The sequence below is a fragment of the Pseudomonas marginalis genome, assembly GCF_024169655.1.
GTDB classification, from domain to species: Bacteria; Pseudomonadota; Gammaproteobacteria; order Pseudomonadales; family Pseudomonadaceae; genus Aquipseudomonas; species Aquipseudomonas paraveronii.
On the sequence record NZ_JALJWV010000001.1, the window covers coordinates 3185896 to 3301238 of the forward strand.

The 115343-nt window shown below is 60.2% G+C and carries 90 protein-coding genes, 1 tRNA gene and 10 pseudogenes (2 of these 101 only partly in view); 70 read left to right on the forward strand and 31 right to left on the reverse strand.

Annotated elements, in window-relative coordinates:
• Positions 1-53, reverse strand: the 5' end (the start) of a protein-coding gene (locus J2Y83_RS14435; RefSeq protein WP_253396180.1) for a hypothetical protein. It extends 178 nt beyond the left edge of the window; 53 of the gene's 231 nt are visible here — the first part of the coding sequence; the start codon lies at positions 51-53; its stop codon lies beyond the left edge, outside the window.
• Between the two features lie 138 nt (positions 54-191).
• Between J2Y83_RS14435 and yejK the strand changes: the two genes are divergently transcribed.
• Positions 192-1199 (forward strand): nucleoid-associated protein YejK, encoded by a 1008-nt coding sequence (gene yejK / locus J2Y83_RS14440; RefSeq protein WP_253396181.1) that lies wholly within the window; start codon positions 192-194, stop codon positions 1197-1199.
• Positions 1200-1274: 75 nt separating this feature from the next.
• Here the strand turns inward: yejK and J2Y83_RS14445 are convergent, their stop codons facing one another.
• Entirely contained in the window at positions 1275-1781 is a 507-nt protein-coding gene (locus J2Y83_RS14445; protein ID WP_253396182.1) for a hypothetical protein, read from the reverse strand.
• A 108-nt stretch (positions 1782-1889) separates the two neighbouring features.
• Positions 1890-2414, reverse strand: a complete 525-nt coding sequence (locus J2Y83_RS14450; protein ID WP_253396183.1) for a hypothetical protein — start codon at positions 2412-2414, stop codon at positions 1890-1892.
• Between the two features lie 47 nt (positions 2415-2461).
• On the opposite strand from J2Y83_RS14450, the gene J2Y83_RS14455 reads away from it, so the two are divergent.
• Entirely contained in the window at positions 2462-4546 is a 2085-nt protein-coding gene (locus J2Y83_RS14455) for a DNA cytosine methyltransferase (protein WP_253396185.1), read from the forward strand.
• Here J2Y83_RS14455 and J2Y83_RS14460 read toward each other — a convergent pair.
• The gene (locus J2Y83_RS14460) at positions 4543-4773 is read right to left on the reverse strand and encodes a hypothetical protein (RefSeq protein ID WP_253396186.1); all 231 of its coding nucleotides are present in this window, start codon (positions 4771-4773) and stop codon (positions 4543-4545) included. The two genes, J2Y83_RS14455 and J2Y83_RS14460, sit on opposite strands and share 4 nt — an antisense overlap.
• Before the next feature lie 248 nt (positions 4774-5021).
• Here J2Y83_RS14460 and J2Y83_RS14465 point away from each other — a divergent pair, with 248 nt between their 5' ends.
• Positions 5022-5666 (forward strand): hypothetical protein, encoded by a 645-nt coding sequence (locus J2Y83_RS14465; RefSeq protein ID WP_253396187.1) that lies wholly within the window; start codon positions 5022-5024, stop codon positions 5664-5666.
• 27 nt (positions 5667-5693) lie between these two features.
• On the opposite strand, the gene J2Y83_RS14470 is transcribed toward J2Y83_RS14465, so the two are convergent.
• The gene (locus J2Y83_RS14470; protein WP_253396188.1) at positions 5694-6305 is read right to left on the reverse strand and encodes a hypothetical protein; all 612 of its coding nucleotides are present in this window, start codon (positions 6303-6305) and stop codon (positions 5694-5696) included.
• A 468-nt stretch (positions 6306-6773) separates the two neighbouring features.
• Between J2Y83_RS14470 and J2Y83_RS14475 the strand changes: the two genes are divergently transcribed.
• Genes J2Y83_RS14475 through J2Y83_RS14490 form a run of 4 tightly spaced genes read left to right on the forward strand, consistent with a single transcriptional unit; the run spans position 6774 to position 8557 of the window.
• Positions 6774-7043 (forward strand): hypothetical protein, encoded by a 270-nt coding sequence (locus tag J2Y83_RS14475; protein WP_253400394.1) that lies wholly within the window; start codon positions 6774-6776, stop codon positions 7041-7043.
• On the forward strand, positions 7040-7261 hold the full coding sequence (locus tag J2Y83_RS14480; RefSeq protein ID WP_253396189.1) for a hypothetical protein: 222 nt from the start codon (positions 7040-7042) through the stop codon (positions 7259-7261). Before J2Y83_RS14475 ends, J2Y83_RS14480 begins: the two co-directional genes overlap by 4 nt.
• Positions 7262-7263: 2 nt before the next feature.
• A complete protein-coding gene (locus J2Y83_RS14485; RefSeq protein ID WP_253396190.1) occupies positions 7264-7506 on the forward strand; it encodes a DUF4224 domain-containing protein in 243 nt (80 codons plus the stop codon).
• Between the two features lies 1 nt (position 7507).
• A complete protein-coding gene (locus tag J2Y83_RS14490; protein WP_253396192.1) occupies positions 7508-8557 on the forward strand; it encodes a tyrosine-type recombinase/integrase in 1050 nt (349 codons plus the stop codon).
• 100 nt (positions 8558-8657) lie between these two features.
• Here J2Y83_RS14490 and J2Y83_RS14495 read toward each other — a convergent pair.
• Positions 8658-8731: transfer RNA gene (locus J2Y83_RS14495), tRNA-Cys, on the reverse strand.
• Positions 8732-8945: 214 nt separating this feature from the next.
• Positions 8946-9108, reverse strand: a pseudogene (locus J2Y83_RS29685) (penicillin acylase family protein); the annotation flags it as partial.
• A gap of 172 nt (positions 9109-9280) precedes the next feature.
• Here J2Y83_RS29685 and J2Y83_RS14500 point away from each other — a divergent pair.
• Positions 9281-12871, forward strand: coding sequence for a membrane-targeted effector domain-containing toxin (locus J2Y83_RS14500; RefSeq protein ID WP_253396195.1), 3591 nt, complete (start codon positions 9281-9283; stop codon positions 12869-12871).
• Between the two features lie 166 nt (positions 12872-13037).
• A complete protein-coding gene (locus J2Y83_RS14505; RefSeq protein ID WP_253396197.1) occupies positions 13038-13418 on the forward strand; it encodes a fe2+ zn2+ uptake regulation protein in 381 nt (126 codons plus the stop codon).
• 14 nt (positions 13419-13432) lie between these two features.
• Here J2Y83_RS14505 and J2Y83_RS14510 read toward each other — a convergent pair whose 3' ends face one another.
• Entirely contained in the window at positions 13433-13627 is a 195-nt protein-coding gene (locus J2Y83_RS14510) for a hypothetical protein (protein WP_017846379.1), read from the reverse strand.
• Between the two features lie 172 nt (positions 13628-13799).
• On the opposite strand from J2Y83_RS14510, the gene J2Y83_RS29590 reads away from it, so the two are divergent.
• The 26 genes and pseudogenes from J2Y83_RS29590 (at position 13800) to J2Y83_RS14635 (ending at position 45297) form a co-directional block, all read left to right on the forward strand.
• Positions 13800-13934, forward strand: a complete 135-nt coding sequence (locus tag J2Y83_RS29590) for a hypothetical protein (RefSeq protein ID WP_017846380.1) — start codon at positions 13800-13802, stop codon at positions 13932-13934.
• A gap of 6 nt (positions 13935-13940) precedes the next feature.
• Positions 13941-15701, forward strand: a complete 1761-nt coding sequence (locus J2Y83_RS14515; RefSeq protein WP_253396199.1) for a M91 family zinc metallopeptidase — start codon at positions 13941-13943, stop codon at positions 15699-15701.
• A 29-nt stretch (positions 15702-15730) separates the two neighbouring features.
• Positions 15731-15925 (forward strand): annotated as a pseudogene (locus J2Y83_RS14520) (hypothetical protein); the annotation flags it as partial.
• Between the two features lie 90 nt (positions 15926-16015).
• On the forward strand, positions 16016-16477 hold the full coding sequence (locus tag J2Y83_RS14525; protein WP_253396201.1) for an SRPBCC family protein: 462 nt from the start codon (positions 16016-16018) through the stop codon (positions 16475-16477).
• A gap of 152 nt (positions 16478-16629) precedes the next feature.
• A complete protein-coding gene (locus tag J2Y83_RS14530; protein ID WP_253396203.1) occupies positions 16630-17340 on the forward strand; it encodes a FadR/GntR family transcriptional regulator in 711 nt (236 codons plus the stop codon).
• Positions 17341-17452: 112 nt separating this feature from the next.
• The gene (gene lhgO / locus J2Y83_RS14535) at positions 17453-18646 is read left to right on the forward strand and encodes an L-2-hydroxyglutarate oxidase (protein ID WP_253396204.1); all 1194 of its coding nucleotides are present in this window, start codon (positions 17453-17455) and stop codon (positions 18644-18646) included.
• 82 nt (positions 18647-18728) lie between these two features.
• Positions 18729-20054: an MFS transporter gene (locus tag J2Y83_RS14540; RefSeq protein ID WP_253396205.1), complete on the forward strand. Its 1326-nt coding sequence runs from the start codon at positions 18729-18731 to the stop codon at positions 20052-20054.
• A gap of 136 nt (positions 20055-20190) precedes the next feature.
• Complete coding sequence (locus J2Y83_RS14545) at positions 20191-21444, forward strand: ferredoxin reductase family protein (RefSeq protein WP_253396206.1); 1254 nt, start codon at positions 20191-20193, stop codon at positions 21442-21444.
• A 107-nt stretch (positions 21445-21551) separates the two neighbouring features.
• Positions 21552-21998: a DUF411 domain-containing protein gene (locus J2Y83_RS14550; protein ID WP_253396207.1), complete on the forward strand. Its 447-nt coding sequence runs from the start codon at positions 21552-21554 to the stop codon at positions 21996-21998.
• A gap of 3 nt (positions 21999-22001) precedes the next feature.
• A complete protein-coding gene (locus J2Y83_RS14555) occupies positions 22002-22457 on the forward strand; it encodes a YqaA family protein (RefSeq protein WP_253396208.1) in 456 nt (151 codons plus the stop codon).
• 49 nt (positions 22458-22506) lie between these two features.
• Entirely contained in the window at positions 22507-23460 is a 954-nt protein-coding gene (locus J2Y83_RS14560; protein WP_253396209.1) for a D-2-hydroxyacid dehydrogenase family protein, read from the forward strand.
• A 493-nt stretch (positions 23461-23953) separates the two neighbouring features.
• Positions 23954-25510 (forward strand): glycogen synthase GlgA, encoded by a 1557-nt coding sequence (gene glgA / locus J2Y83_RS14565; RefSeq protein WP_253396211.1) that lies wholly within the window; start codon positions 23954-23956, stop codon positions 25508-25510.
• Between the two features lie 19 nt (positions 25511-25529).
• Complete coding sequence (treZ, locus tag J2Y83_RS14570) at positions 25530-27275, forward strand: malto-oligosyltrehalose trehalohydrolase (RefSeq protein ID WP_253396213.1); 1746 nt, start codon at positions 25530-25532, stop codon at positions 27273-27275.
• Entirely contained in the window at positions 27272-29356 is a 2085-nt protein-coding gene (gene malQ / locus J2Y83_RS14575) for a 4-alpha-glucanotransferase (protein ID WP_253396215.1), read from the forward strand. Before treZ ends, malQ begins: the two co-directional genes overlap by 4 nt.
• Positions 29353-32115, forward strand: a complete 2763-nt coding sequence (locus J2Y83_RS14580) for a malto-oligosyltrehalose synthase (protein WP_253396217.1) — start codon at positions 29353-29355, stop codon at positions 32113-32115. The genes malQ and J2Y83_RS14580 overlap by 4 nt, the downstream gene beginning before the upstream one ends.
• A 29-nt stretch (positions 32116-32144) precedes the next feature.
• Entirely contained in the window at positions 32145-32414 is a 270-nt protein-coding gene (locus J2Y83_RS14585; RefSeq protein ID WP_253396219.1) for a DUF2934 domain-containing protein, read from the forward strand.
• Between the two features lie 129 nt (positions 32415-32543).
• Complete coding sequence (gene glgX, locus J2Y83_RS14590; RefSeq protein ID WP_253396220.1) at positions 32544-34703, forward strand: glycogen debranching protein GlgX; 2160 nt, start codon at positions 32544-32546, stop codon at positions 34701-34703.
• Between the two features lies 1 nt (position 34704).
• Complete coding sequence (locus J2Y83_RS14595) at positions 34705-35703, forward strand: acyl-CoA dehydrogenase (RefSeq protein WP_253396221.1); 999 nt, start codon at positions 34705-34707, stop codon at positions 35701-35703.
• Positions 35700-35819, forward strand: a pseudogene (locus J2Y83_RS14600) (PIG-L family deacetylase); the annotation flags it as partial. The gene J2Y83_RS14595 and the pseudogene J2Y83_RS14600, both read left to right, overlap by 4 nt.
• A pseudogene (locus J2Y83_RS14605) lies at positions 35810-35920 on the forward strand (SAM-dependent methyltransferase); the annotation flags it as partial. The pseudogenes J2Y83_RS14600 and J2Y83_RS14605, both read left to right, overlap by 10 nt.
• A 219-nt stretch (positions 35921-36139) precedes the next feature.
• Positions 36140-36901 carry a PIG-L deacetylase family protein gene (locus J2Y83_RS14610; RefSeq protein WP_253396222.1) on the forward strand — a complete coding sequence of 254 codons (762 nt, stop codon included), beginning with the start codon at positions 36140-36142 and terminating at the stop codon, positions 36899-36901.
• Positions 36902-37122: 221 nt separating this feature from the next.
• Positions 37123-39681 (forward strand): autotransporter family protein, encoded by a 2559-nt coding sequence (locus tag J2Y83_RS14615; protein WP_253396223.1) that lies wholly within the window; start codon positions 37123-37125, stop codon positions 39679-39681.
• 262 nt (positions 39682-39943) lie between these two features.
• The gene (locus J2Y83_RS14620) at positions 39944-42103 is read left to right on the forward strand and encodes a TonB-dependent siderophore receptor (protein WP_253396224.1); all 2160 of its coding nucleotides are present in this window, start codon (positions 39944-39946) and stop codon (positions 42101-42103) included.
• A gap of 243 nt (positions 42104-42346) precedes the next feature.
• Positions 42347-42781 (forward strand): hypothetical protein, encoded by a 435-nt coding sequence (locus J2Y83_RS14625; RefSeq protein ID WP_253396226.1) that lies wholly within the window; start codon positions 42347-42349, stop codon positions 42779-42781.
• Positions 42778-44253, forward strand: coding sequence for an ATPase domain-containing protein (locus J2Y83_RS14630; protein WP_253396229.1), 1476 nt, complete (start codon positions 42778-42780; stop codon positions 44251-44253). The genes J2Y83_RS14625 and J2Y83_RS14630 overlap by 4 nt, the downstream gene beginning before the upstream one ends.
• 9 nt (positions 44254-44262) lie before the next feature.
• Positions 44263-45297: a sensor histidine kinase gene (locus J2Y83_RS14635; protein ID WP_253396231.1), complete on the forward strand. Its 1035-nt coding sequence runs from the start codon at positions 44263-44265 to the stop codon at positions 45295-45297.
• 116 nt (positions 45298-45413) lie between these two features.
• On the opposite strand, the gene J2Y83_RS14640 is transcribed toward J2Y83_RS14635, so the two are convergent.
• Positions 45414-45989 carry a TetR/AcrR family transcriptional regulator gene (locus J2Y83_RS14640; RefSeq protein ID WP_253400395.1) on the reverse strand — a complete coding sequence of 192 codons (576 nt, stop codon included), beginning with the start codon at positions 45987-45989 and terminating at the stop codon, positions 45414-45416.
• Between the two features lie 147 nt (positions 45990-46136).
• Here J2Y83_RS14640 and J2Y83_RS14645 point away from each other — a divergent pair, with 147 nt between their 5' ends.
• From J2Y83_RS14645 to J2Y83_RS14665, 5 genes and pseudogenes are all read left to right on the forward strand, one after another.
• A complete protein-coding gene (locus tag J2Y83_RS14645) occupies positions 46137-47237 on the forward strand; it encodes an alkene reductase (protein WP_253396233.1) in 1101 nt (366 codons plus the stop codon).
• A 66-nt stretch (positions 47238-47303) separates the two neighbouring features.
• A complete protein-coding gene (locus J2Y83_RS14650; RefSeq protein ID WP_253396235.1) occupies positions 47304-48092 on the forward strand; it encodes an SDR family NAD(P)-dependent oxidoreductase in 789 nt (262 codons plus the stop codon).
• 47 nt (positions 48093-48139) lie between these two features.
• A pseudogene (locus tag J2Y83_RS14655) lies at positions 48140-48421 on the forward strand (alpha/beta fold hydrolase); the annotation flags it as partial.
• 53 nt (positions 48422-48474) lie between these two features.
• Complete coding sequence (locus J2Y83_RS14660; protein WP_253396237.1) at positions 48475-49482, forward strand: NADP-dependent oxidoreductase; 1008 nt, start codon at positions 48475-48477, stop codon at positions 49480-49482.
• A gap of 50 nt (positions 49483-49532) precedes the next feature.
• Positions 49533-49901 (forward strand): annotated as a pseudogene (locus J2Y83_RS14665) (LysE family translocator); the annotation flags it as partial.
• Positions 49902-50338: 437 nt separating this feature from the next.
• On the opposite strand, the gene J2Y83_RS14670 reads toward J2Y83_RS14665, so the two are convergent.
• Entirely contained in the window at positions 50339-51199 is an 861-nt protein-coding gene (locus tag J2Y83_RS14670) for a hypothetical protein (protein ID WP_253396239.1), read from the reverse strand.
• 779 nt (positions 51200-51978) lie between these two features.
• Here J2Y83_RS14670 and J2Y83_RS14675 point away from each other — a divergent pair.
• Both J2Y83_RS14675 and J2Y83_RS14680 read left to right on the forward strand, forming a co-directional pair.
• Positions 51979-53682 (forward strand): AAA family ATPase, encoded by a 1704-nt coding sequence (locus J2Y83_RS14675; RefSeq protein ID WP_253396241.1) that lies wholly within the window; start codon positions 51979-51981, stop codon positions 53680-53682.
• A gap of 404 nt (positions 53683-54086) precedes the next feature.
• Positions 54087-54353: pseudogene (locus tag J2Y83_RS14680) on the forward strand (LysE family translocator); the annotation flags it as partial.
• Positions 54354-54585: 232 nt separating this feature from the next.
• Here J2Y83_RS14680 and J2Y83_RS14685 read toward each other — a convergent pair.
• The gene (locus J2Y83_RS14685) at positions 54586-54948 is read right to left on the reverse strand and encodes a DUF167 domain-containing protein (RefSeq protein ID WP_247404021.1); all 363 of its coding nucleotides are present in this window, start codon (positions 54946-54948) and stop codon (positions 54586-54588) included.
• 464 nt (positions 54949-55412) lie between these two features.
• On the opposite strand from J2Y83_RS14685, the gene J2Y83_RS14690 reads away from it, so the two are divergent.
• Together J2Y83_RS14690 and J2Y83_RS14695 are read left to right on the forward strand one after the other, a co-directional pair.
• Positions 55413-55931, forward strand: a complete 519-nt coding sequence (locus J2Y83_RS14690) for a hypothetical protein (RefSeq protein ID WP_253396243.1) — start codon at positions 55413-55415, stop codon at positions 55929-55931.
• 320 nt (positions 55932-56251) lie between these two features.
• Positions 56252-57496 (forward strand): M20/M25/M40 family metallo-hydrolase, encoded by a 1245-nt coding sequence (locus J2Y83_RS14695; RefSeq protein ID WP_253396244.1) that lies wholly within the window; start codon positions 56252-56254, stop codon positions 57494-57496.
• Positions 57497-57812: 316 nt separating this feature from the next.
• Here the strand turns inward: J2Y83_RS14695 and J2Y83_RS14700 are convergent, their stop codons facing one another.
• The 3 genes and pseudogenes from J2Y83_RS14700 to J2Y83_RS14710 all read right to left on the reverse strand — a co-directional run.
• The gene (locus J2Y83_RS14700; RefSeq protein WP_253396245.1) at positions 57813-58589 is read right to left on the reverse strand and encodes an SDR family oxidoreductase; all 777 of its coding nucleotides are present in this window, start codon (positions 58587-58589) and stop codon (positions 57813-57815) included.
• The gene (locus J2Y83_RS14705) at positions 58583-59065 is read right to left on the reverse strand and encodes a nuclear transport factor 2 family protein (protein WP_253396246.1); all 483 of its coding nucleotides are present in this window, start codon (positions 59063-59065) and stop codon (positions 58583-58585) included. Before J2Y83_RS14705 ends, J2Y83_RS14700 begins: the two co-directional genes overlap by 7 nt.
• A pseudogene (locus tag J2Y83_RS14710) lies at positions 59008-59268 on the reverse strand (response regulator transcription factor); the annotation flags it as partial. The pseudogene J2Y83_RS14710 and the gene J2Y83_RS14705, both read right to left, overlap by 58 nt.
• Positions 59269-59461: 193 nt before the next feature.
• Here J2Y83_RS14710 and J2Y83_RS14715 point away from each other — a divergent pair.
• Positions 59462-60379, forward strand: a complete 918-nt coding sequence (locus J2Y83_RS14715; protein ID WP_253396247.1) for a LysR family transcriptional regulator — start codon at positions 59462-59464, stop codon at positions 60377-60379.
• A 23-nt stretch (positions 60380-60402) separates the two neighbouring features.
• Here J2Y83_RS14715 and J2Y83_RS14720 read toward each other — a convergent pair whose 3' ends face one another.
• Complete coding sequence (locus J2Y83_RS14720; RefSeq protein WP_253396248.1) at positions 60403-61842, reverse strand: HD domain-containing phosphohydrolase; 1440 nt, start codon at positions 61840-61842, stop codon at positions 60403-60405.
• 88 nt (positions 61843-61930) lie between these two features.
• On the opposite strand from J2Y83_RS14720, the gene J2Y83_RS14725 reads away from it, so the two are divergent.
• Positions 61931-62704 carry an alpha/beta hydrolase gene (locus J2Y83_RS14725; RefSeq protein ID WP_253396249.1) on the forward strand — a complete coding sequence of 258 codons (774 nt, stop codon included), beginning with the start codon at positions 61931-61933 and terminating at the stop codon, positions 62702-62704.
• Positions 62705-62768: 64 nt separating this feature from the next.
• Positions 62769-64346, forward strand: a complete 1578-nt coding sequence (locus tag J2Y83_RS14730) for a GMC family oxidoreductase (RefSeq protein ID WP_253396250.1) — start codon at positions 62769-62771, stop codon at positions 64344-64346.
• Positions 64347-64526: 180 nt separating this feature from the next.
• Here the strand turns inward: J2Y83_RS14730 and J2Y83_RS14735 are convergent, their stop codons facing one another.
• From J2Y83_RS14735 to J2Y83_RS14745, 3 genes are all read right to left on the reverse strand, one after another.
• Positions 64527-64934 (reverse strand): hypothetical protein, encoded by a 408-nt coding sequence (locus J2Y83_RS14735; RefSeq protein ID WP_253396252.1) that lies wholly within the window; start codon positions 64932-64934, stop codon positions 64527-64529.
• Between the two features lie 506 nt (positions 64935-65440).
• Positions 65441-66814: a transposase gene (locus tag J2Y83_RS14740; RefSeq protein WP_253396254.1), complete on the reverse strand. Its 1374-nt coding sequence runs from the start codon at positions 66812-66814 to the stop codon at positions 65441-65443.
• Between the two features lie 421 nt (positions 66815-67235).
• On the reverse strand, positions 67236-67640 hold the full coding sequence (locus J2Y83_RS14745; RefSeq protein WP_253396256.1) for a RidA family protein: 405 nt from the start codon (positions 67638-67640) through the stop codon (positions 67236-67238).
• 142 nt (positions 67641-67782) lie between these two features.
• On the opposite strand from J2Y83_RS14745, the gene J2Y83_RS14750 reads away from it, so the two are divergent.
• The 3 genes from J2Y83_RS14750 to dapA all read left to right on the forward strand — a co-directional run bounded on the left by J2Y83_RS14750 (position 67783) and on the right by dapA (position 70545).
• Positions 67783-68709, forward strand: coding sequence for a LysR family transcriptional regulator (locus J2Y83_RS14750; RefSeq protein WP_253396258.1), 927 nt, complete (start codon positions 67783-67785; stop codon positions 68707-68709).
• Positions 68710-68847: 138 nt separating this feature from the next.
• The gene (locus J2Y83_RS14755) at positions 68848-69330 is read left to right on the forward strand and encodes a VOC family protein (RefSeq protein ID WP_017846413.1); all 483 of its coding nucleotides are present in this window, start codon (positions 68848-68850) and stop codon (positions 69328-69330) included.
• A 363-nt stretch (positions 69331-69693) separates the two neighbouring features.
• Entirely contained in the window at positions 69694-70545 is an 852-nt protein-coding gene (gene dapA, locus J2Y83_RS14760; RefSeq protein WP_253396260.1) for a 4-hydroxy-tetrahydrodipicolinate synthase, read from the forward strand.
• On the opposite strand, the gene J2Y83_RS14765 is transcribed toward dapA, so the two are convergent.
• Together J2Y83_RS14765 and atzF are read right to left on the reverse strand one after the other, a co-directional pair.
• Complete coding sequence (locus J2Y83_RS14765; protein WP_253396262.1) at positions 70520-71254, reverse strand: GntR family transcriptional regulator; 735 nt, start codon at positions 71252-71254, stop codon at positions 70520-70522. The genes dapA and J2Y83_RS14765 overlap by 26 nt on opposite strands.
• Before the next feature lie 2 nt (positions 71255-71256).
• The gene (gene atzF, locus J2Y83_RS14770) at positions 71257-73053 is read right to left on the reverse strand and encodes an allophanate hydrolase (RefSeq protein ID WP_253396264.1); all 1797 of its coding nucleotides are present in this window, start codon (positions 73051-73053) and stop codon (positions 71257-71259) included.
• A gap of 258 nt (positions 73054-73311) precedes the next feature.
• Here atzF and J2Y83_RS14775 point away from each other — a divergent pair, with 258 nt between their 5' ends.
• Both J2Y83_RS14775 and J2Y83_RS14780 read left to right on the forward strand, forming a co-directional pair.
• On the forward strand, positions 73312-74688 hold the full coding sequence (locus J2Y83_RS14775) for a pyridoxal-phosphate dependent enzyme (protein WP_253396266.1): 1377 nt from the start codon (positions 73312-73314) through the stop codon (positions 74686-74688).
• A complete protein-coding gene (locus J2Y83_RS14780; protein WP_253396268.1) occupies positions 74685-75851 on the forward strand; it encodes a cystathionine gamma-synthase in 1167 nt (388 codons plus the stop codon). Before J2Y83_RS14775 ends, J2Y83_RS14780 begins: the two co-directional genes overlap by 4 nt.
• 304 nt (positions 75852-76155) lie before the next feature.
• On the opposite strand, the gene J2Y83_RS14785 is transcribed toward J2Y83_RS14780, so the two are convergent.
• Complete coding sequence (locus tag J2Y83_RS14785; RefSeq protein WP_253396270.1) at positions 76156-78354, reverse strand: OsmC domain/YcaO domain-containing protein; 2199 nt, start codon at positions 78352-78354, stop codon at positions 76156-76158.
• A gap of 213 nt (positions 78355-78567) precedes the next feature.
• On the opposite strand from J2Y83_RS14785, the pseudogene J2Y83_RS29890 reads away from it, so the two are divergent.
• A pseudogene (locus J2Y83_RS29890) lies at positions 78568-78840 on the forward strand (PAS domain-containing protein); the annotation flags it as partial.
• Positions 78841-79092: 252 nt separating this feature from the next.
• A complete protein-coding gene (locus J2Y83_RS14790) occupies positions 79093-80133 on the forward strand; it encodes a methyl-accepting chemotaxis protein (protein WP_425262848.1) in 1041 nt (346 codons plus the stop codon).
• Between the two features lie 72 nt (positions 80134-80205).
• Here the strand turns inward: J2Y83_RS14790 and nirD are convergent, their stop codons facing one another.
• Complete coding sequence (gene nirD, locus J2Y83_RS14795) at positions 80206-80568, reverse strand: nitrite reductase small subunit NirD (protein WP_253396272.1); 363 nt, start codon at positions 80566-80568, stop codon at positions 80206-80208.
• Positions 80568-83120: a nitrite reductase large subunit NirB gene (nirB, locus tag J2Y83_RS14800; protein WP_253396273.1), complete on the reverse strand. Its 2553-nt coding sequence runs from the start codon at positions 83118-83120 to the stop codon at positions 80568-80570. The genes nirD and nirB overlap by 1 nt, the downstream gene beginning before the upstream one ends.
• 522 nt (positions 83121-83642) lie before the next feature.
• On the opposite strand from nirB, the gene J2Y83_RS14805 reads away from it, so the two are divergent.
• Positions 83643-87698, forward strand: coding sequence for a bifunctional nitrate reductase/sulfite reductase flavoprotein subunit alpha (locus J2Y83_RS14805; RefSeq protein ID WP_253396274.1), 4056 nt, complete (start codon positions 83643-83645; stop codon positions 87696-87698).
• A 246-nt stretch (positions 87699-87944) separates the two neighbouring features.
• The gene (locus J2Y83_RS14810) at positions 87945-88865 is read left to right on the forward strand and encodes a bifunctional helix-turn-helix transcriptional regulator/GNAT family N-acetyltransferase (protein ID WP_253396275.1); all 921 of its coding nucleotides are present in this window, start codon (positions 87945-87947) and stop codon (positions 88863-88865) included.
• A 33-nt stretch (positions 88866-88898) separates the two neighbouring features.
• On the opposite strand, the gene J2Y83_RS14815 is transcribed toward J2Y83_RS14810, so the two are convergent.
• Both J2Y83_RS14815 and J2Y83_RS14820 read right to left on the reverse strand, forming a co-directional pair.
• Complete coding sequence (locus tag J2Y83_RS14815; protein WP_253396276.1) at positions 88899-90302, reverse strand: MFS transporter; 1404 nt, start codon at positions 90300-90302, stop codon at positions 88899-88901.
• A gap of 153 nt (positions 90303-90455) precedes the next feature.
• Entirely contained in the window at positions 90456-90977 is a 522-nt protein-coding gene (locus tag J2Y83_RS14820) for a GNAT family N-acetyltransferase (protein ID WP_253396277.1), read from the reverse strand.
• A gap of 153 nt (positions 90978-91130) precedes the next feature.
• On the opposite strand from J2Y83_RS14820, the gene proP reads away from it, so the two are divergent.
• The 6 genes from proP to J2Y83_RS14850 all read left to right on the forward strand — a co-directional run bounded on the left by proP (position 91131) and on the right by J2Y83_RS14850 (position 102811).
• Positions 91131-92633 carry a glycine betaine/L-proline transporter ProP gene (gene proP, locus J2Y83_RS14825; RefSeq protein ID WP_253396278.1) on the forward strand — a complete coding sequence of 501 codons (1503 nt, stop codon included), beginning with the start codon at positions 91131-91133 and terminating at the stop codon, positions 92631-92633.
• Between the two features lie 390 nt (positions 92634-93023).
• Entirely contained in the window at positions 93024-95732 is a 2709-nt protein-coding gene (locus tag J2Y83_RS14830; protein WP_253396279.1) for a type VI secretion system Vgr family protein, read from the forward strand.
• Positions 95729-97636, forward strand: a complete 1908-nt coding sequence (locus tag J2Y83_RS14835; protein WP_253396281.1) for a phospholipase D-like domain-containing protein — start codon at positions 95729-95731, stop codon at positions 97634-97636. The genes J2Y83_RS14830 and J2Y83_RS14835 overlap by 4 nt, the downstream gene beginning before the upstream one ends.
• On the forward strand, positions 97636-98919 hold the full coding sequence (locus J2Y83_RS14840) for an SEL1-like repeat protein (protein ID WP_253396283.1): 1284 nt from the start codon (positions 97636-97638) through the stop codon (positions 98917-98919). Before J2Y83_RS14835 ends, J2Y83_RS14840 begins: the two co-directional genes overlap by 1 nt.
• Positions 98920-99018: 99 nt before the next feature.
• The gene (locus J2Y83_RS14845) at positions 99019-100125 is read left to right on the forward strand and encodes an SEL1-like repeat protein (RefSeq protein WP_253396285.1); all 1107 of its coding nucleotides are present in this window, start codon (positions 99019-99021) and stop codon (positions 100123-100125) included.
• A gap of 109 nt (positions 100126-100234) precedes the next feature.
• Complete coding sequence (locus J2Y83_RS14850; protein WP_253396287.1) at positions 100235-102811, forward strand: bifunctional diguanylate cyclase/phosphodiesterase; 2577 nt, start codon at positions 100235-100237, stop codon at positions 102809-102811.
• An 18-nt stretch (positions 102812-102829) separates the two neighbouring features.
• On the opposite strand, the gene J2Y83_RS14855 is transcribed toward J2Y83_RS14850, so the two are convergent.
• The gene (locus tag J2Y83_RS14855) at positions 102830-103651 is read right to left on the reverse strand and encodes an AraC family transcriptional regulator (protein ID WP_253396289.1); all 822 of its coding nucleotides are present in this window, start codon (positions 103649-103651) and stop codon (positions 102830-102832) included.
• 103 nt (positions 103652-103754) lie between these two features.
• Between J2Y83_RS14855 and J2Y83_RS14860 the strand changes: the two genes are divergently transcribed.
• The gene (locus J2Y83_RS14860) at positions 103755-104966 is read left to right on the forward strand and encodes an MFS transporter (RefSeq protein ID WP_253396292.1); all 1212 of its coding nucleotides are present in this window, start codon (positions 103755-103757) and stop codon (positions 104964-104966) included.
• Between the two features lie 165 nt (positions 104967-105131).
• Here J2Y83_RS14860 and J2Y83_RS14865 read toward each other — a convergent pair whose 3' ends face one another.
• A complete protein-coding gene (locus tag J2Y83_RS14865) occupies positions 105132-105437 on the reverse strand; it encodes a DUF2834 domain-containing protein (protein WP_253396294.1) in 306 nt (101 codons plus the stop codon).
• An 82-nt stretch (positions 105438-105519) separates the two neighbouring features.
• On the opposite strand from J2Y83_RS14865, the gene J2Y83_RS14870 reads away from it, so the two are divergent.
• Both J2Y83_RS14870 and J2Y83_RS14875 read left to right on the forward strand, forming a co-directional pair.
• Positions 105520-106308 carry a helix-turn-helix domain-containing protein gene (locus J2Y83_RS14870; RefSeq protein WP_253396296.1) on the forward strand — a complete coding sequence of 263 codons (789 nt, stop codon included), beginning with the start codon at positions 105520-105522 and terminating at the stop codon, positions 106306-106308.
• 54 nt (positions 106309-106362) lie between these two features.
• A complete protein-coding gene (locus tag J2Y83_RS14875; RefSeq protein ID WP_253396298.1) occupies positions 106363-108072 on the forward strand; it encodes an amidase in 1710 nt (569 codons plus the stop codon).
• A 51-nt stretch (positions 108073-108123) separates the two neighbouring features.
• On the opposite strand, the gene J2Y83_RS14880 is transcribed toward J2Y83_RS14875, so the two are convergent.
• From J2Y83_RS14880 to J2Y83_RS14890, 3 genes are all read right to left on the reverse strand, one after another.
• Positions 108124-108861 (reverse strand): CPBP family intramembrane glutamic endopeptidase, encoded by a 738-nt coding sequence (locus tag J2Y83_RS14880; RefSeq protein ID WP_253396300.1) that lies wholly within the window; start codon positions 108859-108861, stop codon positions 108124-108126.
• Positions 108858-109070, reverse strand: coding sequence for a DUF6434 domain-containing protein (locus J2Y83_RS14885; protein WP_253396302.1), 213 nt, complete (start codon positions 109068-109070; stop codon positions 108858-108860). The genes J2Y83_RS14880 and J2Y83_RS14885 overlap by 4 nt, the downstream gene beginning before the upstream one ends.
• A 76-nt stretch (positions 109071-109146) precedes the next feature.
• The gene (locus tag J2Y83_RS14890; RefSeq protein ID WP_253396304.1) at positions 109147-110472 is read right to left on the reverse strand and encodes a PLP-dependent aminotransferase family protein; all 1326 of its coding nucleotides are present in this window, start codon (positions 110470-110472) and stop codon (positions 109147-109149) included.
• Positions 110473-110563: 91 nt separating this feature from the next.
• On the opposite strand from J2Y83_RS14890, the gene J2Y83_RS14895 reads away from it, so the two are divergent.
• The 3 genes from J2Y83_RS14895 (at position 110564) to yghX (ending at position 112962) form a co-directional block, all read left to right on the forward strand.
• Positions 110564-111454: a DMT family transporter gene (locus J2Y83_RS14895; protein ID WP_253396306.1), complete on the forward strand. Its 891-nt coding sequence runs from the start codon at positions 110564-110566 to the stop codon at positions 111452-111454.
• An 81-nt stretch (positions 111455-111535) separates the two neighbouring features.
• On the forward strand, positions 111536-112030 hold the full coding sequence (locus J2Y83_RS14900; protein WP_253396308.1) for a PaaI family thioesterase: 495 nt from the start codon (positions 111536-111538) through the stop codon (positions 112028-112030).
• Positions 112031-112074: 44 nt separating this feature from the next.
• Positions 112075-112962, forward strand: coding sequence for a YghX family hydrolase (gene yghX, locus J2Y83_RS14905; RefSeq protein WP_253396310.1), 888 nt, complete (start codon positions 112075-112077; stop codon positions 112960-112962).
• Between the two features lie 64 nt (positions 112963-113026).
• Here the strand turns inward: yghX and J2Y83_RS14910 are convergent, their stop codons facing one another.
• Positions 113027-113905 (reverse strand): LysR family transcriptional regulator, encoded by an 879-nt coding sequence (locus J2Y83_RS14910; protein ID WP_253396312.1) that lies wholly within the window; start codon positions 113903-113905, stop codon positions 113027-113029.
• Positions 113906-114033: 128 nt separating this feature from the next.
• Between J2Y83_RS14910 and ampC the strand changes: the two genes are divergently transcribed.
• Both ampC and J2Y83_RS14920 read left to right on the forward strand, forming a co-directional pair.
• Positions 114034-115185 (forward strand): class C beta-lactamase, encoded by a 1152-nt coding sequence (gene ampC, locus J2Y83_RS14915; RefSeq protein WP_253396314.1) that lies wholly within the window; start codon positions 114034-114036, stop codon positions 115183-115185.
• A gap of 100 nt (positions 115186-115285) precedes the next feature.
• Positions 115286-115343 (forward strand): annotated as a pseudogene (locus J2Y83_RS14920) (LysR family transcriptional regulator); its annotated part runs 47 nt beyond the window's last position; the annotation flags it as partial.

Sequence of the window (115343 nt, forward strand, 5' to 3'; positions counted from 1 at the left end):
AACGTCACTAGGCTCGATGCAATAAACAAATAGCTTAAGAGTTTTTCTTTCACGCGAGCTGTTAGCCCGTGCTCAAGAGAAATCGCCGCTAAGCGATCACTGTAGTGGTCGCGATCTTACACCCAGACACCATCGTTATCAAATTGCCACCACCGGTCACCGGAGGGCGGCGCCTGACTGAGGTAAACGAAATGCCTGTACGCCATAGCGCAATCCACAAGATCGACAAGAAGCCAGACGGCAGCCCAGCAGTTCTGCACCTGGCGTCCGCTGAGCAGGTTGAAAGCCAGACTCGCGACGATCTGATGCAGCAGTTCAACGAAAACTACAACGCTACCCCTGGCAAGGGATGGGGTTTCTTTCACCATGAGTCGGGCGCCCACCCGTTCAGCGGCTGGCTCGCCAAGTACCTGGCCGGCGGATTCGACTTCTTCAACTTCAGCGTCACCGCCGCCGATCACCTGACCAAACTTGTGGAAGAGTCGAACCTCACCACCGGCGGGCACGCCCTCTTCTGCCACTACCAGCAAGGCCTGACCGAGTATCTGGTGATCGCCCTGGTGCAGGAAACCCAAGCGGTGACCATGACCGAAGAGCTGCACCTGATGACTGTGAAGCGGCTGGACCTCGACCACATCCGCCTGGCCGCGCGCATCAACATCAGCGAGTGGCAGAACAACCCGCAGTCGAAGCAGTACATCTCGTACCTCAAGGGCAAGCAGGGTCGGAGGATCAACGAGTACTTCCGCGACTTCATCGGCTGCCAGGAAGGAATCGACGGCCCGGGCGAAACACGCACACTGCTGAAGGCGTTCAGCGACTTTGTTGAAAGCGAGGATCTTCCAGAAGAGTCGGCACGCGAGAAGACCCAGGCTCTGGTCAGCTACTCCATGGCTCAGGCCAAGCTGGGCAAGCCGATCACCCTTGGCGAGCTGTCGGAGTTGATTGACGAAGATCAACCGAAGAACTTCTACGACTTCATCAAGGCGAAGGACTATGGGCTTTCTGAGACCCTGCCGCCTGACAAGAAGACCCTCAACAAATTCAGGCGTTTCACCGGCCGCGCCGAGGGTATGTCGATCAGCTTCGAAGCGCACCTGCTGGGCGACAAAATCAAGTTTGACGAGGAAGGCGGCACGCTGACGCTGCGAAACCTGCCGACGCAGCTCAGCGATCAGCTCAAGCGGGCAATTGTCTAACGGCTAACGGGAAAGCAGTCGCGACAGCTTGAGCGGTTCGCTAAGACAGGTGTAGAGGCCTGACCGGTACGCAGACTACCGATCTTTCGGGTAATTTCTTACAACCGCCTCAAGCGCTGCCAGTAGATGACGACGCAGGTAGACCCGTTTTTCTCCGTAGTAGACAGCGATATCGTCCGCGAAGTCGGATCCGAGTTTCACCCCATTAAGATCAAAAGCTGAAGGCATGAGGCCTGAGATGACGTTGAAGGTGAACTTTCCAAGCCCTTCATACAGATGCTCACCGCTTCCGATATGACACGCCGCATTCCGGCACTCTCTAACCAGGTCGCTGACATCTTTAATTTTTTCAGTAATCTGCACGTGATCGGTAAACGTGATCGGCATTCCATCCTTTCTAGATTTGCCCAGCAGGTCGTTCAGGTTGATGAGCAGGGTAACAACAGCGGGCTCGAATAATGGGCTTTGAGTTCCGTCATAAGAAAATATCCCTGAATTGAAGAGCTTCTCGCACTTTTGAATCGATGTACGAATGTCACTGTTTCGAAGCCATGCAGAAAAATTCTGATCCTCACCAGCCATTACCAGCTCCTTGATCCGGCTCCATGCCGGTCACCCGTAATACCCCATATCAACGAAATCTGCCACCTCAGCTGCTCGGAAGCAGGATCGTGCCAACCACTACCGATACTAATGCTTCGATTCAAGGAGAGCCTTGCAGGACTCTACTAGGTCTGGCGCAAGCTCACGCAATTTAACAATTTCGGAAATACGCTCATAGGGATCTATATGACGCCCATTTTCTAGAATAAATATTATTGATGTTAGGGACGTTCTCAATATGTGAATTTGGACATTGCGCGCCGGATTTAGGTCGTCATCAAAATTAGCATTTAACCGATTGATAATTCGGCTGAATGCAACAGACACGATTTGGTCGGCCAATCCTGAATTATCTTCTTGTGCAGGTTCAACGACATTTAAAAGCGTGTCGCAATATTCCTTGGCGATCAGATACAACCTTCCTGCTTGTGCCAACGACCTCTGGGAAGCGTCCTCCTTCTCCCTTTTAATTTGGTTTCTGGCTTGGCTGCTGGCAATCAACATCGCCACGAGAATCGCTGCAATAGCCCCAAATGCCTGCACCCAAGACGCCAACCCTGGGTGAAGCTCGACCCAGCACAAGAAATCTTCCCAAATCGCAAAAAAATCCATAACCCACTCCCCTGTAGATCCCGGAACTATACCGGCGAGGATCACCTATGTCCGCACAACAGAAGAAACACCCCTTCGATTTCAAAACCCAATACGGACTCGGCTTCAACCCTCAGGACGATGAGATCGTTGTCGACTTCTTCTGCGGTGGTGGCGGTGCCGGTACCGGCCTGGAGATTGGCCTGGGCCGCGCGGTGAATGTGGCGAAGAACCACAGCCCTCAGGCGATCAGCATGCACACCGTGAATCACCCTGGCGCCCAACACTTCACCACCGACGTGTTCGAGGGTGATCCGGACACCGAATGCGGCGGCAAGGCCGTGGGCTGGTTCCACATGTCCCCGGACTGCACGCACCACAGCCAGGCGGCCGGCGGCCAACCGCGCAAGCGCGAGATCCGCAACCTGTCGTGGATCGGCTTGAAGTGGGGAGGCAAGAAGCGGCCACGGGTGATCAGTCTGGAGAACGTGAAGCAGATCCTGCAGTGGGGCCGGCTGATCGCCAAGCGCGACAAGGCCACCGGCCGCGTTGTTACCCTTGACCAGATTCCGCACCCAACCAAGAAGGGAGCGACCACCAACCGAGTGGCGTCGCCAGGCGAGCAGGTGCCGGTTTCCAACCAGTTCTTGGTGCCTGACCCGAAGCAGCGCGGCCGCACTTGGCGCCGTTTCGTAGCCCTGCTGGAAGGCATGGGCTATGTCGCTGAATGGAAGGTGATCAGGGCCTGCGACTTCGGCGCGCCAACCAGCCGGGAACGCCTGTTCATGATCGCCCGGTGCGATGGGCAGCCGATCGTGTGGCCGGAGCCTACCCACGCGAAAAACCCGGTCAAGGGCCAGCAGAAGTGGAAAACAGCCGCTGACTGCATCGACTTCACCGACCTGGGCAAAAGCATCTTCGGCCGCAAGAAAGACCTGGCCCCGGCTACCCTGCGCCGCGTCGCCAAGGGTATGAAGAAGTTCGTCATCGACAGCGCGACGCCGTTCATTGTGCCGATCGCCAATTGGTCGGGGGAGGCTGTGCAGTCTGCCGCCGAGCCATTGCGCACCATCACCTCCTACCCGAAGGGTGGTGCCTTCTCGGTGGTCAGCCCGGTTATCGCACCGGCAACTCACCAGGGCAGCGACAGGATCAACGACCCGCTCGAGCCGCTGCCGACGGTGACCTGCGCGAATCGCGGCGAGCTGACGCTAATCAGTCCAGTGATGGTTGGGGCCGGTGGGCCGGTGTACGCCGGGCACCCGGTATCAGCAGACCAGCCGATCGGCACACTCATGACTCGCAGTCACCGTGCGGTTGCATCGGCCTGCATCGTCCAGGCCGGGCACGGCGAAGGTTCTGGCGCAAACAAACGCCGCTCCCATGGGGTGAACGATATATGCGGGCCGATCGGCACCGTTACAGCCAGCGGCGGCGGCCAGTCCATCAGCACCGCGGTGATGATTCAGGCCAACGGCGGATTCAACACCACGCACGCCAAGGACATGCGCGAGCCGATGACCACGGTGACCAACACCGGCAGTCAGCAGCAGTTGGCAGTGGCGAACCTGGTCCACTTGCGCGGCAACTGTGATGCGCGCGACTTGAAAGACCCGCTGCACACCGTCAGCGCCGGCGGCCAGCACCACGGGTTGGTCAGCGCATTCATGGAGCGGGCATTCGGCGGAAGTGTTGGCCAGGGCCTGGACGATCCGGCGCCGACCATTACCGCCGGTGGCGGCGGCAAGAGTTCACTGGTGTCGCTCACCCTCTCGCCAGAGCATGAAGCGGGCGCCCTTCGCGTCGCCGCCTTCCTGATCAGCTACTACGGCACCGAGAACATCAGCGCTTGCGATGCGCCCGCGCCTACCATCACCACCAAGGACCGCCTGGCCATGGTCACCGTAATGGTCCAGGGCACGCCCTACGTGATCGTCGACATCTGCTTGCGGATGCTGAAACCCACGGAGCTGTACAAGGCTCAGGGCTTCCCGGCCGACTACATCATCAGCCACGGGGCCGACGGCAAGCCGTTCACCAAGACTCAACAGGTGCATATGTGCGGCAACAGCGTCAGCCCGCCGCCGATGGCCGCGCTGGCACGGGCCAATGACCCGTGGCGAGCGTATGAGCGTCAGACAGTTGCGGCTTAAACGCGCTCAGCAATCAGCCTGGTCCCCACCTCACGCCCAGCCAACTGCGCCAGGCCACGGTCTACATAGGTTCGGTCACCCGCAACAACCGGCACTACCACTTCACCACCACGCTTTATCTCGACGTTGATGCGCCAGGTCTCCCGGCCTTCCTCGTCCTTGTCGCATTCCATGTAGTTCCAAACCTGAAAGCCTTCGATCTCATCGTAAATATCGTGCTTGGTCATGGTCCAGCCCATTTATAGGAAGGGGCCATCGTAGCTCAAAGCCAGCCCATACGGCTGAGCATGTCGATCACGCGAAGGATAGCCATGGCTAAGCCAGCCAGCGCCGCAGTTAATTGAATTCCAAGAATGTAGCCTTTCATTGAGACAAGTCTCCACAAAATGAGAGAAGCGTTGGCTCTCTACCATTATATGCGGCTTCAAAACTCCTACCCCTCCACCGCCCGGGCATGGCCCGGCAAGGACTCCCCATGCCTACAAAAAACAAAATCGCATTGCCACTGCAGGTAGAGCGCTCGACAGTCATAAAGCTGGTCATCACCGGCGCGCCGCGGCTGGATCCGATCACCGTCTTCCTCGAGGACTTCGGCCGGCGCGACTGCCCGACCGAATCCGATCCGAACTACCAGACCGCCCAGGGCAAGATCACCATCAACTGCTGGGACAACAGTTGGAATGCGTACTGGGGTGGTATGGGCCCGCGGACCGTCGCCGAGTTCGTCACGAACTGCGGTTGGGACTATGTGCTGAATTGCCTGGATCGCGGGATCAGCCCAACAGTGTTCAGCGGAGACGCGCTGCACGCACTGGCCAAGAAGTGCATCGTGCAGCGCCGCCGGCAACAGACCGGGCGCCACGAATGGGAGCTGGGCGAGCTGAGCAAGAGCGAGGCCCGCGAGCTTTGGCACGACATCGACTCATTGCGCAGTATCGAGAACCCGAACGAATGCTGGCACCAGAGCAGATTGTTGACCGAGCTATTCGGTGAGGAATGGCACTACCCGCTCGACGGCAAGGCTGTCGAAGAAAACCACAAGTTCACGTACCTGCGCCGGATTGTAGAGGCAGTGCAACAGGCGCTGCGCCAGGAGCAACAGGACGGCATGACGGCATGACGGTTGTGAGTCCTCATAATCGGGTAACTAAATGCTGTCCCCACAGCCCTTCAAATTAGTAATCTGAATCTGAATTTGCTTTAAATAACCTTCTAAAGGGCTATATTCTGGAAGCTTAATAGCTGGCGCTGGATCCCAGCCTTTCAAAGCCTCATCCCGACAGCATTGAACAATTGCCCTGGCAGCAATAACGCAATCGATAACAGCTGTAGTTGGCATGGACATAAGATCAATAGCACTCAAATCACGCAAAGCGCCTTCGACCCTTCTGAGTGCCTTTTTTATCTCTGTTGGGGACTTCAGCGTTACAGGGCGGTAATAGTTTCTTAGCTCGTGGTTAAGAGATCTGATAGTGCCAGCTGCTTCAAGGCAGCGCTCCTCCACAGCGCGAATCACAACCTTTTCTCTTGCGCGAATATTATTTTTGGTAAAGCGGCGATCTGCCGAAGCAATGTAAGTCGCTCCGAATATTGCAGCCACCGAGCCGACTACCTGGGCCCAACCTGCTGCCTCGTTTGGAAGCCATCCCGTTTTACTGAAGTAACCGATTGATCCAACGACTACCCATAGAGCCGATCCTCCCACAACCAGCAGCCACACTGCCCATAAAGTTCGCTCAACAATCCCGTTCAATTGCATATCAAGACTCCAATTCCATGTCGGCACTTTGCCTGATCGCGTAGCCTGAATTCAATCAAGGCACGGCAAATCGACGCAACACCAACTAACCCCTCCCCCTTCAAAGTCAGCCGCTATAGCGGCAAGGACGAAGTCATGCCTGAAGAAACTACAATCAGCCTCAATCGCTCGGCGCGGGATGTCGTCGCCGAACGCCAACGCCAGGTTTCAGCCGAGGGTTATTCGCTGCTCCGCGATGACCTTTACGTGAAAGGCGAGCTCGCCGAAGCCGGCGCGACCTACGCAAGTCTTGCGGGAAAGCCGACCACGCGCAGTACGGCATGGCCCTGGAAGCAGGAGACGTGCAAGCCAAGCGCTGATCGGCGTCGCGACATGGTCAAGGCAGCAGCCCTGCTCCTGGCAGAGATTGAGCGCTTGGATCGAATCGGCCTGATAAATCACCGACTGGTGCGGCGGGACGAAAACGGAATGTTCCAACACCCCGACATGCCTGACTTCGAAGAGGGTGACGACGACAAGTGCAAAGCCTGGATCGCCGAGCAAGGCCTGGCCGTGGCAATGGTGAGCCTCGAGTACGCCGACGAGGCGGTTGCTGATCGCTATTTCAAGTCAGGCGACCCGGACTGCAGCTACTGGGAGCCTGAGCGCCCTGATGGTGAAGGCTGGTTCTGCTTGGCCATCCATGACACCGACGACGGCCCGGTCTGCTGGTGGGCGCGCCGCGAGGTGACGCCATGATCGCAACGAAACTCACCCTGATCTTGCTGGCCGCACTGCTGTACCTGGTCGGCACCGGTTACTGGTTCGCCTGGCTCGGGCCTGACCTGCTCAGCACCGGCACCACCGAGGCATTGCTCGGCGCATTCGCCGGCACCTGTGCCTGGATGCTGATCACCTTCGGCCTAGTCATCCACATCATCAAGACAGCGCGGCCCACAGCGGGCGGCGGGAGGTAATTATGCAGGCAGAAATCCTGTCGGACGATGAGCTCGCCGACCTAACAGGCTACAAACACCGCGCCCACCAGCGGAAGTGGCTCAAAGACCGCAACTGGGTCTACATCGAAAGCCGTGGTGGTCGCCCCCTGGTGGGTCGGATGTTTGCCCGCATGAAACTGGGCATGGTCAGCCCCACCCTCGTCGACAACAATCCGCCGCCGGCACGACCGGCTTGGACGCCAGACTTTTCCAGAGTGAACTGATATGCGCCCCCGCAAGACAGAAAACAGGGACTTACCGCCAGGAATGGTGCGGCGCAAGCGCCCGCGCAAGAACGGTACGGTGTGGGTGGGTTATTACTACAGGGACGCGAACGGCAAAGAGCTTTCGCTGGGAGGCGATCTCGATAAAGCCAGACTCAAATGGGCAGAACTTGAGTCCATGGCAAAGCCGGCAGACCTGAAGATCATGAAGGGGATTTTTGACAGGTACGAGCGGGACATCATCCCGAAGAAAGCGCCGCGGACGCAGAAAGACAACAAGGCAGAGCTCAAGCACCTGCGCAAAGGGTTCGAGGCAGCGCCCATCGATGCAATCACCCCCTCCATGGTTGCACAGTACCGGGACGCCAGGACGGCGAAGACCAGAGCAAACAGAGAGATCGCCCTGCTCTCCCACGTCTACAACATGGCGCGAGAATGGGGCTTTACGGATCGGGAAAATCCTTGCGCCGGTGTCAGAAAGAATAAAGAGAAGGTCCGCGACTACTACGCCAATGAAATGGTTTGGAGCGCCGTCTATGGAAAAGCCCCACAAGAACTTAGGGACGCGATGGACTTGGCGTATCTGACAGGCCAGCGCCCGGCAGACGTGATCGCAATGAGGCGGGGGGATATCGAAGGGGATTACTTAACCGTGCAGCAGGGAAAAACAGGCAAGCGCCTAAGGATTCAAATGCAGGCAGGCGGCGTGAAGAACACCCTCGGCCTGCTCATTGAGGACATCATGGCCAGAAACAGTCAGCACAACTCGCAGCACTTCATCCTCAGCAGGACGGGGATGCGCGTGTCTCAACAAATGCTGCGTAACCGGTGGGATGACGCCCGAGAAGCTGCTCGCTCCTTGGCCGCCAGTGAGGGACGAGTTGATGACGCGGAGAAGATCCAACAGTTTCAGTTCAAGGATATCCGACCGAAGGCGGCATCCGAAATTACAGATATCGCAGACGCCAGCCTCCTCCTCGGGCACTCGGAACAGGAGATCACCAAGCGCGTGTACCGTCGCATCGGTGCGGTCGCGCAACCTTCAAAATGAGCTAGTTTCGGAACTCCACCCCCTAAAGTTTCGGAACTCCAGCACTTTCCCACAGACAATAAAAAACCCCATAGACGCTAATCTACGGGGTTTCTAAGAGTGGAGGCCGAGGTCGGAATCGAACCGGCGTAGGCGGATTTGCAATCCGCTGCATAACCATTTTGCTACTCGGCCTCAAACGATCAATGCCCTGGTTGCTGGCACTCACCGCATACAAACTTGAGTGGGCTATGTGAAGCGCGCCTCTACTCTAACTCATTGAATACATTGAAGTTTTTATTGCTTCATTGCGTTCGATGGGCGCCATTATGTACTCATTTGCTTTTGCCTGCAACCCCTTGATTTCAAAAAATATTCTGCCTTGGCATCAAGGGCTTGCGTGTTTGCCCTATGCCTTGATGACCTGCGATTGGTACTGCGGATCGGCCTTGATCTGCGCTTCGGTGATGGGCAGCGGGCGGAGGTTTTTCTCGGAGAATGCGCGTGTTTGGTCCTTTGCATATTTCGATGCGGGGTTGCTGGACAAGGGAGAATGTCAGCACGCTTTGGGCCTGCCTCACACCAGGACGCTCCCAGCGCTGATCGCCACCGTTACACATTCTGACAACCTGTAGAGCCCGCAAGCGGAACACAAACACCTGCTTTCAACACCCAAACGAGCGCCTTCAGACAAAGGCGTTTGTCGGCAAGGACTGCCTCTCCGTGTGAAAGAAGGTGCTCATCATGACGTCCGTTACCCTATCTTCCGGCTCACCCCTACAGCCGGTTTACCGCCTGTTGCCCACGGCTTTACCTACCGACAGCATTGCCCAGGTCGAAGACGCGCCCGCGCAGCACGAAGTCGACAGCAATGACAACCGCCAGGCGCTCAAAACCGCACTGGCGCATAGGCGCAACCTGCAAACGCTTGCCCGACAACTCAACCAGGCGGCCCGCTCACTGGCACCGGATGCAACGGGCGAGGCGGTGCTGCGCGCGCTGCAAGAAACCCTGATGGACGTTGATCCCGACTCGGCGCTTCATCGTCAAACCGCGCTGGCGCACGAGCAAAAAATCAGCCTTGAGACCTTCATCAGCAGCCACGGCACCTATATGCCGGCCACGCGTGAAGACCTTTTCGACATGGCCGACGCGCTGATCAATCATTCGTTGTCACACCCTTTGGGCAACTTGGGCGGAGGCCTCAGTTGGGCATTGCCGCTCAGCGAGGAAAACCAGCGCGTGGTGCACGACGTGGTGGCCAACAACACTGAGAAACTGCCAGGGCTGCCTCTTTTCGATAGCCGGCGTGGCGCATTGGGGTATCTGCTGGAAGGCAACCCGCTATCCAGCGCCGAGTTACAGGACCCTGCCAAAGCGCTGGAAAAACTCCTCGATTCCCCCAAGGCGCAGGCGCTGGGCCTGGCGATACAAGCCAAAGTCGGCGGCATAGCGACCGACACCAGCGCAAACGACTATGTGCTGACAGCCATCCACTTGGGGCTGGACCCCGAGTCCATCGAACAACCTGGCAGAAATACCGTAGCGGGCTTCAACCTCGCGGCCGACAGCCTTTGGGGTATGTCGCCGGCAAGTGTGATTAGCGCGCTGGCCAAACACCTGAGCGACAGCGGCAAAACCTCCGCCGCTACCGCTGATCTCGGGGCGCGGTTGCTGCTAGCCCGGGTGGCGCCGCAATACCTGGTCAAGGATATTCCCGCCACGGTGGTGTACGGCAGCCAGGCGTGGGCCAACTTGTGCATCGCGGTGGCCGCGATTGAAGAGCAGGCACCCGGCAAGACAATGCACATGGATTTTACCGAGGTCATGCGTAACGCCGACTCAATCGCACCCGCAGGTGAATCGGCGCAGAAGGCCGCCTTGATCGACTGGGGCGTAGTGAACGGTTTTCTCTACGCCAAAAACGATGCGGAATACGACAACGCCGAAATCGAGTACACCCGTGAAGCCTTCAATGCCCAACAAAACGAATTGAGCGAGGCGTCCAAAGGCGTCGACTCGACACTGCCCAGCCGCAAACAGATGGCGCTGGATCTGCTGAAAGCCACCTTCGGTGACCGCGATGACTTCGAGGACCGAGTGTTGCGCATCAATTATAAATCCAACGACCCCAAAGCCCCGCGGTTCGGCCAAGCCTATTCGATGCTCGACATCACCCAGCAGGGGCTCAAAATCAACGTGCAGGATTGGCAAGTCTTCGGGGCGCGCGCAACCATCAATCTTGAGGCTTTTGCGCAATTCACCCGAAGCCCATCGTTCAATATTCCGCAGGCGTTCGACACGGCGTTTACCCGCGCACTGGACACTCTCAAACAGGTCAAAAAATACTCGATCATCAGCGCGATTGACCGCTTGCCACTGGCAGACCGAACACGCCTAAATTACGGAAAGATCACTTTTTTCAAGGAAAACGATTACCGAACCAGCTTGATCCCTTTTACCCAGGACAAGCTCTTCCACACCAGCCCAAAGGTCCTCGTACACACCGAATATCAAAACAGCCAACAGACATACGAGTTCGATACCACGACCGGCATCATCTCCAAGGTTGATCAGAGCAGGACCCGCCGCCCCCACCAATACGTGTCGAATGAAGTCAACAAAATCGAAGCGTTTCACCCCCATCGCTCCCTCCATAACTACGACGCCGAAGAAAAGGAAGCCCGGTACGCCACTTTCAACACCTTCCAAAGTCAGCGAACCCACTATATCGCCGACGCGTTGATCAAGGCGCAGGGGTTTGATGACCCCGCCGTCAAGCAATACGCGGCAGGCGAAACGCCGGCCGAGGCGCGACGCGAATGGGTCAGTTCAGCGACAAACGCACTATTGAACGTGATCCCTCTCAGATCGGCCATCACGAACTTGCGCAACGGCAACTATAAGGACGGCGCCATTGACCTGGCGATTGATATATTTGGCTTTGTGACGGCCGGGCTGGGCAATGCGACAAGACTCGGCAAGGCAGTGGCGGGCGCAGGCTCAACCCTGGGTAAATTGGCGCAGAGCGGCAAAATCCTCGGTGTCACGGCACTCAATGCCTTCAACCCGTTGAGCGGCACCGGTGACCTGGCGGTGGGTGCCGGCAGACTCGTCACCAGTGGCGTCAGTGCCGGCGCGCAAGGCATCCGCAAACTGCGTGGCGCGGCAAACAGCCAGGCCCTGCTCAGCGCCAGCCAACAGTACGAAGCGGCTGCAACAGGTCTCTTCAAGGTCGGCACACAATCAGTGGAAGGCGCTGCCGTGCGCCAACATGGCAAATGGCATGCCTTCGATGCAGCTACGATGCAGCCTTATGGTCCCGCCCTCGACTCGTTTACCCCTACCCATACGCTGATGCCGCCCACGCCCACCGCCCAACAACCGGGGCGATCGGCTCGCGATCATCGCTTCAACCCGCTGAGCCGACCGTCCCGCCCGCCACTCAGTCAACCGCCGGCCGGGCAGCCGGTCGAACAGGTGCGCAAAACCGACCATCTACCCGACACCGAGTACGTGAGCAGTATTCGTGGTCGACCCAGTGAGGGCCACTTCACCCCCAGCCGAAAGCAGGCAACCCGTGACAAATTCACCCAGGAAATGCGCGATTTTTACACGCGCATGACCACCGACGGACAGCCACCCCGCCCCGTTTTCCCGAATATCACCGCGCCCAAAAGAACCCCCGATGTCATTGCCGATGCATTTAGCACGGCGCCTGGCCTGGTATTTGGCGAATCCCACAACAACTTGGCCACGTTCCGAACCCTGTATGACAACGTCGATCTGTTTGTTCAAAACAAGGTAAAAAAGCTATTCGTCGAAGGCGTGGTGTACGACAAAATCATGCGTTGGAAAGACGATGGCATGGGCCGGATCGGGCACGCACACCGCCCACCCAACCAACGCCCGACCCTGGGCGAGCTGTTGAAGAAATTCGAAGACAACCAGATCGAAATCGTACCGCTCGACCATTTTTACCTGACGCGGCACAACGACGAACGCCACCTGTTCGGTGCCATCAAGACACCTGAACAGGCCAAACAACGACTCGAAGAGTTCAACTACTACGCCACCCGTACCATCGAGCAACACGCCGGCGCGGACAAGTGGATTGCCCTGGTGGGGCGCCAGCATGTCAATACCACCCAGAACGTTCCAGGCCTTTCCGAATTGACCGGCGCCACCGGCATCGCTGTGTATGAAAGAGCAGGACGCGGTACCTACGGCATTCGCTCGGCAGACCCACGGCCAGGCCCATCAGGCACCCTCACCCCTTCGGATGACTTGACTGGCGACCTGCAGATTTTCGCCGGCGAGCTGTGGTCCGCATAACGGGAACAGAAACCGGAAGGTGTTATCCAGGGCGATCGCAATGTGACAAAACGGATACCGACAAAATTTCTACATCCGGCACTTCATGATTTGCATCGCTCGTTCGTCTTATTTAGGTAAGAGCGCCATCATTTTCCTGATCAGGCTCTGATAAGGAGTTTTTTGCATGTACAACTCGCAACTGCCCAAGGACGGACATTCACCGACCGCCGATGCCGCTTATGGCAGAGGCGCCCAAGCGTTCGGCAACGCACCTGAACAGCACGGTAATCAGCGCATCCGCCATTTGCTCAAGTGTTTTGGTTTGCGCACCAGCCTGATCCGGTTGAAGGTCATCGACGCCCTCCTCACCGCCGCCGGCAACCAGCGCACCCTCGGGGTACGCGGTGTACACAGTCATTTGCTGGAGCTGGGCATCCCGTTGTCGTTTCTCAGCGTTCGCGAGGTGCTCAAGCGCCTGTGCAGCGAAGGCGTGATCACCCTCAATGCCGATAAAAGCTACAGCCTCCATGAAGAGGCTGCCAAAGTACTCGAAGGCCGCGCCTGACTCACGCACTTGAATCAGAAGTTAGGCTTGACCTTGCGACGCATCACACCATTGATCACTACCACGGTTACCGCCACCGCAATGGCGATGTACTGGAACGTTTTTTCGCTGATAACCCCGGTGTTCTGCAAATAGGACAGGCCAAACATCGTCCCCAGTACAACCAGGGAAATCAGAATCGAGTATTTCAAACGTTGCTTTTGGGTCATGACGGGTTCCTGAACCTTGAGAATGTATCCACTTTGTATCGCCGAACATGCCAAGCACATACCCGTTTGCGGGGATGGAATCGGGTCGGCAGGGTCTCATGTTACAGGCGATGAAAAACTTTGGCTTGTCCGTCGCCTGATTGAACCTGTGAGTACCCTAGAGGATTTTGAAATGTTCCGTCGAATCACACTGCTGATTCCCTTATTGATCATCCTGAGCATGAGCGGCTGCATCATTTTCCCACACGGTGGTGGCTGGCATGACCACCGTTACTACGGAGGCGGGCCGGGTTACTACCACCGCTGATCGCACTTGCGTCTCGCTCTGCCTGCGCAGAGCGAGACCGTTCAAGCCGTCACTTATCCACCTGCCTTCAAAGGACGCGTTTGGCCCGCCGATCAGCGCCGGCACGAAACATTTTGCACCAAGCTTCTCGCCATCCTGCGGAACACATTCAGCCAACCCACCACGGAATGGGCAGCCCTGATGCGCAATCAGATGCTCACCTCATTGAATGTGAAGGCCCCGCCGATGCTATTTCCTCTCGTTTATTTCGCAGCCACTCATACCCACACGCCACAACCTGCCCCTCGCGATAAACCCTCGCCTTACGATCCCCCATCAGATCTGACGCCAGACGGCAGTAACCGCAGAAAACACCCGCTGCACACTGACGGCGAGGTGACAATCAGTCGACTCATTGACTGGGATACATCGGACCCCGAAAAGCTGAAGATTAAGAGCAATTGGCTTTTAGTGGAAAGCGGTAACCAATCGGACCGTATCCATGTACGCAGTTGGCCCGGCGACAAGCTGCAAATCCTGATCAACGACAAGCCCTATTTTTTCGACATCAAAGAAAAACAGGGCCCGGAGCAGCACCTCTGGATCGAAACCCGAGGGGGCGATGACACGGTAATAATCGACGATGACGTCAAGCTTCGTGTTGACGTTGAAGGTGGCGATGGCAACGACTACATCCGGGCAGGCGGAGGTCGGAGCAGACTCTATGGCGGGAACGGCAAGGACTTCCTGCAACTGGGCAGTGGTCTCGGCTATGCCGAGGGCAATGACGGCGACGACACCATCCTTGGGGGAAGCGGCCATGCCGTGATGTATGGCAATAAGGGTATGGATCTGCTCATTGCCGGCGACGGTCCCGCCACCAAGCAGAGTTATCTGGACGGTGGCGACAACGAAGATGTACTCGTCTCAGGCAGCGGGCATACGGTTTCACATGGCGGCAATGACGATGACCTTCTTATAGGGCGTGACAGTACCACCTTCTATACAGGGAAAGGCCACGACACCATTTTGAATAATCAGCGCAAGGACCGTATCTACGCCAACGCCAGTGATCATTTCGACCGTACCCAAGGCTCGGCTTTCACCGAGGTGAAACCCAGCAACGCCGGCGAGCAGGCGTTCATCGTGAAAGACGGGCACCTGGAGTTCAAACAACGGGTAACCGACGACCTCGAATTCCTGCGCAGTTCGCCGCTAGGCCAACAGACCCTTGCCAAAATGGATGAACTCGCCGTGCTGAACGGCGGCAAAGTCACCATCGAACGAATTTCCTCGGGCGAGTCGTCATACCGGTTTTGGAGAACTGATCAGGACGCGCTGACACCTGAGGCACAAGATGCTCTCCCCCCATCGGATTGGGGAGTCATCCAAAATGGCGCGGCCGGCTTGGGCGCCAATAGCGCCCAGATTTTTTTTGACCCCCAAAGTACCCTGGAGAGTGCTGACGGCATCTTTACAGTGATTCCCGTAACCACCCTCTTTCACGAAATCGGGCATGCCTACAATGGCGCCACCGGCACGCTCCTGGCGGGCGAGAGTACCGAACGTCGGGAATCAGGCATATCGGACGTCGTCTCGCATCAAGAATACCAAGTCGTTGGCCTGCCCAGCGATGACGAACCTTTTGACTTCGATAACGACCCCGCCACGCCACCAAGCACCATTAATCCAAAACCCTTCACCGAGAACGGTTTGACCGAAGAAATGGGTAAACCGCTTAGGAAAAAATACCTATTTGAAACCAGTGCTCAGGGGGACGGTCTCTAGAACACGCTTCACACACCGGCCAGTCAGCCATATCAACAACCTCAACCACGGCTGCCGAGCAGCAAAACGCTGTGACCGAGTGGATCAACCGCAGCATGGTCCATATCCGACATATGGTCGAAGAGCGGGTGCAAAGCGGCCATGCCACTGAAACCAATACGCAAAGCCTGCTCAACGCCAATGCCTGGGTGATCGCGCTGATGAGCCGCTTCAAGGTGCAGTGATAAATTAATGAGACACTCCCGTGCAATGCATGGGAGTAGGTCTATTCTGACAGCTTGCGGTGCATAGTTTCGCCACACAGGAGGTGTTCCATGCGCGCTGTCGAGCAGTCGGTCCGCTTGGAGCGGATCAGTCAGGAGCGCTTTATCCAAGCCCCTATCGAGGCTGTCTACAACTATGTGACCCAGCCTGATCGCTGGCACGAATGGCACCCCACCTCCCTCAGCGCCGACACCGGCACCACCGGCTCACTCCCCGCCGGCGCGCGCTTTACCGAGATGATCGACCTGCTGGGCGTGCGGGTGCCCATGAGCTACCGCGTGCAGATCGCCCGCCCCCCGGAAGAATTCAAGGCGGTGTTCACCTCCCTGGCCGTCGACGGCTCGATTCACTACAGCCTGCAGGCCTGTCGTGACGGCACGCTGTTCAAGCGCGTGTTGACCTATGAAACCGAACTGCAACTCGCCGGCTTGCACGAGCGCATGGCGGAGCTGTCCACGGTCGCGCTGGACCGGCTCAAGCAGCGCTTGGAAAACCCCGCCGTCGTAAAATAAGCCAACATGCCATCGAGCTTCAGCGCGGCCGCGTTGCGCCGTAGTATCGACTGCAAGCCTACCGACTCAACGAGCAGACAGATCCGACACCCTCTTGACAAGGTAAAACCGCAACCTCTATTGTCTGACAACCTGACTACTAAGGTTTTCCCATGCTTGAGCTCCAGCGCCCTGACTCGCTCGTTGTACGGGTTGTCAGCGCCATCCGCGCCGAAATCGATTCTGGCCAATTGGCGCCCGAGTCGCGTTTGCCCACCGAACAGCAACTGGCTGAACAACTGAACGTCAGCCGTTCGGTGGTGCGCGAAGCGATTGCCCAGCTCAAGGCCGACGGCGTGCTGACGGCCAAGCGCGGCCTGGGCTCATTTATCTCGCAAACCCCTACGGGCACGGTGTTTCGCTTCCCGGAAAAAAACGGTCGCCGTCCAGATCTGGCGCAAATGTTCGAAGTGCGCCTGTGGATCGAAACCCAGGCCGCCTCGATCGCCGCCCAACGCCGTGACGCCGGCGACCTGCAACGCATGCAGAAGGCGCTGCAGGAAATGCACGACCAGCGCGCCGACTTCGAGGCCGCCGCCCTCGCCGATGTCGAGTTTCACCGCGCCATCGCCGAAGCCAGCAAGAATGACTACTTTGTCGCCTTCCACGACTTTCTGCGCAGCCAGTTGGCCAGTGCGCGCAAAACCGCCTGGGAAAACTCGGCGTCGCGTTTTGCCAGTGGCTCGGCCGACGCCACCCAGGAACACCAGGCGCTGTACCAGGCCATCGCCGATGGTGATGCTCAAGCGGCCGCAGCCAATGCTGAAGCGCACCTGCGCGCAGCGGCCAAACGCCTGCAACTTGAGCTGCCTGCCACGAACTGAATGATCCAAGCTTTCTGCAGCGTGCCTCGGGCACGCCATTTTTTTAACAAAAACATTAGTCTGACAACCTGATAAGCAGACTGAAATGTGCAGCCCCTAGGTACTCCAAACCATGATTTATGACTTCTGCATCATCGGCGGTGGCATCGTCGGCCTGGCCACTGCGATGGAGCTGCTCAAACGTCAGCCCAACGCTTCACTGGTGATCCTGGAAAAAGAAGCCACGCTGGCCAAGCACCAGACCGGGCATAACAGCGGGGTGATTCACGCCGGCATCTACTACGCCCCCGGCAGCCTCAAGGCCGATTTGTGTAAACGCGGGGCCGAGGCCACCAAACGGTTTTGCCGCGAACACGGGATCAAGTTCGAGGTGTGCGGCAAGTTGCTGGTGGCCTCCACACCTCTGGAAATGCAGCGGATGGAGGCACTCTATGCGCGTTCGCAGTTAAATCACCTGAAGGTCGAACGCCTGGACGCCGACCAACTGCGCCAGCGCGAGCCCAACATCATCGGTCTGGGCGGCTTGTTTCTCGATGCGACCGGCATTGTCGATTACCGCGAAGTCTGCGAAACCATGGCCCAGGTGATTCGCCGACAAGGCGGTGAAATCTGCCTGGAGCGCACCGTCACCGCGATTTCGGAAGACACCGACAAGGTCACCGTCAACACCCGCGGCGAAGCCTGGCAAGCCAGGCACCTGGTGGTCTGCGCCGGCCTGCAGTCGGATCGGCTGGCGACAATGGCCGGGGTCAAGATCGACCACCAGATCATTCCCTTTCGCGGCGAGTACTTCCGCCTGCCGGCGTCGAAGAACAACCTCGTCAACCACCTGATCTACCCGATCCCAGACCCGGAACTGCCGTTCCTCGGCGTTCACCTGACGCGGATGATCGACGGCAGCATCACGGTCGGCCCCAACGCCGTGCTGGGCCTGGGCCGGGAGAACTACCGCAAGTTCTCGATCAACTGGCGCGACGTGGCGCAGTACGCCAGCTTCCCCGGTTTCTGGAAAACCCTCTGGCAGAACCTGGGGTCGGGCAGCGTCGAGATGAAGAACTCACTGTTCAAGTCCGGCTACCTGGAGCAATGCCGCAAGTACTGCCCGTCGTTGAACCTCGACGATTTACTGCCCTATGAAGCGGGCATCCGCGCCCAGGCCGTGATGCGCGACGGCAGCCTGGTCCACGACTTTCTGTTCGCCCAGACGCCCCGCATGCTCCACGTCTGCAACGCGCCCTCACCCGCGGCGACCTCGGCGATTCCCATCGGCGAAATGATCGCCGATCGCATGTTCACACCCAGCTGATACCGCTTCCCCGGCCTCACCCGGACCAACGCAACAAGCGTCACTTTGACAATAAATATAATGACTCAGAAGGAAGTACAGAATGACGGCAACACCGCATACCGCTGCCCCGGAAACGCCGGCACACAGCAAAAAACGCCTGCGCAAAGTCGCCGCCGCCACGATCTTCGGATCGATGCTGGAGTGGTACGACTTTTACCTGTACGCCACCATGGCGGCCATCGTGTTCTCGAAGATTTTCTTTGATAACAGCGACCCGAAAACCGCCTCGCTCATGGCCTTTTCCACCTTTGCCATCGGCTTTATCGCTCGGCCGTTCGGCGGCATTCTGTTCGGCTACCTGGGCGACAAGTTCGGCCGAAAACAAGTGCTGGTATTGACCTTCTGCATGATGGGCGTATGTACCACGCTGATCGGCCTGATCCCCAGCTATGCCTCCATCGGCATCTGGGCGCCGATCATCCTGGTGTTTATCCGGATCATCCAGGGGCTGGGCGCCGGGGCCGAGTTGTCGGGCGCGGCGGTCACTTCCTACGAGCACGCATCGGAAGGCAAGCGCGGCAGCCAGGGCGCCTGGCCGGCGCTGGGCCTGAACCTGGGCCTGCTGCTGTCTTCGTTGACCGTGTACCTGCTGACCATCAACGGCAACGACTTCATGCTGGCAGGCGGCTGGCGCATCCCGTTCATCTGCAGCATCGCGTTGGTCGGCGTCGGCCTGTGGGTGCGCAACAGCATTCCGGAAACCCCGGAGTTCAAGGAGTTGAGCCAGACAGCTGCGGCCGCCAAGCCTTCGCCGCTCAAAGCGCTGTTCAAGAACGATCTCAAGGGGTTGGCGGTGGTGTTCTTCGTAGCCATTGGCTACAACGCCTTAAGCTATATCTTCAAGACGTTTTCCCTGGCCTACCTGACTCAGTTCAAAGGCGTCGATGTGCACGTCACGTCGCTGTCGGTGACCATTGCCAGCCTGATCGCCATCGTCGCGGTGCCGTGCTTCGGCTGGCTGTGCGACAAATGGAGCAGCAAAAAAGTACTGGTACTCGGCGGCGTCTGCTCGCTGTTGTTTGCCTACCCGTTCCTGGCCCTGCTCGATACCGGCGAAAGCTTGATGATCTACATTGCCATCGGCGTCGGCACCGGCCTGCTCGCCCCCATGATGTTCGCGCCCCAGGGCTCGTTCTTAAGCCGTCAATTCCCCACCCAGACGCGTTCCTCGGGCTTCGGCACCGGCCGCGAAATCGGCACCGCTATCGCCGGCGGCCTGGCGCCGCTGGGTGCCTTGTCCCTGGTGGCCGCGTCACCGACCCACGCTACGGGTGGTGTGGTGATTATCCTCACGATCGCGGCACTGCTGGTGGTGGTGTTCGCCCTGTGCGACCAGGGCCGTAAACACTCGACCTTCAAGAACTGAGCGAGAAACGTCGGCCAGACGTCGGCCCATGCCCCTGCGCATGACCGACGTCAAGGCCGCCCTTCGCGTAACCGGATACCCTGAAAAACGAGAGATGAGCACTCACTCACCCCCGAAGAAACCCTAGGAGTACCCGTTGAAAACCCGCCACTGCCTCGTCGTCCTCTTCCTGATCACGACGTTGACGTTACTCGTTGATATCCCGGTCGATACCTGGCTGACCTCAGCGACCCTCAGCTTGCTGCTCGGCACTGCCGCCCTGGTGTACATGGCGACTTCCTGCATTCTGGCCAGTCGTTGGTCGGTAGTGGAGAGCGTGTTTGGCGGCCTGGATCGCGTCTATGAGGTACACAAGTGGCTGGGCATCTGGGCGCTGGTATTTGCCACGTATCACTTTGTGTTCAAGGCCAACCTGGATGTGTGGAACAGCGTGCCCATCATGGAGCTGCCCAAATACTGGACGCGCCTGGTCCGTCAGTTGAGCTACGTGGCGCTGGGCCTGATCGTGTTGTTGGCGTTGAACCGCAAGATCCCTTACAGCGTCTGGCGCTGGTGGCACAAACTGTCTGGCCCGCTGTTCCTGATCGTGATCCTGCACTGGCTGAGCTTCAAATCGCCGATCACCCTGGCCAGCCCATCGGGCGTTTGGTTGATGTTGTGCTGTGGCCTGGGCGTAATCGCGGTCTTCTATAAGTTGGTGCTTTACCCCTCGGTAGCTCGTGCCGGCGAATACCAGGTGACGGCCGTCAACCGCGCCAACGGCGCCCTGCACTTGACGCTGGCGCCGATTCACAAAGGGTTCGACTTCAAGGCCGGGCAGTTCGCGTTCCTGGCGATGCAGGTCAAAGGACTGCGCGAGCCGCATCCGTTCACGATCGCCAGCGCAAACAGTGCGAACGGGCAGATTTCGTTCATGATCAGAGGGCTGGGGGATTACACCAACGCCCTGGCAGACTGCGCCAAGGTCGGCATGCGCGCCGACCTGTATGCGCCTTACGGGCGTTTCAAGCGCGTCGTCCAGGCCGAGCGGGAGATCTGGATCGGCGCCGGCGTGGGGATTTCGCCGTTTATTTCCTGGCTGCAAGACCCCGCGGCCAAAGACTTCGACAAAGCCACGCTGGTCTATTGCTTCACGCCCTCGCGCGCCTTCCCGCCTGCCGAGCAGGTGCAAACCATGGCCCGCTTACGGGGTGCGCAATTCGTCAGTAATGCCGGCGGTCTGGAGCGCTTGGCCGACACCCTGCGCCAGGCCGTGACCGAGACCGCCCCCGACAAGGTGCATGTCAGCTTCTGTGGCCCCAAGGGCTTGCTGGTCAAGGTCCGCGAACTGATGAACGCCCAGCGGATTCCGCCGGCCAACCTGCACAGCGAACGGTTCGAGTTTCGCTGAAACAACCGAACGCGGATCAACCCAGCCCCCGAAGGGGGTTTGGCGGCGCACATAAACTGGCATGATAGTGCCCATCCGACGACCTGCTCTGACTAGCGAGATGCCCCATGAAAACCCCATTGCGACTGGCCCTGCTTTCAGCCCTGTTGACCACCGGCCTGGCCCAGGCGGCCGACCTGATCCCCATCGACGTACACCGCGACGCTAACTGCGGGTGCTGCAAGCAATGGATCAGCCATCTGGAAAGCCACGGCTTCAAGGTCAATGATCACGTTGAAGCCGATATGAGCGCGGTCAAACAACGCCTCGGCGTCGCGCCGCGCCTGGGGTCGTGCCATACCGCCGTGATCGACGGCAAGTTCGTCGAAGGCCACGTACCCGCCGAGCACGTGTTGGCGCTGCGCAAGCGCGATGATTTGCTCGGGATCGCCGCGCCGGGCATGCCCATGGGTTCGCCCGGCATGGAAATGAACGGCCATGGTGACGCCTACCAAGTCATCGGCCTGACCCGCGACGGCAAAGATGTGGTGGTGGCCGACTACCCGGCACACTGATCGATGCTGACGGGTTACCTGGGGCTGTTTTTCGCGGCATTCGGCGCCGCCACCCTCCTGCCCTTGCAGTCGGAAGCCGTGCTGGTGGGCCTGCTGCTCAGCGGGCATTACAGCCTGTGGTGGCTGCTGGCCATCGCAACGCTGGGCAATGTACTCGGCTCGCTGGTCAATTGGCTGCTGGGGCGCTCGATCGAGCACTTCAAGGCGCGGCGCTGGTTTCCGGTCAACGCCAGGCAACTCGACAAGGCGCGCCGCCACTATGAACGCTGGGGGCATTGGACGTTATTGCTCAGTTGGCTGCCGATCATTGGCGACCCGCTGACCTTGATCGCCGGGGTGATGCGCGAGCCACTGTGGCGTTTTTTGCTGTTGGTGACCCTGGCCAAGGGCGTGCGTTATGGCGTGCTGGTCGCGTTGACCCTGCAATGGGTATCGAGCCCCCCTTACCCGGCGAGCTAAAAGCCCCCCACTTATCGGTCTAATCCACCTTCTTAAGAGGCAAGCATAAATGTCGCTACAGATCGCAGTCATTGACGATTGGCAGAACGTCGCCCGCGATGTGGTGGACTGGTCAGCCCTGGCGGCGCTCGGCCAGGTGCATTTTCTGCATGAGTATCCGGCAGACACCGCCACGATGCTCGAACGCCTGAAAGGCTTCGACGTGATCTGCGTGATGCGCGAGCGTTCGACCTTCGATAAACCCCTGCTGCAAGGCCTGCCGAACCTCAAGCTGCTGGTGACCGGCGGCATGCGCAACGCCGCCATCGACCTCCCTGCCGCCAAAGCCCTCGGTATCCAGGTGTGCGGTACCGACAGTTATAAACACGCGGCGCCGGAGCTGACCTGGGCGTTGATCATGGCGTCCACGCGCAACCTCCTGGCCGAAGCCAATTCCCTGCGCGCCGGCCACTGGCAGGTGGGCCTGGGCGGCGACCTGCATGGCCAGACCCTGGGGATTCTCGGGCTGGGCAGCATCGGCCAGAAGGTCGCGCAATTTGCCCAGGTGTTCGGAATGCGGGTGATTGCCTGGAGTGAAAACCTTACACCGCAACGCGCGGCGGAATCCGGGGTGACGTGGGTCAGCAAGCGCGACTTGTTCGAACAGGCCGATATTCTCACCATCCACCTGGTGCTCAGCGAGCGTAGCCGTGGGCTGGTGGATGCCGAGGCGCTCGGCTGGATGAAACCGACGGCACGCCTGGTCAACACGGCACGCGGGCCGATTGTGGACGAACCCGCGCTGCTGCAGGCATTGAGCAACGGCCGCCTGGCGGGGGCAGCGCTGGATGTGTATGCCGAGGAGCCGCTGCCGGTGGAACATCCGTTGCGCCATTTGCCGAATGTGCTGGCCACCCCTCACGTCGGGTATGTGAGCGAGCAGAATTACCGGCAGTTTTATCAGCAGATGATCGAGGATATCCAAGCCTGGGCCGAGGGCACGCCCATTCGCGTGCTCGGCTAACGCACCAACTCGGCGCACGCGCACTACTGTGGCGAGGGCGCTTGCTCCCGTTGGCTACATCGCGGCCCTGTATCGGGGCCGCTTCGCGCCCAGCGTGAGCACGCTCCCGAGCCACAGTCGTAGTGCGCTAATCCGCAAGCGCCTGCGCAGCTTTTCAATGTCGCATATCGTTACAAGTTTTTTGTCCTACAAAATTTCCACATAAACCCTACAGTCTTTAGGATTTGTCCTAGACTCATCACCGATGGGTCCGTTCCAAAACAAAAGCCCCGCAAAAAATCGAAACTTTAGAACTCTGCCGTAGGTCAGGTTTAGGGTTAGGCGTGCATAAACGGTTCAGACCGAATGCCCGTCCATCCAATCTATTTCAGCTAACCGTGCAACTGGCACAAGCCTTGCCAGTTTGTATAGCGCTTGTGCGTCTGGCCGCAGGAAGCGGTCTTCGGAGCTAGTGGCAGCGGGCCATCAGCCAACCAACATGTGGGAGAGAACTATGATCAGTGCCGCAGTAGATACTCAGGGAGAGCGTTTTAGTAAATCGGCAGGGGGGCCAACATCGTTGGTCGATCTGCCCAACACTGTGCGGCCGATCGCGAGTCATAACCCCAATCGAAAGAAAGTCTTGTTCGTCACCTCCGAATTTGCCGACCTGGTTAAAACCGGCGGCCTCGGCGACGTCTCCGCTGCCCTGCCCCGCGCCATGGCGCACTTGCACGATGTGCGTGTGCTGATCCCCGGTTACCCGCAGGTGATGGAAAGCGACAACCCGATCCATATCATCGGTGAACTGGGTGGCCACGCCGCGCTGCCGCCGTGCAAGATCGGGCGTATGGACCTCAAGGACGGCCTGGTGATCTACGTACTGATCTGCCCTGAACTGTACGAGCGCGAAGGCACGCCCTATGGCGCCAACAACGGCCGCGACTGGCCGGATAACCATATTCGCTTCGCACGCCTGGGCCTGGCCGCTGCCGACATGGCCGCCAACCTCGCCCAAATCCACTGGTGCCCGGACCTGGTGCATGCCCACGACTGGCCCGCCGGCCTGGCGCCTGCCTATATGCACTGGCGTGGGTCACGCACGCCCACCCTGTTCACCATCCATAACCTGGCGTATCAGGGCGTGGTCAGCCTCGCCTCCACGCCGGAGCTGGGTATTCCGCCCCATGCCCTGCAACAGGAAGGCATGGAGTTCTACGGCAAGATGTCGTTCCTCAAGGCGGGGATGGCCTACTCCAGTCACATCACCACCGTGAGCGCCACTTACGCCCAGGAAATCACCACCCCGGAATTCGGCTGCGGGCTGGACGGCTTTCTCGCCAGCAAGACCCAGCAAGGCCTGCTCAGCGGCATTCCCAACGGTATCGACGAAAGCTGGGAAGCCTCCACTGACACGCACCTGACCCACAACTTCAATATCGGCGACTGGGAAGGCAAGGCGCTCAACGCCGCTCACGTGCGCAGCCTGTTTGGCCTGCACGACTCCAGCGGCCCGCTGTTCGCCGTGGTCTCGCGGCTGGTCTATCAGAAAGGCCTGGACCTGACCGAAGCGGTCGCCAGTTTTATCGTCGAGAACGGCGGCCAGATCGCGATCATCGGCCGTGGCGAGCCGGAAGAAGAACACGCCATGCGCGAACTGGCGCTGCGCTTCCCGGGCCAGGTCGGCGTGCGCATCGGCTTCAACGAAACCGACGCCCGTCGCATGTTTGCCGGCAGTGACTTTCTGCTGATGCCGTCGCGCTATGAACCATGCGGCTTGAGCCAGATGTACGCCCAGCGTTTCGGCTCGCTGCCGGTCGCGCGCAACACCGGCGGCCTGGCGGACACCATCGAAGACGGCGTCACCGGGTTCCTGTTCAACGAATCCAGCGTGGACAGCTACCGCGAAGCCCTGAGCCGTGCGTTCAAAGTGTTCGCCTACCCAGGCCTGCTCAACGCCATGCGCTGCCGCGCCATGACCCAGCCATTCAACTGGTGCCAGGCGGTCGAACCCTATGCAGAACTGTATGAACAACTGGTGGCCAAGGCCTTGGGGAAATCGACTAAATAATCAAGGGAGGTCTTCATAGATGCCGTTACGGACTCTGGAAACCTGGCCCCACGGCGCAATCATGCTGGACGCGCAACACACGCGTTTCGCGTTGTGGGCGCCAGACGCGTTTTATGTCAGCGTTGAATTGGAAGATGGTAAGTCAATAGCCATGCTGCCCCAGGCAGATGGCTGGTTCGAGACGGAGATAACGTGCCCCGCGGGCACGCGCTATCGCTACAACATCGATGGCGAAATGGATGTTCCCGACCCCGCGTCCAGGGCCCAGGACGCGGACGTGCACGGCTGGAGCCTGGTGGTCGACTCGCTCGCCTATGCATGGCGACACAACCACTGGCAAGGCCGGCCCTGGCATGAAGCCGTGATCTACGAACTGCATGTCGGTGCGCTGGGGGGCTACGCGCAAGTCGAAAAACACCTGCCGCGCCTGGCCGAGCTGGGCGTTACCGCGATTGAGCTGATGCCCCTGGCGCAATTTCCCGGCGAGCGCAATTGGGGCTATGACGGCGTTCTGCCCTACGCACCGCAGTCCTCCTACGGCAGTCCCGAACAGCTCAAGCATCTGATCGACAGCGCGCATGAACACGGGCTCGCGGTCATCCTCGACGTGGTCTACAACCACTTCGGCCCCGATGGCAACTACCTGGGCCAGTACGCCAAAGACTTCTTCCAGGAAGATGTACACACACCATGGGGCGCCGGCATCGACTTCGATCGGCGTGAAGTGCGGAACTTCTTTCTGGATAACGCCCTGATGTGGCTGCTCGACTACCGCTTCGACGGCCTGCGCCTGGACGCGGTACACGCCATCGACAACCCCGGCTTCCTGCATGAGCTGGCACAACGGGTGCGCCAACAGGTCGACACCGGCCGTCACGTATGGCTGGTGCTGGAAAACGAACTCAACCAGGCCAGCCTGTTGAAGCACGATTTCGATGCGCAGTGGAACGACGACTTCCACAACGTGTTGCACGTTTTACTGACCGGCGAAACCGATGCCTACTACAGCGACTTTGCCCAAACGCCTACCGCCAAACTCGCACGTTGCCTCGGCGAAGGCTTTATTTACCAGGGCCACACCACACGCCACGGGCATGCGCGCGGCGAACCCAGCAGCGGCTTGCCACCCACCGCCTTCGTCGCGTTTTTGCAGAACCACGACCAGATCGGCAACCGCGCCCTCGGCGAACGCCTGCACCAGCTCTGTTCGCCCCAGGCGCTCAAGGCAGCGACCACCTTGCTGCTGTTGTCGCCGATGATCCCGTTGCTGTTCATGGGCGACGAAGTCAACGCCAGCGAGCCGTTTCTGTTTTTCACCGACCACCATGGCGAACTGGCTGAAGCGGTACGTGAAGGTCGACGCAATGAATTCGCCGACTTTGCCGCGTTCCACGACCCGGAGCGCCGCGCGCGGATTCCCGACCCCAACGCGCTGTCGACCTTTGAGCAGTCAGCGCCGTCTTTCGCCGAGAACGCGCACACCCAGTTCTACCGTCACCTGCTGAACCTGCGGCACACGCATATCGTGCCGCATTTACCCGGCAGCATTGCGCTCGGTGCCCAGGTGCTGGCAGACGGCGCCGTCACCGCGCGTTGGCGCCTGGGCAATGGCAGCCTGTTGCAGATCGACCTGAACCTGAGTGCCATGGCCCTGGCTCACGCCGCTGGGCAGCACGTACTGTTCCAGACGCCGGCCCATGACCACACGCACCTGGCGCCCTTCAGCGCACGCGTTACCCTATCCCCTGTTGGAGAGCACTCTTGAGCGAAGCGAACCTGGAAATCCTCGCTGGCCGAGCGGGCCTGGCCGTCGATTGGATCGACGCAAACGGCCGCCCGCAACGTGTCAGCCCCGACGCCCTGCGCGCCGTCCTCAAAGGCCTGGGCCACCCGGCCGACAACGATGCCGAGATCAACGCCAGCCTGCGCGACCTGGAGCAGGTCCAACAGGACAAACACCTGCCGCCCTTGCTCACCGTCGACAGCGGCGAAGGCCTGGATCTGGCTCGCTACTTCGAGCCCGACACCGCCTGCCGGGTCAGCCTGGAGGGCGGCGAAGTCATGGAATTGCACCTCGACCGTGACGCGGTGCTGCCCGGCGTGATCGCCCTCGGTTACCACCAAGTGCATATCGCCGGCCAGACCTTCACCCTGGCCGTGGCGCCCCGCCACTGCTACCGCGTCGCTGACGCCGTCGACAGCCACACCCCGCGAGCCTGGGGCCTAAGCGCCCAGTTGTATGCCCTGCGCCGCCTCGGCGACGGCGGGTTCGGCGACACCCTGGCCCTGGAACACCTGGCCCGCTCGGCCGCCGAACGCGGCGCCGATGCCCTGGCGATCAGCCCGATGCACGCGATGTTCAGCGCCGACCCCGAGCGCTACAGCCCGTATTCGCCGTCGAGCCGGCTGTTTCTCAATAGCCTGTACGCATCGCCCGGCTGCATCCTGGGTGAGCGCGAAGTGCGCAATGCCATCGAGGCCTGCGGTTTGGCCGATGAACTGCACACTCTCGAACAACACACCCTGATCGACTGGCCCGCCGCAGCCAAGGCCAAACAACGCCTGTTGCGTGCCCTGTATGACGACTTCCGTCACGGTCATCACCCGCAACACGCCGACTTCCTCAGTTTCCGCCAGGCCGGCGCTGAAGCCCTGGAAAACCACTGCCGTTTCGAAGCCATACAGGCCGCGCGTGCCGCCGCCGGGGAAGACCTCGACTGGCGCCATTGGCCAGAGGAATGGCGCAGCCCGCAAAGCCCGGCGCTCGTACACTTCGCCGAAGCAAACCGCGACGACATCGGCTTTTACGCCTTCGGCCAATGGCTGATCGCGCGCTGCCTGGAACGCGCGCAACAAGCCGCCCGTGGCAGCGGCATGGGTATCGGCCTGATCGCCGACCTGGCCGTCGGTGCCGACGGCGGCGGCAGCCAGGCCTGGAGCCGTCAGGATGAATTGCTCGCCGGCCTGACCGTCGGCGCGCCGCCGGACATCCTCAACCGCGCCGGCCAAGGCTGGGGCATCTCCGCCTTCGCCCCCGAAGGTCTCAAGCGCCACGGCTTCCGCGCCTTTATCGAAATGCTGCGGGCCAATTTCGCCCATGCCGGCGGCTTGCGTATCGACCACGTGATGGGCCTGCAGCGCCTGTGGGTGATCCCCATGGACGCCTCGCCGCAGGACGGCGCCTACCTGTATTACCCGGTGGACGACCTGTTGCGTCTGCTGGCGCTGGAATCCCACCGCCACCAGGCCATCGTCCTCGGCGAAGACCTCGGCACCGTGCCCGATGGCCTGCGCGACAAACTCATCGGCCGCTCGATTCTCGGCATGCGCGTGCTGCTGTTCGAACAGGGCCACGACGGCCAATTCAAGCCGATCCTCGACTGGCCGGACAACGCCCTGGCCACCACCAGCACCCACGATTTGCCCACCCTCAATGGCTGGTGGCACAGCCGCGATATCGACTGGAACGTCCAGCTCGGCTTGATCGATGCACCCGGCACGGAGCAATGGCGCGAGCACCGCCTGCGCGAACGCCAGGCACTGCGCCAGGCCTTGAGCCAGGACCCGCAGAACTTCGTCGATGAAGTGCGCAATGAAACCGACCACATGATCGACGCCAGCGTGCGCTACCTGGGCCACACCCGTGCGCCGCTGGTGCTGCTGCCGTTGGAAGACGCCTTGGGCCTCGAAGAACAAGCCAACCTGCCCGGCACCACCGACACCCACCCCAATTGGCGTCGGCGCCTGCCAGGTGAGGCGGCGAGCCTGCTCGACAATGCCGGTGCCGCCCGCCGCCTGGAACTGCTGGCCGTGGCGCGCAATCAAGCCCATGAGCGTGACCGATGAAGGCCCTGCCCCTGCGCGCCACCCAGCGCCTGCAATTCCATAAAGGCTTCACCCTCGATGACGCGGTGCCCCTGGTGCCGTATTTCGCGCGGCTGGGTATCAGCCATGTGTATGCCTCACCGCTGCTCAGCGCCCGCGCAGGTTCGATGCATGGCTATGACGTCGTCGACCCGACCAGCGTCAACCCGGAACTGGGCGGCGAAGCGGCGTTGCGCCGCCTGGTGGCCGCCCTGCGCGAGCACGATATGGGGCTGATCCTCGACATCGTGTCCAACCACATGGCCGTGGGCGGCGCCGATAACCCCTGGTGGCTCGACCTGCTGGAATGGGGCCGGTTGAGCCCCTACAGTGAATTTTTTGACATTCAATGGCACTCGCCCGACCCGCTGCTCAAGGGCCAACTGCTCATGCCGTTCCTCGGCAGCGACTACGGCGAAGCCCTGCAAACCGGCACGCTGACCCTGCACTTCGACGCGGCACACGGCAGTTTTTTCGTCGAGCACTACGAGCACCGCTTCCCGATCTGCCCACGGGATTACGCGATGATTCTGGGCGCCGATGACCTGCTCAAACCGCTCGCCGACCGCTTCAGCGCCCTCGCCTTCCAGGACGACGCCTACGCCGAAGCCGCCTGGCTCAAACAATCCCTGGCCGAACGCGCCACCCATAGCGCCGAGGGAAAGGCCATCGAACGCCGCCTGAGCGCCTTCGACGCACGCCAACCCGAAGGTTTCCAGCGCCTGCACGCGCTGTTGGAGCAACAGACTTACCGCCTGGCTAGCTGGCGCACCGCAGCGGACGATATCAACTGGCGACGCTTCTTCGATGTCAACGAACTGGGCGGCCTGCGCGTAGAGCGCAGCGCCGTGTTCGAAGCCACCCACGGCAAGATCTTCGATCTGATCAACGCAGGTCTGGTGGATGGCCTGCGCATCGACCATATCGACGGGCTGGCCGACCCACGCGGGTATTGCCGCAAGCTGCGCCGTCGGGTCGATGCGCTGTCGCCCGAACGTCACTTACCGATCTTCGTCGAAAAAATCCTCGGCGAAGGCGAAACCCTGCGCCATGACTGGAAGGTGGACGGCACCACCGGCTACGAATTCATGAACCAGCTGTCGCTGCTGCAACACGACCCGCAGGGCTTCGAAACGCTGGCCGAGCTGTGGACACGCCACAGCGAACGGCCGTCGGCCTTTATCGAAGAAGCCTGGCTGGCGCGCCAGCAGATCCTCAACGGTTCCCTCGCCGGCGACTTCGAAAGCGTGGCCCAGGCCCTGCTGCAAGTGGCCCGCGACGACGTGATGAGCCGTGACCTGACGCTCGGCGCGATCCGCCGTGCGCTGCAAGAATTGATCGTGCATTTCCCGGTGTACCGCACTTACGTCAGCGCCCTTGGCCGTAGCGAGCGCGACGATGTGTTTTTCCAGCAAGCCCTGGCCGGCGCTCGCAACACCTTGAGCGAAGGCGACTGGCCGGTGCTGGACAACCTGGACAAATGGCTGGGTGGCCAGCCGTGGCGCAATCGTCCGATCGGCCGCGAGCGCAAACTGCTCAAGCATGCCTGCGTGCGCTTCCAGCAATTGACCTCGCCTGCCGCCGCCAAAGCCGTGGAAGACACCGCGTTCTATCGCTCGGCGGTGTTGCTGTCGCGCAACGACGTGGGCTTCAGTACCGAACAGTTCAGCGCACCGCTGGCCGATTTTCACGCGGCCAATCAGCAGCGCTTGCAGGCGTTCCCCGACAACCTGCTGGCCACCGCCACCCACGACCACAAACGCGGCGAAGACAGCCGCGCCCGCTTGGCCGTGCTGAGTGAGTGCGCCGCCTGGTATGCCGAACACGTGGAGCATTGGCGCACGCTAGCCGCACCGTTGCGCAGCGATGCCACCAGCCCGTCGGCGGGCGATGAATTGATCCTCTATCAGGCCCTGCTCGGCAGTTGGCCGCTGGACCTGCACCTGGATGACCAGCCGGCACTCGAGGCCTATCAACAACGCCTCTGGCAATGGCAACAAAAAGCCCTGCGCGAAGCCAAATTGCAGAGCAGTTGGAGTGCCCCCAACGAGGCCTACGAGCAGGGCGTGGAAACCTTTCTCACGCGCCTACTGCTCAGCGACGCAGGCCGCGCACTGCGCACGGCCATCAGCGCCGCCGCCCAGGCCATTGCCCCCGCCGGCGCACTCAATGGGCTGGCGCAATCCTTGCTTCGAGTCACCGTGCCGGGTGTGCCGGACCTGTACCAGGGCGATGAGTTCTGGGACTTCAGCCTGGTGGACCCGGACAACCGTCGCCCGGTGGATTTCAACGCACGGCAACGCGCGCTGGAGACCCTGCCAGACATGGGCGAGCTGTTGTTCAACTGGCATGACGGGCGCATCAAACAAGCCTTGATTGCCCAGGTGCTGGCCTTGCGCAAGGCCCATCCTGAGGTGTTCCATCGGGGCAGCTACACGCCCTTGGACGTGGTCGGCCAACACGCCGAGCACGTGGTTGCGTTCTGCCGCGAACACCAGGGCATGCGCGTACTGGTGGTGGTGCCACGCTGGCCCCATCGCCTGCTGGAAAATGGTGTGTATCCCCAGGTCAATGCGCGGGTTTGGGGCGATACGCGGGTGAAATTACCGTTCGCCGCGCCAACCGAAAACTGGAAGGGACTTTTTCATACAGGCGCAGTCACAGCAGACAAGGAGCTGTTAATCAGTACTGCGCTGGAGGATTTCCCGGTCAATGTCTTTATCAATCCTGATGATCAATAAAGCTGAAATTTTCTGCGAGGAACATTGTGATGAGTACTGAAGACAAACGTGTTCGAGAATTCGCGTATCAGATCTGGGAATCGGAGGGTAAGCCGCAAGGTCAGGAGGCGCGCCATTGGGAGATGGCCCGCAAGCTGGCCGAGGCCGAAGCGCTGACGCCAAGCAAACCCAAACCCGCCGCCAAGCCGAAAACCCCAGCCAAGCCGGCTGCGAAAGCCAAGCCGCCGGCAGCGGCCCCAGGCAAACCGGCAGCGCCGGCGGCTAAAAAGCCGGCGGCCGCGAAAAAACCCAAGCCGTAAACCCTGTGGCCTCATGAACCTCCCGCCGGCAACCCCGGTCGGAGGTCGAGCACTTTCTGGATCATCAGCTGAACCCTCGTCAGCAGGGCCACGTTCGGCCCGAAAAAAGACCTGTGCAGGAGCAACACAATGAGCAAAGCCGATAAAACCCCAGCGACGCCGGCCCCCGAGCCGTCGCGGATTCGCGAAGGTTTGCCCTTCCCCCTGGGCGCGACCTGGGACGGCCTGGGTGTCAACTTTGCGCTGTTCTCGGCCAACGCCACCAAAGTCGAGCTGTGCCTGTTCGACGACGCCGGCGTTGTCGAGCTCGAACGTATCGAACTTCCCGAATACACCGATGAGATCTTCCACGGCTACCTGCCCGACGCCCACCCTGGGCTGATTTACGGCTACCGTGTGTACGGCGCGTATGACCCGGCCAACGGCCACCGTTTCAACCACCACAAATTGCTGATCGACCCCTACGCCAAACAGCTGGTGGGCGCACTTAAATGGTCCGAAGCGCTGTTCGGCTACACCATCGGCCACCCCGACGACGACCTCAGTTTCGACGAACGCGACAGCGCGCCCTTCGTGCCCAAGTGCAAGGTCATCGACCCGGCGCACACCTGGGGCAACGACCAGCCGGTGCGCGTGCCGTGGGACCGCACGATCATTTATGAAACCCACCTGCGCGGCATCAGCATGCGTCACCCCAGCGTCGGCGAAGCCGTGCGCGGCACCTGCGCCGGGCTGATGGAAGACGATGTGCTCAAGCACATCCGTCAGTTGGGTATTTCTTCCGTCGAACTGTTGCCGGTACATGCCTTTGTCAACGACCAGCATCTGCTGGAAAAAGACATGACCAACTACTGGGGCTACAACAGCATCGCCTTCTTCGCGCCGGACCCGCGCTACCTGGCCAGCGGCAAGATCGCCGAGTTCAAGGAGATGGTCGCGCACCTGCACGAAGCCAAGCTGGAAGTGATCCTCGACGTGGTCTACAACCACACCGCCGAAGGCAACGAGCGCGGCCCGACCCTGTCCATGCGCGGCATCGACAACGCCTCCTACTACCGCCTGATGCCGGACGACAAGCGTTTCTATATCAACGACTCCGGCACCGGCAACACCCTGGACCTGAGCCACCCGTGCGTGCTGCAGATGGTCACCGACTCCCTGCGCTACTGGGCCACCGAGATGCATGTCGACGGGTTCCGCTTCGACCTGGCGACCATCCTCGGCCGTTATCGTGACGGGTTCGACGAGCGCCACAGTTTCCTCGTCGCCTGCCGTCAAGACCCGGTACTGCGCCAGTTGAAACTCATCGCCGAACCCTGGGACTGCGGCCCCGGCGGCTATCAGGTGGGCAATTTCCCGCCGGGCTGGGTGGAATGGAACGACCGTTTCCGCGACACCGTGCGCGCCTTCTGGAAAGGTGATGACGGCCAACTGGCGGACTTCGCCGGACGCATGACCGCGTCGGGCGAAATGTTCAACCACCGTGGCCGCAGGCCTTACAGCTCGATGAACTTCATCACCGCCCACGACGGTTTCACCCTGCATGACTTGGTGTCGTACAACGACAAGCACAACGAAGCCAACGACGAAAACAACCAGGACGGCAGCAACAACAACCTGTCGTGGAACCATGGCGTCGAAGGTCCCACCGACGACCCGGAAATCAACGCCCTGCGCCTGCGCCAGATGCGCAATTTCTTCGCCACCCTGTTGCTCGCCCAGGGCACGCCGATGCTGGTGGCCGGGGATGAGTTCGCGCGTACCCAGCACGGCAACAACAACGCCTACTGCCAGGACAGCGAGATCGGCTGGGTCAACTGGGAACTGGACGATGACGGCAAGGCGCTGCTCAAGTTTGTGAAACGCTTGATCAAACTGCGCATGGCTTACCCGATCCTGCGGCGTGGCCGTTTCCTGGTGGGCGACTACAACGAAGAGATCGGCGTGAAGGACGTCACCTGGCTCGCGCCGGATGGCAACGAGATGAGCACCGAGCAATGGGAAGACAGCCACGGCCGCTGCCTGGGCATGCTGATGGATGGCCGTGCCCAGGAGACCGGGATTCGCCGTCCGGGTGGCGATGCGACCTTGCTGCTGGTGGTCAACGCCCATCACGACCAGGTCAATTTCAGCCTGCCCCCCGTTCCGGAAGGCCAGTTCTGGACCTGCATGCTCGACACCAATGACACGGCGGTACGCGGTCAGGAGCGCTTTGATTTCCACCATGAATACGCCGTCACCGGGCGCTCGCTGCTGCTGTTTGAACTGCAGCACGACGACGAGGTGTGACGTGGGTCTACATGGGTTCCTTCAAGGCTACCGGGGTTATGCGGACACGCAGGCTCTGGGCGCGGCCCTGAAGGCGCTGCAGGCAGCAGGCCTGGACCAACTGCCCTTCCCCGGCAGTGGCCAGACCCTTGAGCGGTTCAGTCGTCTGGCCCAGGTGGCCGGGCACGACCTGCGACTGTGCAAGTTGTTCGAAGGCCACGCCGATGCCTTGGCCGTCATTGCCGAGCTGCGCAGCCCGTTGCCGCCGGAGGGCAGCATCTGGGGCATGTGGGCAGCCGAACCGCCGACGGCCAGGGTGCGGGCGCGGCGCGATGGCCACCGCCTGCTGCTGGAGGGGCGTAAAGCCTGGTGCTCCGGTGCGGCGGTGGTCAGCCATGGGTTGCTGACCGCCTGGGACGAGGAGGATCGCCAGCAATTGGTCGCAGTGGACATGGGCCAGCCCGGCATCACCGTGACCGATGAGGGCTGGCATGCCGTGGGCATGGCGGCCACCGGCAGCGTCGACATTCTGTTCGCGGGCGCCACCGGGGTTGCCGTCGGTGGGCCCGGCGACTACCTCGCCCGCCCCGGTTTCTGGCAAGGCGGCGTTGGTATCGCGGCGTGCTGGTATGGCGCTGCGCAGCGTCTGGCCGAAGTGCTGCGCGAGCAGTGCAACAGGCGCCCCGAGCCGCATGCCCTGGCGCACCTCGGCGCGGTCGACAGTGCCTTGAACAGTGCCGCCTGTGTGCTGCGCGCCAGTGCGCGGCAGATCGACCGCGCCCCGCGCGCCGATGCCAGGCAGTTGGCCCAACAGGTACGCGCGGCCCTCGAAGACACGGTTGAACAGGTCATGCGCCATGTTGGTCGCGCAGCCGGCGCTGGGCCTTTTGGCAAAGACCCGCACTTTGCCCAACTGATGGCGGATCTGCCGGTGTATGTGCGTCAAAGCCATGCCGAGCGCGACCTGGCCGCCCTCGGCGAACAGGTTGCCGGCGAGCCCCCAGGGAGGTGGCAGTTATGAAAGCCAATCCGATCCTGGGCCAGGGCACGCCGCTGCATCAGTGGCAGGCCTCGTCCCACATGGCCGAACTGGTGCAGATCAGCGTCGAACAGTTGGTGCCTGAAGGCCATCGCGCAGGTTCGACCTGATCGTGCTAAGTGAACTGTGTTACTACCTCGACGCCGATGACCTCGGCCGCCTGATTGATCGCGCCCGCCTGGACTGCCGCGCCGAAGGTGGCTTTGGCGATGACTTGAAGAGCCAGATGCAGGTCCCTTAAAAAATCGTGGTTACAGGATGTGAAAGCGGCGAATCCTTGACTATGCTGATGACGCCCTGCCGGCAATCCAGGGATGGAATGCCGAGCGAACACTGCAGCGCAGCCTGCGGCCAATAAAAGAGCGTCGTCCCGTCAACGGGCTACGACCCTGCATCAACTGACAAGGACGTGACTCCCATGAAGCCCGCCTCCCTGAGCGAAGGCCGCCGCGGCCCAGCGCAAATCTGGAACAGTGCCCCACAGTTGGCACAAATTCCCGCTATTCATCCCCACTCGTTGGTTCCCCCGGGCGCGCGGGTGGTCATCATCGCGCCCCACCCGGGCGATGAAGTGTTGGCCTGTGGCGGTTTGCTGCAACGGCTCAGCACCCTTGAACACCCGATCCTGTTGATTTCCATCACTGACGGCAGCGCCAGCCATCCCGGCTCGAATGTCTGGCCGGCGAGCCGCTTGAGCGTGGTGCGGCCGCAGGAAAGCGTCGAAGCGCTGCGCCGGTTGGGCATGCCACTGCACAGCCTGAAGTGGATTCGCGGCGGGTTTCGCGATGACGCGCTCGCCGCCAGTGAACACCCCGTCAGCCAACTCATTGCGCGTTACCTGCAGCCCGGCGATGTGGTCTTCACCACCTGGCGCAACGACGGCAACGATGACCACGACACCGTCGGCCGTGCCAGCGCAAAGGCGTGCAGCCTGACCGGCGCGCGTCTGTATGAGCTGCCGATCTGGGCCTGGCATTGGACGGCACGGGAAGGTTCGATGATCCCCTGGCAGCGTGCGCGCAAGGTACGCCTCGATACCTGGGGCGTGGCGCGCAAACTGCACGCGGCCCATGCCTATGCCAGCCAACTGGCCGGAGACCCGGAGATCGGGCTGGCGCCGATGCTCGCCCAGGTGCTGCTGGAGCGGATGCGCGAGCCTTATGAGATCGTGTTTGTCTAGATCCTAACTCGTCTATACCTGTTATTTCTGACAGTAGCGGCCCCTTGGATGTGCGACTAAGGTGCAATCGAGAAAGCCATGCCAACCCTTTGCATTGGCCGATGTTTTCAGAATGGGTAACCGGCAGTCCCTAATCCGTATCGCGTTCGTTGTTGCCATGGTCCGAACCGCACCTGCTTGCCCAGGTGCCGGGCGATGCTTGCTTCGAACGAGGACGGGTCATGCGCACATCGATATCTTCCCTGTTGTGCCTGGGTATCAGCTCAATCATTGCCGTGATGGCATGGCCACTCGCCTCGTATGGCGCATGCACGGTCAACAACACCGCCGGCGATGATATCTCCACATGCGACAGTGCCTCGGCGCCGGGCTTTACCGACACCGGCGGCAACAACACCCTGAATATCAGCGGCAGCGGCGCGATCAACGGCAATGTCACCTTCGGGGCGGGTAACGACCTGGTGGATGTGAATGGGCCGACGGCGGCGCTCAACGGTGCGCTGAACCAGGGCGACGGCGCGAATATTTTCCGGCTGAACCTGGGCAGCGTCACCGGCTCGGTCACTCAAGGCGCAGGCGCGGACGTGGCGCAGATCACCGGCGGGCAGGCGGGTGCGATCAGCCAAGGCGCCGGCATCGACAGCTTTGCCATGAGCGGCGGCACCATCGCCTCCCTGGCCCAAGGTGATGGCCTGGACACCTTCAACATGAGCGGCGGCACCATCACCGGAGCGTTTGAAGACGGCGACCGAGCCACGATGAGTGGCGGCACCATTGGCCGGGTCGACATGAAGCTCGATAACAACGTGTTCGACATGCAAGGCGGCACCATTCTGGGCAATCTGGTCACCGGGTTCGGCAACGACCATATTCTGGTCTCGGGCACCAGTTACATCGGCGGCAACATCAGCACCAGCGGCGGCGATGACTTGATTGAAATCAGCGGCGGCACGGTCAACGGGCAAATCCTCGCCAGTTTCGGTAACGACCAGTTGATCTGGCACGACGGTGGCAAGGTCAACGGCTTGATCGTCATGGGGGCCGGCGACGACACCGCGCTGCTGAAAAACCTCAACGAAACGCTGCTGTCCTCCAACCCGCTGGTGGATGGCGGCCTGGGCAACGACACACTCACGTTCGACAACACGCAGACCGAGGTCTCCACGCGCTACACAGGCTGGGAGCAGGTGCTGCTGGATAATGGCTCGGACCTCAAACTGGGCGGCGCTTTCACATTGGGCGACAACGAAACCGGCACCGGCAACATGACCATCGACGGGTCGAGCAAATTGACCGTCACTACCGGTTCGATCAACCCCTTTACCGCCGGCCAATCCGTCACCTTGAACAACGGTGGCCTGATCGACATGACCACCGGCAGTACCAGCGCCACCGACACCCTGACGGTCAACGGTAACTACAACGGCACCGGCGGCCGGCTCGCCCTGCAAAGTGTCCTGGGCGGCGACGGCTCACCCAGCGATTTGCTGGTGGTCAGCACAGGCACGATCAGCGGCACTACCCCCATCAGTGTGACCAATCTCGCAGGGCCGGGTGCCGAAACCGTGCAGGACGGTATCCAGGTAGTCCGGGCAATCAACGGCGCCAGCGGCACCGGCACCCAGTTCACCCTGGCCAACCGGGTATCGGCAGGCGCCTTCGACTACTACCTGTTCAAAGGCGGCGACAAAGCGGGTTCGGGTGAAAACTACTACCTGCGTTCATCGGTGCCGGTGACGCCACTGCCAGGCCCGGTGACGCAGATGCCCGAACCGGTGGTAGGCACGCCTGAACTGCCCACCAATCCGGGCATCACGCCGATCCCGATCTACCGCCCGGAAGTGCCGATCTACGCGGTATTGTTTCCCGCTGCGCAACAAATCGTCCAGGCCATGCTGGGCACCTATCACGAACGCATGGGCGATCAGAGCCAGCAACAGCAGACCGGCACGTTTCCTGCCGGTTGGGGGCGTATTTATGGCAACAGCAGCCGCCAGAGTTTCGCCGGCACGGTGAGCCCTACGCTGAACAGTTCGATGTCCGCGTTCCAGATCGGTATGGATATGTATGCGAGCACCACCGACAACGGTGGCGCGCAGCGGGCCGGTTTCTTCGTTGGCCACAGCCGCTTGAAAGGCGACGTCAAGGGCTTCAACGGCGGCTGGCAGGACAAGGCTGCCGGCAACACCACCCTGCGCGGTGACAGCCTGGGCGTGTACTGGACGCTGATCGGCGCCAACCAGGCCTACCTCGATCTGGTGCTCATGGGCACCCGCTTCGATGGCAACAACGAATCGGACCGAGGGGTGAAGATGAAGACTCGCGGGCACAACGTCGCCGTTTCCGCCGAGGTCGGCTGGCCGTTCCAGATGACGGACAATTGGGTGGCTGAACCCCAGGCTCAAGTGATCGTGAGCCGGACCAAGCTGGACAGTCAGAACGACGGCATCTCCGACGTGGCCTACAACGCCGACACCAGCGTCACCACCCGCCTGGGCATACGCCTGCGGGGCGACTATCAGGTCCGTGGCCTGCCGTTGCAGCCCTACGTGCGGGCCAATATCTGGCATACCGGCGCCGGGCAGAGCACCGTCACCTTTAACGGGGTGACGGACATCGACACCGAACAGAAGTCCACCTCCCTGGGCCTGAGTCTGGGTGCCACGCTGGAGGTGGCCAAGGGCGTCAGCCTGTACAGCGAAGTCGGCTATAACCGCAACCTGGATAGCCAGATGCTCAACAGCCGACAAGGCACCGTGGGCCTGCGAATGGAATTCTGACAGTCACGTTTGCCGACGTGCTGCCACGCAATATCGTCGGCTTGACCGCCAGCCCGCTGGCGGTTGCGGCCTCACGCAACCGCGGCGACTTCGGATGATTTCCTGCGCGGGCGGTGAACTGCCAGCCAGCAAAATGTGAAAAATTCGTTAAGCAATTCCCCCCAAAGCCTTTTTTGGCCGGATTCAATCTGCCACACTGATACGAATAGTTATCGATTCGCTTATCATTCGCTACTAAAGGCACTCGGGGAGGCTCAGATTCATGTTCGTTCAACAACCTGTCGGCACGCGTTTTTCACCCAGTCTACTGGCATTGGCCATCTGCCTCAGCGGCACCCAGACAACGCTGGCGGCCGACACCGAAAAAGCACCGGCACCGCTTGAACTGGGCGCCACCGAGATCAGCGGCGAGCAACTCGGCGAGACCACCGAAGGCACCCAGTCGTATACCACCGGGCCCATGGCGACGGCCACCAAGTTGCCGTTGACCATGCGCGAAACCCCGCAGTCCGTGACCGTGATCACCCGCCAGCGCATGGACGACCAGGCCATGACCAGCGTCAACGACGTGGTCAAGAACACGCCTGGTCTGTTCCTCAGCCAGGCTAACGGGCCAGGGCGACAAAGCTACAAATCGCGCGGTTTTGACATCGACAACATGATGTTCGACGGCCTGCCCAGCGCCTATTCGAGCTACGCCAACAGCGTGCAGCCCAACCTGGCGATGTTCGACCGGGTCGAAGTGATTCGCGGCGCCACCGGCCTGGTCACCGGCGCCGGCAACCCGTCGGCAGCGATCAACTTTGTGCGCAAGCGCCCCACCGCTACGCCGCAGGTGTCAATCACCGGCGCCGCCGGCAGTTGGGATGACTACCGCATGGAACTCGATGCTTCCAGCGCCTTGAACGACAGCGGCACCCTGCGCGGCCGCGTGGTCGGTTCGTACCGCGACGCCAACAGCTTCCGTGACAACGAAACCAGCGACCACGGCCTGTTCTACGCCATCAGCGAAGCCGACCTGAGCGAAGACACCACCGCCACCCTCGGCTTCTCGCGTCAGGAAGACCAGACCAACCTCTTCTGGGGTGGCCTGCCCATCGGCACAGACGGCCATCACCTGAACCTGCCCCGCTCCACCAACCCCGGCAGCGACTGGGAAAACAAGGAGCTGACGATCAACACCGTGTTCGGCGACGTCCAGCACCGCTTCGACAATGGCTGGAAACTCAACGTCTCCGGCTCCGCGTCGCAGTTGGACGGCGTGTTCACCGGCAGTTACCAGTCGCGCTACCAAACCGAGTTGGCGCGCACCGCCTATCAATCGCACCAGGACGACCAACAGTACGCCTTCGACACCTTCGCCAGCGGCCCGGTCGAGGCCTTCGGCCGCACCCACGAAGTGGTGGTCGGCACCAGCAAACGCATTTACGACGCCACCTCCAAGGAATACAGCCCTTACGACACCAATTACCCGCTCAACGGCGCCAAACCCGACTTCCAGCGCAACGGCAAATCCCACAGCCTCACCACCCAGGACGGCGTCTACCTGACCACGCGCCTGAACCTGGCCGACCCGCTCAAGGTCATCCTCGGTGCGCGCCTGGACTGGTACGACTATGAAGACCGCCAAAGCCAAGACGGCGACTACAAAGTCACGCGCAACCTGACGCGTTACGCCGGAGTGATCTACGACCTCGACGAGCACCACTCGGTCTACGCCAGCTACACCGACATCTTCACCCCACAAAGCGAAAAAGACCTCTCAGGCAAGGTGCTGGAACCGATCGTGGGCGAAAACTACGAAGTCGGCATCAAGGGCGAATACTTCAACGGCGCGCTCAACGCCAGCCTGGCGGTGTTCCAGATCGACCAGAAAAACCGCGCCACCACCGCCGCCACCCAGGCCGGTTGCCCGGTGCTCACCTGCTATGGCGCTGCCGGCCTGGTGCGCAGCCAGGGTATCGACCTGGAACTGCAAGGCGCCCTCACCGAGAACTGGCAAGTCGGCGGCGGCTTCACCTACACCCGCGCGCATTTCATCAAGGACAGCAACCCCGCCAACGACAACCAGCGTTTCGATCCCGATACCCCGGAGCGCCTGTTCAAACTCACCACGTCCTACCGCTTCCAGGGCCCGCTGGAAAAACTGCGCATCGGTGGCAACGTCTACTGGCAAAGCCGCATGTACAACAACATCGCCCTCACCAACGGCAGCTACTATCGCCTGGAGCAAGGCAGCTATGCAGTGGCGGACGTGATGGCCGGTTACCAAGTGAGCAAGCACCTGGACCTGCAAGTGAACGCGAACAACCTCTTCGATCGCACCTACTACTCGGCGATCGGCACCAGCCCAACCTGGGGCTCCACCGACACCTACGGCAACCCGCGCAGCTTTGGCGTGACGGCGAAGTACAGTTTCTGACGGTTGCGGCGCCCGGGACTATTGAGCAAAAGAACAGGCAGCCCAGCCAGGGGCTGATTGAGTATGGCGCTGCTTTATAGGTCGCATGAGTCGCGAGTCGACCCAAAACGCCCCTGCGCTGGATTCGCCATGACGATATGTATCCCGCGGGCAATAGCCCGCGGCAAAGAAGTGGTTATTAGAGCCTCAGTAATTTGCTACAGGGTGTACCATCAAATGCCGTCCATCAGATATTAGTCCGTCATGTCCACACCAAGCGAAGAGAGCCGCCAGATCGTAGCTTCTCTGGCGTGCCGTGTTGGCCCCAACGCTGATGTCGCAAGAATCGCCGAGGCGATCGTTTCAATCTTGCAAGCGATGGACGCCGCACTGACCCCCATTATCGGCCGGCAAGGCGTCGTTGCGATGTATCGGCGAAGCGTGCATTTGTGCGCCTGCGCCCACCCTCAACTGGCTGGCGTTAATGACAGCGCGCAGGCCGCACCGGATCTGATTGCCCTCAAATCCGTACTGGTCGAGCAAAGCGCGGCCGAAGCACTGCATCTCGGTGAAGTGCTGTTGACCACGTTTTATGAGCTGCTGACCACGCTGATCGGGCCTGCACTGACCGCCCGTTTGCTGCGCGGCGTGTGGGAACCCTCTTTGAGTGACACCCCTTCGCAGGAAAATTCGCCATGAGCACCAAAGTGACAATCAATCGTCTGGCCACCGGCGTGCCAGGACTGGACGAGGTGCTGGGCGGAGGGTTGCCGGAGTTTTCGTTCAACCTGATCGCCGGCCCCCCGGGCTGCGGCAAGACAACCCTGGCGCATCAGATGATGTTCGCCCTTGCGACGCCCGAACGCCCCGCGCTGTTTTTTACGGTGCTTGGCGAACCGCCGCTGAAAATGCTGCGTTATCAGCAGCAATTCGATTTTTTCGACAGCCAGACGATCAACCAGTCGATCCGCTATATCAACTTGGCGGACGATACCCTGGCAGGCAATTTGGACGAGGTGCTACGACGCATCGTCAGCGAGGTGGAGGCATATTCGCCGGCGCTGGTGTTTGTCGACTCGTTTCGCTCGGTGGTGCTGGCCAGTCAGACCCAGGACAACCCCAACAACAATTTGCCGCAGTTCGTTCAGCAACTGGGCATGTTGATGACGACCTGGCAGGCGACGACGTTTCTAATCGGTGAATACTTCACTGAAACAGACACGAACCCGATTTTCACCGTGGCCGATGGTTTGATCTGGCTGCGCCAAAGCGTCGAGCGCAATTCGATGGTGCGCAAGATGGAAATCATGAAAATGCGCGGCCAGCCGACATTGCCCGGCCTGCACACCTTCCGTATCGCCACCTCGGGGATCAAGGTCTTTGCTCCAGCGCCCCTCAACCCGGTTGAAACGCCGCTGAAGTTCCCGATCAAACGCCTGAAAATGGGCGTGCCACGGCTCGACGAAATGCTCGGCGGCGGGTTGCCCCAGGGGTATTCGTTGCTGGTGGCTGGCCCGTCAGGTTCAGGCAAAAGCATTCTGGCGGCGACGTTCCTGGCCGAAGGCGCACGCAATGGTGAAACCGGCGTGATCGCGGTGTTTGAACAACGCCCCAACCACTCGCAAAACGCGATGTTGAGCAACCTGATTCAGACCGGTCAGGTTGGCTTGGTCGATAGCCGGGCACCGGACCTGTCCATCGACGAAGTCGTCCAGTTGCTGCTCAGCGAAATCAGCCGGTTGAACGCCACACGCGTGGTGATCGATTCGCTGTCGGGCTTTGAGTTGGCGCTGGCGCCGACCTTTCGTGAAGACTTCCGTGAGTCGTTGTCGCGCATGGTCACTGCGTTGACACGCGCCGGGGTCAGTGTGTTGATGACATCGGAGTTGGAGGATCGCTACACCGACCTGCGTTTCAGCCCTTACGGCACAGCCTTTCTTACCGATGCAATCATTGTCCAGCGCTATATTGAAGTGCAGAGCCGTTTGCTGCGGATCATGGCCGTCGTCAAAGTGCGTGCCAGCGCCCATTCCGATGAGTTGCGCCAGTATCACATCGACGACCACGGCCTGCAGATTGGCGAAATGCTCGCCGATCAGGAGGGGCTGCTGGGCGGTCGTCCGACGAGTCACCGCATAGGGACGATACACGCGGGAGATCACAATGTTTGAGCCCGACTCATGAGCTATACCAACAGCGAGAACGAGCGTGAGAAGGCGAATGCCGCTCACGAACTGTTCTTGCTCGGTCAAAAAACGGTTGAGGCGCGCGCCGTATTGGCGGCCCTGCAACAACAGTTGAGCGACGCCAGCAGCCGTCTGGTGGATACCCAGCAGGTCGAGCAGGTGATCGAGGTCAACCAGCAACTGGTGTTGGCGATACTCCTGGCGCAATCAGACGCTGTAACTCCCCCTCGTTTGGAAGAACTGAGTTTGTACCAGGAGTTGCGGGAGGCCAACGCGCAACTGGTCATAGCGGCACTCAGTGCCCAGGAACTTCAGGCGACAGCCGAGCGCGCGCTGAGTCAGCAAAAAAACATACTGGCGATGGTCGCCCATGAGCTGAGAAACCCGCTGACCCCCATCAGTTTGATTGCAGAACGGATGGTGCGCCTGCCCAGCGAGCAACTGCCGCGAATGCGTGAGTTGATCGAGGGCCAGGTACAGCATATTTCACAACTGGTCGATGACCTGCTGGATGTCTCCCGCGCCAGCACGGGCAAGCTGCGAATCAATCGCCGCGAGGTCGACATGATGCAGATTCTTGAAGGTGCAATTGATGCCTGTCGCCCGCTCACGACTGCGCAACAGCAGCATTTCGATGTCGATCTGCCCGATCGCGTTTTGATGATCAATGGCGACCCGGGGCGTCTCGCGCAGATTATCCACAACCTTCTGGCCAATGCAGCCAAATACACGCCCGTCGGCGGCAGAATCAAACTCTGTGTAACCGTAGAAGGCAGTGTTTTGACAATGACTATTTCCGACAATGGTATTGGCGTTACGGCGCAAGCATTGCCGTTTATTTTTGACCCTTATGTTCAAGACTCTCACGCCATAGGTTTCAACGGCGCCGGCCTGGGTATTGGATTGACGGTCGTTCGAGAGTTGGTTGAAGCACACGGGGGAACGGTGACGGGAATGAGCGAGGGGGATGGAAAAGGAAGTGAGTTTGTGGTGACGCTACCGCTGGCAGCCAGCCAGAAAGGACCATGAACAGCTTTACACCCTCGGGGCCGAAAACAGACCTTCATTCGTGTCGGCCAACGACGAAGTGAAGTAAGTCAGCACGTCTTGTGCTGACAACCCTCTGTTCCCTATGCGAAATGAACCTACGATTGAATAGGTAATGATGCGGTCATCTTCGCGTGACACACCGCCAGAATTTCATCCGCCAGCGCCGAGTCGTCAGGACAGGCGCGCGATAACACGATAGCGCCGACCGCACGCGCCAGCAGATCGATCATTGCCTCCCTAGCCTCACCCGCTGGCGCATCCGCCCTGGTCGGGTATTTTTCGCCGAGAACTTGCAGCGTGCGCTCAATGCCCTCAGAGAATGCTGACTTCAAATCGCCGGACTGACGCGCAGCGTCGCCGCACAAAGCCGCCATGGTGCAACCCGTGCCGCGCCCGTCGCGATGATCCCTGGACACATACACATCGATGAAATCCTTGATGCTCAGTGATTCAGCGCTGCTCAGCGATTGCGCAAGGCTGTTGGCCGAGGCCTCAGCCATCAAGTCGGCCTTCGAACCGAAATGTTTGTAGAAACCGCCATGGGTGAAACCGGCAGCGGCCATCAAATCGGCCACGCCGACACCGTCAAAACCGCGTTCGCGAAACAGGCCCGAGGCCGTTTCGACGATGTGTTCCCGATTTGCCTGGGCCTGGGCCTTGGTCACCCGCATGTTCGATACCTCGTTCCCGCTTGGAAAATGGTGGGTTGATGATACATAGATGTTGGTCATAATCAAAGTTATTGACAACTTAGATTTCGATCATCATCCTAAATGCCAGCAATGTGAAATTCACCAACGGGCACGGAACAAACACCCATGAGCGACCATAATCTGTTTACCCCTTACACGCTTGGCGCGCTGAAACTGTCAAATCGCGTGGTTCTCGCCCCGCTGACGCGCAATCGCGCCGGGAAAGGCTTTGTACCGAGTGAATTTGCTGCGGCCTATTACAGCCAGCGGGCCAGCGCGGGCTTGCTGATTTCCGAAGCCTCGCAGATATCCCAGCAGGGACAGGGCTATCAGGACACGCCAGGCATTTACACACCGGCTCAGATACAGGGATGGCGCAAGGTGACCGATGCCGTACACGCCAAGGGCGGGAGAATTTTCCTGCAACTGTGGCATGTGGGTCGTGTTTCCCACGTCGATCTGCAACCGCACGGCGCGGCGCCGGTAGCCCCTTCGGCGCTGCGTCCCGCGACCAAGGTGTTCGTCAATAACCGCTTCGAGGACGTTTCCGAGCCGCGAGCATTGGACGCTGACGAATTACCGGGCATCGTCAACGATTTCCGCCAAGCGGCGGCAAACGCCATTGCCGCAGGCTTCGATGGCGTGGAAATCCACGGTGCAAACGGCTATTTGCTGGATCAGTTCATCAAGGATGGCGCCAACCTGCGTACCGATGCCTATGGCGGCTCGATCGAAAACCGTGCGCGTCTGCTGCTGGAAGTGACGGCCGCGGTAGCCGCCGAGATTGGTGCGGATCGCACGGGCATTCGCCTTTCGCCTGTCTCGCCGGCCAATGGTGTATCGAGCAGTGATCCACAGGCTCAGTTCGATTACATCGTTGATCAGCTCAACGCTCTGGACATCGTTTATCTACACGTCGTCGAAGGCGCGACCGGCGGGCCACGCGACGTGGCGCCCTTTGATTTCGACGCCTTGCGCCAGCGCTTCAAGAACACTTACATCGCCAACAACGGCTATGACCTGGACCTGGCCACGGCCCGCCTTGCGCATGACAAGGCCGACCTGATCGCGTTTGGCCGGCCTTTTATCGCCAACCCCGATCTGGTGGAGCGGCTCAAGACCGATGCGCCACTGTCCGCCTTCGACCCCTCCACGCTCTACGGCGGCGGCGCGGCGGGATACATCGACTACCCCACGCTTGCCGAATCCAGCACCCGCGCGAACTAAGCATTGGCTGATCGAGCCCGGTTTTATTCGTGCATCAATCCACGTTCCAGATAAAGAGCTGACATCATGACGACTTACCCTACCGTTCTCATCACTGGCGCTTCCACTGGCATCGGCGCGGTTTACGCCGAGCGTTTTGCCCAACGTGGGCATGATCTGGTGTTGGTCGCCCGCGACCACACGCGCCTGGAAACGCTCGCCGCAAAGTTGCGTGGCGAACACAACGTCGCCGTTGAAGTGCTTGCGGCCGACCTGACTCAACTCAGCGACCTGCACACCGTCGAAGCGCGCCTGCGGGATGACGCGCGCATCGGCATCCTCGTCAACAATGCCGGTGCCGCGCAGTCCGGCAGCTTCATCGAGCAAAGCACCGACAGCGTGGCGCAACTGGTGGCCCTCAACACCACTGCGCTGGTGCGACTCGCCAGCGCCATCGCGCCACGCCTGGCCAAAGCCGGTGAAGGCGCAATCATCAACATCGGTTCGGTGGTGGGCCTGGCGCCTGAGTTTGGCATGTCGGTCTATGGGGCGACCAAGGCGTTTGTGCTGTTCCTTTCCCAAGGCCTGAGCCTGGAACTTTCGCCTCAGGGTGTTTATGTGCAAGCCGTATTGCCCGCCGCCACCCGCACGGAGATTTGGGACCGCGCCGGGATCGACATCAACACCTTGAGCGAAGTCATGGAAGTGGCTGACCTGGTCGATGCCGCACTGGTCGGCTTCGACCGCCGCGAACCGGTGACCATTCCGCCGCTGCAAGAAGGCGAGCGCTGGGATGCCCTGCAAACCGCACGTCAGGGGCTTTTGGCGCAGATCAGACAGTCCGTCGTGGCGCCGCGCTATTTGACTGAAGTCTGAACCCTGTCGAGCCGGTCGGCCTCGCCTCGCAATCTCACGGGATAAACATGACTCTTTTGGCTAGAAGCAATCCTCCCGGTTCGCCGTCGTCATTTGTCCACGCGGCGAACCAGTCGGTTCTGATGGGCGGGATACCTTTTGCCTATCGCGATCCGGGCTCCAGAACGCAGGTCCCGCGGGTCATGTTCAACCATTGGGGGGCCGTGCTGGATAACTTTGACCCCAGGATCATTGACGGTCTGGCAAAAAACCGGCGTGTCATCACCACCGATTACCGTGGTATCGGTGGCTCGGGGGGCGCCACGCCGTTGACCGTCGGTGAAATGGCTGTGGTTGCCGGGGCCGCGCCCCGCTCTCATTCAACCAACAAGAGCGCTGCAACATGAAGGCATTTTTTATCGACCGCTACGGCAAGCAGAACGGAATGCTTGGCGAAGTGCCCGACCCTGCGGTCGGTGAGCATGACGTTCTGATCCAGGTGCGTGCAACGAGCGTGAACCCGTTGGACTCGAAGATCAGAACCGGGGAATTCAAACTGATCCTGCCTTATACATTTCCATTGGTCTTGGGTAACGACCTGGCGGGGGTGGTCGTTCGCACAGGCTCGGCGGTGAAGCGATTCAATCCGGGAGACGAAGTCTACGCACGCCCTCCCGAGGATCGGATCGGGACATTTGCCGAACTGATCGCCGTGAACGAAAACGCGCTCGCGCTGAAACCCTCGAACCTGGACATGGCCGAGGCGGCGTCCGTCCCCTTGGCCGCCTTGACGGCCTGGCAGGCGCTGGTTGAGACCGCCCAGCTGAAAAAAGGCCAGAAGGTGTTGATTCATGCCGGCTCCGGCGGTGTCGGCACATTTGCCATCCAACTCGCCAAACACCTCGGCGCTTTCGTTGCGACCACCACCAGCACGGCGAATGTCGAATGGGTGAAGGCGCTCGGGGCGGATGTGGTCATCGATTACAAGCAGCAAGATTTTGCAACCGAATTGCACGATTTCGACGTGGTATTGAACAGCCTGGGCAACGATGTACTGATGAAATCAGTCGAGGTTCTCAAGCCTGGCGGACAGCTCATTTCCCTCTCCGGACCACCGACGGCAGCCTTTGCCCAAGCGCAAGGCTTGTCCTGGATGCTGCGGCAAGTCATGCGCCTGCTGAGCAGCGGGATTCGTAGAAAAGCTCGCAAACACGGGGTGAGCTATGCATTTTTGTTTATGCGGGCCAGCGGCGTACAACTGCAAAAAATCACCTCGCTTATCGAAGCTGGCGTCATCAAACCGGTCATTGATCGTTCCTTCCCTTTTGAATCGACGGCAGAGGCGTTGCGGTACGTCGAGCAGGGCAGATCAAAAGGCAAAGTCACCATAACCTTCCATGGATTGCCTTAGCCCCTCAAGCCGCTTTATCCTCGACCCTCCCCGCCCGACCCGGAGTCGCCATGGACCTCGCCCCCCTCGCCCTCTTCCTCCCCGCCTGTTTTGCCCTGAACATGGCACCCGGCCCAAACAACCTGCTGTCGGTCAGCAACGCCACGCGCTACGGCTACCGCACTGCCTGTCTCGCCGGCATCGGCCGCCTGCTTGCCTTCTCCGGCATGATCGCCCTCGCCTCCGCCGGATTGGCGGTGGTACTGCAAACGTCGGCGTTGTTGTTCTATGCGATCAAGATCGTCGGGGCGGCGTATCTGTTGTATCTGGCGATTCAGCTATGGCGGGCCGACCCGCAGATGCAGGACGAATCGGTTACGGCCAAGGGAGGAATATGGGCGCTGGCGCGTCAGGAGTTTTTGGTGGCAGCGGGCAAGCCTGATGATGGGCAATATTAATTCTTCTGACTGACTGCTTTCGGCCGACGGTGTTGAAAAAGTCGCTCAGCTCGAACTGCCTGGAAATCGACCGGGCAAAACGCCATTTTTGCTTGCTGCTACGTATATTCTGAGCCCGGAAGCCTCAGCCAAAAGTACGGATTTCAATCTCCGAAGCGTACTTTTCTGCCGCGGAAACCAAAGCTGACGTTTTCAACAGTATCGACCTGTAGCGGCCATTGCCCGATCACTCAAAACGGCCGATTGAAGTACTAACGAAACAGTAACGACTCAGATTAATGGTGGACGAAAGCGTCTGCCTCGCATGCAAAACATTACTTGAGGTCCGTGGGTTTCGAGAATTTTTATACACGGCCACTTCTAGCCGCCCTCGCTGATTTATAGTCAACCAGTGCTCAACTTCGGTTTGAATTATTTAATTACCATACTTTTATAGGAAACTTTTGATACGCCACTGAACCCTTACTCATTGCGTCTAGCCTGGCGTGGTCGAATCTGTCGTGACTTACGATCAGATTTCTCAGCTTTGTGAAAAGCTTATCCGCTTTTTCATCTATGAACTCACCTAATTGTAATTCGCATAAGCGTGCAAAAGCTTCTGCTCGAAGTCCAAGAGCTACCGCAAAATGATAAATAGCAAGGCGCCGACGTTCCTTGTCCCAATATTGCAGTGTTTTTACACCCTCTGCTTCAGAGTGCTCAAATATTTCGCCAATTCCTACTAAGGCTGACATTTCATCTGAAAAGCTATGAACGGAATCACACAACGGTGCATAATAAGCGTAGTAAGTATTCTCCCATCCCAAAGCCTTGAATAAACCTTTGCCACCAGGATATCTAGCGACATCGGCCCATTTTTCATTGAAGTGCGATAACATAGAAGCACCATTTTTCTGCCTCGCTTGGGCCGCAGGGTTTTGAGCATCTTGCGACTCAAGATATGCTGCCCAAGCTTTTCCGTTGCTTTCGATCAGTTGATTGCTGCTACGCAGTAGGGCACGGCCATTATCTCCTTCATCGATACCCACATAGAGCTTATTGGCAGATTGCTCCATCACTACGCGCGATAGGGCTTCAAGCGTCGAATATGATTTGTTCTTGAGGCATTCGCAAGCTTGACGGCAAAACTCACCAATTATGCGTAGGTAGTGTCGTATGATTAATCGTTGAGTGTCGTCTGTTAGAGCAGCCAAAAGCGGATCCTTGTGTTTTTTGATCAGCTCTTCTAAATCCGAATTGAAGTTCAAGATTGTGTAGGTGTCCTTCTTCAAGTCAATCACTGCTGGTCCTTCTTAATTTAAACAGGGTTTACGATCGACGTAGACTACGTAATTTCCCTCATTTTGGGGAGTAGTTGCGCACAAAACGCTTAAGCGTATCGCTGCTCATAGCTCGTGTCCCCTTCTGGCGGCTGCTGCTTAGAACGCCAATGCGCGTGTAAGCAGCGAAGGATGCATTTTGGTGGTGGAACCACGCACTGACCGGCAGTTGCGCGGAGGATAGTATGTCTCGTTGAATGCTTGCTTTCGACCGATTCTGTTGAAAAAGTCGGTTTTCCAAAACTGCTCGAATATTGATGGGTGAAAACACCTTTTTTGCACGCTGCTACGTGAAATCCGAGTCAGGCAGCCTCTGCTGAAGGTAAGGATTTCAATCTCAGACGTGTACTTTTCAGCCGTGGGAACCAAGCCGGACTTTTTCAACACAATCGCCCCATTGCAGCCCGCCAGCACCGGCAGATAACGGCCAGAGCGGTCATCTAGTCTGTCGAACCAAATCGGGTCGCTTCAGAATGATTTTGCTCTCTATTTTGGTTCGCACTGCAATGCTGCCTTCGTCTAACCACCGAGTGACAAAATCTACGACAAGTGATGGCAAATTGCCTCTTTTTTTTGATACGATTTAACTTCTGTTTCGTGATGGTCTTCCTGAATATCAGAAATGCCTCCGCCTTTCTGAAAGTTTAAATCGGTTTAGGTCATCCCGGCTACAGTTTCATCAGGCAGAACAGTCTTAACTCTGTCCGATTTCAATATATTGATATAAATGGATTTATCCTATGTCCAAAAGTAAGAAGTTATCAGTCAAGATTCGTAATCTCAAGGCCATTAGCGAACTTGAGATGTCACTGGATATTAAGCCTGGCCTGACTTGCTTCGTTGGGAGTAATGGGGCTGGCAAGTCTACTGTTCTAAATGTTCTATCTCAGTTGATCAACAAGGCAAATATAGGGCGATTGTTTTTCGACGAAAAAAGAGAGGGGGCTTCGGTAGAAATTGATTTCGGCGGAGAATCCTGCACATGGTTGCAGAAAAATGGACGCTGGATTAAAGATGGTGACTTCCCCGGAATTAAGGGTTTTCACGAGTCTGGAATCGTCTACGGAAGCAGATTTTCCAATTCATCCCTCAACAATATCCATAAATATTGCGAGCACTACGCGAATCACAGCGATAGCTACGTAGATGCGCCAGATTTTGTATATAAAAATCTTGGAAAAATACTTAAAGGTAACGAAAATCATTATAAGGGCTTGAAAACCATAACCAAGGCAGACCTGTCGAGAAAGGCTAAAGAACTTCCAAAGGAGTCCGAAAATTATTTGATCAGGGCGGAGAAGCCTTTTTTGCTGCAGAAAGACAGCGGCTTTATCACCCAATACAAGATGAGCTCTGGGGAATACCTCTTACTAAAAATCCTTGACTATATTTACTACAGAATAACTTATGCGTCGGACAAAGGGGAGAGCAAAGAGCCGTTTCTTGTAATCATCGATGAGGTCGAGATCGCTCTCCACCCATCGTCACAGAAACGCTTAATTCAGTTTTGCAACAAAGTGTCAAAAGAACATAGCATTTGCATTATATTTTCATCTCATAGTCGTGAAATTATATCCAGCCTTAACCCCAATCAAATTCACCTACTGGAGTCGCATCTAGGCAAAATCGGTATCACTACTCCTTGCTATCCTCATTATGCTATACGAGGAATTTATGAATCCTCCGGATACGATTATGTGGTATGTGTTGAGGATAGCTTAGCTAAGAAAATCGTTTCGGAAACCATAAAGAAAAAAGGATTATCAAATAACAAGCTTGTGAACGTTTCTGCGCTCGGCGGCTGGCGCGAAGTTTTAAGCTTTACGCACGAATTCAAAATTAATGGTTTGTTCAATAATACAAAAATGGTCATTGTTCTTGACGGTGATGTGGAGTCCGCTTTTCATGCTGAATATGGTTCGCCATGCAACACGTGCAATTATCATGGCTTTGTAAAAGATAATCATGCGGATATTAAAAGCAAAGGATTTGAGCCGCCAAAACTTAACTGTAAACTCTTGCCTAATAATTACCCGTACTATCAAGATGTAGCGTTTCTGCCAATTTCAAGCTTTGAAAAAGAGGTCAGATCTAGGCTTATAACCAATCCAGATTATGATTTCATCTCGACACTTGAAAATTTGAATTATTTCGGCCAGTCATCAGTATCGGATCTAGTCTCCCAATATGAGGCCAAGGCGGCGAATTATTTCTCTTCTGAAAACTTCAAAGCGAGAGGTGTTGAAGCTAAGTTGATGAACTATGACTCGGACGGAAAAATTTTATGGCGCCTCCTATCGACTCATATTAGGCCAGGAGTCAGCTTGGATGACATGGTTTCTTACCTTTGTGGCGTTTTTGCGACGAGAACAGAAGAGACGTCTGAGGCTTGGGAGCATTTTGAGAATCAGCTAACGATACTTCTTCAGAAGCCACTTTCTTAGCACGCCTCATCGGAAATGACACAGAAAAATAGGCATCTCTAAAAGTAAGCCTGGGCTTAACTCCTAGGTTTTCAACCAATGCAGCTCAGTTGTCTCATAAGAACGCTCAGCCGAATTGGGACGTATAACGACCATGTCAAAACTGAATCGCTCCGGGTTTCGTAGACACCCGACGGCCGCTTTTGGCCGATTGTGTTGAAAAAGTCCGGCTTGGTTCCCACGGCTGAAAAGTACACGTCTGAGATTGAAATCCTTACCTTCAGCAGAGGCTGCCTGACTCGGATTTCACGTAGCAGCGTGCAAAAAAGGTGTTTTCACCCATCAATATTCGAGCAGTTTTGGAAAACCGACTTTTTCAACAGAATCGGTCGAAAGCAGCCGTTCAACAGTTCAGAATCAAGCTAGCTAGCAGCAACCCGAAAGCCATCCTGGTCTTCACCGCCTTCCTCCCGCAGTTCGTGGTGCCAGGCCAGCCCATCACCCCACAGTTCGCCCTGCTCGGCGCACTGTTCCTGGCGCTGGAATGGATCGCCATCAGCCTTTACGCCTATATGGGCCTGCACATGCGCCGCTGGTTTGCCGAGCCACGGGGCAAGCGGATATTCAATCGGTGTTGCGCGGGGTTGTTGTCTGCGGCGGCGGCGATGTTGCTGATGGCGCGTCGGGCTTGAACGGCATTCTCAAGGCGGCGGGATGGGCGAGGTGCTGCCTATCCGCGTCATTGAGGTTGCTCCGCAAACACCAACAGCCAAATGCCATCGTTCGCTCATCTACGATTTGCTACAAGGACGTCGCATGCGCCATACCTTCAAGTTCTTGACCCTACCCCCCCGCTCCGGCGAGGTCGCCAACATTTTCATCCACGGCGACTCAGCCGGCGACGATTGCGCCCGTAGCCAATGGTCAGGTGTTTTCTGCGTCTGACAGGGCCTTGGCCACTACGGCAGGTAAGCTGCCGGGCGCCCTTATACGCATTTGCTTGCTCAAATTAAAACGACCAAACACCACCGTGATGTCAGAAACCGAGACATCAAACTCTCGGGCGAGAAACTTAACCATGTGGTCAGTCGCCCTGCCTGCTACGGGTGCGGCGGTGACGCTAATCTTGAGTTGACTTCCTTTCGCCTTGCCGATGGCATCCTTTTTGGCGCTCGGAGTTCCAAGTATGTTCAGAACTAAAATCTCTCCATCCCACCCACAAAACGAGGACATCTCAAAGCCCCGGCCGGATGATTTCTTTTTGGTAATCGCTTTTGCTTTCTTCACATGGATCCCGCGTAGGTCGGATAAAAATGCCTAACGATAAATAGACATCAACGGGTGCATAACATTTTTGGGCCAACGTGCGCTGCCGCTCTGAAGTGCAGTGTTTACGAGGAGAGCGGAAGTAAAAACGGTTAGGCACCCTTGCAGCAATTCCTTTTGCGAACGGTGTTTAGCAGTGGCGAGGGTAGCGCGGGGCTTGGAGGAAAGACAAGGGGGCAGCGGTCGCAGCACCGGCGCTTGGGGAAAGACGAACGACTGCTTCTTGCCCGCCCAGGCCTATTGTAATCGGCAGAAGTCGACCCAGAGCTGTTAGCACAGGCAGATATCGGTCATTCCGCCAATTTAATAAACGAGGGGCGATTCACCTTTATTTCAAACTTGGTCTGACGTCTATTCTTCTCACTTATTACTTGACCCATTCTGATTCATCAGGCTAGTTAATGCCGCCCTCTACCGACATTAATATGGAAATTATGAAGCCTCTTTACCTGTGTTCAATTCTGCTACTTGCAGGCTGTGCCCCAGCGCCGAAATACCTTGTGCCTGCCGGGGCGCCTCACGCGCTTATCCGCAGCGAATTGGTGTCGATGGAGAATTATCGAAACGGCGTGTCGCTGGTCGAGGCGCCTCCCATCGGCTGCAAATACGGCAGAACCGTGGCGACTGCGCCGGGAGGGCAGCTGGTTTCCGTTTATAAGAATGTATCGACGCCGGAGGGGTTTTTTCCGATTGAAGCCGGCAAGCCGCTGCACTTGGTAATGCGCGGCTCGGCCAATGCCAATCGCTCGTGCAGCATAGCGTTTGTCAGCGAATTTGCGCCGGGCGCACGTTACGTAATCAAAGGAGGCATTGTCGACAGCCCGGGCGCGCTGAGCGGTTGTTACATTGACATATTCAATGTCGATTCGGGCGCGCGCGTCCCCGTGGCCGATGAGCCGAAGATGGAGCGTAATTGTGCGTTGGACCGCCTACCGACGCTCTAGTGGGGAATTGCACTCTACCTGACCATTCTTTTGCGTTGTACAAGCCCCACAGCCTAGAAAAACGGTGGAGTGGGTCCAAATCACCCAGGATTCACGAGGGGTGACAAACTTTCGGATGGGTTTCTCGATGGCAGCAAACTATGTTTAATCTCGAGCGGTCAGGCTGAAAGTATCGGCCGAGAATTGGGGGCATTGGCGTGACAAATTATATTTGTGGTAACCCGCATTGTCTGCGTGAATGCCCGCAGCGATAGGTGGCGTTGACGAAATTTATGGGGTAAAGATGGCGCTTCAATTAGCAATGATCTGAAGGAACCAGCATGCTTATCCGACTTTCACCCATCGCCGCCGCGCTCGCGTTTTCATTCTTATCCTGTACCGCGTTCGCTACGGATATGGCCCCCCAATTGCTGAAAAAAGCCGAGGCCGAACAAAAATCCTATCTTGCCACCGTCAAAGAGCTGGTGGACATTGATACCGGAACCGGCCAGGCGCTCGGCCTGAAAACCGTCAGCGCGATGCTAGTTGAGCGGCTCAAGGGGTTGGGTGCTGAAGTCACCACGACACCTGCGACCCCCTCCGCTGGCGACAACATCGTGGGCACTCTCAAAGGCACTGGCAGCAAGAACTTTCTGCTGATGGTCCACTACGACACGGTGTTCGGCCCAGGTACAGCGGCGAAACGCCCGTTCAAGCTCGACGGCGAGCGCGCCTATGGTCCCGGTGTTGCTGACGCCAAAGGTGGCGTCGCGATGATTCTGCATTCATTGCAGCTGCTGCAGGATCAGAAGTTCAATGATTTCGGTAGCCTAACAGTGCTGTTCAATCCCGATGAAGAAACCGGCTCTGCTGGTTCGAAAAAAATCATCGCCGAGCTCGCTCGTCAGCAGGACTACGTGTTCTCGTACGAGCCACCGGACAGAGACGCGATAACCGTCGCTACCAACGGCATCAACGGCGTGTTTCTCGACGTGAAGGGCAAGTCTTCGCATGCAGGTTCTGCACCTGAAGCCGGGAGCAACGCGGCCATGGAACTCGCGCACCAGATGTTGCAACTCAAGGACCTTGGCGATCCGGCCAAAGGCACCACGGTCAACTGGACGTTGATAAAAGGCGGCGAGAAACGCAACATCATTCCTTCCAGCGCCTCGGCCGAGGCTGATATGCGTTACGCCGATCTGAGTGAAACTGACCGCGTACTCGCCGACGCCCAACGCATCGCTGCGAAAAAGCTCATCGATGGCACTGAAGTGACATTGCGCCTGGAAAAGGGTCGCCCACCGCTGGCCAAGAATCCAGGCTCCGAACAACTGGCGAAAGCCGCACAAGCTCTTTACAGAAAAATAGGCCGCAACATTGAGCCTATCGCCATGCGCTTTGGCACCGATGCGGGCTACGCATATATGCCAGGGAGCGCGAAACCGGCTGTGCTGGAGACGATGGGTGTCGTCGGTGCCGGATTGCACGCCGATGACGAATACATCGAGCTGTCGAGCATTGCTCCGAGGCTTTACCTTACTGTGGCACTGATCACCCAGCTGTCTGGCGCTGAAGTAGCACCGTAACTACGACGTTTCCGCAACCACAGGCTACAAAACGCTTGTGGACGGTCGGGAAGCTCCGATTTTTGGCAAAGACGAATGCCCACCGGCCAACACCCGTTTCATGACCTCGATCTTCGGGGCTGATTCTGAGTGCGGTCGTGCGTTGTCATCGCACCCGACGCTAAACGGTGTCGGTCACGGAAGGGTTGCCCAAAACACAGATTTCCATCTCAGGCACATACTTTTCTGCCGTGGAAACCGAAGCCGACTTTTTCAACAGAAGCGGCCAAACGATGGCCGCTGTGGCAGTATTTTGCGCCTTCCTGCAAACAGACGGCTAAACCGTTGGTACCGTTCCGCCGTCGATCACAAACTCACTTCCTGTGATAGATGCTGCTCGCGGCGAAGCCAGGAAACCGATCAGGTCAGCAACTTCGGAAGGCGTCGACGGACGGCCGAGCGGGAGACCTCCAAGTGCTTTCATGATGATCTCTTTACCACCTTGATAGTCAGTACCTGCCTCCTGCGCGAGTCGCTCGGCTAATGCGACCGACGCTTCGGTTTCAACCCAGCCCGGCGAAACCCGAACCACGCGGATGCCTCTGGGCGAAACCTCTTTCGATAAACTTTTGCTGTACGTCGAAAGTGCGGCCTTGGCCGCCGCGTAAGCTGTTGTAGCTTCCGGCAGTGGCAGCCGACTCTGGATGGAGGTGACGTGGATGACGACCCCCTCCTTGCGCTCCAGCATACCCGGGAGCAAGGCGCGGTCGAGGCGCACCGCCGGCAACAGATTCAGGCTGAGCTCTCGTTGCCACTGTTCCTCGTCCAGCGCAGCAAAACCGCCGCCGGGTGCCGACGAACCACCCAGGACATGGATCATTATGTCCACGCCCCCCAGCCGCTGTTGGATCGCGGCGATCAGCACCTCACAACCCTCCCGGGTCGAAAGATCAGCCGCAATCAGAAGAGCGCCCGGCATTTCAACGTCCACCTGCCTGGCCGAGGTAATGACCTTCGCGCCCTCGGCCAGTAACAACTCGACGACAGCCTTGCCGATGCCTTTGGTGCCACCGGTGACCAGGACCCGCTTGCCAGTCAAACCTAGATTCAGCATGGCGTGATCTCCAGGGAACGGATTCGACCGCCCTCCAGCGTGAAGACGTAACTCAGTTGAACCGGGCTACCGGGGAAATTCCCAACAAGGTGCGCAATGACAGTCAGTCTGCCCTGCCCTTGCAGAGCTTGCAGTGGTTGGACCTGATAGATGAAAGCTCTGCGTGCCTCCAGTTGCCAGGCTTCGATGGCAGCTGTTCCTTCGTATGTTTTTCTCTCATCGCAAACCGTGGCGTCAGAGTGGAAGCAGCTCGCAAGTTGCGCTGCATCGCCACCATTGCTGACCGCAAAGTACGTCTGCACGACGTCGGGAAGCTGAGGTGTCATGTTTTCGTTCTCCAGAATCTGGTTGTATGAAGCGATCTTGTGCACTTTTGTACGTGAGCCTGATGCCATGAGGCATCCATCCGGGCCGAGCATCAGGAGATCAACCCCAGTTTCGCGGCTTTGAAGGTGGCGGCCGCTCGAGTCGAGCATTCCAGCTTCCGGAAGATGCTTTCCACGTGCGTGCGAACGGTGCTCGGGCTTATTTCCAGTAACCTCGCCACTTGCTTGTTGTTGGCGCCAGCGCTGATCGCCCTGAGGATGCGACACTCTCGCCCGGTGAGTAATAGCCCACCAGGCGGTTGAACCTGGTGCTCGCCGCGTGCGGCCAGCCTCAGCCATGCATCACATGCTTGAGGTGGCGAGCATTCAGCAGCAACCAGACCGCCTCCACTGCCGATGTCAAAGTACGTCTCACCAACGCTGATACGCTGAAAGCTCATTTGCTGATCTCCTGGATGGATTTCCTGGAGCAATCTTGCTGCCTGACGGATAGTTTGCTCAACTGGGACAAACCTTTATGACCAATCCCGAAATTCAGGACAATAAATGTCACAAGATCGTTTAGGCCTCAGTGAGCTGGACGCTGTTATAGCGGTCGCACGCAGGGGGTCGTTTCGGCAAGCCGCTATCGATCTCGGCGTCTCCACCACCGCGTTGAGCAACACCATTGCCCAACTGGAAGCCCGCCTCGAATCGCGGCTGTTCAATCGCACTACCCGTAGCGTGGCCATCACCGAAGCGGGCAGGATATTTCTGGAGCAGGTGGGGCCAGCCTTGCAGGATTTGCGTGCTGCACTCGATGCAGTGCGATCACATACCGCCGGGCCCTCGGGCACGCTGCGTATCAATGCGTTCGCCAGCGCTGCCCGATCGGCGCTCCTGCCACTGGTGATGGAGTTCCTGCAGCATCATCCGAAAGTACACGTCGACCTCGTGACCGAAGGCCGTCTGGTGGATATCGTTGCTGACGGCTTCGATTTCGGCGTGCGCTCAGCAAGCCTCGTTCCGAATGACATGATTGTGATCCCTCTCGGCCAGCCGCAACGGTACGCTGTGGTCGGTTCGCCGGTGTACTTCGAAAAACACGGCAAACCGCGAACGCCATCCGAGCTGCTCCAGCATCGATGCATCCGCGTTCGACTACCGAATGGGGCGATTTTCCCGTGGCATTTCGAGCGGGACGCAGAAGTGATTCGTCTCGATGTGAGCGGGCCGCTTACGCTGGATGAATCCAGCGTGGTCAAGCTTGCGGTGCTGGAAGGCATGGGGCTCGGCTTTTTCATGGAGCAGGACGTTCTCGACGAAATCCGTGCCGGACAGTTCGTGCGGACTCTGGAAGACTGGACACCGCCCAGAGACAAGCTGTGCCTGTATTACCCGAACCGCCGCAACCCCTGCGCGGCAGCCAAGGCATTCATCGACCTGGCACGCGCCAGTCAGGCCGTCCAGGACGAGCTCGGATGATCCAGGCTTAACCCGGACCAGGCTCAGGCAATCAATCCCAGTGTCGGTCCCTTCAAGGTAGCGGCTGCCCGGGTCGAGCATTCCAGTTTGCGAAAGATGCTTTCCATGTGCGTGCGAACCGTGCTCGGACTGATGTCCAGCAGCCGCGCCACCTGCTTGTTGCTGGCGCCACGACTGATCTCCAGCAGGATGCGGCACTCGCGAGTCGTGAGTACCGAAGCCTTCGGTTGACGCATGCGACGCTCACCCCCTGCGGCGGCAATTACTGCTTCGCAAATATCGTTGTCGAACAAGCCACTGCCAGCATCCTGTTTGAGTAACCTGGCTGCATCCGCTTCGCCGTGGGCCGATCGCCATGGCCTGGCTTCCCTTAGCGCGACCCAGGCTACCGATGTGGCGAACAGGCGATGCTCGGCACACAGTGCATCACCCGCCACGCCTCGAAAATAGCCACTGCCGTTGAGCCGTTCATAGGCATGGGATGCAATCTCTGCGGGCACGGCCAGTTCAGTGATAGGTCTAAGCGCCTGTTGTGTCCAGTAAGGGACAAGGCGTACCCGCTCCGCAGCGCCGTATGGCAGCGTCCCTGCGGTATTCCAAAGGTGGTTCGAAACGGCTGCCCGGCCGAGACCGTAGATGAGCGCGGACTTGCCAATTTCTGTCAAAGTGGGCTCCCGCAGCCCCCACAGACGTGCAGCTTCCACGGCGACATGCGCTACCTGCCGCGAATGCCCTGCCAACCACGGGAGCTTCAAGTCGATGATGTCTCCCACCAACGTCAGTGAGACACAACGCTGCTCATGCGCGTGGTCAACCGTTTTCGAAAGCGTTTCCAAATCCGCCAGCCAGTCCTTTGCGTTCCCCAGAAGCAACGATACTAGCGACGCGGGATAGCGCCGATCCGCCTGCTCTCTGATCCAGCGTAGCGCCGCGTCCAGGCCGTGCGCACGACTGAGAATATCCAGATCACCTGCAAGTACTACCTGATAGGCGACCTCCGGAATGTGCTCATGGGTCAGGCCCAGCGGCCGGCCAGTGCCGTCGTAGGTTTCGAACACGCGACACAAGCCTGCCTCGACGGCGGCACCGAGCTGGAGGGTGTTGGCGATTGCTCCAGACACCTCACAGTGCACGACGGCCAGCGGGGTTGCCTGATGCACCGCGTTCATTTGCTCATTGCCCAGCGTCAAATCGAGCATCGCGCGGCGGCCATCGACGTCGTCGCCCAGCAGATCCGCAAAGCCTTCGGCATTGGCGGTGCAACCGGACCAGCGCAGCAAGGCAACCTGTTCCGCTACCCTCAGATGCTCACCGTCGCCGTGCCGGGCCCGCGCCAGCATCCGCGCCAGTGCGGCAACACGCCGGGAATGACCGAGTGGTTGTCCCATACTGAGGTCACCGATCTGGGCGATCGTCGCCAGCGCCCCGCCCAGGGAGATGTCCAGTTGCAACACACTATCCATGAAAAATGTCCCTGGGTCGGATAATTGACCGATGCCCACACCGCAGGCTAGTCAGCAGAATTTGAACTCCCGAACAGGAGCTCATCCAATGAAAACATTCAAATCGAAAATCGCTACCGTCGCCTTTGCCCTAGCCGGCACCTTCATCGCAAGCGCCAGTCATGCGCAGGATACAACGCCCTCCGTGGTGATCGTACACGGCGCGTTCGCCGACGGCTCCGATTGGGCCAAAGTGGTGCCACTGCTCCAAGCCCAAGGGGTGGCCGTTACGGTTGTGCAGAACCCGCTCACCTCACTTGCCGACGATGTTGCCGCTACGCGCCGCGTGTTGAGCAACCAGCAGAGCAAGGTGGTTCTAGTCGGGCACTCTTGGGGCGGCACCGTGATTACCGAGGCCGGTAGCGACCCGAAGGTCAGCGCGCTGGTGTATGTCGCCGCCTTCGCGCCGGAGGCCGGGCAAACCAGCGGCGAACAAGGTAAAGGCGCGCCCACGCCCCCTGGCATCAGTCAGATCAAGGCCGACGGCAACGGTTTTCTCTATTTGACCCCGGAAGGCATGGCCAAGGACTTCGCCCAGGATCTCCCTGCAGCGCAGACCGCCGTCATGACCGCCACGCAAGGTCCCATCAAGGCATCTGCCTTCGACGATAAAACGACCGTGTCGTCCTGGAAGACCAAACCGTCCTGGTATCTGCTAGCCACAGAAGACCGGATGATCCACCCCGACGTCCAGCGCTCTGCCGCCAAGCGTATCGGTGCCACCCTTGCAGAGGTGCACACCAGCCATGTTCCCCAGCAGTCACAGCCGGCCGAGGTCGCCGCAGTGATTCTTAAGGCAGTGCACAGCGTTGGCGAGAAATGATCGCAGGGAAATGACGCCACTGATAACCGCAAACTCAATCGCTGCATGGATACGGAGCGTGCGCATGAATCATCTGCGTGATCAACACTATGACTTCATTGTGTGCGGTGCAGGTACGGCGGGCTGCGTGGTCGCAGCCCGTCTCGCCGATCAGCAAAGCGCACGCGTCTTGCTGATTGAAGCTGGCGAGGGGTACTCAGGCCCCGAGGTTGCCGAACCGGCGCAATGGCCGATGAACCTCGGTTCAAAGCGTGACTGGGCATTCGAGGGGCAACCCAATCCACACCTCAATGGTCGACGGCTATCCCTGAGCATGGGTAAGGGACTCGGCGGCGGCTCCAGCATCAATGTGATGGTCTGGTCGCGCGGGCACCGCTCCGATTGGGACCATTTCGCTGCCGAGTCCGGCGACCCGGCCTGGGGCTACGATTCGGTACTCAATTACTACCGCAGGATCGAGAACTGGCAAGGCAGCCCTGATGCCACTCGGCGTGGTTCAGGTGGCCCCGTGCATGTCGAACAGCCGGCCACGCCTCAACCCCTCGCGTGGGCAACGTTGGAGGCGGCCAGCCGTCTGGGTATCCCCCGATTCGACAGTCCCAATGGCGAGATGATGGAAGGCCCGGGCGGGATCGCTATCACCGACCTGCGCATTAACCAGGGCAAGCGCGAATCTGTTTACGACTCCTACATCCGGCCACGGTTGCACTATCCGAACTTGACGGTCCTGACAGGGGCATTGGTGACCCGCCTATTGCTTATCGGTACACGGGTTATCGGTGTCGAAGTGGTGATCGCCGGCGAACGGCAGTGCTTCTATGCCGCAGCCGAGGTCATCCTGTCCATGGGCGCGGTGCAGACACCCAAGGTGCTCATGCAATCGGGAATCGGCCCGGAAGATGAACTGCGACACCACGGCATCGCACCGACCCATCACCTTCCCGGCGTGGGCCAGAATCTTCAGGACCATCTCGCCTTTGGCTGTACGTGGGAGTACCTGCAACCCCAGCCAGTCGGTAGCGGCGGGTGCGAAACCACCTTGTACTGGAAAAGCGACAGTCGCCTGGATGTCCCGGACCTGTTGCAGTGTCAACTGGCGTTTGCGGTACCCTCTCCGCCTGAGGTCGCGATTGAGCCGCCACACCATGGCTGGACAATGTTCGCTGGGCTGGCCAGGCCTGCTAGTCGAGGACGCTTGCGCCTGTCGGGTGCCGGGCCACTGGATGTCCCACTCATTGAGCCGAACTCGCTGAGCGCGCCCGAGGATATGACCGCGGCGTATGCGTCGATCGACCTGTGCAGGGCGCTCGGTAACAGCGAAGCCTTCAACGGGCTGGTCAAACGCGAAGTCGTGCCCGGGCCGAAAGAACATCGCGCTATGGAGCAGTTCATCCGCAACTCTGCCGTGACTTACTGGCACCAATCCTGCACCGCAAAAATGGGCCGAGATACGATGTCGGTGGTCGACCATCAACTGCGCGTGTATGGCATCGATAAACTGCGCATTGCTGATGCCTCGATCATGCCGCGAATTACCGTTGGCAACACGATGGCGCCGTGCGTCGTCATCGCCGAACGAGCAGCAGATCTTGTCCTCGCTGCGCAGGGTGTGACGGCTGCGGCCACAGCGCTGCGCCGGTAACTCATAAGAATACTGATACACCCCATGCTCACTGGCAGAAACGGCCAGAAGCGGTCACTCGCGATCCCGGTGAGTAATCATCCAAAAATGTAATGCATTTCGGTCTGGCGTGGTGAGCGCACCGAACGACGACCTACAGCGTCCGGCTTAGTAGTAAATCCAGCTGATCGTAATCGCGCCTCAGCGCAAGATTGCCCACGCAATGTAGAGGGCGGGCTGGCAAATTAGAATGACTGTCGCGAGCAACGTGCCATAAGCAAGCCTGGCTCCTGTCGAATGTTCCCCCAAAGGCAAGACCACTGCCAAGCAACTCAACCGGATAGTGAACACTAATAGCAGCACCAACTGAGCGCACACGTAGATGCTGACAGCGGGAGTCTTTGGAAAAAAATGCGCGACCGGAAAAAGTAAAATTCCGAAGAGTGCGCCGAATAGCATCGCGTGCCGGAAGTTCCTAGACGCCTCGGCAAAGCTTAATTCGAATCGCACACCGGTTTTGGTGCTCATCAACCAGGCATAGAGCAAGGTAAAGCCAAGTGGCAACGCGTAAACAACCAAGACTGCGCACAGCAGGTATAGTCCTATCATGACGCTCTCCCTGAAAGGCCATTCAATTCATGCTTGCATTAGCTCGTGGACGGCGATGCAAATCTCACTTCGTTGAGTAATCCCGTATATCAATCACGACCTCTATCTCCTGACAGATCAGCCCTTCTCCGCCAGCATGGAACCTGTCGCTGGGTGATGATTCGATTGTCGCATCCCAGAACTTAGCTGAATAGCGACCGTGCTTGGGGGGCATTCTGGGATAACCGCCACCAATGCAATTCGAGCCTTCACTCGTGATTTTTCTATCGTGCGGCAGTATGCATATGTCGCAGAGATCAACTCTGAAATTTGCTATGGCGGCCTCTGGCAAGTGACTGCTTCGGGTCGATTCTGTTGAAAAAGTCGGAATTTCAGGCTGTAAGAAGGCGACGTTGGCCCTCGTTTCAGAACCTGGTCACCACGTTGCGTGGCTTTCAGGTTCTGCATTGACCGTTGCAGCTTGGTTAATAGGTTAATTTGAGGGGTTTTGCTGATTCCGGGCGTACCTATCCCGTGGTCGGCGGCCCTTGTGAGGTCAGTTTCGCCAGTCGTCTTAAATTCTGTACCGCAGCGGCCAAGGTAAATTCGTCGTTTGCACCGGTCATTCCTCGTAGCCTTAATCGATCCAGTTTCAGGATTCGTTTGAGATGAGCGAACAACATTTCGACCTTTTTGCGCTCATGGCGAGAGCACACGTATTGCGGTGTTGCGGCAATTCGCCGAGCAACATTGCGTGCCGCCTCATGGACGCTACGGGCGATTTTTCGGAACGAGGTGTTTGGGCAGCAGCGCTCTTTCATTGAGCATTTAGAGCAGTCTGTTTGCCGGGATCGAAAGATGATGGTGTCGGCTTTCGTGACATGTGAGCGCTGGTTCTTGAAGGCCCGCCACTCGCTGCGCAGGGCGTGCCCCGTGGGACAACGATATTCCTGCGCTTCTTCACTCCATTGAAAATCACTGATCGAGAGGCTCTCGTTCTTACGCTCGGTTTTGTCCCAAACCGGCACATGCGGCTCGATGTCTTTTTCGTTCACCATCCAGGCCAGCATCGGTGCGGTTCCGTAAGCGGTATCGCCGATGAGCCGATCCGGCTTGATGTCGAACTGTTCTTCGACCCGCTCGATCATGGTCTTAGTGCTCTCGACCTCGGCGGTTCGATGCGCTGGGGTCGGCTCCACATCCATGATCACGCCATGCTCGACATCAATCAGATAGTTCGTCGAGTAGGCGAAAAACGCCGGGCCTCCTGGCGCTGCGGTCCAACGAGAAAGTGGATCAGTCAATGACAGGCGCTTAGGCAGTGCTTCGCGTAACGCTTCTTCATCCAGCGCTTCAAGGTACTCACGCACGGCGCGAGTACTCAGCGACGGATCGCGCCAGTTGATTTCATCATCGCCAGGTACGCCACGTTGCCGACTGGCATCTGCTTTGATGACGCTGGCGTCGACCGCAAACCCTTCGCCCTTGACCAGACCTGCGTCCATGCAGCGACGCAGCACCTCATTGAACAGCCAGCGAAACAGCGAGCTGTCACGAAAGCGACCGTGCCGATTCTTGGAAAACGTAGAGTGATTGGGGACTTCGTCTTCGAGGCTTAAGCGGCAGAACCAGCGATACGCCAGGTTCAAATGAGCCTCTTCGCACAACCGACGTTCGGAGCGAATGCCGTAGCAGTAGCCCACCACCAACAGGCGAATCATCAGTTCGGGATCAATCGATGGGCGCCCGACTGGGCTATAAAAATCGGCGAGATAATGGCGCAGATCGCTGAGATCAAGGCATCGATCAATGCTGCGCAGGAGATGATTGGCTGGGATGTGATCTTCAATGTTGAACGAGTAAAACAGTCTCTCTTGTCCGCTCGACAATTGTCCCATCATGCTGCGAATCCTCCCGCTGGCCGATGACCTGATTTTGCCGCAGGCCAAGCAGGAGATCTACTTTTTCAACAGAATCGGCCGTTTTCAGCCAGTCACGACAGGCAGAAAACGACCCAAAGCTAACATCATTAAAGCGCGCTGAGAGTCGTGCCTCACTCATTTGCATCCGACCTGATCAGCCATTCCAACCGTTTCAACAGAATCGGCCGATTGCAGCCCTTCGTGAGAAGCAGAAATCGGCCATGAGTTCACGTTCGATCCACACCCGTTTTCAACCAAAAAGACAAGCCAGCCTTCTCCCGCAGGCCCGTATTGCTAAAGTTACCGACTCATCAGTCGACAGCTTTTGCTCCCATTTCACGGATGATATTGAGGGCACGCAGGGTTTGAACGGCGTGCCCTTACGTAATCGATTGCCAAATCATCCACCGGTGTTTTCCGGCAGTTTGGCAATCACCTTGATCTCGAACTGGTAACCATAGAGCCACGTAACGCCCACGCCGGTCAGCGTCGGGTGTGGCGCCCTCCCCCAGAACTCCGGCACAACCTTCCAGATCGTCTCGAACTTCGATTCGGGATCGACGATGAAGACGGTGACATCAATCACATCGTCGAAGGTGCAACCGGCGGCAACCAGGATTGCATTCAGGTTGCTGAACGCGAGTCGCACCTGGGCCTCCAGATCGGGTTCGGGCGAGCCGTCTTCGTGACTGCCAACCTGCCCCGACACGAATAAAAAGCCATTGGACTTGATAGCCGGCGAATAGCGATTGCGCTCGTAAAGCGCCTGGCGTCCAGCTGGAAAAACCACGTCACGCTGCGTCATAGGTGCCTCCATCAATGGGTCAACGTCGACCCGGAACTAACGATGCAGAGACTGTAAGGGCTTGTACCAAGGCGATAAACACGCAACCTTAGCTAGCACTGTTTGTTAAACCCAAACAATCTGCTCGATAGCGGAGGCAGCAATGGACCGTTTTGATGCAATGCAGGCATTTGCTCGCGTGGTGGAAGCTGGCAGCTTCACCAAGGCGGCCGAAACACTGCATATGAGCAAGACCACCGTGACACAACTGGTACAGCAGTTGGAGGCACGGTTGCGGGTTAAATTGCTTAACCGCACGACGCGCAAAGTCAACGTCACTGCCGATGGTGCAGTCTATTACGAGCGAGTTCTGCGGCTGCTGGCCGACATGGACGACGCCGAGACCAGCCTGTCCAACGCCTCGACGCTGCCCAGGGGTCGCTTGCGAGTGGATGTGCCGAGCCCTCTGGCCAGCATGATTCTCGTCCCCGCATTGCCTGGGTTTTACTTGCGCTACCCCGACATCCAGATCGATATGGGCGTCAGTGACCGGATCGTGGATATGATCGGTGAGAACATCGATTGCGTGGTGCGTGGCGGCGAGATAAAGGATCAGTCGCTGATGGCCCGGAAGGTAGGCGACCTCCAGCTTGGCGTTTTCGCCGCACCGAGCTACCTGGCACGCGTCGGTATCCCCACGCATCCGCGGGAGCTGGAGGATTCGCAGCATCGTATCGTCGGCTTCTTGTGGGCGCGCACCGGCAAAGCCCTGCCCTACTCCATGCGCAACCACGCTGAGAGCCTCCAGGTCAAAGGCCGCTATGCGCTGGCAGTCGATGATGGCAACGCCTACCTCGCGGCCGGCCTGGCCGGGCTGGGTGTACTTTGGCTACCCAAGTACATGTCCAAAACCTTCGAAGCACGCGGCGAGCTGGTGCCCCTGTTCGAGAACTGGAGCCTCGATCCGATGCCGATCTACGTGGCATTTCCCCCGAACCGGCATATCAGCATCAAGGTGCGCGTGTTCATTGATTGGGTCGCGGAGCTGATGGCGCAGCATGCGCCTGTCAGCGAGCGACTTGGTTCGTGACGGTGGCGTTGCTGGCCCCGGCATGCTGATTCTGTATGCGGCCTCTGTCGGCGAGGCCGATGTACTCGGTTCGCAACACCGCATCCGCCCTTCACCCTGATCTAAACTCCACACACCCATTCACCGTGGAGACCGAACATGAACAACAAAAACACCCTGTGCCTCTGGTACAACGGCACCGCCCTGGACGCTGCGACGTTTTATGCCAAGACCTTCCCGGACAGTGCGGTGAAAGCGTTACACCGCGCGCCGGGGGATTATCCCGCAGGTAAACAGGGCGACATTCTGACCGTCGAGTTCACCGTGCTGGGCATCCCGTGTCTCGGCCTGAATGGCGGTCCGGCATTCCCGCACACCGAGGCGTTTTCCTTTCAGGTGGCTACCGATGACCAGGCCGAGACTGATCGGCTGTGGAACGCCATCATCGACAACGGTGGCCAGGCCAGTGCCTGCGGTTGGTGCAAGGACAAGTGGGGCCTGTCGTGGCAGATCACGCCGCGTGTGTTGTCGGCCGCCGTGACCCATGCCGACCCGGCGACGGCCAAGCGAGCCTTCGAGGCGATGATGACCATGACCAAGATCGACATTGCCGCGATTGAGGCCGCAGTGGCTAATCCCTGACCGACAACGATCGTTTCACCGCCCAGGCACTGTTCAAGTGCCTGGGCGGTGCAGCCTGCCGGTAACTGCGCAGGGCTTGACACATTTACTCACATCCCCTGAAGATGGAGCCCTCATTCAGGGTGTGTCAGCTCATGCTTGCAACGTCTTTCGCTAACCTTTCCGTCATTGGCTTGATCGCCAAGGCGCAAGGTTGCGTTGCGCGCGCCCTCAAATCGAAGAAACAGTCGCTCATGTGACCGGGGCGCGCTGTCCCGTCAGATGAGCTGACAGGACATTGAGCGCGACGGACACCCTGCCCTTGCACAATTCCCTCTGCCCTTCTGACGGTGACTTTATCGGTCAATCATCAGGAGAAAGTGCATGTCAGCGTTTCAAGGTATCTGGGTTCCCGTGGTCACACCGTTTCATGACGGCGCCATCGACTTTATCGGCTTGCGCCGGCTGGTCGAACATCTGCTGGAACAGCACGTGGCCGGGATCATGGTCTGCACCACCACGGGCGAAGCTGCGGCGTTGAGCCGCCAGGAACAACTGGCCGTGCTGGATGCGGTGTTGCAATGGGTGCCAGCGCACCGCGTGGTGATGGGCCTGGCGGGATATAACCAAATTGAGCTGTTGCAGTTCCAGGGCGAAATCCTCAAACGCCCGGTGGCCGGGCTGTTGGTGCCGGCGCCCAGCTATATCCGTCCGTCCCAGAGCGGCCTTGAAGCGTTCTTCCGCACGGTGGCCGACGCCTCCAGTGTGCCGATCATTCTCTATGACATTCCCTATCGCACCGGCGCGAGCTTTGAACAGACCACGCTGCTGAACATCGTCGCCCATCCGCGCATCGTCGCGGTCAAGGACTGTGGCGGCAACCTGGGCAATACTCTGGCGCTGTTGGCCAGTGGTGCGGTGGATGTGTTGTGTGGCGAGGATATCCAGATCTTTAACGCGTTGTGCCTTGGCGCCAGTGGGGCGATCGCGGCGTCGGCACATGTACACACCGAGCAGTTCGTGGCGCTGTGGCAGCAAGTGCGGGATAACCAGTTGAGCGAGGCGCGGCAGACGTTTTTCCAGTTGCTGCCGCTGATCAATACGCTGTTTATGGAGCCCAACCCGGCACCGGTTAAGGCGGCGCTGGCCCTGCAGGGATTGATCGGCAGTGAATTGCGCGCGCCGATGCAGCGGGCCGGCGACGCCACCGTCAGCCGTCTGCAAGCGTTGTTGTGAAGCCGGTTGATTGAGTGTCCCGCGCCACCTGCAACCGGTGCAACGTAATCTGGCGCACCTGCTGCTTGCTCAGTTCGATATGCCGCGTGAGCAGCCGTTGCGCCTGCTCACCGCGCCGTTGCAGGATCGCGTCGAGTATCTGCGCATGTTCTTCGTAGGTCGCCGCGATCCGCGATGCCTGGGTAAAATCGAGCCGGCGGATGATGCGGATTTTTTCCGTAATGGCGTAGTGCATGCGCGCCATTTCGCGGTTGCCGGTGGCTTCCACCAGGGCGCAGTGAAAGCGCTCGTCCAGCGCGGACACCACCTGGGTGTCCTGCTGGCGTGCGCCCTCCTCCACCTGCCAGATCGCCTGCAACCCTTGCAACAGCGCAGGGCGCGGTTCATCCATCCGGCATAAGCGGTTGACCGCCGCCAGTTCCAGAATGATCCGCACGTCATACAGTTCTTCGAAGTAGCTGAAGTCGAACGGTTTCACCTGCCAGCCACTGCGAAAGTACACCTCCAGATAGCCTTCCTTCTCCAGACGATAGAGCGCCTGACGCACCGGGGTGCGGCTGACGTTCATGCGCTCGGCCACTTCGCCTTCGCTGAAGCGGTCCCCCGGCAGCAGGCGAAAGTCGAAGATATCCGCCTTGAGCTGCGCGTAGATCCGTTCGGCCAAGCTGTCGGGGCGCGCCCTGGTTTTTTTCAGCGTTGAACCCGGCATGCTCAGCCCCGACTCGCGACAAAGGCGCGCCAGCCGCCGAATTCGGTGATGTCGAGCGCATCGGCCAGCGCCCAGGGCTCGCAGATAAAGCCTTTGACGCTGCGCCCGTCCGCCAGGCTCAGGTTGCCCATGCCCAGGGGCGCGGGGATTTCGGCGACGAACTCGCCAAAGCGTGCGAGGGGCATGTCCCACAACTCGACGATGATCGAGCGGCCGCTGTCCGCCTTGGCCAGCCCCGGTTTCGGCGGCACGGTGCCCGGCAGCGCATACAGTCGATAGCTGTCGCCGGTCAGTGTTTGTTCGACCAACACCGCATTGCGCGTGGTCAGTTGGAAGTTCAGCGGCATGCCGCTCAGGTGCGCGCCAACCACCGCCACGCGCACGCTGCCGGGCGCGGGTGCTGGCGCGGCTGGCGCGGGTAACGCGCGCGCGGTGGCGCCCAGCGGCAGGCCGAGACCGGCTTGCCAGCGCTTGCCCAAGTGGGCCAGTGCCGTGTCATGCCAGGCCGGCGCCAACAGGGTGATGCCGCAGGGCAAGCCATCGGCGCGCAAGCCGGCGGGCAGCGCCAGCGCACACAAGTCCGCCAGGTTGGTGAAGTTGGTGTAGTAACCGAACTGCGAGTTGTAGCGCACGGGCTCCCCGGCCATCTCGGCCTGGGTGCGAATCGTCGGCGAGGTCGGCACCAGCAAGGCATCGAACCCTGCCAGCGTGTCATTGATGCGCCGGCTCAGCTCGGCCCGCAGGTATTCGGCTTTGTAGGCATCGCAGGCGCTGTACTTAAGCCCGTTTTCGACGATGCCGCGCACCACCGGGTTAATCGCATCCGGCTGCTGTTCAAGCATGCTGTGCAGGGCGACCGTGCGCTCGGCGACCCATGGGCCGAAATACAACTGGTCCGCCAGCGCCTTGAACGGGCTGAAATCCACCGGGGTGATCAGCGCACCCAACGCCTTGAAGCGCTCGACGGCCTGCGCGAATACGGCCTGGTTCTGGGCATCGCCGAAGAACTCCAGGGTCGCCGGAACGGCGAGCTTGATCGCGCTGCCCACCGCCACAGGCGCGGTATGGGGGTTGGCGCGGGAATAGGCGTCGCTGGCGTCGTAGCCTTCGGCCACTTGCGCCACGGATTCGGCGTCCTCCACGGTGAGCGCAAACACCGAGATGCAATCCACCGTGCGGCACGCGGGCACCAGGCCGGTATTGGACAGGCGGCCTTTGCTGGGTTTTAACCCGACGATATTGTTGAACCCCGCCGGCACCCGACCGGAGCCTGCGGTGTCGGTACCCAGGGAGAACGCCACCAGACCCCGGGCGACCACCGAGGCGGAACCGGAGCTGGAACCGCCGCTGACATACGCCGGATTGAAGCTGTTGGCCACCGCGCCATACGGCGAGCGGGTGCCCACCAGGCCGGTGGCGAACTGATCGAGGTTGGTCTTGCCCATCAGGATCGCACCGGCCGCACGCAGCTTGGCGACGACGCTCGCATCCGATGCCGGGGCGTAGGCAAATTCCGGACACGCCGCCGTGGTCTCCCAGCCGGCCGCGTCGATGTTGTCCTTGATCGCAAACGGCACGCCGTACAACGGCAGCTTGGCCATATCGCCACCGACCGCCGCCAGCCGCTCGCTCAATTGCGCCAACTGCGCCGTCAGTTGCTCAGGGCGCGCACGGGCGATCCAGGCGTTGTCGTCAGCGGCGTATTGCGCGGCCAGGGTCAGCACGATGTCCGGGGTGAGCGCGCCGCTGCGATAGGCCTCACGCCATTCGCCGAGGGTCCAGCCGATAACACGCTGCATAAGGGGGTCTCCATCTTGTATCCAAGTTTGGATTTGTTTCTAGCAAACCCCAGGCCAGTTGCGCACACCCAACGATTGCACGGGTTCGCGCCCAGGCCGCGCGGCAAGACTGCACACGGATGGCGCGCGCACCCTTCGCCCATGCGCCAAAAAAAGACAGCCGGCCGACCGCCCGGTTGCGACCCGTGCGATAGCAGCCTATGGTCCAAACCATGCTCTGCCGTTTGCTGTCCCCCCACCCTACACCCAGGTGACGACATGCCCACGCTTGCCCGCCCCGCCGTGCTTGAACTGATCGGCAACACCCCGCTGGTGCGGATCAGCCGCTTCGATACCGGCCCCTGCACGCTGTTTCTCAAACTCGAATCGCAAAACCCCGGCGGCTCGATCAAGGATCGCATCGGCCTGGCGATGATCGACGCCGCCGAACGCGACGGTCGCCTACGCGCCGGCGGCACGATCGTCGAAGCCACCGCCGGCAACACCGGGCTGGGCCTGGCGCTGGTGGGTCGAGCGAAAGGCTACCGGGTGGTGCTGGTGGTGCCCGACAAGATGTCCACCGAAAAGGTGCTGCACCTCAAGGCCTTGGGCGCCGAAGTGCATATCACCCGTTCCGACGTCGGCAAGGGCCACCCCGAGTACTACCAGGACGTGGCCGCGCGCCTGGCCAAGGACATCCCAGGCTCGTTCTTCGCCGACCAGTTCAATAACCCGGCCAACCCACTCGCCCACGAAACCAGCACCGCGCCGGAAATCTGGGCGCAAACCCAGCATGACCTCAACGCGATTGTGCTGGGCGTCGGTTCGGCCGGCACGCTCACCGGGCTGACGCGGTTCTTCAAGCGGGTGCAGCCGGCGTTGGAAATGGTGCTGGCGGACCCGGTCGGTTCGGTGATGGCCGAATTCAGCCGCAGCGGCACCTTGGTCACCCCGGGTTCCTGGGCGGTTGAAGGGATCGGCGAAGATTTCATCCCCGCGATTGCCGACCTGTCCAACGTGCGCCACGCCTATTCCATCAGCGATGAAGAGAGCTTCGACCACGCCCGCCAGTTGCTCAAGGCCGAAGGCATTCTCGGCGGCTCATCCACCGGCACCCTGCTCGCCGCAGCCTTGCGCTATTGCCGCGCGCAGACCACGCCCAAACGTGTGGTCAGCTTCGTCTGCGACACCGGCACGCGTTACCTGTCGAAGGTCTACAACGACCAGTGGATGAACGATGCGGGCTTGTTGCACTACAAGCACTATGGCGACCTGCGTGACTTGATCGCCCGGCGCTTCGAAGACGGCCGCGTGATCAGCGTCAGCCCCGACGACACCCTGCTCACCGCCTTCCAGCGCATGCGCCTGGCCGATGTTTCGCAACTGCCGGTGCTGGTGAACGGCCAGGCACTGGTGGGGGTGATTGACGAGTCCGACATCCTGCTGGGCCTGCACCACGACGCTGCGGACTTTTCCATGATCGTCGCCAGCGCCATGACCGAGACCGTACACACCCTCGCCCCGAGCGCCAGCCTCGCCGAGTTGCAGGCGGAGCTGGATCGCGGCCTGGTCGCCATCATCGCCGACGCGTCGGGCTTCCATGGCCTGATCACCCGTGTCGACCTGCTCAATCACCTACGGAGATCCCTTGCATGAGTCAGCCCGATAAAAACGCGTTTGCCACCCGCGTGATCCACGCCGGGCAAACACCCGACCCGACCACCGGCGCGCTGATGCCGCCGATTTATGCGAACTCCACCTACCTGCAAGACAGCCCCGGCGTACACAAGGGCTTCGACTATGGCCGCTCCCACAACCCCACTCGGTTCGCCCTGGAGCGCTGCGTGGCCGACCTGGAAGGTGGCCGCCAGGCGTTTGCCTTTGCCTCGGGGCTGGCGGCGATTTCCAGCGTGCTGGAGTTGCTGGATGCCGGCAGCCATGTGGTCTCCGGCAACGATCTGTATGGCGGCACCTTCCGCCTGTTCCACAAGGTGCGCCAGCGCAGCGCCGGGCACCGTTTCAGTTTTGTCGACTTGAGCGATGTGCAGGCGTTTGAAGCGGCGTTGCAGGACGACACGCGCATGGTCTGGGTCGAGACGCCCAGCAACCCGTTGCTGAGCCTGACCGACCTCAGCGCCATCGCCCGCATCTGCCGCGCCCGCGGCATCCTCTGCGTGGCGGACAACACCTTCGCCAGCCCGTGGATTCAGCGTCCGCTGGAGCTGGGCTGCGACATCGTGGTGCATTCCACCACCAAATACCTCAATGGCCACTCCGACGTGATCGGCGGTATCGCGATTGTCGGCGACAACCCCGAACTGGCCGAGCGCCTGGGCTTCCTGCAGAACTCGGTCGGCGCCATCGCCGGGCCGTTCGACGCCTTCCTGACCCTGCGCGGCGTGAAAACCCTGGCCCTGCGCATGGAGCGCCATTGCAGCAATGCGCTGGACCTCGCGACCTGGCTCGAACACCAACCGCAAGTGGCGCGGGTGTACTACCCGGGCCTGGTCTCCCACCCCCAACACGTCCTGGCACGTCGGCAGATGCACGGGTTTGGCGGGATGATTTCAGTCGCATTGAACTGCGACCTGGCCGGCGCCAGGCGTTTCCTGGAGCACGTCAAACTCTTCGCCCTGGCCGAAAGCCTCGGCGGCGTGGAAAGCCTGATCGAACACCCGGCGATCATGACCCATGCCAGCATCCCGGCGGCGACGCGGGCGCAGTTGGGCATCGGCGATGGGTTGGTGCGGTTGTCGGTGGGGGTTGAAGATGTGGAGGACTTGCGCGCAGACCTCGCGCAAGCCTTGGCATATATCTAATGTGGGAGGGGGCTTGCCCCGATAGCGGTGGATCAGTCTCCTGATTCGGTGGCTGACAGATTGCTATCGGGGGCAAGCCCCCTCCCACACTGGGTACCGCGTCAGGCAGACGTGATGCTGGCCCTGTTTTTTGGAGACGCCTCGTAGTCCGCCAATGACATCCTAATGTGGGAGGGGGCTTGCCCCCTCCCACACCGAATGCTGCGTCAGGCTGACGTGACGTTGGCCCTGCTTTTTGGAGACGCCTCGTAGTCCGCCAATGGCATCCTAATGTGGGAGGGGGCTTGCCCCCGATAGCGGTGGGTCAGGCTGATGTGACGTTGGCCCGCGCGCTATGCAGCTTCTTGTAGCTCTCGATCAAGCGCAGATGCCGATCCAGCCCTTCCAGCTTCATGCTGGTCGGCGTCAGCCCATAAAAGCGCACGCTGCCATTGACCGAACCGATCACCGCGTCCATCCGCTCGTGACCAAACATCCGTCGGAAGTTGGCCTCGTAGTCCGCCAGTTCCAGGTCTTCATCCAGTTCCATCTCCAGCACCGCGTTCACCGCCTGATAGAACAGGCCGCGCTCAACGGTGTTGTCGTTGTACTGCAGGAACATTTCCACCGCTTCCTTCGCGTCCTCATATTGTTGCAGGGCGAGGTAGATCAGCAGCTTCAATTCCAGGATGGTCAGTTGGCCCCAGGCGGTGTTGTCGTCGAACTCGATGCCGATCAAGGTGGTGATGTCGGTGTAATCGTCCAGCTCGCTTTCCACCAGACGTTCGGCCAGCGCCTTGAGTTCAGTGTCATCCAGGCGATGCAGGTTGAGGATGTCGGCGCGGAAAAACAGGGCTTTGTTGGTGTTGTCCCAGATCAGATCGTCCACCGGATAGATTTCCGAGTAATCCGGCACCAGGATGCGGCAGGCGGTGGCGCCCAGGTGCTCATACACCGCCATGTACGATTCCTTGCCCATGTTTTCGAGAATGCCGAACAGTGTCGCGGCTTCTTCGGCGTTGGAGTTTTCGCCCTGACCGGAGAAGTCCCACTCGACGAATTCGTAATCCGACTGGGCACTGAAGAAGCGCCACGAGACCACGCCGCTGGAGTCGATAAAGTGCTCGACGAAGTTATTCGGCTCGGTCACTGCGTGGCCTTCGAAGGTCGGCTGCGGCAGGTCGTTGAGCCCTTCGAAACTGCGGCCTTGCAGCAGTTCGGTAAGGCTGCGTTCCAGCGCCACTTCCAGGCTCGGGTGCGCGCCGAACGAGGCAAACACCCCGCCGGTACGCGGGTTCATCAAGGTCACGCACATCACCGGGAATTCACCGCCCAGCGAGGCATCCTTGACCAGCACCGGGAAGCCCTGGGCTTCCAGGCCCTGGATACCGGCCAGAATACCCGGGTACTTGGCCAGTACTTCAGTCGGCACATCCGGCAGGGCGAATTCGCCTTCGATGATTTCGCGCTTGACCGCCCGCTCGAAGATCTCCGACAGGCACTGCACCTGGGCTTCGGCCAGGGTGTTGCCGGCGCTCATGCCGTTGCTCAGGTACAGGTTTTCGATCAGGTTGGACGGGAAATACACCACCTCGCCGTCCGACTGGCGCACAAACGGCAGCGCGACAATCCCGCGCTCTTCATTGCCGGAGTTGGTGTCGAACAGGTGCGAGCCGCGCAACTCGCCATCGCGGTTGTAGATTTTCAGGCAATAAGCATCGAGGATTTCAGTCGGCAGCTCATCCTTGCGCCCAGGCTGGAACCAGCGCTCGTCCGGGTAATGCACGAACGGCGCGTTGGCCAGTTCTTCGCCCCAAAACTGATCGTTATAGAAGAAGTTGCAGTTGAGACGCTCGATGAACTCACCCAACGCCGAGGCCAGCGCGCTTTCCTTGGTCGCGCCCTTGCCGTTGGTGAAACACATCGGCGAATGCGCATCGCGGATATGCAGCGACCACACGTTCGGCACGATATTGCGCCACGAGGCGATCTCGATCTTCATGCCCAGGCCGGCCAGGATGCCGGACATGTTGGCGATGGTCTGCTCCAGCGGCAGGTCCTTGCCCACGATGTAGGTGCCGGCCTCCGAAGTGGCGTTGGGCATCAACAGTGCCTGGGCATCGGCGTCGAGGTTTTCCACCTCTTCGATCACGAACTCAGGCCCGGCCTGCACCACTTTCTTCACGGTGCAACGGTCGATGGAGCGCAGGATGCCTTGGCGATCCTTGTCGGAGATATCCGCAGGCAGTTCCACCTGGATCTTGAAAATCTGGTTGTAGCGATTTTCTGGATCGACAATGTTGTTTTGCGACAGACGGATGTTTTCCGTGGGGATATTGCGCGTCTCGCAGTACAACTTCACAAAGTACGCCGCACACAATGCCGACGAAGCCAGGAAGTAATCGAATGGCCCCGGCGCCGACCCATCGCCTTTATAGCGAATCGGTTGATCGGCGATCACCGTGAAGTCATCGAACTTGGCTTCAAGCCGAAGATTGTCGAGAAAGTTAACCTTAATTTCCATGCGGGATTACCAAAATAGCGAACTTCAAATTGGCCGCCATTATCCGGCATTTGCGTTTGAAGTCTTGTGCTTTCGCGTTTCGGCCGCCGACTGACGGAGCTGAATACTGGATTTAGACCGGTGCAATGCTGTTACTTTGAATTGTCAGACAATCGGTCTTCAACTTATTTGAATGGTTGCCGATGTCCTACAGGCAATTCAGGGAGTAGTCGAATGCGCAACAACCAACCCGTGACACAGCGCGAGATTTCCCTCGCGCCTTCGCAGAAGCTCATCTCCGCAACCGATGTTGAAGGGAAGATCACTTACTGCAACGATGCCTTTGTCGATATCAGCGGTTTTGAACGGACCGACCTGATCGGCTCCCCGCAGAATATCGTGCGCCATCCCGATGTCCCCCCTGCCGTCTTTGCCCATATGTGGCGCGCGCTCAAGCAAGGCCTACCGTGGATGGGCATCGTCAAGAATCGCTCGAAAAACGGCGATCATTATTGGGTCAACGCTTACATCACCCCGATCTTCGAAGGCAGCCGCGTGGTGGGCTTCGAGTCGGTCAGGGTCAAGCCGAGCGCTGATGAGATCCGACGTGCCCAGGCACTGTACCGCCGTATCAGCCAAGGCAAATCGGCGGTTTCGCGCCGGGAGAGTTGGCTGTCGACGTTGTTCGACTGCGTGCCCTATGTAGCCGCCGGGCTTGCCGGCGCCGTGGGCGGGCTGTTCCTCAGCGCGCCGCTGGCGATGGCTGTAGCGGTAGCCGTTGCGGTGCCCGTGGGCATAATCGGCACGCGGTTGCGTCAGCGTGCAACGTTACGTTTGCTGGCGGACGTCGAACCGTCGACCTCGGATGCGCTGATTGCGCAGATGTACAGCGATGAACGCGGCCCCCAGGCCCGCCTGGAAACCGCCTTCCTCAGCCAGAACGCCCGCCTGAAGACCTGCCTGACCCGCCTGCAGGACAGTGCCGAACAACTCAGCGCGCTGGCCGGGCAATCCGACCGACTGGCCATGGCCAGCTCGACCGGCCTGGACCGTCAACGCGTCGAAACCGAGCAGGTCTCGGCGGCCGTCAACCAAATGGCCGCGACCACCCAGGAAGTCGCCAGCCACGTGCAACGCACCGCGGATGCCACCCAGCAAGCCAACGTGCTGACCGGACGCGGCCGCGAGGTGGCGCGCGATACCCGCGAAGCCATCGAGCGCCTCTCCGCCATGGTCGGCGAGACCGGTATCACCGTGGCGCAACTGGCCCGGGACAGCGACGAAATCGGCTCTGTGGTTGACGTGATCAAAGGCATCGCCGACCAGACCAACCTGCTGGCCCTCAACGCTGCCATTGAAGCAGCACGTGCCGGCGATATGGGTCGCGGCTTTGCCGTCGTCGCCGACGAGGTGCGCCAATTGGCACAACGCACCACGCACTCCACCACCCAGATCCATGGTTTGATCACCAAGCTCCAGGCGTCGTCCAACAACGCCGTGCAAAGCATGGAGCACGGCCAGCGCCAGGCGCAGGAAGGCGTGGCCCGGGTGCTTGAGGCGGACCAGGCGCTGGTCGGCATCAGCGAAGCGGTGTCCCACATCACCGAGATGACCACCCAGATCGCCGCCGCCACCGAAGAGCAAAGCGCGGTGGCCGAAGAGATCAGCCGCAACATCACCACCATCGCCGAACTCGCCGACCAGACGTCGGTCCAGGCCCACCAATCCACTGACCTGAGCAAAGAACTGACCCACACCGCGGCCACCCAATACGCACTGGTTGAGCGTTTCAACCGCTGACCGTATACGCACGCGCCCATTCTCCAAATGCCGCAGGCAGCTGGAGGGTGGGCGCCTGACTCCCGCCTCGCCTCAACTCACCCCCAACTCCACCACCCCCGCATTCAACCGCACCGGCCACACCCGCAAGTGCTGGTGCGGTGCCTCCAGGCATTGGCCGTCTGCCAGACGGTAATGCTGTTTGTAGATCGGCGCGGCCACCACCAGGTCGCCTTTGATACTGCCGACCAGCCCGCGACCGATCACGTTCGCGCCGGATTCCGGGTCGTGGTTGTCGATGGCGTAGAGCGTCTGATCCGGTGCGTCCGGCAGGTAAAACAGCGCGACTTGCGCGCCGTCGTACCACACCACCACGCCGGAGTTACTCACCAGGTCGCTTTCGTTGCACACGCTTTGCCAGGTGGCAAGGTTTCGCTGGGTGTTGGACTGGCTCATCAGGCAAGCTCCTCGATGACGGGAATCAGGTTGAGTTCGGCGGCCATGATCGGCCGGCGCTGGCCGCGTTCGTGGACAAAATGGATGTCCGGGTCCGGGCGCTTGTCGTTGACGAAGGTGCGGAAGCGTTTGAGTTTTTCCGGGTCTTTGAGGGCGTTGGCCCACTCGCATTCGTACCGGTCGACCACCAGCTGCATTTGCGCTTCGAGTTCGGCGCCCAGGCCCAGGCTGTCGTCGAGGATCACGTCCTTGAGGAAATCCAGGCCACCTTCCAGGCTTTCGCGCCACACCGAGGTGCGCTGCAATTTGTCGGCGGTGCGGATGTAGAACATCAGGAAGCGGTCGATGTAGCGGATCAGCGTGGCGTCATCCAGGTCGGTCGCGAACAGCTCGGCGTGGCGTGGGCGCATGCCGCCGTTACCGGCGATGTAGAGGTTCCAGCCCTTCTCGGTGGCGATCACGCCGACGTCTTTGCTTTGCGCTTCGGCGCATTCGCGGGTGCAGCCGGACACCGCAAACTTGAGTTTGTGCGGCGAACGCAGGCCTTTGTAGCGGTCCTCGATGAGCAGCGCCATTTTCACGCTGTCCTGCACGCCGTAGCGGCACCAGGTGCTGCCGACGCACGACTTCACCGTGCGCGTGGATTTGCCGTAGGCATGCCCGGTTTCAAACCCGGCGTCGATCAGCTCGGCCCAGATGTCCGGCAACTCATGCAGTTGCGCGCCAAACAGGTCGATGCGCTGGCCGCCGGTGATCTTGGTGTAGAGCTCGTATTTCTGCGCGACCACGCCGATGGCGATGAGTTTTTCCGCAGTGATTTCGCCGCCCGGAATACGCGGCACCACCGAGTAGGTGCCGTTCTTCTGCATGTTGGCCATGAACGTGTCGTTGGTGTCCTGCAACGGCACCAGCGAGGCGTCCATGATCGGCTGGTTCCAGCATGACGCGAGGATCGAGCCCACCGCCGGTTTGCACACATCGCAACCGGTGTGGCCACGGCCATGTTTGGCCAGCAATTCTTCGAAAGTGATCACCCCTTCCACACGCACCAGGGCATACAACTCCTGACGGGTATAGGCGAAGTGTTCGCACAGGCTCTTGTCGACGCTGACGCCTCGGGCCACCAGTTCATGCTCGAACACCTGCTTGAGCAAGCCGGCGCAACCGCCGCAACCGGTGCAGGCCTTGGTCTGCGCCTTGAGCAGGCCAAGGTCGGCGCAGCCGCTGTCGATGGCCGTGCAAATCGAGCCTTTGGTGACGTTATGGCAGGAGCAGACGGTGGCCGACTCCGGCAAGGCGCCAGGGCCGAGGGTCGGTGCGCCGGCGGACGACGGCAAGATCAGGCTGGCCGGTTCGGCCGGCAACGCAATGCCGTTCTGCATGTACTGCAGCAACGTGTCGTAGTAGCTGTTGTCGCCGACCAGCACCGCACCGATCACCTGTTTGCCGCTGGCGTCCACCACCAGGCGCCGGTAGCTGGCGCTGGCCTCGTCGATGAACTGGTAGCTGCGCGCACCGGGCGTGTGTGCATGGGCGTCGCCAATGGAACCGACGTCCACCCCCAACAGTTTGAGTTTGGTCGACATGTCCGCGCCGACAAAGGGCTCGGCGGCCTGCCCGCACAACAGCGCGGCAACCCCTCGGGCCATCTGGTAACCCGGCGCGACCAGGCCGAACAGGCTGCCGTTCCAGGACGCACATTCGCCAATCGCGTAGATGTTCGGGTCGCAGCTCAAGCATTCATCATTGATCACCACACCGCCGCGCGGGCCAATCTCCAGGCCGGCCTGGCGGGCCAGTGCGTCCTGGGCGCGGATCCCGGCGGAGAACACGATCAGGTCGGTTTCAAGGAATTCGTCGTTGGCAAAATTCATGCGGTAGCGGTACTGCTCGCCGGCGCTGATCGATTGGGTGGCGCGGGACAAATGCACGCCCACGCCCAGCCGCTCGATCTGCGCCTTGAGCGCCAGCCCGCCGAAGTCATCCAGTTGCACCGGCATCAGGCGCGGCGCGAATTCCACTACATGGGCTTCAAGGCCGAGGCTTTTCAGGGCGTTGGCGGCTTCCAGGCCCAGCAGGCCACCGCCGACCACCACGCCACGCCGGGCATTCGCGGCGGCGGCGCGGATGGCGTCGAGGTCTTCCAGGGTGCGATAGACCAGCCGCGAATCGCCTTGCGCGCCGTCTATCGGCGGCACAAACGGATAAGAGCCGGTCGCCAGCACCAACGTGTCATACGCCACGTTGCCTGCGGCGGTGATCACCTCACAGCGGGCGCGGTCGATTTCCAGCACCGGCACCCCCAGGTGCAGGGTCACGCCCGGCGTCTGGTACAGCGAGGCGTGCGACAACGCCAACGACTCGGCATCACGGCCGGTGAAGTATTCGGACAGATGCACGCGGTCATAGGCACGCATCGGCTCCTCGCTGAACACATGCAGGCGATAGTGATCCAAGGCGCCGCGCTCGATCAGTTGCGCCACACAATGATGGCCGACCATGCCATTGCCGACGACGATCAGGGTTTTCAGCTGTTTCAGACTGGAGTTCATATCAAGCACCCGACAAAGCTCATCACGGTTTGAAAAAAGCAAAAAAAAACGCCTGAAACCTTGCGGTTCCAGGCGCCTTTGCCTGTTCTGATGCGGGGTCGATCCGGACGTCTTCGCCGGTTCTACCGCTGGTGCCCATGACCTGTACGGCCTGTCGATCGTCGTTGACCGAGGTGGGATTGTTCCTGAGCTTGCAGGCTCTGTGCCAATCCGCCGTCATGCCCGTCGCAACGGCGGCAAGTGCCGCTCAACCCTGCCAGACACCGCTGGTTGTGCCTCCAACTGGTGCGCGCCGGCGTCATAAAAGTGCATTTTCCCGTGTAGCGCGGGCGCACAGGGCGCAACCAAGCCCGTCACAGCGGCGTGTGAAAAACCTGGCGCGTGACTTGCTAGGAACACACCAACCAAGCAGTCAACGCTGACTGCCCACTCACGACAAAGGCGCCGTGTAATCCCCGTTTCCAACGGAGGGTTGCAGGGCGCTTTTTTTATGGGCGGGCAGAAAAGATCCGAGGATTACCAATGGCAAACCAACGTGTACGCAGCGTGTGTCCTTATTGTGGCGTGGGCTGCGGCATCGTCATGCACGTCGAGCACAACCGCGTGGTCAAGGTGATCGGCGACAAGGCCCACCCCACCAACGCCGGTCGGCTCTGCACCAAAGGCAGCACCTGCGGGCAAGCCATCGCCGAGTCCGGCCGCATGGAAAACGCCTACCTGCGCCAGGCGCGTGATCACGACCCGGTGCGTATCGGCATGGACAAGGCCATCAGCGAGACCGCCGGCCGTTTGCGCGCCATCCTCGACCGCGATGGCCCGGATGCGCTGGCGTTCTACGTGTCCGGGCAGATGTCGCTGGAAGCCCAGTACCTGATCAACAAACTGGCCAAGGGTTTTGTGCGCACCGCCAACATCGAGTCCAACTCACGCCTGTGCATGGCCAGCGCCGGCAGCGGCTACAAACTCTCCCTCGGTGCCGACGGGCCGCCCGGCTCGTATGAAGACTTCGACCGCGCCGACCTGTTCTTCGTGATCGGCGCCAACATGGCCGACTGTCACCCGATCCTGTTCCTGCGCATGATGGAGCGGGTCAAGGCCGGCGCCAAACTGATCGTGGTCGACCCTCGGCGCAGTGCCACGGCCGACAAGGCCAACCTGTTCCTGCCGATCAAACCGGGCACCGACCTGGCGTTGCTCAACGGCTTGCTGCACCTGCTGGTGAAAAACGGGCACACCGACCCGACCTTTATCGCCGCCTTCACCGAAGGTTGGGAGGCCATGCCCGGCTTTCTGGAGGACTACCCGCCGCAGCGGGTCGCCGAACTGACCGGCCTGGCCGAAGCCGACATCCGCCAAGCCGCCGACTGGATCGGCCAGGCCGCCGAGTGGATGAGCTGCTGGACCATGGGCCTCAACCAAAGCACCCACGGCACCTGGAACACCAACGCGCTGTGCAACCTGCACCTGGCCACTGGCGCGATCTGCCGCCCCGGCAGCGGGCCGTTCTCCCTGACCGGGCAACCCAACGCCATGGGCGGTCGTGAGATGGGCTACATGGGCCCCGGCCTACCGGGGCAGCGCTCGGTGCTGGTCGACGCCGACCGCGCCTTTATCGAGGCGCTGTGGAACCTGCCCGCCGACAGCCTGCCGCGCCAGGCGGGCAGTGGCACCGTCGCCATGTTCGAGCAGATGGCGGCCGGGCAGATCAAAGCCTGCTGGATCATCTGCACCAACCCGGTGGCCAGCGTGCCCAATCGCCAAACCGTGATCAAGGCGCTGCAAACCGCCGAACTGGTGATCACCCAGGATGCGTTCCTCGATACCGAGACCAATCGCTACGCCGACATCCTCTTGCCCGGCGCCCTGTGGGCCGAAGCCGAAGGCGTGATGATCAACTCCGAGCGCAACCTGACCCTGATGCAAAAAGCCGTGGAGCCACCGGGCGAGTCGCTGGCCGACTGGCAGATCATCGCCCGGGTCGCGTGCGAAATGGGCTTCGCCGACGCCTTCACGTATGCGTCCGCCGACGAGGTGTTCGAAGAGATCAAGCGCGCCTGGAACCCCGCCACCGGCTATGACATTCGCGGCGCCAGCTATGCACGCCTGCGCGAACAACCCCTGCAATGGCCGTGCGCATCGAACGAGGCCGCAGAGCGCAACCCGATCCGCTACCTGAATAACGGCATCAGCCAACCCCTCAAGACCCATGCCGACGGTCGCCAACCCGCGATCGTTTTCGCCACCGAACACGGCAAAGCCCGGTTTTTCCCGCGCCCGCACCTGTCGCCGGCGGAAATGCCGGATGAGGCGTTCCCGTTCGTGCTCAACACCGGCCGCTTGCAACACCAGTGGCACACCCTGACCAAGACCGGCAAGGTCGCCACGCTGAACAAACTCAACCCCGGCCCCTTCGTCGAAATCCACCCCGACGACGCCGCCAGCCTGGGCATCAAGCACAAAGACCCGGTCGAGATACGCTCACGGCGCGGCCGCGCCGTACTGCCCGCAGTGATCAGCGACCGCGTGCGGGCGGGCACCTGTTTTGCGCCGTTTCACTGGAACGATGTGTTCGGCGACAACCTGGCGATCAACGCCGTGACCCATGACGCGGTCGACCCGATTTCGCTGCAGCCCGAGTTCAAGTTCTGTGCGGTGGCCCTGCAACGGGTCGAACTGATCGAGCACCAGTTCCTCGACGTAGCGGCACCCGTCGCCCAGCCCGTTTCCCCCTTAGCAGAGGAGCTCGCCATGTCGCGCCTCGACGCCTTCGCCGACCTGGTCGGCATCCGCAACCTGCCGTCGCCGTCATTGAGCGACAATGAGCGCACCTACCTCGCCGGTTTTCTCAGTGGCCTGCAATCCAGCGCCGCGCACCCGGCCGGCGGTGTCCCGACGCTGCCGGCGAATGCGCCCGTGGCCAAGGATGCCCGACTGTGGCTGGACGGCCTGCTGGGCGGCTTGTTCAGCCGCACCGAGGCCAGCGCCGTGGCAGCCGCGCCCGCCCCTGATACGCCGGCCGTCACCTTGTTATGGGCCTCGCAAACCGGCAACGCCGAAGCCTTGGCCGAGCGTTTTGCCCAGCGCCTGCGCGCCAGCGGCATCGCGGTGGAGCTGAGCGCGATGGCGGACTTCCCCGCGAGTAAACTGGCGCACACGCAGAACCTCGCGTTGATCAGCAGCACCTTCGGCGACGGCGACCCGCCGGACAACGGCGAAGGTTTCTGGCACGGCCTGACACACGCCGAGACCCGTCTGGAGTCGCTGCGTTTCGCGGTACTGGCGTTGGGTGATCCCAACTACGATCAGTTCTGCCAGCACGGCAAACAACTCGACCGGCGCCTGCTGGAGTTGGGCGCCACCCGCCTGCTCGAGCGCGTCGACTGCGATACCGAATTCGAAGAACGCGCCGATGCCTGGTTCACGCAGTTCCTACACACCCTCAACCCGGCAACGCCCGTAGCCCTCGCCACGCCCAGCGGCAAACCCGAGACGCATGCCTCACGGTTGCTGCTCAACCTGCACCTGAACCCGCAAAGCCGCCACAAGGAAACCCGTCAATTCTCCCTGGACCTGGCGGACTCCGGGCTGACCTACGAAGCCGGCGATGCCTTGGGGGTGATGCCGCGCAACTGCCCTGAACTGGTCAGCGAGTTGCTCGATCTGACGCGCCTGGGTTCCAGCACCTGCGTAAACATCGACAGACTCGGCGACGTGCCGCTGCACCAGGCCCTGACCGAGCACTTTGAAATTGCCCGGCCCAACAGCGAGACCCTGGCCTTCATCGCCGAGCGCAGCGCCAAGCCGGGCCTGAAACACCTGCTCGAACCTGAGCGCAAAACCGAGCTGAAGGACTGGCTGTGGGGCCGGCAACTGGCGGATGTGCTGCACGAATACCCCATCGACTGCTCGGCGGACGAACTGCTCGGCACACTCAAGCGCCTGCAACCGCGTTTGTATTCGATTGCATCCAGCGCCAAGGCGCACCCGCGGGAAGTCCACCTGACCGTGGCGGCCGTGCGCTACGGCAAGCGCAAAGGCGTGTCGTCAACCTTCCTCGCCGACCGCGCCGACAACGGCGAAGTGCCGGTGTTCGTGCAGCCCTCCAAACACTTCCGCCCGCCTGCCGATGGCGACGTACCGATCATCATGATCGGCCCCGGCACCGGCGTGGCGCCCTTCCGCGCGTTTTTGCAGGAGCGCCGGGCCCAGGGGCATCAGGGCCGCAATTGGCTGTTTTTCGGTGAACAACACGCGGCGAGCGATTTTTACTACCAGGATGAACTGCAGGGCATGCAGCGCGATGGCTTGCTCACCCACCTGAGCCTGGCGTTTTCCCGCGACCAGGCGCAGAAAATCTACGTGCAGGACCGCATCCGCGAACACGGCGCCGAGCTGTGGCGCTGGCTGCAGGAAGGCGCGCAGTTATACATCTGCGGCGATGCCAGCCATATGGCCAAGGATGTCGACCAGGCCCTGCGCCAGGTTGCCCATCGTCACGGCGGGCTGGGCGTCGAGAGCGCCGTCGATTACTGGCGGCGGATGAGTGAGCAGAAGCGCTACCTGCGGGATGTCTACTGAAAACAGTCACGCCGCCTCAGTGTCGGCGTGACCGATGACATCAGCGCTGAAATTCCGCTGGCCATTCCATGCTCATGGTCGATGGACCTCAATGACCAAGCCCTCGTCCTCACTGGGCGCACAGAAGTGGCGGGTGATCAGCCCTCATTCTGCAACTGCGCCTGCTGATCGGCTGAATTAAACGCATTGACATGGTTGCCTAAAGCAATAATATACTTGCTCAAGGCAACCATCAGAGCGCGCACCATGTCCACTCCTCTGCTTGTTCAGCGCGCTGGTATCGTGCGCGGCTTCAACCGTTTCTATACGCAGCAGATCGGCGTGCTGCAGGAACACCTGCTGCAAAGCGACTTCTCCCTCACCGAAATCCGCGTGATGTACGAACTGTCCTCACGCGGCGACCTGACCAGCACCGACCTCTGCCAGATGCTCAGCTTGGATGCGGGTTACTTGAGCCGGCTGATCAGCGGATTGGAGAAGAAGGGCTTGATCCAGAAAGTCCGCTCGATCACCGATGCACGCGCGGTGCAACTGCACCTCAGTGACCTGGGCCGGTCCGTCCTGGCCCCGCTGGAACAACAAACCCAGCAAGAAGTCATTGCCTTATTGAGCGCCTTGCCCGAGCCGCAACAACAGCAATTGACCGCAGCCATGCAGCGCATTCAAGCGTTGCTGCAAGGCACCGCTCCGAGCTACCTGTTGCGCGACCCGCAACCCGGCGACATGGGCCTGGTGGTGCAGCAGCAATCGGCACTGTATGCGCGTGAATACCAATGGAACTGGGAGTTCGAAGCACTGGTGGCGGAGATTGTCGCCAAGTACCTGCGCGAGTTCGACCCGACCCGCGAGCGCTGCTGGATCGCGGAGAAGGATGGCGCGGTGGTGGGTTCGGTGTTCGTCGTGCGCCGTGACGACAGCACCGCCCAACTGCGCATGCTCTACGTCGACGCGAGTGCGCGGGGCCTGGGTATCGGCCAGCGCCTGGTCGACGAGTGCCTGCGCTTTGCCCGGAATGCCGGGTACACGCGCATGATGCTGTGGACCATGAGCGCCCTCACCGACGCACGCAGGCTCTACCAGAAAGCCGGTTTTGAGCTGGTTGAAGAAGAGCCCACCCTCAGTTTCGGCAAGCCATTGGTCAGCCAGACCTGGGCGCGTGCGTTGTGATGCGGGGCTGGCACGACTCAAGCCCCGCCTGGTTTACAGATCGGTGATTTCCTTGTGGCGCGGCACGAGCGTCTTCATCACGCTCCAGGCCACCAGATACGCCAGCGCGCAGATCGCGAACATGATCATGTAGCCGGTGTGGATATCGCCGATGGACTTGTAGTAGTCAAACACCCAGCCGCCGACCTTGGTCATCACCACCCCGCCCAGGCCGCCGGCCATGCCGCCGATGCCGACCACCGAGGCCACGGTTTTCTGCGGGAACATGTCGGACACGGTGGTGAAGATATTGCACGACCACGCCTGGTGCGCCGACGCGCCCACACCGATCAGCAACACCGGCACCCAGAAGCTGATGTAGCCCAACGGTTGCGCCAGCAGCACCACCAGCGGGAACAGCGCGATGACCAACATGGCTTTCATGCGGCCGTCGTAAGGCGCATCACCCCGCGCCATGAAGTAGCTGGGGAACCAGCCGCCACCGATGCTGCCAACCATGGTCATGCTGTACAGCACCGCCAGCGGCATGACGATATCGGCGCCTTTCATGCCGTATTGCGCCGACAGGTAAGTGGGCAGCCAGAACAGGAAAAACCACCACACGCCGTCAGTCATGAACTTGCCGAAGGCAAAGGCCCACGTTTGGCGATAGGTCAGCAGCTTGAACCACGAGACTTTTTTCGACGCCGCGCCTGTAGCCTGCGCGGTGAACGGCAGTGCGCTCTGGTCACTGCGGATGTAGGCCAGTTCCTCGGCCGACAGGCGAGTTTGCTGATCGGGTTTTTCATACACCGCAGCCCACACCGCGACCCAGACAAAGCCGAGCATGCCGATGACCATGAACGCCGCTTCCCAACCCCACATCCCGGCGATCACCGGCACACAGATCGGCGCCAGGATCGCGCCAACGTTGGCGCCCGAGTTGAAAATGCCGGTCGCCAGCGAGCGTTCTTTCTTCGGGAAATACTCAGCGGTCGCCTTGATCGCAATCGGGAAGTTGCCTGCCTCACCGATCGCCAGCACCGCGCGGGAGAGCATAAAGCCCGCGATCGATACCGGAATCACCGCCAGGCCAATCGCAGCGCTCACGGCCGCGATCCCCTCGCCCATCGGCACCGCGAACGCATGCATGATGGCGCCGGTGGACCAGATGGCAATCGCCATGACGTAAGCCGCCTTGGTGCCGATCTTGTCGACAAACCGCCCGGCGAACAGCATGGAAATCGCATAGACAAACTGGAACACCGCCGCGATGTTCGCGTAATCGGTGTTGCTCCAGCCAAATTGCGTCGACAACTGCGGCGCCAGCAGGCTGAGCACCTGGCGGTCGAGGTAGTTGACGGTGGTGGCGAAGAACAGCATCGCGCAGATGGTCCAGCGATAGTTGCCTACCGCTTGGCCAACGCGCTGGGCGTTGATGGGCTCGTTCAAGTTCATGGCATCACTTTTTATTTTTGTTAGATAGGACACATGTAACGTCATATGTCGTCGTACAACTACGACTTTTATATCGGGCTCCCTACACGCTGTCAATCTGAAAGAATGCCGTTTATCTGGGCTTTTATACGGATACAGCGATGAGCATCAAAATCAAGTTATAGGATGACAAGCCCGAAACACCACGCTCGGGGCCTCACCGGGGACATCGTCGAGCACGCCCCAGCGTTGCATGCCAATCTTTTCAAGGACCCGAATCGACATCCTGTGATCAGGCCGCACCAAGCCGAACACTTCAGGCAAATCAAGGGCGTCGAACGCCTGCGCCAGCGCATCGCGGCCCAGTTCGGTGGCGTAGCCCTGCCCCCAGGCCTCGACGGCAAAGCGATAGCCCAGGTTGATGCGCTGCTGCGTCAGGTAATGCAGGGGCGCAATCCCCCCAAAGCCGATGATGTGCTGCGGCGCGTCCCGCAGGGCAATCGCCCGCCAACCGTAGCCCTGAGCGGCCCAGTGTTCGCGCCAGCGGTTCAGCAGGCGTTGCGCGTCTGCAAGGCAGGTCATGGGGCCGGCGGGATTGAACAGGTTGGTCTGCGGGTCGCCGAAGATCGCGAACAATCGCTGCACGTCTTCGGGTTGCGGTTGGCGATAGATCAGGCGGGAAGCGATGACAGGCATGGGGTTGACTCCCTTGGGAACTCATGAAGTTCAATGCATCTGCAAAAAAACGCAAATAGGGGTGAATTATTTGGTGTCCGCTTGTATCTCAACTGACAGAGCGGTGCCATCGTAGCGATGGCACCACCCCAGTTCAGTTTCAGAGTGGTCCGCATGAAATTACGTAAGAAAAGCGTCAAACCCATCGGGTTGAAAGACATCACCATCGTCGACGACGCCAAGGTACGCAAGGCGATCACCGCCGCTGCATTGGGCAACGCCATGGAATGGTTCGACTTCGGCGTGTACGGGTTTGTCGCCTATGTGCTCGGCAAGGTGTTCTTCCCGGACGCCTCCCCCAGCGTGCAAATGATCGCCGCACTGGGCACCTTTTCCGTACCCTTCCTGATCCGTCCCCTGGGCGGCCTGTTCTTTGGCTCGCTGGGCGACAAATACGGGCGGCAAAAAGTCCTGGCCGCGACCATTGTGATCATGTCCCTGAGCACCTTCGCCATCGGCTTGATTCCCGGCTATGCCTCGATCGGCATCTGGGCGCCGATCCTGCTGTTGCTGTGCAAGATGGCCCAAGGCTTCTCAGTGGGCGGTGAATACACCGGCGCCTCGATCTTCGTTGCCGAATACGCCCCGGACCGCAAGCGCGGGTTTCTCGGCAGTTGGCTGGACTTTGGCTCCATCGCCGGCTTCGTGCTCGGCGCCGGCGTGGTGGTGCTGATTTCCAGCGTATTGGGCGAAGCGGACTTCGAAGCATGGGGCTGGCGTCTGCCGTTCTTCCTGGCCCTGCCCCTGGGCCTTATCGGCCTGTACCTGCGCAATGCGCTGGAAGAAACGCCAGCGTTCCAACAGCACATGGACAAACTCGAACAAGGCGACCGCGAAGGCCTGACCCACGGCCCAAAAGTGTCGTTCAAGGAAGTCGCCACCCAGCACTGGCGCAGCCTGTTGACCTGTATCGGTATCGTCGCGGCCACCAACGTGACCTATTACATGCTGCTCACGTACATGCCGAGCTACCTGTCGCATAACCTGCATTACAAAGAAAACAGCGGCGTGCTGATCATCATCGCGATCATGGTCGGCATGCTGTTCGTGCAGCCGTTCATTGGTTTTATCAGCGATAAGATCGGCCGCAGACCCTTCATCATCGCTGGCAGCATCGGCCTGCTTTTCCTGTCGATCCCCGCGTTCATGCTGATTACCAGCGGCAAGATCGGCCTGATCTTCAGCGGCCTGCTCATCTTGGCCATCGTGCTCAACTTCTTTATCGGTGTGATGGCATCGACCCTGCCGGCGATGTTTCCCACGCACCTGCGCTACAGCGCCCTGGCCAGTGCGTTCAACGTCTCGGTGCTGATCGCCGGCGTGACCCCGACCGCAGTGGCCTGGTTGGTGGAAAGCACCAACGACCTGTACATGCCCGCCTACTACCTGATGGTGTTCGCCGTAGTCGGCCTGGTTACCGGCCTGACCATGAAGGAAACCGCGAACAAGCCCCTGCGCGGCGCCGCTCCGGCCGCTTCGGACATGGAAGAGGCCAAGGAACTGCTGCAGGAACACCACGACAATATCGAGCAGAAAATCGAAGACATCGATGCCGAAATTGCCGAGTTGGAAGCCAAGCGCAATAACCTTGTGCAGCAGCATCCACGGATCAACTGAAACCTGACCGTTCGGGGCGGCCGACACCGCTCCAACGGGACTCACCCCATCTAGATAGGACACATTTAACGTCACGTGTCATCGTACAATCGTACAATTGCGACTTTCATATCGAGCTTCGTACACGCTGTAAATCTGAAAGATTGCCGTTTATCTAAGTGTTATGCGGATACAGCGAAGAGCATGAAAATCACGTTATAGGACGACAAGCCCGAAACACCACGCTCGGCGCCTCGCCGGGGACATCGCCCAGCACGCCGCATACCCTTTCTGGGACGGGGCTCGAAAACACGTTCAGGAAGTACCTGTCTCGTAAAGGCGAATCTTCCGACATTAATCACCGATACCAATTCTTTACTCTTCGGACTTTCGCGTCTAGGAGTGAAAGGAATGGCTTCCAGCGTATTACCGAGCGTTTTCTTCGACCATAGTCGGCACACACTCATTGTTCGTGATATTGACGAGTCGCTCGACGTCCTGGCCTTCAAGGGCACAGAGGGCCTGAGCCAACTGTTCAACTATCTTGTGGAGTTCACCAGCACCGACGGCGACATTGCCGCCGAAAAGATGCTTGGCCAAAACGCCCGTTTCAGTCTGTACGGTGCACCGCAACCGCCGCGCATTCGGGGCCTGAGCGTACCCTCGATCAAACCGCTGCGTGTCTTGCACGGCGTGGTCACCGGCTTCAAGCGCCTGTCCGGCTCCGTTGATGAAGCCCGCTACGAAATCACTCTGCAACCGCGCCTGGCCCTGCTTGGGCGAGGCCGCCAGTTCCGCATTTATCAACACCAATCTGTCCCGCAGATCGTCGAAAGCATCCTGCGCAGCCGCCACGACTTTGAAGGCCAGGACTTCCTCTTCAAGCTGGTGCGCGAATACCCCAGGCGCGAACAGGTCATGCAATATGGCGAAAGCGACCTGGCCTTTATCTCGCGCTTATTGGCCGATGTGGGCATCTGGTATCGCTTCACCCACGATGAGCGGTTGAACATCGACGTGGTGGAATTTCACGACGACCAGCGTCATTACACATTCGATGTCGAGTTGGCCTACCTCCCGCAATCCGGGCTTAGCAGCAGCGGAAAAGACAGCACGTGGGGCCTGCAATCGAGCCACCAGGTGGTGGAAAAGCGCGTCAACATCCGCACCTACAATCACCGCGTGGCCAACGCGCATCTAAATGGCGAGATCGACCAGACCCGTGGCGCCAGCGGTACCTACGGCGAGGCTTTTCACTACGCCGAGGCCTATACGGGGATGGGCGACCGATACGCCCATGACGAAGACCTGCAAAGTGAAAGTGGCTACTTCTATGCCCGGCTGCGTCACGAGCGTTACCTCAACGGCCAGACGCGACTCAGCGGCGTCAGCAGCAGCGCCACCCTGGCGCCCGGCCAAGTCCTGAACATCTCTGGCGGCGCGCCGCAGGCCTTTGCTCCCGGCGCGGTGATCACGCAACTGACCACCCACGCCGCCCGTGATCGCAGTTTTGAAATCAACTTTGAAGCCATTCCGTACTCGGAAACCGTGTGCTTTCGCCCAGAGTTGAAGGAAAAACCGCAAATCGCCGGCAGCATTCCGGCCCGTGTTACCAGCCCACAAGCCCATGATCCCTATGGCCACATCGACATCGAAGGCCGCTACAAGGTCAATTTCCTGTTCGACCGCGACACCTGGAAACCCGGCGAAGAAAGCCTCTGGCTCCGCCTGGCCAGGCCCTACGCCGGCGACACGCACGGCTTGCACCTGCCGCTGATTCCCGGCACCGAAGTGGCCATCGCCTTTGAACAAGGCGACCCCGACCGGCCCTACATCGCCCATGCCCTGCACGACAGCCAGCATCCTGACCATGTGACCTTGCGCAACTACAAACGCAACGTCTTGCGCACCCCCGCCAATAACAAATTACGCATGGACGACACGCGAGGGCAAGAACACGTGAAGCTCAGTACTGAGCACAGTGGTAAGAGCCAGCTCAACCTGGGGCATTTGGTTGATGCTAAGCGCCAACCGCGAGGCCAGGGCGCGGAGTTGCGGACCGATGGGCATGCCGCCATTCGTGCCGGTAGTGGGATCTTGATCAGTGCCGACGCACAACCCAAGGCTCAGGGACACATGCTGGAAATGAGCGCCGCGCTGGGTCGGTTGCAACAGGCGAGTGATCAGTTGGAAGGATTATCGACCGATGCCCAGGCCGCCAACGCAGATCCAGCGGATGTGCAAGCGCAACTGAAATTGATGCGAGAGCAGCTCGATCAACTCAAGGCCTCGGTCGTATTGCTCAGCGCCCCCCAAGGCGTTGCCGTAACCAGCGGCCAGCACCTGCAATTGGCCGCTCAGGACAACCTGATGATCAACGCCGGAGCCGAGGCGGATATCAGTGTGGTAAAGCGCCTGTTCATCGGCGTGGGACAAGGGGTAAGCCTGTTCGTGCGCAAGCTGGGCATCCAATTGATTGCCAACCAGGGCCCGGTAAAGATCCAGGCACAAAACGACGCGCTGCAACTGATGGCCCGCCAGGGTCTGGAGATCATCAGCAGCGAAGATGAAATCCGTATCGTCGCGAAGAAGAAAATCACCCTGAATGCCGGTGGCAGCTACATCACCCTCGATGCGAGCAGCATCGAGTCAGGGACCCTGGGCGACTACCTGATCAAATCGGCGTACTTCGAAGCCCTCGGTCCAGCCAGCCAGAAAGCCGCAGATCCGGAGTACCCACAAAGCCTGTTCAAACAAGCGTTGCGGTTCAACGTGCCGCAAACCCCCAATGCCCCTGATCAAGGCTGGGCAGGCATGCCCTACACGCTCTACGCCGATGGTGCAGTGCTCAATCACGGCGTATTGGACAAGTCCGGGCAAGTGTCGATCGACCACGCGGTCGTGACGCAGCAGTACCGAATTGTGTTGGCCAACGGGGTGAGCTACCAGATCCCGGTGCCTACTGACTATCGCAATGCCGAACAAGCACACCTGGCCAATGGCGGCATGCACAACCACCTCTCGCGAGCCGACACCGAGGTGAGCCAACCCACATCGCACACGGATCACCGTGCCCTGTATGCCGCCGTGATCAATGACCAGGAAGGGAAAACTTCATGACTGAACCCGATATCGTCGCCCCCGTCGCCCTGCAACACACCCAGCAGGTGACCTGCTCCGCGCCCTGGTACGTGCAGAACACCGAGTACCCTCCTGCGAAAGCCACCTATCAGCCGCTGATCAACGGTGAAGAAGCCTTCGAGGCCGTGCATCTGGCTATCGCCCAAGCCACTAAAACCATCGACATCATCTGCTGGGGGTTTCAACCGTCGATGTACTTTATCCGCGATGGCAGTGCCCCAAGCATTGGCGAACTGCTGATGGCCAAAGCCGGGAAAGGGATCGAGGTTCGGGTGCTCGGTTGGGAGATGCCGTTCAATGCTGCGGGCGCAGGGGGCGAGGCCAACCTGCCCGGTAAAGGACCGCTTCGTATCGAGGATCGGGCGATGCAGAGCTCCACCGCTGACCAATATGCCGAAGATCGGAAATGGTTTTCCCGATGTGCATTCGCCGATCACTTGGCGCCCGCGATCCGAGTGGCTCGTAATGTGCCAGTGTTTGTCGGCCGCGGTTTCAGCATGTATGAACGGGCTGAAATTGCCTATCAGGCCAAATACAAAAGCCTCGACCCACAGCTCAGCCTCAGCACGTTGGGCGTGCTGGCCAGCACTGCGACCCACCATCAGAAGACCGTCCTGATCGACTATGAACAGACAGACCGCGCCGTTGGTTTTGTCATGGGCCACAACATGCTCGACGAGTACTGGGACACCGACAAGCACTCAGCACTGAACCGCACCGAGGGCAGCAAGCCTGCACCCAATCGCGGGCCGCGTGGCAACACACCACGCCAGGATATTTCCAGCCAGATCAGCGGGCCGATTCTGGAGCACCTGCACCATAACTTCGCCACCGCCTGGCGCAAGGAAACCGGCGAAGACCTGCTCGCATCGCGCAAAGCGATGGCGGTGGCCCCCCAACTGCAATGCGCCCCCGGCGTCACCCGCCAGCTGGCCCAAATCGTGCGTACCCAGGCACAAGACGGCAAGCGCGATATCGAAAAGATCTACCTGAAGGCGGTCAACAACGCGACCCAATTCATCTACATCGAGAACCAGTACTTTCGCTGGCCGCCGTTGGCGGAAGCCATCAAGACGGCGGCAGCGAAACAAACGCGCGCAGGGCGCGATCCAGGCCTGCATGGCAATTTACATCTGTTTGTAATCACCAATGCCAGCCCAGACGGCGTGGGTCCGGGGAGCTTGAACACCCAGCGCATGCTCGAAAGCCTCGGACGCGGCGATACCATTCCTGAAATCACCAAGTTGCAGCGCATTGAACGGGCGAAAGCCCAAGCCAACGCGCAGACGCCGACCTTGGCTGAACTGCTTGAGCGACAAGCCTTGCTCACGTTGACCAGCCTGACCGACGCACTGGGGGGTGACGCGATAAGCGATAAGGCCCGTGAAGCCCAACGGGACGCCGCCAGAAACAATGCGTCTCGACAGAGAGCTCTCAAAGCCCAGATCGCGGCGATTGAGCAAAGCACGCTTGAACCAGAGTCGCGCCCAGGCCTGAAAATCCACGTGTGCTCGCTGGTCGCGCCTGATTCGCCGGCGGGGCAGCAGTGGATGCCGGTGTACATCCATTCCAAGTTGATGATCGTCAATGACGTGTTCACCACCCACGGCTCGGCGAATATCAACACGCGCAGCATGCAGGTGGATAGCGAGCTGAACATTGCGCATGAGTGGATGAGTGTGACGCGGGCGTTGCGGCGCAGGTTGTGGGATCTGCATACGGATGGGAGGGGGGCGCAGGATGATCCGAAGGAGGCGTTCGATGCTTGGACGGGCATCATCAAAAAAAACAAAGATCTCCAGGCAGATAAGAAAACAGGAGTGCCCTGGGCCCCACTTGTCAAATTTCACTACGGCGAAAAGATCGTGAAGGACCTTGACTGATGCGCAGACTCCTATTGCTGATAAGCCTGCTGCTGGCTGCCTGCGATAACGGCAGCGCCCCTACTCACCCTACTCAGGACCCTGCCGTGAACCCACTGACCGAGATTAAAGCCAAGCTGGCCTTTACCTGTGTACACGAGCAAATTCCTTCGCCGTCCGCCGAGGCCGATGAGCTGTTCCAATACGCTCGCTGGCTCCAGAAAAACAACCTGCTCAAGCAGGACAAAAGCGTCGACGCCGAGATCGAGCGCCTGTACCGGATTGCTGCCGAGAATGGCCATTACAAAGCCAACATCAACCTGCAAAACGGCACCATGCGCGGCCACTTCACGCTCAGTGGTGCCGAACACCTGCGCCTGAGTCAGCAACTGATCGACGTGAACGTGGCAACGGGATATTACTTTATCGGCGTTTTCCTAAAGAACGGTTCTGCCGGACTGAAGCAGGATACGGCTATGTCATTGCGCTATTTTCGCAAGGCGGCCGATCAGGGCAGTGCCCACGCTCAGTACTCTGTGGGTGACAAGCTGGCACCGAGCGACATGGCCCCAGAGGTCGCCCGCCAGATGCGCCGTTGCGCCGCCGAGCAGGGACATGGTGATGCGGCTTCCGACCTGGGTATCAATCTTCAAGGACTGGGCCAGTACCAGAGCGCACTTGAGGCATTCCAATTGGGAGTGGCTGCGGGAGATGACACCTCGGCATCTTTTTTGAGTAAAGGCTTCCTTGGTCCTCCTTCTACCGATGGACTGTACTACCTCGGCCAACAGAAAGACCTCGAACGTGCTGACCGCTATAAAAAAATCTGGAGCCTGCTAGCGGACTACTCCTACGCCAACCCCAAAGTCCCCGAAATCAACGACATCCTCCCCTTACCTCCCGCCAAACTCCCCGCCTGGGACGGCAAACTGCAATGGCTGGAAGCACGCCTGGCTAATGTCCCGCCAAAAAAGCCCAGCGAAGCGCTGATCCAGCAGTTGGCCAAAGCCAAACTCCTTGAACCTGCAACCGGCAGACCCACGCCCGACTCCCCCGCGTTCATCAAGGCCAGCTACCCCGAACCGACCTGCACCAGCGGCCAGGCCTGCCCCCAGACTGGCTATTGGCGGGCATTCAGCCTGAGTCGCGATGTTTACGCGCGGTTCAACGATGGCGTGATCCGCCGTTTTGAGAAGAACGAGATCATGCCCACCCTGCAGGTTGAGAGTCACAAGCCGCGTTTTTTGCTGCCCGACATCATCACAGTCAATGAGGAAAGCATCGAATGGCGGCTGTTGGGGTGAGGCATCTTTCGCGTCGGCGACAAGACAACCGGCGGCGGTACGGCTCTATCGGTCGCGTCGACATGATTAGGGTGGAAAGATCGTGAAGGACCTTGACTGATGCGCAGACTCCTATTGCTGACAAGCCTGCTGCTGGCTGCCTGCGATAGCGGCAGCGCCCCTACTCACCCGACCCAGGACACTTTCGTGAACCCACTGACCGAGATCAAAGCCAAGCTGGCCTTTACCTGTGTACACGAGCAAATTCCTTCGCCGTCCGCCGAGGCCGATGAGCTGTTTCAATACGCTCGCTGGCTCCAGAAAAACAACCTGCTCAAGCAGGACAAAAGCGTCGACGCCGAGATCGAGCGCCTGTACCGGATTGCTGCCGAGAATGGCCATTACAAAGCCAACATCAACCTGCAAAACGGCACCATGCGCGGCCACTTCACGCTCAGTGGCGACGAACACCTGCGCCTGAGCCAGCAACTGATCGACGCGAATGTGGCGACGGGGTACTACTTTATCGGCCTCTTTCTGAAAAGCGGCTCGGCTGGGCTGAAGCAGGATACGGCCATGTCATTGCGTTACTTTCGTAAGGCCGCCTATCAGGGCAGCGCGCAAGCCCAGTACGAAGTGGGGGACATACTGGCGCCAATCAACATTGCTCCGAACATTGCCCGGCAGATGCGCCGATGCTCGGCCGAACAGGGCCATGGTAAGGCCGCCAGGGCGCTAGGAGTTGACCTGTCGACAGATGGACACTATCAGGAGGCCCTTGAGGCATTTCAACTTGGGTTAATTGCAGGTGACAGCACCTCCGCGTCCTTTCTGAGTAAAGGCTTTCTCGGCCCCAAGTCGGATGATCGTTTGTACTACCTCGGCCAGCAGGAAGACCTTGAGCGCGCCGAACGCTATGAGAAAATCTGGCGAATTCTCGCAAACTACTCCTATGCCGCCCCCAAAGTCCCCGAAATCAACGAAATCCTCCCCCTACCCCCCGCCAAACTCCCCGCCAAACTCCCCGCCTGGGACGGCAAACTGCAATGGCTGGAAGCACGCCTGGCTAATGTCCCGCCAAAAAAGCCCAGCGAAGCGCTGATCCAGCAGTTGGCCAAAGCCAAACTCCTTGAACCTGCAACCGGCAGACCCACGCCCTCCTCTCCCGCGGCTGTTGGGATGAGGTTCCATGCCTCGAATCAACTAAGGCCACCCGCCCACACTTGAGCCAGGTACCGGGATATTGGGCGCGCCGCGCCTCAAACGCTCATTTTCCCCGCAAGGCTGCCGATAGCCTGTCATCACCCTGACAAGCGGCGACGCCCTGCGAGAATCAATGCCAAATACCCTCGCCCCGATCATTCGCAACCTTTCCCAGCGCACCAGCCTGTCGATGGCGCGCACGTCGCTGTTCCAGTGCGTCGCGCTGCTCGCCTGCGTGTTTGCAGCAGCCAGTTATTCACTGGTGTACCTCGCCCACGAGCTGGACCGATTCGAAGACAGCGAAAGCGCCTTCTACACGCGCAAGGCGGTGCAATCCCTGGAAAAATCCCAGCGCATGACCGTCAAGGATTACGCGTTCTGGGGCGATGCCTACAAACACCTGCACATTAACGTGGACACGGATTGGGCCTATGCTCGCGACAACGTCGGCTCCACGCTGTTCCATGATTTCGGTTTTCAAGGCGTGTTTGTCGTCAACGACCTGGACCGCACGGTGTACGCGGTGGTCGAGGGCAAGATGCAACCGATCGAGCTCTCCGAATGGCTCGACCAGCCCATCACGGCGATGCTCGAACAAGCACGCGCAAGCGCTGCTGAGGACGCACCGATCACGAGGTTCATTAACGTGCGCGGCAACCCCACACTGGTGGCGGCAGCGGCGTTAACGCCAGGCACTGACCCCACCGTGATAGCGGATGGCCGAAAGGCCTCGGTATTGCTCTTCATCGACATCCTCAACAGCGCCAAGCTGACCGAAATCGGCAACGATTTTGGCGTCGATCACCTGCACATCGCCAAACCCGATGAAATCGGCCAAACCTTGTTGTTTGCCCTGGGTGATAACGGCGCGGCCGGCAGCCTGCATTGGCGCCCCGAACGGCCCGGTGTGCGGCTGATGGTTGTCGGCTTGCCGTTGCTGGGCCTGGCGGCGTTGCTGGTGTGCCTGATGACCTGGCTGATTGTGCGCCGTACCACGGCGGACGCCCAAGCCCTCGATACCACCCACACCTCGCTGCAAGACAGTCAAAACGCGTTGGCCACCAGCGAAGCGCGCTTTCGCGATGTGGTGGAAGCCAGTTCGGACTGGGTCTGGGAAATAGACGACCAGTTGCGTTTTACCTACCTGTCGGAACGCTTCGAAAGCGTCACGGGCCTGGACCGCCAGGCCTGGATCGACGCCCCCCTGCACGACCTGCTGGACATCGATGCCGATGCCCTTTCACAGTGGCTGACCACGCCCGGGCGGCTCGCGGACATCAGCATTCAGTGTCGCTACGTCGACGCCCAGGGGCGGGAGCGCACCACCCGGCTGTCGGCGCGCGGGATGCCCTGCGGCGGGTTTCGCGGGACCGCCACCGATGTGACCGAAGAAGTCGAAGCGCGGCGCCGCATCGAGTTCCTGTCCCTGCACGACGCCCTCACCGGGCTGCCCAATCGCACGCGCCTGCAAGCGTTTCTGGACGGAAAACTCAAAGCGTTGCCCACCCTGGAGCACCCTTTGGTCATGCTCAGCCTGGACCTGGACCGGTTCAAGCCGGTCAATGACTTGCTCGGGCATGCGGCCGGCGACCGTGTGCTCAATGAGGTATCGAGCCGCCTCTCCGATTGCGTGCGCCACGGTGACCTGGTCGCCCGCGTCGGCGGCGATGAATTTGTGCTGATCCTCATCGACGCCGGCGCCCAGGACGAAGTCGAAGCCCTGTGCCGGCGCTTGATCGAGTCTGTCGAACGGGTGATCCGAGTCGACGAGCAGGACGTGTTCATCAGCGCCAGTATCGGCATTGCCCTCGCGCCCAATGACGCCAACGGGGCCGCCGAGTTACTGCGCTACGCCGATATCGCCCTGTACGAAGCCAAGGCGGCCGGGCGCAATACCTGGCGTTTTTATTCCGGCGAAATGAACGCGCGGATCATCGAACGGCGCCGCCTGGAAAGCGACCTGCGGTTTGCGATCAAGCACGCAGAATTGCGCCTGCACTTCCAACCGCGCTATCGCATCAGCGACGGGCAAATGGTCGGCGCCGAAGCGCTGGTGCGCTGGCAACACCCGGAGCGTGGCCTGATCGCACCGGACACGTTCATTCCGATTGCCGAAGAGTCGGGGTTGATCCTCTCGCTGAGCGACTGGGTGCTTGAAACCGCCTGCGCGTGCGCCGCGCAGTGGCCGGACCAGCTTTTTGTGTCGGTAAACCTGTCGCCCACCGAATTCAAGCGCGGCAACCTGGTCGAGCGTGTGCGGCAAGCCCTGCACAAATCAGGCATCGAGCCGACGCGCATGGAGCTGGAAATCACCGAAAGCGTGATGCTCGACGATGCCGTCCGCGCGCTTGAGGTCATGCACACCCTCAAGCACCTGGGTATCCGCATCGCCATGGATGACTTCGGCACCGGCTACTCATCCTTAAGCTACTTGCGCGCGTTCCCGTTCGACGGGTTGAAAATCGACCGCAGCTTCTTGAACCGGCTGGAGGACAGCGCCGATGACAAGGCGATTATTCAGGCCATTGTCGGCTTGGGACGCGCCCTGTCGCTGACGGTAACGGCAGAAGGGATTGAAACCGCCGAACACCTGGCACTGCTCAAGGCTGTGGCGTGTGACGAAGGTCAAGGCTATTTCCTCAGCCGACCGCTGGACATCGACGCCTTCAACAGCCTGCTGGACGTGTACGCGAGCACCCCGCCGTGTTAACGCTCGACGAGCCTGGCGCTAGCGAAAGAATTGACTCGGCGTCTTGCCAAACTGCTTCTTGAACATACTGGTAAAAGCGCTGGGGCTTTCATAGCCCAGCTCAAACGCCACATCGATGATTTTTTCCCCCACCGCTATCCGCTCCAGCGCCAGCAGCAACCGTGCTTGCTGGCGCCACTGGCCGAAAGTCAGCCCGGTTTCGCGGCGAAACAGGCGCTGGATGGTGGTCTGGTCCAGGCCCAGGCGCTCACTCCAATCCGCCACGGTCGAGGCATCGCCCGGGTCATCCTGCAACGCCAGGCAAATCCGGCGGATGCGCGGGTCTGCAGGCTGGGGAAGGGACAGCGGCAAGGCCGGCAACAGGGCGAGCTCGTCGAGGATCAGGTGCATGATCCGCGCGTCCCGCGAATCTTCGGCATACGGCGGCTTCAAGCTGACCGAGGCCTTGATCAGTTCACTGAGCAGCGGTGAAATGCTGACGGCCTTGGTTTCGCTCGGCAGGTTCGGAAAACTCGCGGGGCGCACAAATACACTGCGCATTTTCAGCGCGCCGACACAGCGCAGGGAATGCACGTGCCCGCAGGGCATCCAGAAGCCGCGATTGGGCGGCACCGTCCACTGATTTTGCGCCGAATGCACCACCATCACGCCTTCGGTGGCGTACAGCAGTTGATGCTTCTCGTGGCTGTGCTCGGGGATCACCCAGTTATCGGCATAGTCGGTGGCCGAACTGATGACGGCCCATTCGCCCTCGTCGATATCCCGCAGAAATTTATCCAGTGTTTTGATGGCTTCGCCCTTTTTGCGATGTTTGCTGCCCGAATTTCGTGAGACAGGCATTTTCGGCAAATCTAGCATAAACACCGAGTTCATCCATGGAGCGGCGGTTTAAATCATCGCTGCCCGCCTCCCCGTCGTTCACTGCCTTGTATGGAATGCCTGCATGTCGACCTTGACCGCGTCTCCCGCCGCCGCCTCCAGCCCGCCCCACGTCAGCCCCTTGGTCATGCGCGTTCTCGGCGCCTGCGCCCTGGCGCATTTGATCAATGACCTGATCCAGGCCGTGCTGCCCTCGATCTACCCAATGCTCAAGGCCAACTATGGACTGAGCTTCACCCAGGTCGGCCTGATCACCCTGGCCTTCCAACTGACCGCTTCCCTGCTGCAACCGTGGATCGGCTACCACACCGACCGCCACCCCAAGCCCTGGCTGCTGCCGGCGGGCATGGTGTGTACCTTGATCGGCATCCTGATGCTGGCGTTTGTCGGCACGTTCCCGGCGATTTTGCTGGCGTCGGCGCTGATCGGCGTCGGCTCATCGACCTTCCACCCGGAAACGTCACGGGTGGCGCGCCTGGCTTCCGGCGGGCGCTACGGCCTGGCGCAATCGACCTTCCAGGTCGGCGGCAACGCCGGCAGCGCGTTCGGCCCGCTGTTGGCGGCGGCGATCGTGATTCCCTATGGTCAAGGGCAGATCGCCTGGTTCGGCCTGTTTGCGGTGTTCGCGATCCTGGTGCTGTATGGCTTGAGCCGCTGGTACCGCAACCACCTCAACCTGTTCAAGCTCAAGCAAGGCAGCAAAGCCACCCACGGCCTGTCGAAAAGCCGTGTGACCTTCGCCCTGGCGGTGCTGGCCGTGCTGGTGTTTTCCAAGTACTTCTACATGTCCAGCCTGACCAGCTATTTCACCTTCTATCTGATCGAGAAATTCAACCTGTCGGTCGCCAGTTCCCAGCTCTACCTGTTCCTGTTCCTCGGCGCAGTGGCCGCAGGCACCTTCTTTGGCGGGCCAATCGGCGACCGGATCGGGCGCAAGACCGTCATCTGGTTCTCCATCCTTGGTGCAGCGCCGTTCACCCTGGCGCTGCCCTATGTCGACCTGTTCTGGACCGCGATGCTCAGCGTGGTGATCGGTTTCATCCTGGCCTCGGCGTTCTCGGCCATCGTCGTCTTCGCCCAGGAACTGGTGCCGGGCAATGTCGGGATGATTGCCGGCGTGTTCTTTGGCCTGATGTTCGGCTTCAGCGGTATCGGCGCCGCATTGCTGGGGTTGCTCGCGGACAGCCATGGCATCGAGTACGTCTATAAGCTGTGCTCGTTCCTGCCGCTGGTGGGGGTTCTGACGATCCTGTTGCCCTCGACCAAGGGCGTTTGATCGATTGAGCCTGCCACGAGTGTGACGGTATTCGGCGGGCAGATCGCACGGGGCCGGCTCCTACAGTTAGCGTTTGAGGAGGTCGGCTCCCTTTAGGTCATTCTGGAGCCGAGCACCCCATAGGCCAGAGTGCGCCAAGCGCACAGTGCGTAGACACGCAAAAGCTCATTCATCCCGCAACCCATTGACGACGATATACAGCAGCGGCCCCACCGAAACGAACAGCGCCGTCAGCACCCAGTAAGGCAGCACCGAAACCACCGAACGCCCTCGCCGCCGGGCATCGCGGTACATCCACACACAGGCCAGCAGCGCCATCAGGTACAGGTCGATCACTACTTGCGCGGTGTCCGGCTGCGACAGCAGTTGCCGTCCAAACTCCAGCAGCGACTGCTGCGCGGTCAGCATCGTCATCAGCGTATACAGCGAAAACCCGAGCAAAGCGGCCAGGGCGATATAGGGTCTGTGCATGGTCTCTTCCTTGAAGTGATCGAGGCCCACGATAGTGATAAGGTTCAGCCCCTCGCAATGACCTCGGAGGTCATGGTCACGCATGGACAACCCTGTTACCGCCGGCGAACACTTGCGCCGGCTACGCCGACAGGCGCATTTGAGCCAGCTCGACCTGGCCCTGATCACCGGTGTTTCGCAGCGCCATCTCAGTTGCCTGGAAACCGGCCGCGCCAAGCCGAGCGCCGGCACCTTGCACAATCTGCTGACCGCGCTGCAGGCGCCCCTCGACCAGTGCAACCGCGTATTCCTCGCCGCCGGCTTCGCCCCGCGTTATACCGCCACCCCCCTCGCCTCGCCGGCCATGTCGGCGATTCGCGAAGCCGTCAGCCATGTGCTGCACGCCAACAACCCCGCGCCGGCGATTCTGCTCGGCAGTGAGTGGCAAGTGCTAGCGGCCAACACCAGCACCGCCGCGCTCTTTGGGTTGGTCGGGATCAACCCGGACGCGGCCGATGGCGTGAACCTGCTGAGCACTTTGCTGCAATCGGGCGGCCTGGGCGATCACCTGATCAACGCCGAGGAGATCCGCACTCTCGCCTGGCAACGGGCAACCCGCGAGGCCTTGGCCAACCCGTCGTTGGCGGCGCTGTTGGCCAGCCTGCCGGTGCCCGCCCATGCCGAGTTGCCCAGCGATATGCCGCCACTGGTGTTGACCCGCGTGCGCTCGGCACAGGGCGAGCTGAACTTTCTATCGACCTTCACCACCTTCGGCATGCCCCAGGACATTACCCTCGCCTCGCTGCGGATCGAGCATCTGATTCCCGCCGACGACTTCACGTGGCAGGTCATGCGCCGCGCTTTCGAAGATTATTCGTCGCTGGTTTTGTGAAATATCTGTCCGTAGACTGCCGCCATACCCCCACTTGAAGGCGGCGAAAAAAACGTGATGCAAGTTACCGAAGTCTCCATTGCCCAATTGCGCGCGGCGCTTGAGTCCGGCCAGACCACGGCCGTTGAACTGGTCCAGGCTTACCTGGCGCGGATTGACGCCTATGACGGTGCGCAGACCGCGACCGCGCTGAATGCCGTGGTGGTGCGCAACCCCGCAGCCCTGGAAGAAGCCCAGGCGTCGGATGCCCGCCGGGCCAAGGGCGCAACACTCGGACCACTGGATGGCATTCCCTATACCGCCAAGGACAGTTACCTGGTCAAGGGCCTCACGGCGGCGTCCGGCAGCCCGGCGTTCGCCAAGCTGATTGCCCATCGCGACGCCTTCACCATCGAACGGCTGCGGGCCGGTGGCGCCATCTGCCTGGGCAAGACCAACATGCCGCCGATGGCCAATGGCGGCATGCAGCGTGGCGTGTATGGCCGCGCGGAAAGCCCGTATAACGCCGCCTACCTGACGGCACCGTTTGCCTCCGGTTCGTCCAACGGCGCCGGCACCGCGACTGCCGCGAGCTTCGCGGCATTCGGCCTGGCGGAAGAAACCTGGTCGAGCGGGCGTGGCCCGGCGTCGAACAATGGCCTGTGTGCTTACACCCCGTCCCGCGGGGTGATTTCGGTGCGCGGCAACTGGCCACTGACCCCGACCATGGACGTGGTGGTGCCTTACGCACGCACCATGGCCGACCTGCTGGAAGTACTCGACGTGGTGGTCGCCGAAGACCCCGACACCCGTGGCGACCTGTGGCGCCTACAGCCTTGGGTGCCGATCCCCAGCGTCGCCTCGGTGCGCCCGGTTTCTTACGCTGAACTGGCCGCGACAGCCGCATCCCTCGCGGGCAAACGCTTTGGCGTACCGCGCATGTACATCAACGCCGACCCCGACGCCGGCACCAGTGAGAAACCCGGCATCGGTGGCCCGACCGGGCAAAAAATCATCACCCGCGCCAGTGTCATCGCCCTGTGGCAAGCCGCCCGCCAGGCCCTCGAAGCCGCCGGGGCCGAAGTCATCGAGGTGGATTTCCCGCTGGTGTCCAACTGCGAAGGCGACCGTCCCGGCGCGCCGACGGTGTTTACCCGTGGCCTGGTGTCCAAGGAATTTCTGCACGATGAGTTGTGGGAACTGTCCGCGTGGGCCTTCGATGATTTCTTGCGCGCCAATAACGACCCGAACCTGAACCGCCTGGCGGATGTCGACGGACCGAAGATTTTCCCCCATGACCCTGGCACCTTGCCCAACCGCGAGGACGAACTGGCCGCCGGCATGGACGAATACGTGCGCATGGCCCAACGCGGGATCACCCCGTGGGACCAGATCAGCACCCTGCCCGACGGCTTGCGCGGCCTCGAACAGACCCGGCGCATCGACCTGGAAGACTGGATGGATAAGCTCGGCCTCGACGCAGTGATTTTCCCTACCGTGGCCGACGTCGGCCCTGCCGATGCCGATGTGAACGAAGCATCCGCTGATATCGCCTGGAGCAATGGCGTGTGGGTAGCCAACGGCAACCTTGCCATTCGCCATCTGGGCGTGCCGACCGTTACCGTGCCGATGGGCGTGATGGCGGATATCGGCATGCCGGTCGGGCTGACCTTTGCCGGGCGTGCCTACGATGACTCTACGCTGCTGCGACTGGCGTCGGCGTATGAGGCCACTGGCAGCAAACGCCTGATTCCGCCGCGTACACCGGCGCTCGCGCCACGCTGATGCGCGGTCCAGATGTGGGAGCCACAGCTCCCACATGGTTGCGCAGGCTACTCAGGCACCGAGAGGCACGGCAATCAACAGGATCGCCGTGCCATGGGCAAGCGTCGCGGCCAACACACCATGACGCATGCGCAACAATGCGCAGGCCAGCCCCTCGATCAGGGTAAACAGCAACACCGGCCAGCCCAGTTGGGTGACGCTCAGGGCCAGGAAGGCATGGCAGGCCGCGAACGCCACGCCGCTGATCAAGGCCGCCCGCAGCGGCGTCAGTTGTTGCTCCAGATACCCCTGCAGATAACCGCGAAACAACACCTCTTCCAACGCATTGGCGCCGTAGGCCAATACCACCATGCCTGGCAGCCACACCCAGTAGTCGTGGATCGCTTGCGTATCCACTCCCTGGTAAAGCCGCAGCGGTACGCCGATCAGGCAGCCCACCGCCAACCCCGTCGCCAGTCCGACGGCGCAATTACCTTTGGACCACAGGACCAACCGCGACAAATCCGGCGCCACCCACGCCAGCCCGGCAACCAGCAACAGCGACAGACCGCCCAGCGCCGCCAGCACAAAGGCATTGGCGGTGAATGCAATCTGCACGTCGTCACTGAGCGACCACATGCGCAACGGCGTCATCGCATCGCGCATCAGCACAAACGCCGCCAACAGAATCAGGATGCGCATCGCCGTCATCGACCTGGGTGTGAGCGCGAACCACGCGCCGAACAGCAGCAGGCCTGGCGTCAAATGGGTGCCGTAGTCGATCAGCACCGACATGCCTTGGGTGATCATAAGCAGTCGTTTCGACGCTGCCACTCATCCACCATGTCGCCTAGGGTTTTGGCCGTGTCGTTGCGAATCCAGGCCATGAATGCGCGGTCGAACTTGAACCTCGGGCCGCAGTGTTCAAGCATGAAACGGCGCACGTTCTGGGTGTTTTTGTAGTGAGGGGTGATCGGGGTGCTGCGGGTGATGGGGTCGCTGTGCCAATTAAATTCCATTTTTTCTCACAAGGCGGTTTGTTGTTTTCGCCGTAGCATAGCGATGTGCCACTTAAGCAGGAAGTGGCGGATAGCGTCACCACGCCACCACCTTGCGTACCGCCACCAACGCCTCGTGCAGCGCCGTCATGCCCACCGAACCCAGCGCCAGGCGCAGTGCATGGGGCACATGTGCGCCGACGGCAAACGGTTCGGCGGTGGACACGGCGACATTTTCGCGCTGCAAGGTCATTGCGATCTGATCGGCGCGGGCATCCTCCTCCAAGGGTAACCAGAGAAAATACGACGAGGGATGGCTGATGTACGCCAGCCCCTTCAGCACCTGCGCCGCCAATGCCTGCCTCGCCTGGGCATCCTGGCGTTTTTGTGCTTCCAACTGGGCGACCGTGCCGTCGTCGAGCCAGGCCACTGCAATCGCGCTCATCACCCCCGGCACATTCCAGGTCGTGGCCATGATGCTGCGCTCCAGAGCCTTCACCCAAGCCGCCGGGGCTGACACAAAGCCGACCCGCAGGCCGGTGGCGACGCTTTTGGAAAGGCCGCCGACATACACCGTGCGTTCCGGTGCGAGTGTCGCCAAAGGCGGTGGCGCATGTTCTGCCAGAAACGCGTAGGCGGCGTCCTCGATGATCATCAGATTATGCTGACGGGCGATGACCACCAGCTGTTCGCGCTGCTCCAGGCCCATTACCCAGCCCAGCGGGTTATGCAGGGTCGGCATGCTGTACACCGCACGCACCGGACGCTGGCGACACAGGCTGTGCAGATGATCGAGGTCCGGGCCGCTGGCGGTGACTGCGATCGGCAGCATTTCCAGGTGCAGGGTCTCCGCCAGCACCTTGAACCCCGAATACGTCAACGCGTCGACGGCGATTACATCCCCCGGTTTGAGCAGCGCCATCAGCGTCACGGCCAACCCATGTTGCGCGCCGCTGACCACCAGCACTTGGTCGGCCTCGACCGTCAGCCCTCGACTCAGCAGATGGCGCGCCACCGCCGCACGCTCATGCTGGCGCCCGGCATGGGGCTGGTAGCGCAACAACGCCTCCAGATCCCCCGACAGCGCCAGTTGACGCAACGCCGTGCGCAGCAGATCGGCCTGACCCGGCAATGACGGGTAGTTGAAATTCAGATCCAGCATGCCCGGCGCCACGCTCATCTGCCCACTGCCCTGTCCCGGTGGCAGGGAAATCTCGCGCACGAAAGTGCCGCGACCGGTCTCACCACTGACCAGGCCCATGGCCGCCAGCTCGGCATACACCCGGCTGGCGGTGACCAGCGCCAGGCCATGGCGCGCGGCCAGTTGTCGATGGGTGGGCAGGCGGGCGCCGGGCGATAGCCTGCCGCTGCGGATGTCCTCGGCAAAGGTGTCGACCAGGGTTTTGTAACGGGCGCGGGGCATCGGCGATGTATCCATGACAATTTTTTGATTGTCTTAATCTTCATGCCTAGCATGGCCCGCACGCAACTTCTCCTTTTTTCGGGCCATCTTCATGGAACAGACCTCACCGCTCAATCCCCTGGCCAACAGCACCCAGGGCTGGATCAATGGTTTTATCGGCGTGGTGATTTTCAGCGGTTCGCTGCCGGCGACGCGCCTGGCGGTGATGGAATTCGAGCCGGTGTTCCTCACCCTGCTGCGCGCCACCCTGGCCGGCGGGCTGGCACTGTGCCTATTGTGGTTATTCAAGGAAAAGCGCCCAACGCGCGCGCAATGGATGCCCCTGGCCATCGTTGCCCTTGGCGTGGTCATCGGTTTTCCCTTGCTGACGGCGCTGGCCCTGCAATATGTGACCTCCGCGCACTCCATCGTATTCATCGGTCTGCTACCGCTGGCCACCGCAGTCTTCGGCGTACTGCGCGGCGGCGAGCGGCCACGCCCGGTGTTCTGGCTGTTTTCGATCCTGGGCAGTGCGCTGGTGATGGGCTATGCCATCGCCCAGGGCCTGAGCGCCGCCCCGGCCGGTGACCTGCTTATGCTGTTGGCGGTGCTGGTCTGCGGCCTGGGCTATGCCGAGGGCGCCAAGCTGTCGCGCAGCCTGGGCGGCTGGCAAGTGATCTGCTGGGCGCTGGTGGTGTCGTTGCCGGTGGCGCTGCCGTTGAGCCTGATGCTCGCGCCGCCGACCTTCACCGGCATCAGCCTGCCGGCATGGCTGAGCCTGGGCTATGTGGCGCTGTTCAGCATGTTGATCGGGTTTGTGTTCTGGTACCGCGGGCTGGCGCAGGGCGGCATCGCCGCGGTCGGCCAGTTGCAGCTACTGCAACCGTTCTTCGGCCTGGCGCTGGCGGCGGGCCTGCTGCATGAGCAGGTCAGCCTGGGCATGGTGTTGGTGACGGTCGCGGTGATCGGCTGCGTGGCCGGGGCCAAGCGGTTTGCGCGCTAGCGTCTGCTGCGATGGCATTATTCCCATCCGGCGCGTGTCCTGTTAAACAGGAGAGTCACTCCAGAACAATAAGGACTTGGCATGCACACCCCTTCACTGCAAGACACCACCGCCCCCGAAGGCATCTGCTACGGCTGCGGCGGCAGCAACCCCCACGGCCTGCATATCAAGAGCCGTTGGGATGCCGATGGCGTTCATGTGGTCGCCGAGCACCAACCGGAAGCGAAATACAGCGGCTGGCCGGATCTGGTCTACGGTGGCCTGATCGCCATGCTGGTGGACTGCCACTCGAACTGGACCGCCATGGCCTACCACTACCGCGCCGAACAACGTGAACCCGGCAGCCTGCCGCGTATCGACTGCGTGACCGGCCATCTCGGGATCAAATTCATCAAGCCCACGCCCCTGGGCGTCATGCTGACCTTGCGTGCCCGGGTCGAGGGCGATGTGGGGCGCAAAAGTCGTGTGGTCTGCGAGGTGTATGCCGGCGATGTACTCACGGCGATCGGCGATTCGGTGTTCGTGCGCGTCGATACCGGGCAATTGGCCGCCGCCGCCCACGGTCGCAATGAGTGATCCTGGTCTACATTGACTGGCACCGCTAATCGAGGACAGCACCGATGACTCGTCTCACCGCCAAAGACTTTGCCCCCGAACTGCTGGAGCTCTACGACGGCTACGCCCACGGCAAGATCAACCGCCGCCAATTTCTCGACCGCGCCGCATTGTTCACCTTTGGCGGGTTGACCGCGTCGGCGCTGCTCGCCGCGCTGAGCCCCAACTACGCCTTGGCCGAGCAAGTGAAATTCACCGACCCGGACATCGTCGCCGACTACATCACCTACCCCTCGCCCAAGGGCAACGGCACAGTGCGCGGCTACTTGGTACGCCCGGCCAAGGTCACCGGGAAATTGCCGGCGGTGGTCGTGGTGCATGAAAATCGTGGGCTCAACCCCTATATCGAAGACGTCGCCCGGCGCTTGGCCAAGGCCGGCTTCATTGCGCTCGCGCCGGATGGCCTGACATCGCTGGGTGGCTACCCCGGCAACGACGAAAAAGGCGTAGAGCTGCAACAAAAGGTCGACCCGACCAAGCTGATGAACGACTTCTTCGCCGCCATCGAGTGGCTGATGCACCACGACAGCAGCACCGGCAAAGTCGGCATTATCGGCTTCTGCTATGGCGGCGGCGTGGCCAATGCGGCGGCCGTGGCCTACCCGGAACTGGGCGCCGCCGTGTCGTTTTACGGGCGTCAGCCGCAGGACAAGGACGTGCCGCGCATCAAGGCGCCGATCATGCTGCATTACGGCGAGCTGGATACGCGGATCAACGAAGGCTGGCCGGCCTATGAGAAGGCCTTGAAGGCAGCAGGCACCCGCTATGAAGCGTTTATCTACAAGGGCGCCAACCACGGTTTTCATAACGACTCGACGCCACGCTATGACGAGGCCGCAGCGAACCTGGCGTGGCAGCGCACACTGGGGTGGTTCAACCAATACCTGACCTGACTGCCTTTGAATGCGTGGAGGTTAGCCGGCGACAAGTCTTTCATTTTGTCTCCTGATAAAAATCTCAACCCTGCGCCGCCACCTCCGACAGCCACCCCTTGAACGCCATCATCGCCGAGGTTTCGGCGCGTGACTGCAAGCGCGTCAACCAGTAACTGCCGGTGCTGATGCCGACGTTGAAGGGCTGCCGGATCGCATCACTTTCCAGTTGTCGCGAGAACATCAGCGCGGGGGCCAACGCCACACCGACGCCCTGCAAGGCCGCTTCCATCATCGCCAGTGACGAGTCGAACACGATGCTGCGCGACACCAGGGTGTCGGCAGGCAGCCCGGCGGCCTGGAACCACAGGCTCCATTCATCGGCGCGATAGGAGCGCAGCAGCGTATGTTTCACCAGGTCGGCCGGCGTATGTAATTGCTCGGCGATTGGCGGCACACAGAGCGCCGTCAGCGGTGCTTCGAGCAATTGGCAGGCGTCGGTGCCATGCCAGGCCCCGGCGCCGAAACGGATCGCGTAGTCCAGGCCTTCGGCGGCGACATCGACGCGGTTGTTGTGGGTCGACAGGCGCAGATCGATAAACGGGTAGCGGCGCTGAAAGTCCGGCAGGCGCGGCAACAGCCAGCCCACCGCAAAGGTGCCGACCGCGCCGACGGTGAGCACTTCGCGGTAATGCCCGCCCTCGAACTGGCCCAGGGTATGGGCAATACGGTCGAAGGATTCGCGCACCACCGGCAACAACGTCTCGCCTTCGCGGGTCAGCATCAGGCCACGCGGCAGGCGCTTGAACAGGGTGACGTTCAGTTGCGCCTCCAGGCTCTTGACCTGATGGCTGACCGCTGCCTGGGTGACGCACAACTCGATGGCGGCCCGAGTAAAACTCAGATGCCGGGCGGAGGCCTCAAATGCGCGTAGCGCGTTGAGGGGCAGATGGGAACGCAGCATGCTTGACCCTAATTATTCTAATGGCTGGTGCGAGATAACATCGTTTGCCCAGGCCCGGCGAACTGTCTAACGTTGCCACGCCCGCGCAGGCTCTTCATTCAATCGATCACATTCATGGAAGCGATATCATGCCCCGACAACCCTTGTTTGGAGTGCGTCATTTAACGGCGCTGGCGATACTTCTCGGCGCCGGCCAATGCCTGGCCGCCGACCTGCAGGCCGTGGTAGACGCCAGCGTCAAACCGTTGATGCAGCAGCAGGCCATTCCCGGCCTGGCGGTGGCGGTGGTGCAGAACGGCAAGGTGCAATACTTTAACTACGGTACGGCATCGAAGGAAGCCCAGCGACCAGTCAGCGAAAACACCTTGTTTGAAATCGGCTCGGTGAGCAAAACGTTCACCGCGACCCTGGGGGGTTACGCCCAGGCTACCGGCAAGCTCAAGCTGTCGGACCAGGCCAGCCAATACTGGCCCGCGCTGGCCGGCAGCGCCTTTGACCAGATCAGCCTGCTGCAACTGGCGACCTACACCCCCGGCGGCCTGCCGCTGCAGTTTCCGGACGCGGCCGACAGTGCCGACGCCATGCTCGGCTACTTCCAGCACTGGAAACCCACCTACGCCCCAGGCGCGCAACGCCTCTATTCCAACCCGAGCATCGGCCTGTTTGGCTACCTCGCGGCACAAAGTCTGGGCCAGCCCTTCAATGTCGCCATGGAGAAAACCCTGCTGCCCAAACTGGGCCTGAGCAACACCTACGTCAGCGTGCCCGCCGAGCAGTCAGGCCAATACGCTCAAGGCTACGATAAACACCACAAGCCCGTTCGCGTAAGCCCCGGCGCACTGGACAGCGAAGCCTACGGCATCAAGACCAGCACTCACGACCTGGCGCGCTATGTGATGGCCAACATGCACCCGCAAACCCTGGAAAAGCCGCTGCAACAGGCCATCGCCAGCACCCACACCGGCTATTACACCGTGAACGGCATGACCCAAGGCCTGGGTTGGGAGTACTACCCCTACCCCATCGCCCTGCAAGCGCTGATTGACGGCAACTCGACACCGATGGCAATGGAACCCCACCGCCCCCATTGGCTGGCGACGCCGCAAGCGCAACCGGCCAACGTGCTGTACAACAAAACCGGCTCAACCGGGGGCTTTGGAGCCTATGTGGCGTATGTGCCGAGCAAGGACATGGGCGTGGTGATCCTGGCGAACAAGAACTATCCAAATGCCGAGCGGATCAAGGTTGCTCATGCGATCTTGAGCGCGCTGGATAACTGAAGCCTGAACCAGGGCGCCGAGCGCGCCCTCCACCGGCGGCCATCGCCGACCGGCGCAAGCCGCAGGCTTGCAGGTGCTGCATTTCAGCATCAATGAACTTAAGCCATGGGCGATTCGCGAGCGCAGCATCCTGTTGCGCGAGCTGGAAACGCTGCCGG

Coding starts and splice junctions, on each gene's coding strand:
- J2Y83_RS14870 (WP_253396296.1), top strand. CDS start 105,520: ATGGACAACCCTGTTACCGCCGGCGAACACTTGCGCCGGCTACGCCGA.
- J2Y83_RS14465 (WP_253396187.1), top strand. CDS start 5,022: ATGCCTACAAAAAACAAAATCGCATTGCCACTGCAGGTAGAGCGCTCG.
- yejK (WP_253396181.1), top strand. CDS start 192: ATGCCTGTACGCCATAGCGCAATCCACAAGATCGACAAGAAGCCAGAC.
- J2Y83_RS14510 (WP_017846379.1), bottom strand. CDS start 13,627: ATGACCCAAAAGCAACGTTTGAAATACTCGATTCTGATTTCCCTGGTT.
- J2Y83_RS14555 (WP_253396208.1), top strand. CDS start 22,002: ATGCTGACGGGTTACCTGGGGCTGTTTTTCGCGGCATTCGGCGCCGCC.
- lhgO (WP_253396204.1), top strand. CDS start 17,453: ATGATTTATGACTTCTGCATCATCGGCGGTGGCATCGTCGGCCTGGCC.
- J2Y83_RS14740 (WP_253396254.1), bottom strand. CDS start 66,814: ATGATGGGACAATTGTCGAGCGGACAAGAGAGACTGTTTTACTCGTTC.
- J2Y83_RS14725 (WP_253396249.1), top strand. CDS start 61,931: ATGAAAACATTCAAATCGAAAATCGCTACCGTCGCCTTTGCCCTAGCC.
- proP (WP_253396278.1), top strand. CDS start 91,131: ATGAAATTACGTAAGAAAAGCGTCAAACCCATCGGGTTGAAAGACATC.
- J2Y83_RS14690 (WP_253396243.1), top strand. CDS start 55,413: ATGGAAATTATGAAGCCTCTTTACCTGTGTTCAATTCTGCTACTTGCA.
- J2Y83_RS14895 (WP_253396306.1), top strand. CDS start 110,564: ATGGAACAGACCTCACCGCTCAATCCCCTGGCCAACAGCACCCAGGGC.
- J2Y83_RS14780 (WP_253396268.1), top strand. CDS start 74,685: ATGAGTCAGCCCGATAAAAACGCGTTTGCCACCCGCGTGATCCACGCC.
- J2Y83_RS14720 (WP_253396248.1), bottom strand. CDS start 61,842: ATGGATAGTGTGTTGCAACTGGACATCTCCCTGGGCGGGGCGCTGGCG.
- J2Y83_RS14810 (WP_253396275.1), top strand. CDS start 87,945: ATGTCCACTCCTCTGCTTGTTCAGCGCGCTGGTATCGTGCGCGGCTTC.
- J2Y83_RS14815 (WP_253396276.1), bottom strand. CDS start 90,302: ATGAACTTGAACGAGCCCATCAACGCCCAGCGCGTTGGCCAAGCGGTA.
- J2Y83_RS14470 (WP_253396188.1), bottom strand. CDS start 6,305: ATGCAATTGAACGGGATTGTTGAGCGAACTTTATGGGCAGTGTGGCTG.
- J2Y83_RS14910 (WP_253396312.1), bottom strand. CDS start 113,905: ATGCTGCGTTCCCATCTGCCCCTCAACGCGCTACGCGCATTTGAGGCC.
- J2Y83_RS14635 (WP_253396231.1), top strand. CDS start 44,263: ATGAGCTATACCAACAGCGAGAACGAGCGTGAGAAGGCGAATGCCGCT.
- J2Y83_RS14835 (WP_253396281.1), top strand. CDS start 95,729: ATGACTGAACCCGATATCGTCGCCCCCGTCGCCCTGCAACACACCCAG.
- dapA (WP_253396260.1), top strand. CDS start 69,694: ATGTCAGCGTTTCAAGGTATCTGGGTTCCCGTGGTCACACCGTTTCAT.
- J2Y83_RS14805 (WP_253396274.1), top strand. CDS start 83,643: ATGGCAAACCAACGTGTACGCAGCGTGTGTCCTTATTGTGGCGTGGGC.
- J2Y83_RS14625 (WP_253396226.1), top strand. CDS start 42,347: ATGTCCACACCAAGCGAAGAGAGCCGCCAGATCGTAGCTTCTCTGGCG.
- J2Y83_RS14560 (WP_253396209.1), top strand. CDS start 22,507: ATGTCGCTACAGATCGCAGTCATTGACGATTGGCAGAACGTCGCCCGC.
- treZ (WP_253396213.1), top strand. CDS start 25,530: ATGCCGTTACGGACTCTGGAAACCTGGCCCCACGGCGCAATCATGCTG.
- J2Y83_RS14455 (WP_253396185.1), top strand. CDS start 2,462: ATGTCCGCACAACAGAAGAAACACCCCTTCGATTTCAAAACCCAATAC.
- J2Y83_RS14610 (WP_253396222.1), top strand. CDS start 36,140: ATGAAGCCCGCCTCCCTGAGCGAAGGCCGCCGCGGCCCAGCGCAAATC.
- atzF (WP_253396264.1), bottom strand. CDS start 73,053: ATGCAGCGTGTTATCGGCTGGACCCTCGGCGAATGGCGTGAGGCCTAT.
- J2Y83_RS14850 (WP_253396287.1), top strand. CDS start 100,235: ATGCCAAATACCCTCGCCCCGATCATTCGCAACCTTTCCCAGCGCACC.
- J2Y83_RS14730 (WP_253396250.1), top strand. CDS start 62,769: ATGAATCATCTGCGTGATCAACACTATGACTTCATTGTGTGCGGTGCA.
- J2Y83_RS14620 (WP_253396224.1), top strand. CDS start 39,944: ATGTTCGTTCAACAACCTGTCGGCACGCGTTTTTCACCCAGTCTACTG.
- J2Y83_RS14540 (WP_253396205.1), top strand. CDS start 18,729: ATGACGGCAACACCGCATACCGCTGCCCCGGAAACGCCGGCACACAGC.
- J2Y83_RS14505 (WP_253396197.1), top strand. CDS start 13,038: ATGTACAACTCGCAACTGCCCAAGGACGGACATTCACCGACCGCCGAT.
- J2Y83_RS14840 (WP_253396283.1), top strand. CDS start 97,636: ATGCGCAGACTCCTATTGCTGATAAGCCTGCTGCTGGCTGCCTGCGAT.
- J2Y83_RS14855 (WP_253396289.1), bottom strand. CDS start 103,651: ATGCCTGTCTCACGAAATTCGGGCAGCAAACATCGCAAAAAGGGCGAA.
- J2Y83_RS14735 (WP_253396252.1), bottom strand. CDS start 64,934: ATGATAGGACTATACCTGCTGTGCGCAGTCTTGGTTGTTTACGCGTTG.
- J2Y83_RS14450 (WP_253396183.1), bottom strand. CDS start 2,414: ATGGATTTTTTTGCGATTTGGGAAGATTTCTTGTGCTGGGTCGAGCTT.
- glgX (WP_253396220.1), top strand. CDS start 32,544: ATGAGCAAAGCCGATAAAACCCCAGCGACGCCGGCCCCCGAGCCGTCG.
- J2Y83_RS14695 (WP_253396244.1), top strand. CDS start 56,252: ATGCTTATCCGACTTTCACCCATCGCCGCCGCGCTCGCGTTTTCATTC.
- J2Y83_RS14745 (WP_253396256.1), bottom strand. CDS start 67,640: ATGACGCAGCGTGACGTGGTTTTTCCAGCTGGACGCCAGGCGCTTTAC.
- J2Y83_RS14580 (WP_253396217.1), top strand. CDS start 29,353: ATGAAGGCCCTGCCCCTGCGCGCCACCCAGCGCCTGCAATTCCATAAA.
- J2Y83_RS14645 (WP_253396233.1), top strand. CDS start 46,137: ATGAGCGACCATAATCTGTTTACCCCTTACACGCTTGGCGCGCTGAAA.
- J2Y83_RS14700 (WP_253396245.1), bottom strand. CDS start 58,589: ATGCTGAATCTAGGTTTGACTGGCAAGCGGGTCCTGGTCACCGGTGGC.
- J2Y83_RS14475 (WP_253400394.1), top strand. CDS start 6,774: ATGTTCCAACACCCCGACATGCCTGACTTCGAAGAGGGTGACGACGAC.
- J2Y83_RS14490 (WP_253396192.1), top strand. CDS start 7,508: ATGCGCCCCCGCAAGACAGAAAACAGGGACTTACCGCCAGGAATGGTG.
- nirB (WP_253396273.1), bottom strand. CDS start 83,120: ATGAACTCCAGTCTGAAACAGCTGAAAACCCTGATCGTCGTCGGCAAT.
- J2Y83_RS14860 (WP_253396292.1), top strand. CDS start 103,755: ATGTCGACCTTGACCGCGTCTCCCGCCGCCGCCTCCAGCCCGCCCCAC.
- J2Y83_RS14765 (WP_253396262.1), bottom strand. CDS start 71,254: ATGCCGGGTTCAACGCTGAAAAAAACCAGGGCGCGCCCCGACAGCTTG.
- J2Y83_RS14460 (WP_253396186.1), bottom strand. CDS start 4,773: ATGACCAAGCACGATATTTACGATGAGATCGAAGGCTTTCAGGTTTGG.
- J2Y83_RS14750 (WP_253396258.1), top strand. CDS start 67,783: ATGGACCGTTTTGATGCAATGCAGGCATTTGCTCGCGTGGTGGAAGCT.
- J2Y83_RS29590 (WP_017846380.1), top strand. CDS start 13,800: ATGTTCCGTCGAATCACACTGCTGATTCCCTTATTGATCATCCTGAGC.
- ampC (WP_253396314.1), top strand. CDS start 114,034: ATGCCCCGACAACCCTTGTTTGGAGTGCGTCATTTAACGGCGCTGGCG.
- J2Y83_RS14675 (WP_253396241.1), top strand. CDS start 51,979: ATGTCCAAAAGTAAGAAGTTATCAGTCAAGATTCGTAATCTCAAGGCC.
- J2Y83_RS14485 (WP_253396190.1), top strand. CDS start 7,264: ATGCAGGCAGAAATCCTGTCGGACGATGAGCTCGCCGACCTAACAGGC.
- J2Y83_RS14830 (WP_253396279.1), top strand. CDS start 93,024: ATGGCTTCCAGCGTATTACCGAGCGTTTTCTTCGACCATAGTCGGCAC.
- J2Y83_RS14900 (WP_253396308.1), top strand. CDS start 111,536: ATGCACACCCCTTCACTGCAAGACACCACCGCCCCCGAAGGCATCTGC.
- J2Y83_RS14615 (WP_253396223.1), top strand. CDS start 37,123: ATGCGCACATCGATATCTTCCCTGTTGTGCCTGGGTATCAGCTCAATC.
- J2Y83_RS14880 (WP_253396300.1), bottom strand. CDS start 108,861: ATGATCACCCAAGGCATGTCGGTGCTGATCGACTACGGCACCCATTTG.
- J2Y83_RS14885 (WP_253396302.1), bottom strand. CDS start 109,070: ATGGAATTTAATTGGCACAGCGACCCCATCACCCGCAGCACCCCGATC.
- J2Y83_RS14530 (WP_253396203.1), top strand. CDS start 16,630: ATGCTTGAGCTCCAGCGCCCTGACTCGCTCGTTGTACGGGTTGTCAGC.
- J2Y83_RS14845 (WP_253396285.1), top strand. CDS start 99,019: ATGCGCAGACTCCTATTGCTGACAAGCCTGCTGCTGGCTGCCTGCGAT.
- J2Y83_RS14525 (WP_253396201.1), top strand. CDS start 16,016: ATGCGCGCTGTCGAGCAGTCGGTCCGCTTGGAGCGGATCAGTCAGGAG.
- J2Y83_RS14785 (WP_253396270.1), bottom strand. CDS start 78,354: ATGGAAATTAAGGTTAACTTTCTCGACAATCTTCGGCTTGAAGCCAAG.
- J2Y83_RS14500 (WP_253396195.1), top strand. CDS start 9,281: ATGACGTCCGTTACCCTATCTTCCGGCTCACCCCTACAGCCGGTTTAC.
- J2Y83_RS14715 (WP_253396247.1), top strand. CDS start 59,462: ATGTCACAAGATCGTTTAGGCCTCAGTGAGCTGGACGCTGTTATAGCG.
- glgA (WP_253396211.1), top strand. CDS start 23,954: ATGATCAGTGCCGCAGTAGATACTCAGGGAGAGCGTTTTAGTAAATCG.
- J2Y83_RS14480 (WP_253396189.1), top strand. CDS start 7,040: ATGATCGCAACGAAACTCACCCTGATCTTGCTGGCCGCACTGCTGTAC.
- J2Y83_RS14755 (WP_017846413.1), top strand. CDS start 68,848: ATGAACAACAAAAACACCCTGTGCCTCTGGTACAACGGCACCGCCCTG.
- J2Y83_RS14660 (WP_253396237.1), top strand. CDS start 48,475: ATGAAGGCATTTTTTATCGACCGCTACGGCAAGCAGAACGGAATGCTT.
- J2Y83_RS14445 (WP_253396182.1), bottom strand. CDS start 1,781: ATGGCTGGTGAGGATCAGAATTTTTCTGCATGGCTTCGAAACAGTGAC.
- J2Y83_RS14865 (WP_253396294.1), bottom strand. CDS start 105,437: ATGCACAGACCCTATATCGCCCTGGCCGCTTTGCTCGGGTTTTCGCTG.
- nirD (WP_253396272.1), bottom strand. CDS start 80,568: ATGAGCCAGTCCAACACCCAGCGAAACCTTGCCACCTGGCAAAGCGTG.
- J2Y83_RS14890 (WP_253396304.1), bottom strand. CDS start 110,472: ATGCCCCGCGCCCGTTACAAAACCCTGGTCGACACCTTTGCCGAGGAC.
- J2Y83_RS14550 (WP_253396207.1), top strand. CDS start 21,552: ATGAAAACCCCATTGCGACTGGCCCTGCTTTCAGCCCTGTTGACCACC.
- J2Y83_RS14705 (WP_253396246.1), bottom strand. CDS start 59,065: ATGCTCGACTCGAGCGGCCGCCACCTTCAAAGCCGCGAAACTGGGGTT.
- yghX (WP_253396310.1), top strand. CDS start 112,075: ATGACTCGTCTCACCGCCAAAGACTTTGCCCCCGAACTGCTGGAGCTC.
- J2Y83_RS14585 (WP_253396219.1), top strand. CDS start 32,145: ATGAGTACTGAAGACAAACGTGTTCGAGAATTCGCGTATCAGATCTGG.
- J2Y83_RS14790 (WP_425262848.1), top strand. CDS start 79,093: ATGGCTGTAGCGGTAGCCGTTGCGGTGCCCGTGGGCATAATCGGCACG.
- J2Y83_RS14640 (WP_253400395.1), bottom strand. CDS start 45,989: ATGCGGGTGACCAAGGCCCAGGCCCAGGCAAATCGGGAACACATCGTC.
- J2Y83_RS14650 (WP_253396235.1), top strand. CDS start 47,304: ATGACGACTTACCCTACCGTTCTCATCACTGGCGCTTCCACTGGCATC.
- J2Y83_RS14630 (WP_253396229.1), top strand. CDS start 42,778: ATGAGCACCAAAGTGACAATCAATCGTCTGGCCACCGGCGTGCCAGGA.
- J2Y83_RS14820 (WP_253396277.1), bottom strand. CDS start 90,977: ATGCCTGTCATCGCTTCCCGCCTGATCTATCGCCAACCGCAACCCGAA.
- J2Y83_RS14775 (WP_253396266.1), top strand. CDS start 73,312: ATGCCCACGCTTGCCCGCCCCGCCGTGCTTGAACTGATCGGCAACACC.